Source organism: Streptomyces sp. NPDC002206 (assembly GCF_053593595.1).
This window is the reverse complement of record NZ_JBSFCW010000011.1, coordinates 56,410-169,751: the sequence shown is the minus strand read 5'-3', so window position 1 is coordinate 169,751 and position 113,342 is coordinate 56,410. Positions and strand designations below refer to the sequence as shown.

The 113,342-nt window shown below is 69.9% G+C and carries 95 protein-coding genes and 9 pseudogenes (2 of these 104 only partly in view); 57 read left to right on the top strand and 47 right to left on the bottom strand.

Translation table 11 applies throughout. The annotated features are described in order from the left end of the window. The 6 genes from ACWCP8_RS21990 to xylA all read right to left on the bottom strand — a co-directional run. Positions 1–325, bottom strand: partial view of a hypothetical protein gene (locus tag ACWCP8_RS21990; RefSeq protein WP_451117589.1) — the 5' portion only. Its footprint begins 1,169 nt before the window's first position; 325 of the gene's 1,494 nt are visible here — the first part of the coding sequence; it begins with the start codon at positions 323–325; the stop codon falls past the left edge of the window. Positions 326–699: 374 nt separating this feature from the next. Further along, on the bottom strand, positions 700–2,079 hold the full coding sequence (locus ACWCP8_RS21985; protein ID WP_451117587.1) for a GH1 family beta-glucosidase: 1,380 nt from the start codon (positions 2,077–2,079) through the stop codon (positions 700–702). A gap of 8 nt (positions 2,080–2,087) precedes the next feature. After that, the gene (locus ACWCP8_RS21980; RefSeq protein WP_352269499.1) at positions 2,088–2,945 is read right to left on the bottom strand and encodes a carbohydrate ABC transporter permease; all 858 of its coding nucleotides are present in this window, start codon (positions 2,943–2,945) and stop codon (positions 2,088–2,090) included. Between the two features lie 5 nt (positions 2,946–2,950). Next, the gene (locus ACWCP8_RS21975) at positions 2,951–3,898 is read right to left on the bottom strand and encodes a carbohydrate ABC transporter permease (RefSeq protein ID WP_352269501.1); all 948 of its coding nucleotides are present in this window, start codon (positions 3,896–3,898) and stop codon (positions 2,951–2,953) included. A gap of 11 nt (positions 3,899–3,909) precedes the next feature. Further along, positions 3,910–5,172 (bottom strand): sugar ABC transporter substrate-binding protein, encoded by a 1,263-nt coding sequence (locus ACWCP8_RS21970; protein WP_451117584.1) that lies wholly within the window; start codon positions 5,170–5,172, stop codon positions 3,910–3,912. Positions 5,173–5,322: 150 nt separating this feature from the next. Further along, entirely contained in the window at positions 5,323–6,492 is a 1,170-nt protein-coding gene (gene xylA / locus ACWCP8_RS21965) for a xylose isomerase (RefSeq protein ID WP_451117582.1), read from the bottom strand. A 612-nt stretch (positions 6,493–7,104) separates the two neighbouring features. Here xylA and yicI point away from each other — a divergent pair. Further along, complete coding sequence (yicI, locus tag ACWCP8_RS21960) at positions 7,105–9,360, top strand: alpha-xylosidase (protein WP_451117580.1); 2,256 nt, start codon at positions 7,105–7,107, stop codon at positions 9,358–9,360. A 274-nt stretch (positions 9,361–9,634) separates the two neighbouring features. On the opposite strand, the gene ACWCP8_RS21955 is transcribed toward yicI, so the two are convergent. After that, positions 9,635–9,874, bottom strand: a complete 240-nt coding sequence (locus ACWCP8_RS21955) for a hypothetical protein (protein ID WP_352268234.1) — start codon at positions 9,872–9,874, stop codon at positions 9,635–9,637. Positions 9,875–10,447: 573 nt separating this feature from the next. On the opposite strand from ACWCP8_RS21955, the gene ACWCP8_RS21950 reads away from it, so the two are divergent. Together ACWCP8_RS21950 and ACWCP8_RS21945 are read left to right on the top strand one after the other, a co-directional pair. Continuing rightward, the gene (locus tag ACWCP8_RS21950; protein WP_451117579.1) at positions 10,448–10,885 is read left to right on the top strand and encodes a cytidine deaminase; all 438 of its coding nucleotides are present in this window, start codon (positions 10,448–10,450) and stop codon (positions 10,883–10,885) included. Between the two features lie 51 nt (positions 10,886–10,936). Continuing rightward, the gene (locus tag ACWCP8_RS21945; protein ID WP_352268231.1) at positions 10,937–11,284 is read left to right on the top strand and encodes a MazG-like family protein; all 348 of its coding nucleotides are present in this window, start codon (positions 10,937–10,939) and stop codon (positions 11,282–11,284) included. A 116-nt stretch (positions 11,285–11,400) separates the two neighbouring features. Here the strand turns inward: ACWCP8_RS21945 and ACWCP8_RS21940 are convergent, their stop codons facing one another. Then, positions 11,401–12,369, bottom strand: coding sequence for an alpha/beta hydrolase (locus tag ACWCP8_RS21940; RefSeq protein ID WP_352268230.1), 969 nt, complete (start codon positions 12,367–12,369; stop codon positions 11,401–11,403). A gap of 482 nt (positions 12,370–12,851) precedes the next feature. Between ACWCP8_RS21940 and ACWCP8_RS21935 the strand changes: the two genes are divergently transcribed. Both ACWCP8_RS21935 and ACWCP8_RS21930 read left to right on the top strand, forming a co-directional pair. After that, positions 12,852–13,325 (top strand): VOC family protein, encoded by a 474-nt coding sequence (locus ACWCP8_RS21935; protein WP_451117576.1) that lies wholly within the window; start codon positions 12,852–12,854, stop codon positions 13,323–13,325. A 181-nt stretch (positions 13,326–13,506) separates the two neighbouring features. Beyond that, complete coding sequence (locus ACWCP8_RS21930) at positions 13,507–14,268, top strand: SDR family oxidoreductase (RefSeq protein WP_352268228.1); 762 nt, start codon at positions 13,507–13,509, stop codon at positions 14,266–14,268. A 55-nt stretch (positions 14,269–14,323) separates the two neighbouring features. Here the strand turns inward: ACWCP8_RS21930 and ACWCP8_RS21925 are convergent, their stop codons facing one another. After that, a complete protein-coding gene (locus ACWCP8_RS21925; protein WP_352268227.1) occupies positions 14,324–15,043 on the bottom strand; it encodes an SDR family oxidoreductase in 720 nt (239 codons plus the stop codon). Positions 15,044–15,512: 469 nt separating this feature from the next. Here ACWCP8_RS21925 and ACWCP8_RS21920 point away from each other — a divergent pair, with 469 nt between their 5' ends. Continuing rightward, positions 15,513–16,937, top strand: a complete 1,425-nt coding sequence (locus ACWCP8_RS21920) for an amino acid permease (RefSeq protein WP_352268225.1) — start codon at positions 15,513–15,515, stop codon at positions 16,935–16,937. Between the two features lie 155 nt (positions 16,938–17,092). Here the strand turns inward: ACWCP8_RS21920 and ACWCP8_RS21915 are convergent, their stop codons facing one another. Then, complete coding sequence (locus ACWCP8_RS21915; RefSeq protein WP_352268224.1) at positions 17,093–18,364, bottom strand: FAD-dependent oxidoreductase; 1,272 nt, start codon at positions 18,362–18,364, stop codon at positions 17,093–17,095. Positions 18,365–18,471: 107 nt separating this feature from the next. On the opposite strand from ACWCP8_RS21915, the gene ACWCP8_RS21910 reads away from it, so the two are divergent. Further along, positions 18,472–19,698, top strand: coding sequence for a cytochrome P450 family protein (locus ACWCP8_RS21910; protein ID WP_451117573.1), 1,227 nt, complete (start codon positions 18,472–18,474; stop codon positions 19,696–19,698). Positions 19,699–19,807: 109 nt separating this feature from the next. On the opposite strand, the gene ACWCP8_RS21905 is transcribed toward ACWCP8_RS21910, so the two are convergent. Continuing rightward, entirely contained in the window at positions 19,808–21,298 is a 1,491-nt protein-coding gene (locus ACWCP8_RS21905; protein ID WP_356001627.1) for a UDP-N-acetylmuramoyl-L-alanyl-D-glutamate--2,6-diaminopimelate ligase, read from the bottom strand. Between the two features lie 759 nt (positions 21,299–22,057). Here ACWCP8_RS21905 and ACWCP8_RS21900 point away from each other — a divergent pair. The 11 genes and pseudogenes from ACWCP8_RS21900 to ACWCP8_RS21850 all read left to right on the top strand — a co-directional run bounded on the left by ACWCP8_RS21900 (position 22,058) and on the right by ACWCP8_RS21850 (position 31,452). Continuing rightward, positions 22,058–22,552, top strand: coding sequence for a lamin tail domain-containing protein (locus tag ACWCP8_RS21900; protein ID WP_352268221.1), 495 nt, complete (start codon positions 22,058–22,060; stop codon positions 22,550–22,552). Positions 22,553–22,767: 215 nt separating this feature from the next. Continuing rightward, a complete protein-coding gene (locus tag ACWCP8_RS21895) occupies positions 22,768–24,027 on the top strand; it encodes a sensor histidine kinase (RefSeq protein WP_451117570.1) in 1,260 nt (419 codons plus the stop codon). After that, positions 23,999–24,694: a response regulator transcription factor gene (locus tag ACWCP8_RS21890; RefSeq protein WP_352268218.1), complete on the top strand. Its 696-nt coding sequence runs from the start codon at positions 23,999–24,001 to the stop codon at positions 24,692–24,694. Before ACWCP8_RS21895 ends, ACWCP8_RS21890 begins: the two co-directional genes overlap by 29 nt. 149 nt (positions 24,695–24,843) lie before the next feature. Next, positions 24,844–25,782, top strand: coding sequence for an ATP-binding cassette domain-containing protein (locus ACWCP8_RS21885; protein WP_352268217.1), 939 nt, complete (start codon positions 24,844–24,846; stop codon positions 25,780–25,782). After that, a complete protein-coding gene (locus ACWCP8_RS21880) occupies positions 25,779–26,597 on the top strand; it encodes an ABC transporter permease (protein ID WP_352268216.1) in 819 nt (272 codons plus the stop codon). The genes ACWCP8_RS21885 and ACWCP8_RS21880 overlap by 4 nt, the downstream gene beginning before the upstream one ends. 318 nt (positions 26,598–26,915) lie before the next feature. Beyond that, the gene (locus ACWCP8_RS21875) at positions 26,916–27,377 is read left to right on the top strand and encodes a zf-HC2 domain-containing protein (RefSeq protein ID WP_352268215.1); all 462 of its coding nucleotides are present in this window, start codon (positions 26,916–26,918) and stop codon (positions 27,375–27,377) included. A 328-nt stretch (positions 27,378–27,705) separates the two neighbouring features. Beyond that, positions 27,706–28,383: a hypothetical protein gene (locus ACWCP8_RS21870; RefSeq protein ID WP_352268214.1), complete on the top strand. Its 678-nt coding sequence runs from the start codon at positions 27,706–27,708 to the stop codon at positions 28,381–28,383. Positions 28,384–28,555: 172 nt separating this feature from the next. After that, the gene (locus ACWCP8_RS21865; RefSeq protein WP_352268243.1) at positions 28,556–28,801 is read left to right on the top strand and encodes a ferredoxin; all 246 of its coding nucleotides are present in this window, start codon (positions 28,556–28,558) and stop codon (positions 28,799–28,801) included. Then, a pseudogene (locus tag ACWCP8_RS21860) lies at positions 28,791–29,357 on the top strand (FAD-dependent oxidoreductase); the annotation flags it as partial. The gene ACWCP8_RS21865 and the pseudogene ACWCP8_RS21860, both read left to right, overlap by 11 nt. A gap of 5 nt (positions 29,358–29,362) precedes the next feature. Further along, positions 29,363–30,559 carry a cytochrome P450 gene (locus tag ACWCP8_RS21855; protein ID WP_451117669.1) on the top strand — a complete coding sequence of 399 codons (1,197 nt, stop codon included), beginning with the start codon at positions 29,363–29,365 and terminating at the stop codon, positions 30,557–30,559. Positions 30,560–30,615: 56 nt separating this feature from the next. After that, positions 30,616–31,452, top strand: coding sequence for an SDR family oxidoreductase (locus ACWCP8_RS21850; RefSeq protein WP_451117567.1), 837 nt, complete (start codon positions 30,616–30,618; stop codon positions 31,450–31,452). 168 nt (positions 31,453–31,620) lie between these two features. Here the strand turns inward: ACWCP8_RS21850 and ACWCP8_RS21845 are convergent, their stop codons facing one another. Continuing rightward, positions 31,621–31,833: a hypothetical protein gene (locus tag ACWCP8_RS21845; protein ID WP_451117677.1), complete on the bottom strand. Its 213-nt coding sequence runs from the start codon at positions 31,831–31,833 to the stop codon at positions 31,621–31,623. On the opposite strand from ACWCP8_RS21845, the pseudogene ACWCP8_RS21840 reads away from it, so the two are divergent. The 5 genes and pseudogenes from ACWCP8_RS21840 to ACWCP8_RS21820 all read left to right on the top strand — a co-directional run. Then, positions 31,804–32,622: pseudogene (locus tag ACWCP8_RS21840) on the top strand (ABC transporter permease); the annotation flags it as partial. The gene ACWCP8_RS21845 and the pseudogene ACWCP8_RS21840 overlap by 30 nt on opposite strands. Then, on the top strand, positions 32,619–33,605 hold the full coding sequence (locus ACWCP8_RS21835; RefSeq protein ID WP_451117565.1) for an ABC transporter permease: 987 nt from the start codon (positions 32,619–32,621) through the stop codon (positions 33,603–33,605). The pseudogene ACWCP8_RS21840 and the gene ACWCP8_RS21835, both read left to right, overlap by 4 nt. Before the next feature lie 46 nt (positions 33,606–33,651). Further along, positions 33,652–34,740: a rhamnose ABC transporter substrate-binding protein gene (gene rhaS, locus ACWCP8_RS21830; protein ID WP_356001645.1), complete on the top strand. Its 1,089-nt coding sequence runs from the start codon at positions 33,652–33,654 to the stop codon at positions 34,738–34,740. Positions 34,741–34,756: 16 nt separating this feature from the next. Further along, a complete protein-coding gene (locus tag ACWCP8_RS21825) occupies positions 34,757–35,086 on the top strand; it encodes an L-rhamnose mutarotase (RefSeq protein WP_329452363.1) in 330 nt (109 codons plus the stop codon). Between the two features lie 23 nt (positions 35,087–35,109). After that, complete coding sequence (locus ACWCP8_RS21820; protein WP_451117562.1) at positions 35,110–36,537, top strand: arabinose isomerase; 1,428 nt, start codon at positions 35,110–35,112, stop codon at positions 36,535–36,537. Here the strand turns inward: ACWCP8_RS21820 and ACWCP8_RS21815 are convergent. Then, positions 36,524–36,751, bottom strand: coding sequence for a hypothetical protein (locus tag ACWCP8_RS21815; RefSeq protein WP_352268212.1), 228 nt, complete (start codon positions 36,749–36,751; stop codon positions 36,524–36,526). The two genes, ACWCP8_RS21820 and ACWCP8_RS21815, sit on opposite strands and share 14 nt — an antisense overlap. A 126-nt stretch (positions 36,752–36,877) precedes the next feature. Between ACWCP8_RS21815 and ACWCP8_RS21810 the strand changes: the two genes are divergently transcribed. Beyond that, entirely contained in the window at positions 36,878–37,747 is an 870-nt protein-coding gene (locus tag ACWCP8_RS21810; protein WP_352268211.1) for a class I SAM-dependent methyltransferase, read from the top strand. A gap of 4 nt (positions 37,748–37,751) precedes the next feature. Here ACWCP8_RS21810 and ACWCP8_RS21805 read toward each other — a convergent pair whose 3' ends face one another. The 4 genes and pseudogenes from ACWCP8_RS21805 to ACWCP8_RS21790 form a co-directional block, all read right to left on the bottom strand. Then, complete coding sequence (locus ACWCP8_RS21805; protein WP_356001651.1) at positions 37,752–38,417, bottom strand: SDR family NAD(P)-dependent oxidoreductase; 666 nt, start codon at positions 38,415–38,417, stop codon at positions 37,752–37,754. A 170-nt stretch (positions 38,418–38,587) separates the two neighbouring features. Further along, positions 38,588–38,898, bottom strand: a pseudogene (locus tag ACWCP8_RS21800) (IMP dehydrogenase); the annotation flags it as partial. A 30-nt stretch (positions 38,899–38,928) separates the two neighbouring features. After that, on the bottom strand, positions 38,929–39,144 hold the full coding sequence (locus ACWCP8_RS21795; RefSeq protein WP_451117675.1) for a hypothetical protein: 216 nt from the start codon (positions 39,142–39,144) through the stop codon (positions 38,929–38,931). Between the two features lie 45 nt (positions 39,145–39,189). Next, positions 39,190–39,356 (bottom strand): annotated as a pseudogene (locus ACWCP8_RS21790) (DoxX family membrane protein); the annotation flags it as partial. A gap of 812 nt (positions 39,357–40,168) precedes the next feature. Here ACWCP8_RS21790 and ACWCP8_RS21785 point away from each other — a divergent pair. Both ACWCP8_RS21785 and ACWCP8_RS21780 read left to right on the top strand, forming a co-directional pair. Further along, complete coding sequence (locus ACWCP8_RS21785; protein WP_352268209.1) at positions 40,169–42,520, top strand: molybdopterin cofactor-binding domain-containing protein; 2,352 nt, start codon at positions 40,169–40,171, stop codon at positions 42,518–42,520. 16 nt (positions 42,521–42,536) lie between these two features. Then, on the top strand, positions 42,537–43,013 hold the full coding sequence (locus ACWCP8_RS21780; protein WP_326632298.1) for a (2Fe-2S)-binding protein: 477 nt from the start codon (positions 42,537–42,539) through the stop codon (positions 43,011–43,013). Positions 43,014–43,134: 121 nt separating this feature from the next. Here the strand turns inward: ACWCP8_RS21780 and ACWCP8_RS21775 are convergent, their stop codons facing one another. Continuing rightward, entirely contained in the window at positions 43,135–43,674 is a 540-nt protein-coding gene (locus ACWCP8_RS21775) for a DinB family protein (protein ID WP_451117559.1), read from the bottom strand. Between the two features lie 500 nt (positions 43,675–44,174). Between ACWCP8_RS21775 and ACWCP8_RS21770 the strand changes: the two genes are divergently transcribed. Next, entirely contained in the window at positions 44,175–45,299 is a 1,125-nt protein-coding gene (locus tag ACWCP8_RS21770; RefSeq protein ID WP_352268207.1) for a PP2C family protein-serine/threonine phosphatase, read from the top strand. Positions 45,300–45,314: 15 nt separating this feature from the next. Here the strand turns inward: ACWCP8_RS21770 and ACWCP8_RS21765 are convergent, their stop codons facing one another. The 3 genes and pseudogenes from ACWCP8_RS21765 to ACWCP8_RS21755 form a co-directional block, all read right to left on the bottom strand. Further along, complete coding sequence (locus ACWCP8_RS21765) at positions 45,315–45,710, bottom strand: DUF2267 domain-containing protein (protein ID WP_451117557.1); 396 nt, start codon at positions 45,708–45,710, stop codon at positions 45,315–45,317. Positions 45,711–45,803: 93 nt separating this feature from the next. Further along, positions 45,804–46,234: pseudogene (locus ACWCP8_RS21760) on the bottom strand (Hsp20/alpha crystallin family protein). Between the two features lie 165 nt (positions 46,235–46,399). Further along, positions 46,400–47,137 (bottom strand): polysaccharide lyase beta-sandwich domain-containing protein, encoded by a 738-nt coding sequence (locus ACWCP8_RS21755; protein ID WP_451117555.1) that lies wholly within the window; start codon positions 47,135–47,137, stop codon positions 46,400–46,402. A gap of 157 nt (positions 47,138–47,294) precedes the next feature. On the opposite strand from ACWCP8_RS21755, the pseudogene ACWCP8_RS21750 reads away from it, so the two are divergent. From ACWCP8_RS21750 to ACWCP8_RS21740, 3 genes and pseudogenes are all read left to right on the top strand, one after another. Continuing rightward, positions 47,295–48,182, top strand: a pseudogene (locus ACWCP8_RS21750) (adenosine kinase); the annotation flags it as partial. A 90-nt stretch (positions 48,183–48,272) separates the two neighbouring features. Next, positions 48,273–48,713 carry a GNAT family N-acetyltransferase gene (locus ACWCP8_RS21745; RefSeq protein ID WP_451117667.1) on the top strand — a complete coding sequence of 147 codons (441 nt, stop codon included), beginning with the start codon at positions 48,273–48,275 and terminating at the stop codon, positions 48,711–48,713. Between the two features lie 91 nt (positions 48,714–48,804). Next, a complete protein-coding gene (locus tag ACWCP8_RS21740; RefSeq protein ID WP_352268202.1) occupies positions 48,805–48,987 on the top strand; it encodes a hypothetical protein in 183 nt (60 codons plus the stop codon). A gap of 28 nt (positions 48,988–49,015) precedes the next feature. Here ACWCP8_RS21740 and ACWCP8_RS21735 read toward each other — a convergent pair whose 3' ends face one another. Further along, positions 49,016–49,483 (bottom strand): DUF5709 domain-containing protein, encoded by a 468-nt coding sequence (locus tag ACWCP8_RS21735; protein ID WP_352268201.1) that lies wholly within the window; start codon positions 49,481–49,483, stop codon positions 49,016–49,018. 473 nt (positions 49,484–49,956) lie between these two features. On the opposite strand from ACWCP8_RS21735, the gene ACWCP8_RS21730 reads away from it, so the two are divergent. After that, the gene (locus ACWCP8_RS21730; protein ID WP_352268200.1) at positions 49,957–50,706 is read left to right on the top strand and encodes a DUF4118 domain-containing protein; all 750 of its coding nucleotides are present in this window, start codon (positions 49,957–49,959) and stop codon (positions 50,704–50,706) included. 44 nt (positions 50,707–50,750) lie between these two features. Here the strand turns inward: ACWCP8_RS21730 and ACWCP8_RS21725 are convergent, their stop codons facing one another. Beyond that, on the bottom strand, positions 50,751–52,739 hold the full coding sequence (locus ACWCP8_RS21725) for an amino acid transporter (RefSeq protein ID WP_451117552.1): 1,989 nt from the start codon (positions 52,737–52,739) through the stop codon (positions 50,751–50,753). A gap of 315 nt (positions 52,740–53,054) precedes the next feature. Here ACWCP8_RS21725 and ACWCP8_RS21720 point away from each other — a divergent pair. Together ACWCP8_RS21720 and ACWCP8_RS21715 are read left to right on the top strand one after the other, a co-directional pair. Continuing rightward, a pseudogene (locus ACWCP8_RS21720) lies at positions 53,055–53,333 on the top strand (winged helix-turn-helix domain-containing protein); the annotation flags it as partial. A 22-nt stretch (positions 53,334–53,355) separates the two neighbouring features. Next, positions 53,356–55,899 (top strand): DUF4118 domain-containing protein, encoded by a 2,544-nt coding sequence (locus ACWCP8_RS21715; RefSeq protein ID WP_451117550.1) that lies wholly within the window; start codon positions 53,356–53,358, stop codon positions 55,897–55,899. A 142-nt stretch (positions 55,900–56,041) separates the two neighbouring features. On the opposite strand, the gene ACWCP8_RS21710 is transcribed toward ACWCP8_RS21715, so the two are convergent. After that, positions 56,042–58,225 (bottom strand): galactose-binding domain-containing protein, encoded by a 2,184-nt coding sequence (locus ACWCP8_RS21710; protein ID WP_451117548.1) that lies wholly within the window; start codon positions 58,223–58,225, stop codon positions 56,042–56,044. A 223-nt stretch (positions 58,226–58,448) separates the two neighbouring features. Continuing rightward, positions 58,449–59,324, bottom strand: a complete 876-nt coding sequence (locus tag ACWCP8_RS21705; RefSeq protein WP_352268194.1) for a metallophosphoesterase family protein — start codon at positions 59,322–59,324, stop codon at positions 58,449–58,451. Between the two features lie 137 nt (positions 59,325–59,461). Here ACWCP8_RS21705 and ACWCP8_RS21700 point away from each other — a divergent pair, with 137 nt between their 5' ends. After that, complete coding sequence (locus tag ACWCP8_RS21700) at positions 59,462–60,454, top strand: aldo/keto reductase (protein ID WP_352268193.1); 993 nt, start codon at positions 59,462–59,464, stop codon at positions 60,452–60,454. Positions 60,455–60,485: 31 nt separating this feature from the next. Here the strand turns inward: ACWCP8_RS21700 and ACWCP8_RS21695 are convergent, their stop codons facing one another. Further along, positions 60,486–60,881 carry a nitroreductase family deazaflavin-dependent oxidoreductase gene (locus ACWCP8_RS21695; RefSeq protein ID WP_356001668.1) on the bottom strand — a complete coding sequence of 132 codons (396 nt, stop codon included), beginning with the start codon at positions 60,879–60,881 and terminating at the stop codon, positions 60,486–60,488. A 93-nt stretch (positions 60,882–60,974) separates the two neighbouring features. Then, positions 60,975–61,901, bottom strand: coding sequence for a UbiA family prenyltransferase (locus tag ACWCP8_RS21690; protein WP_352268191.1), 927 nt, complete (start codon positions 61,899–61,901; stop codon positions 60,975–60,977). A gap of 42 nt (positions 61,902–61,943) precedes the next feature. Here ACWCP8_RS21690 and ACWCP8_RS21685 point away from each other — a divergent pair, with 42 nt between their 5' ends. The 3 genes from ACWCP8_RS21685 to ACWCP8_RS21675 are packed head-to-tail and all read left to right on the top strand — an operon-like array spanning position 61,944 to position 64,547. Further along, on the top strand, positions 61,944–63,008 hold the full coding sequence (locus tag ACWCP8_RS21685; RefSeq protein ID WP_352268190.1) for a type III polyketide synthase: 1,065 nt from the start codon (positions 61,944–61,946) through the stop codon (positions 63,006–63,008). Between the two features lie 7 nt (positions 63,009–63,015). Continuing rightward, positions 63,016–63,537: an isoprenylcysteine carboxyl methyltransferase family protein gene (locus tag ACWCP8_RS21680; protein WP_352268188.1), complete on the top strand. Its 522-nt coding sequence runs from the start codon at positions 63,016–63,018 to the stop codon at positions 63,535–63,537. Further along, positions 63,534–64,547, top strand: coding sequence for an NAD(P)/FAD-dependent oxidoreductase (locus ACWCP8_RS21675; RefSeq protein ID WP_352268187.1), 1,014 nt, complete (start codon positions 63,534–63,536; stop codon positions 64,545–64,547). Before ACWCP8_RS21680 ends, ACWCP8_RS21675 begins: the two co-directional genes overlap by 4 nt. Before the next feature lie 48 nt (positions 64,548–64,595). Here the strand turns inward: ACWCP8_RS21675 and lepB are convergent, their stop codons facing one another. The 6 genes from lepB to ACWCP8_RS21645 form a co-directional block, all read right to left on the bottom strand. Continuing rightward, positions 64,596–65,213 (bottom strand): signal peptidase I, encoded by a 618-nt coding sequence (gene lepB / locus ACWCP8_RS21670; protein WP_451117544.1) that lies wholly within the window; start codon positions 65,211–65,213, stop codon positions 64,596–64,598. A gap of 159 nt (positions 65,214–65,372) precedes the next feature. Further along, on the bottom strand, positions 65,373–66,008 hold the full coding sequence (locus tag ACWCP8_RS21665; RefSeq protein WP_451117543.1) for a hypothetical protein: 636 nt from the start codon (positions 66,006–66,008) through the stop codon (positions 65,373–65,375). 223 nt (positions 66,009–66,231) lie between these two features. Beyond that, a complete protein-coding gene (locus tag ACWCP8_RS21660) occupies positions 66,232–69,102 on the bottom strand; it encodes an NHLP bacteriocin export ABC transporter permease/ATPase subunit (protein ID WP_451117541.1) in 2,871 nt (956 codons plus the stop codon). Position 69,103: 1 nt separating this feature from the next. After that, the gene (locus ACWCP8_RS21655; protein ID WP_451117539.1) at positions 69,104–71,383 is read right to left on the bottom strand and encodes an NHLP family bacteriocin export ABC transporter peptidase/permease/ATPase subunit; all 2,280 of its coding nucleotides are present in this window, start codon (positions 71,381–71,383) and stop codon (positions 69,104–69,106) included. Next, the gene (locus ACWCP8_RS21650; RefSeq protein WP_352268180.1) at positions 71,380–72,186 is read right to left on the bottom strand and encodes an HlyD family efflux transporter periplasmic adaptor subunit; all 807 of its coding nucleotides are present in this window, start codon (positions 72,184–72,186) and stop codon (positions 71,380–71,382) included. Before ACWCP8_RS21650 ends, ACWCP8_RS21655 begins: the two co-directional genes overlap by 4 nt. Before the next feature lie 73 nt (positions 72,187–72,259). Continuing rightward, positions 72,260–72,487: a type A2 lantipeptide gene (locus ACWCP8_RS21645; protein WP_267006546.1), complete on the bottom strand. Its 228-nt coding sequence runs from the start codon at positions 72,485–72,487 to the stop codon at positions 72,260–72,262. Positions 72,488–73,104: 617 nt separating this feature from the next. Between ACWCP8_RS21645 and ACWCP8_RS21640 the strand changes: the two genes are divergently transcribed. Both ACWCP8_RS21640 and ACWCP8_RS21635 read left to right on the top strand, forming a co-directional pair. Continuing rightward, positions 73,105–73,617 carry a hypothetical protein gene (locus tag ACWCP8_RS21640; protein WP_451117665.1) on the top strand — a complete coding sequence of 171 codons (513 nt, stop codon included), beginning with the start codon at positions 73,105–73,107 and terminating at the stop codon, positions 73,615–73,617. After that, positions 73,592–73,765, top strand: coding sequence for a hypothetical protein (locus ACWCP8_RS21635; RefSeq protein WP_352268239.1), 174 nt, complete (start codon positions 73,592–73,594; stop codon positions 73,763–73,765). The genes ACWCP8_RS21640 and ACWCP8_RS21635 overlap by 26 nt, the downstream gene beginning before the upstream one ends. A 15-nt stretch (positions 73,766–73,780) precedes the next feature. Here ACWCP8_RS21635 and ACWCP8_RS21630 read toward each other — a convergent pair whose 3' ends face one another. The 3 genes from ACWCP8_RS21630 to ACWCP8_RS21620 all read right to left on the bottom strand — a co-directional run bounded on the left by ACWCP8_RS21630 (position 73,781) and on the right by ACWCP8_RS21620 (position 76,015). Then, positions 73,781–73,987 (bottom strand): hypothetical protein, encoded by a 207-nt coding sequence (locus ACWCP8_RS21630; RefSeq protein ID WP_352268179.1) that lies wholly within the window; start codon positions 73,985–73,987, stop codon positions 73,781–73,783. 25 nt (positions 73,988–74,012) lie between these two features. Beyond that, positions 74,013–74,498, bottom strand: coding sequence for an Lrp/AsnC family transcriptional regulator (locus ACWCP8_RS21625; protein WP_451117536.1), 486 nt, complete (start codon positions 74,496–74,498; stop codon positions 74,013–74,015). Between the two features lie 86 nt (positions 74,499–74,584). Further along, entirely contained in the window at positions 74,585–76,015 is a 1,431-nt protein-coding gene (locus ACWCP8_RS21620; RefSeq protein ID WP_352268177.1) for an APC family permease, read from the bottom strand. A 993-nt stretch (positions 76,016–77,008) separates the two neighbouring features. On the opposite strand from ACWCP8_RS21620, the gene ACWCP8_RS21615 reads away from it, so the two are divergent. Both ACWCP8_RS21615 and ACWCP8_RS21610 read left to right on the top strand, forming a co-directional pair. Beyond that, on the top strand, positions 77,009–78,523 hold the full coding sequence (locus tag ACWCP8_RS21615) for an FUSC family protein (protein WP_352268175.1): 1,515 nt from the start codon (positions 77,009–77,011) through the stop codon (positions 78,521–78,523). A gap of 134 nt (positions 78,524–78,657) precedes the next feature. Beyond that, positions 78,658–79,725, top strand: coding sequence for a lactonase family protein (locus ACWCP8_RS21610; protein WP_451117533.1), 1,068 nt, complete (start codon positions 78,658–78,660; stop codon positions 79,723–79,725). A 127-nt stretch (positions 79,726–79,852) separates the two neighbouring features. Here ACWCP8_RS21610 and ACWCP8_RS21605 read toward each other — a convergent pair whose 3' ends face one another. The 4 genes from ACWCP8_RS21605 to ACWCP8_RS21590 all read right to left on the bottom strand — a co-directional run bounded on the left by ACWCP8_RS21605 (position 79,853) and on the right by ACWCP8_RS21590 (position 83,724). Then, on the bottom strand, positions 79,853–80,776 hold the full coding sequence (locus ACWCP8_RS21605) for a sirohydrochlorin chelatase (RefSeq protein ID WP_352268173.1): 924 nt from the start codon (positions 80,774–80,776) through the stop codon (positions 79,853–79,855). Positions 80,777–80,895: 119 nt separating this feature from the next. After that, positions 80,896–81,927, bottom strand: a complete 1,032-nt coding sequence (locus ACWCP8_RS21600; RefSeq protein WP_352268172.1) for an N-acetylglucosamine kinase — start codon at positions 81,925–81,927, stop codon at positions 80,896–80,898. Then, on the bottom strand, positions 81,924–82,601 hold the full coding sequence (locus ACWCP8_RS21595; protein WP_352268171.1) for a uracil-DNA glycosylase: 678 nt from the start codon (positions 82,599–82,601) through the stop codon (positions 81,924–81,926). Before ACWCP8_RS21595 ends, ACWCP8_RS21600 begins: the two co-directional genes overlap by 4 nt. A 34-nt stretch (positions 82,602–82,635) precedes the next feature. After that, positions 82,636–83,724, bottom strand: coding sequence for a WD40/YVTN/BNR-like repeat-containing protein (locus ACWCP8_RS21590; RefSeq protein ID WP_451117531.1), 1,089 nt, complete (start codon positions 83,722–83,724; stop codon positions 82,636–82,638). A 240-nt stretch (positions 83,725–83,964) separates the two neighbouring features. On the opposite strand from ACWCP8_RS21590, the gene ACWCP8_RS21585 reads away from it, so the two are divergent. Beyond that, complete coding sequence (locus tag ACWCP8_RS21585) at positions 83,965–84,681, top strand: cupin domain-containing protein (RefSeq protein ID WP_451117529.1); 717 nt, start codon at positions 83,965–83,967, stop codon at positions 84,679–84,681. A gap of 102 nt (positions 84,682–84,783) precedes the next feature. Here ACWCP8_RS21585 and ACWCP8_RS21580 read toward each other — a convergent pair whose 3' ends face one another. Together ACWCP8_RS21580 and ACWCP8_RS21575 are read right to left on the bottom strand one after the other, a co-directional pair. Beyond that, positions 84,784–87,498 carry a SpoIIE family protein phosphatase gene (locus ACWCP8_RS21580; protein WP_352268168.1) on the bottom strand — a complete coding sequence of 905 codons (2,715 nt, stop codon included), beginning with the start codon at positions 87,496–87,498 and terminating at the stop codon, positions 84,784–84,786. A 322-nt stretch (positions 87,499–87,820) separates the two neighbouring features. Then, positions 87,821–88,879: a LacI family DNA-binding transcriptional regulator gene (locus ACWCP8_RS21575; protein WP_326602125.1), complete on the bottom strand. Its 1,059-nt coding sequence runs from the start codon at positions 88,877–88,879 to the stop codon at positions 87,821–87,823. A gap of 213 nt (positions 88,880–89,092) precedes the next feature. On the opposite strand from ACWCP8_RS21575, the gene ACWCP8_RS21570 reads away from it, so the two are divergent. The 10 genes from ACWCP8_RS21570 (at position 89,093) to ACWCP8_RS21525 (ending at position 103,654) form a co-directional block, all read left to right on the top strand. Further along, positions 89,093–90,340: an extracellular solute-binding protein gene (locus ACWCP8_RS21570; protein WP_451117526.1), complete on the top strand. Its 1,248-nt coding sequence runs from the start codon at positions 89,093–89,095 to the stop codon at positions 90,338–90,340. 2 nt (positions 90,341–90,342) lie between these two features. Continuing rightward, positions 90,343–91,272 (top strand): carbohydrate ABC transporter permease, encoded by a 930-nt coding sequence (locus ACWCP8_RS21565; RefSeq protein ID WP_352268165.1) that lies wholly within the window; start codon positions 90,343–90,345, stop codon positions 91,270–91,272. A 4-nt stretch (positions 91,273–91,276) separates the two neighbouring features. Continuing rightward, the gene (locus tag ACWCP8_RS21560) at positions 91,277–92,170 is read left to right on the top strand and encodes a carbohydrate ABC transporter permease (protein ID WP_352268163.1); all 894 of its coding nucleotides are present in this window, start codon (positions 91,277–91,279) and stop codon (positions 92,168–92,170) included. A 51-nt stretch (positions 92,171–92,221) separates the two neighbouring features. Beyond that, positions 92,222–94,612, top strand: coding sequence for a beta-xylosidase/alpha-l-arabinosidase (locus tag ACWCP8_RS21555; RefSeq protein ID WP_352268162.1), 2,391 nt, complete (start codon positions 92,222–92,224; stop codon positions 94,610–94,612). 94 nt (positions 94,613–94,706) lie between these two features. After that, positions 94,707–95,807 (top strand): endo-1,4-beta-xylanase, encoded by a 1,101-nt coding sequence (locus tag ACWCP8_RS21550; protein WP_352268161.1) that lies wholly within the window; start codon positions 94,707–94,709, stop codon positions 95,805–95,807. Between the two features lie 37 nt (positions 95,808–95,844). Beyond that, positions 95,845–97,113, top strand: a complete 1,269-nt coding sequence (locus ACWCP8_RS21545; RefSeq protein WP_451117523.1) for a glucarate dehydratase family protein — start codon at positions 95,845–95,847, stop codon at positions 97,111–97,113. A gap of 61 nt (positions 97,114–97,174) precedes the next feature. Then, on the top strand, positions 97,175–98,710 hold the full coding sequence (locus tag ACWCP8_RS21540) for a sodium:solute symporter family protein (RefSeq protein WP_352268159.1): 1,536 nt from the start codon (positions 97,175–97,177) through the stop codon (positions 98,708–98,710). 99 nt (positions 98,711–98,809) lie between these two features. Beyond that, positions 98,810–101,992, top strand: a complete 3,183-nt coding sequence (locus tag ACWCP8_RS21535; protein WP_451117521.1) for a glycosyl hydrolase 115 family protein — start codon at positions 98,810–98,812, stop codon at positions 101,990–101,992. A 28-nt stretch (positions 101,993–102,020) separates the two neighbouring features. Next, a complete protein-coding gene (locus ACWCP8_RS21530; protein WP_352268156.1) occupies positions 102,021–102,401 on the top strand; it encodes a hypothetical protein in 381 nt (126 codons plus the stop codon). 155 nt (positions 102,402–102,556) lie between these two features. Next, positions 102,557–103,654 (top strand): NADH:flavin oxidoreductase/NADH oxidase, encoded by a 1,098-nt coding sequence (locus tag ACWCP8_RS21525; RefSeq protein ID WP_451117519.1) that lies wholly within the window; start codon positions 102,557–102,559, stop codon positions 103,652–103,654. A 69-nt stretch (positions 103,655–103,723) separates the two neighbouring features. On the opposite strand, the gene ACWCP8_RS21520 is transcribed toward ACWCP8_RS21525, so the two are convergent. Beyond that, positions 103,724–104,344, bottom strand: a complete 621-nt coding sequence (locus tag ACWCP8_RS21520) for a DinB family protein (protein WP_352268154.1) — start codon at positions 104,342–104,344, stop codon at positions 103,724–103,726. Between the two features lie 332 nt (positions 104,345–104,676). On the opposite strand from ACWCP8_RS21520, the pseudogene ACWCP8_RS21515 reads away from it, so the two are divergent. The 3 genes and pseudogenes from ACWCP8_RS21515 to ACWCP8_RS21505 all read left to right on the top strand — a co-directional run. Continuing rightward, positions 104,677–104,862 (top strand): annotated as a pseudogene (locus ACWCP8_RS21515) (ABC transporter permease); the annotation flags it as partial. 87 nt (positions 104,863–104,949) lie between these two features. Beyond that, complete coding sequence (locus ACWCP8_RS21510) at positions 104,950–105,984, top strand: LacI family DNA-binding transcriptional regulator (protein WP_451117517.1); 1,035 nt, start codon at positions 104,950–104,952, stop codon at positions 105,982–105,984. 125 nt (positions 105,985–106,109) lie between these two features. Continuing rightward, positions 106,110–107,192, top strand: a complete 1,083-nt coding sequence (locus ACWCP8_RS21505) for an aldose epimerase family protein (protein WP_451117515.1) — start codon at positions 106,110–106,112, stop codon at positions 107,190–107,192. Positions 107,193–107,257: 65 nt separating this feature from the next. Here the strand turns inward: ACWCP8_RS21505 and ACWCP8_RS21500 are convergent. The 3 genes and pseudogenes from ACWCP8_RS21500 to ACWCP8_RS21490 all read right to left on the bottom strand — a co-directional run. After that, positions 107,258–107,542: pseudogene (locus ACWCP8_RS21500) on the bottom strand (hypothetical protein); the annotation flags it as partial. Between the two features lie 164 nt (positions 107,543–107,706). Continuing rightward, entirely contained in the window at positions 107,707–109,239 is a 1,533-nt protein-coding gene (locus tag ACWCP8_RS21495) for a glycoside hydrolase family 3 protein (protein WP_451117513.1), read from the bottom strand. A 67-nt stretch (positions 109,240–109,306) separates the two neighbouring features. Further along, complete coding sequence (locus ACWCP8_RS21490) at positions 109,307–110,227, bottom strand: GNAT family N-acetyltransferase (protein WP_451117511.1); 921 nt, start codon at positions 110,225–110,227, stop codon at positions 109,307–109,309. A 137-nt stretch (positions 110,228–110,364) separates the two neighbouring features. Between ACWCP8_RS21490 and ACWCP8_RS21485 the strand changes: the two genes are divergently transcribed. Both ACWCP8_RS21485 and ACWCP8_RS21480 read left to right on the top strand, forming a co-directional pair. Continuing rightward, positions 110,365–111,441: a serine hydrolase domain-containing protein gene (locus ACWCP8_RS21485; RefSeq protein ID WP_451117509.1), complete on the top strand. Its 1,077-nt coding sequence runs from the start codon at positions 110,365–110,367 to the stop codon at positions 111,439–111,441. A gap of 86 nt (positions 111,442–111,527) precedes the next feature. After that, positions 111,528–112,475: a MurR/RpiR family transcriptional regulator gene (locus ACWCP8_RS21480; RefSeq protein WP_352268148.1), complete on the top strand. Its 948-nt coding sequence runs from the start codon at positions 111,528–111,530 to the stop codon at positions 112,473–112,475. Between the two features lie 62 nt (positions 112,476–112,537). Here the strand turns inward: ACWCP8_RS21480 and murQ are convergent, their stop codons facing one another. Beyond that, on the bottom strand, positions 112,538–113,342 hold the 3' portion of the coding sequence (gene murQ / locus ACWCP8_RS21475) for an N-acetylmuramic acid 6-phosphate etherase (protein WP_267006683.1). It continues 104 nt past the right edge of the window; the window shows 805 of its 909 coding nt (coding positions 105–909); its start codon lies off the right edge, out of view; it ends in the stop codon at positions 112,538–112,540.

Here is a 113,342-nt window from a genome sequence, read left to right as displayed (position 1 = left end):
AGAGCCCGAATCCGGAGCACAGCGCCAGATACACGTGCAGCGCGGCCGTGGAGGAGGTCAGCGCGGCCACGGGCGCGACCAGATACGAAATTCCCCGAGCCCGGGGCGCACTGAAGAACGCGGCCGGAACATCCCGGCTGACCTGGCTGACGTAGACGGTCTCGTCCCAGCCGAGTCCCGAGCCGGGCACCACCAGCACCAGCTGGACGAAAGTGAAGGCGGCGGCGACGACCGCCAGCCAGGGAAACGGGCGGCCGTAGGTGTTGTCGGCACCGGAGAGCCGCATCTGCGCCACTCGCGGGCCGACGGCCAGTCGGTCGGGCATGGATCAGTCCTCCACGGCAACGGACAGCGGGCCGGGCTCTCTGCGCAACTCTGCGAGTGCCGGGCGCAACTGACCAACGTTGATCGGCCATGTGGAGCACACGCCGTGCCGGGCGTGCGGTGGAGGAGCGGCGAACAGCAGGCGGCTCACCCAGCGATCACGGGGCCGGCCGGCGGGCGACGAGATGGGTCTCGTGCGCTCCGGGGCGGTGAACCTGTTCGACCCGGAGGCGGTCGTCCTGGGCGGGATGTTCCGAAGGCTGATGCCGTGGCGCGGTGCGCCTTCGGACGCCCGGCTCACCGCCCGGGTGGTGCACGCGCACTCGATCGCCGGACAGGCCGGATTCAGGCCCGTCCGACGATCGAGGACATCGTTTACGACCGGTGCGCGGCGATCAGCTGCTGATACCAGCGGTAGCTGTCCTTCGGGGTCCGCTCCTGGGTGTCGTAGTCGACCCGGATGATTCCGAACCGCTTCGCATAGCCCAGCGCCCACTCGAAGTTGTCCAGCAGCGACCAGACGTAGTAGCCGCGTACGTCGACACCGGCGTCCATCGCCGCCTTCAGGGCGGTCAGGTGACTCTGCAGGTAGGTCACCCGTTCGGTGTCGTGGACGGCACCGTCCGGGCCGACGGTGTCGAACTCGGCGGAGCCGTTCTCGGTGATGTGCACCGGCGGCAGGGCGTCACCGTACGTCCGCTTCAGCGCGGTCAGCAGATCGGTGAAGGACTCGGGGACGACCGGCCAGCCCATCGCTGTGCGCCGGACGCCCGGGTACTCCGTCTCGGTGTACCGGTTGTCCGTGGCTACCCGCAGTGCCGGGTCGGCCTCGCGGTAGGGGGCGGTGGCGACCACGATGGGCCGGTAGTAGTTGATGCCCAGGAAGTCCAGGGGCTGGGAGATCAGCTCCAGGTCACCCTCACGGCGGTAGTCCTGCGCGGTGATCAGCTCGCCCCAGGTCTCCTCATCGGTCGCCGGGTAGCGGCCCGCGAGGATCGGCTCGGTCCACACCCGGTTGTGCTGGGTGTCGGCGCGGACGACGGCGGCGAGGTCGGCGTCCGATTCGGTGGCCGGGACGTTGCGGTCCAGGTTGAGCGTGATTCCCGCCTCGCGGACACCCGCGGCGCGCAGCGCCTTCATTGCCAGGCCGTGACCGACGAGCAGATGATGCGCGGCGGCCAGCGCCCCGGTGCCCTCCTTGGCACCCGGCGCGTGCCGGCCCACGGAGTAGCCGAGGAAGGCGCTGCACCACGGCTCGTTGAGCGTGATCCAGCGCGGCACCCGGTCGCCGAGGTGCTCGGCGACGATCGACGTGTACTCGCCGAACCGCTCCGCGGTCTCCCGCACTCGCCAGCCGCCTCGGTCCTCCAGTGCCTGGGGCAGGTCCCAGTGGTAGAGGGTGGCGGCCGGTTCGATGCCCGCTTCGAGCAGTTGGTCGACGAGCCGGGAGTAGAAGTCCAGGCCCTTCTGGTTGGCCGGCCCGCTGCCGTCGGGCTGGATCCGCGGCCAGGCGATGGAGAAGCGGTACGACTCCACGCCCAGGTCGCGAAGGAGCGCGATGTCCTCGGGGTAGCGGTGGTAGTGGTCGCAGGCCACGTCACCTGTGTCGCCGCCGTCCGTCTTACCGGGCGTGTGACTGTAGGTGTCCCAGATGGAGGGGCCGCGGCCGTCCTCCTGCGCGGCGCCCTCGATCTGGTACGAAGCCGTTGCCGCGCCGAAGACGAATCCGGGCGGGAAGGCGGGGAACTCACTCATCACGGACCTTACTTGACGGAGCCACCGGAGATACCGGCAGCGATGTACTTCTGGGCGAGGACGAGCAGGATCGCCGCGGGGATCGCGGACAGCACGGCCGCGGCCATGACCGAACCCCAGTCACCGACGTGGGCGCCGATGTACTGGTAGATGCCCAGAGTGATCGGCTTGACGTCGTCGGTGGTGTTCAGCGTGAGGGCGAACATGAAGTCGCTCCACGCGTACAGGAACGAGAACAGACCGGCGGTGATCAGCGAGTTGCGGCTCATCGGCAGCACGACCTGGACGAAGGTACGGAACCGTCCCGCACCGTCGACCTCGGCGGCCTCGATGACCTCGCGCGGGATGGCCACCATGAACGAGCGCATCAGCACGATCGAGAACGGGATGCCCAGCGAGGCGTCCGCCAGCATCAGGCCGAAGTACGAGTTGACCAGCCCGAGGTCCACGTACGCGCTGTAGAGGGCGTTGGCGATGACGATGCCGGGGACCATCTGGGTGATGAGCGTGCCGAAGACGATCACCTTGGTGCCCGGCAGCTCGAACTGGGCAAGCGCGTAGGCGGCGGGCGCGGAGATGGCCAGACAGATGGCGACGGCGCCGAGTGCGACGGCCAGCGAGGTCAGCAGATTGGTGCCCTGCTCGCCGATGGCCGAGCTGAAGCCGGACAGGTCCAGACTGTGCGGGATCGCGTCCACTTCCAGCAGCCCGGACTCGGGCTGCAGAGCGGTGTTGATCATCCAGTAGAGCGGGAAGAGCATCACGCAGAGGATGACGAGGCCCGCGATCATGGAGCCCCAGCGGCGCTTCGGCCTGTTCCGGCCGGCCTGCGACGGGACAGCGGGGGTGTGGGTGATGGTCGCCATGCCGGTCACTTCCCCTCGTTGCGGTTGGCCCGCAGGTAGAACACCGCGAAGACGGCGGATATGAGGATCAGAATGTTGCCGACCACAGCACCGGCTCCGAAGTCCAGCGAGACAAAGGAGTTCTGGTACGTCAGGGTGCCCAGGGTCTGCGTGGAGTCGGCGGGTCCGCCGTCGGTGAGGGCCAGGATCAGGTCGAGGATCTTGACGGTCGACATGAAGCCGAGCACCAGGACCACGGTGATGACGGGCTTGAGCAGCGGCAGGGTGATGGACCGGAAGGTCCGCCAGGCGGAGGCGCCGTCGAGCGCGGCGGCCTCGTGCAGCTCCTTGGGGACCTCTTGGAGTCCGCCGTAGAGGATCACCATGTTGAACGGGATGCCGATCCAGATGTTGACCAGGACGACGGAGACCAGGGCCATGCTCGTGCTGGTCAGCCACGGGGTGTCACCGACGCCGAAGATGCCGAGGAAGGAGTTGAGGACACCGGTGTCCTGGTCGAGGATGCGCCGCCAGACGATGCCGGAGACGACCATCGGGACCAGCCACGGCAGCAGGATCAGCGAGCGGAGCACGCCGTTGAGCGGGAACCGCTTGGTGAAGAACACCGCCAGCGCCAGGCCGATGCAGAACTGGCCGATCAGTGAACCGATGGTGAAGAGGATGGTCTGCCGGAGAGCCTTGCCGAACAGGTCGTTCTGGAAGACGTTCTTCCAGTTGTCGAACCCGTTGAACGGGGCCTTACCGGTGAAGAAGGTGGACGGCGAGTAGTCCTGGAAGCTCATCACGACGTTGCGGACGAGCGGGTAGCCGAAGAACAGCAGCATGAAGACGACCGCGGGGGCGAGGAAGCCCCACTGGGCGAGTTTCCTGCGGCGCTTGGCCCTCAGCGGGTCAGGAGTCTTCGTGCTCGTGGCGATCGGCGCGACGGGCGCGGGAGCAGTGGTGGTCGACATGTTCAGTTACCTCAGTTCCCGCTCTCGACACGCTGCTGTGCGTGCTTGAGGACGCTCTCGCTGGACTGGCCGGTGAGAGCGGCCTGGAAGGCGCTCTGCAGAGCGAGCGACACCGAGGACCAGCCCGCGCCGAGCTTGGCGGTGCGCGACCGGGCGGTGGCCACCTGGTCGGCCAGCGAGCTCAGCTCGGGAACCTTCTTGCGCCAGGTGTCGGCGGCCTTCTGGTTGGCCGGGATCATCCAGCTGTTCAGCGCGTAGGTGATCTCTTCCTGCTCGCTGGCCATGCAGTTGATGATGCGGGCGGAGGTCTTCTCCCGGACGGTGTCACCGATGTCGGGGATGGTCAGCATGCCGCCGCCCAGCGGACCGACCGAGTCGTCGCCGGCCTCGGGAACGGGGATCTGCGCGATGCCCCAGTTGAGCCCCTTCCTGGTGTTGAGCGTCTCGACCTGCCAGGGACCGTTGATCATCATGGCGGCGTTGCCGGCCATGAACTGGTCGTTGACGTCCGCCTGGGTCCAGTTGACCGTGGACTTGGACAGCGAGCCGTCCTTGAGCAGCGCCTTCCAGTAGTCCAGCGCCTCGACGACCTGCTTGCTGCCGAGGTCGGTCTCGCTTCCGCCGTTGGACCACATGAACGGCGTGAACTGATAGACGCCGTCCTCCGCGCCGCCCGCACTCAGGGCGATGCCGTACCGGTTGCCCCGGGTGAGCTTCTTCGCGCTTTCCTGCATCTCGGCCCAGGTGGTGGGCACTTCCAGGCCGGCCTTGTTCAGGATGTCCTTGTTGTAGAACAGCGCGAGGGTGTTCACCGTGCGCGCCGCGCCGTAATAAGTGCCCTTGTACGAGCCGTAGTCGAAGATGCCCTGGGGTATGTCGGCGGTGGAGACGCCCAGTTTCTTGAGGTCCTTCAGCCCGCCGGTCTCGGCGAACGTCGGCATCTCGGAGCCGTCGAACTGGATGATGTCCGGGAGCGACTTCGAGGAGGCCATCCGCAGCGACTTCGTCATGACCTGAGCGGCCGGAACGCTCTGCTGCTCGATGGTGACGCCGAGCTTCTTGCTGCAGCGCGACAGGGTGGCGGCGTCCCAGCTGTGGTACGAGTCGTCGGTCGAGGAGTTCAGGACGGTGTACACATTGCCGTCCCGCTGCTGGCCACATCCCGAGAGGGCTGTGCCGGCGACGATCGCGGAGACAACGGTGAGCGGGACGATGACCCGCCGATTTCGACGACGGCGCCGATGGCGCAGGCCGTCCAGAGAAGATGGTGTCACGTGCGTGCCCTTGCATGAGAGGGGTGCCGGCCCGGCGGGACCTCTCTGTCCCGACCAGGAGATTCATACGCCCCGGTACGGATCGGCAGGTCCGTACCGGGCGAGGCGGGGGTGTCCGGCGGCGGTCCGTCGCCGGACGCCCCGGAGGACTCAGCGGACGCCGAGGAGGTGTTCCATGGCGAGCTGGTCGAGGGCTTCGAAGGCCATCGAGCGTTCGGCGGCGGCCGTGACGTCGAACTCCTCGAACGCGGAGGTGTCGGCGAGCAGGCTCTTGAGGCCGTCCTCGGCGGTGGGCTGTGCGAGTTCGTCGAGGCGGGAGGCGGTCAGTGCCTCCTGCACGGCGGGGTCGGCGCGGAAGGCGAGGGCGCGCTCCTTGAGGATCAGGTAGTTGCGCATGCAGTTCTTCGCGGACTCCCAGACTCCGTCGATGCCGTCGGTGCGCACCGGCTTGAAGTCGAAGTGGCGCGGGCCGTTGTAGTCGGAGGTCTCCAGGAGGTCGACGAGCCAGAAGGCCTGGCGCAGGTCGCCGGCGCCGAAGCGGAGGTCCTGGTCGTACTTGATGCCGGACTGGCCGTTGAGGTCGATGTGGTAGAGCTTGCCGGCCCACAGGGCCTGGGCGATGCCGTGCGGGAAGTTCGGTCCGGCCATCTGCTCGTGGCCGACCTCGGGGTTCACGCCGTACATCTGCGGGCGCTCCAGGCGCTCGATGAACGCCAGGGCGTGGCCGACGGTGGGCAGCAGGATGTCGCCGCGCGGCTCGTTGGGCTTCGGCTCGATCGCGAACCGCAGGTCGTAGTCCTGTTCGACGACGTACTCGCCGAGCAGGTCGAAGGCCTCCTTCATCCGGTCCAGCGCGACCCGCACGTCCTTCGCGCCACCGGATTCGGCGCCCTCGCGGCCGCCCCAGGCCACGTAGGTCTCGGCGCCGAGCTCGACGGCGAGGTCGATGTTGCGGATGACCTTGCGCAGCGCGTAGCGGCGCACGTCGCGGTCGTTGGAGGTGAAGCCGCCGTCCTTGAACACCGGGTGGGTGAACAGGTTCGTCGTCGCCATCGGGACCTTCAGACCGGTGCGGTCCAGAGCGTCCTTGAAACGCGTGATGATCGCGGCCCGCTCGCTGTCCGAGGAGCCGAACGGGATCAGGTCGTCGTCGTGGAAGGTCACGCCGTGCGCACCGAGCTCCGCCAGTCGCTCGACGGACTCGACCGGGTCGAGCGCGGGACGGGTGGCGTCACCGAAGGGGTCGTTGCCGCGCCAGCCGACGGTCCAGAGACCGAAGGTGAACTTGTCCGCGGAGGAGGGGGTGAAGCGCTTCGACATTGGTCTGCCTCTTGTCGACAAGGGCTCGGGCGGCTGCTCTGCCGGCCGATCGATTTGTTGGCTGGCAGTACTAATACGGCATCTTGACGTTTGTTTCTAGAGCATCCATGTGACACACACGTCACATACAGACACTCTGACGGTCGCCCAGGGGGGTCCTCTGCCCGATCGGGGCGGGTCGGAAGCGTGTCGGCACATTGTCGAAGCGCTTCGACAAAAGATTTGTTTTGTGTACGATCAAAATCGGGATTCATAGGAACGAGGTACGTCATGCCGCCGCGACCAGCCACGAAAGCGGCCACCGCACCGGTATCGGCCGCCCTCGGAGTGGACATCTCAGCCCGGTCCACCAAGGCCGCGGTCGTCGACGCGACGACCGGCCGGCTGCCTGCGGTAGGCCGAGCCTCGCACACCGTGACCGGTCGCTGCGGCGCCCGCGAGAGCGATCCCGTCACCCGATTGCCCCGGCCATCGCGTCGGGCACCGGCCGGGGCCGCGGACTGCCCGCCGCACCGCGGTCCACGGCCACCTGGCACGGAGTGACCTCCGCCCTCGACCACGCCACCCCGTCACTTCTGAACACGCACTCCTGACCGGCTAAGGAAGACCCCCATGAAGTTCACCGACGGCTTCTGGCAGATGCGAGACGGTGTGCACGCCTCGTACGCCACCGAAATCCGCGACCTCCAACTCGGCGCCGACCGCCTCACCGCCTACGCCGCCGTCAAGCGCGTCGAACGGCGCGGTGACACCCTCAATGCGCCCCTGATCACAGTGGAGGCGTACGCGGCCGCCGAAGGCGTCATCGGTGTGCGCGTCACCCACCTCGCGGGCAAGCGGCACCCCGGGCCCGACTTCGCCCTGCCGGGCGCGACCGAGGTGGCTGCCGCCACCACCCGTACGGATGGGCGGGCCGCCGAACTGACCAGCGGTCCCCTCACCCTGCGGCTGCCCACTGAGGGCACCTTCGGCCTGGAATTCCTGGATGCGGACGGCCACCTGCTGACCTCCGCCGGACACAAGGGCACCGCCTTCGCCACCGTCCAGGACGGCGGCCACCACATGTTCGCCCAGCTCGCCCTCGGAGTCGGCGAAACCGTCCACGGCCTGGGCGAGCGCTTCACTCCGTACGTCAAGAACGGCCAGGTCGTCGACATGTGGCAGGCGGACGGAGGGACCAGCAGCGAGCAGGCGTACAAGAACATCCCGTTCTATCTCTCCTCGCGCGGCTACGGCGTCTTCGTCAACCATCCCGGCAAGGTCTCCTTCGAGGTCGGCTCCGAGGCCGTCGGTCAGGTGCAGTTCAGTGTCGAGGACCAGACGCTGGAGTACTTCGTCGTCGCAGGCCCCAGCCCCAAGGACGTCCTCACCCGCTACACCGCACTCACCGGCCGTCCGGCCCTGCCCCCGGCCTGGTCGTTCGGCCTCTGGCTGACCACTTCGTTCACCACCTCCTACGACGAGGCGACCGTCACCTCCTTCGTGGACGGCATGGCCGAGCGCGGCATCCCGCTGTCGGTGTTCCACTTCGACTGCTTCTGGATGCGCGAGTACCGGTGGTGCGACTTCGAATGGGACCCGGAGACCTTCCCCGATCCGGTCGGCATGCTCGCCCGGCTCAAGGCGAAGGGGTTGAAGATCTGCGTGTGGATCAACCCCTACATCGCGCAGAAGAGCCCCCTGTACGCGGAGGGCGCGGCGAAGGGCTACTTCGTGCACACGCCCGGGGGAGATGTCTGGCAGTGGGACCGCTGGCAGGCCGGCATGGCGCTGGTGGACTTCACCAACCCCGAGGCGACCGCCTGGTTCCAGAGCAAGCTGAAGGTCCTCCTCGACCAGGGTGTCGACGGCTTCAAGACCGACTTCGGCGAGCGCATCCCCACCGACGTCGTCTGGCACGACAGCTCCGACCCGGAGCGGATGCACAACTACTACACGCACCTCTACAACAAGGCCGTCTTCGAACTCCTGGAGAAGGAACGCGGCCAGGGCGACGCGGTCCTCTTCGCCCGCTCGGCCACCGCCGGCGGCCAGCAGTTCCCCGTCCACTGGGGCGGCGACTGCTGGTCCTCCTTCGGCGCGATGGCCGAGTCCCTGCGCGGTGGACTCTCACTTTCCCTGTCCGGCTTCGGCTTCTGGAGCCACGACATCGGCGGCTTCGAGGGCACCCCCGACCCGGCCGTCTTCAAGCGCTGGCTCGCCTTCGGCCTGCTCTCCTCGCACAGCCGACTGCACGGTTCCTCGTCCTACCGGGTGCCGTGGGAGTTCGGCGACGAGGCGGTCGAGGTCGCCAAGCAGTTCACCGAGCTGAAGCACCGCCTCATGCCGTACCTGTACGGGGCAGCCGTCGAGGCCCATCGCACCGGTGTCCCGACGATGCGCCCCATGCTCCTGGAATTCCCCGACGACCCGGCGACCCGCACGGTGGACCGCCAGTATCTGCTGGGCCCGGACCTCCTGGTGGCCCCGGTCTTCAGCGAGGGTGGCCAGGTCGAGTACTACGTCCCGGAAGGCACCTGGACCCACCTGCTTTCCGGTGAGACCGTCACCGGCCCGGCCTGGCGCCACGAGATCCACGGCTTCGACAGTCTCCCGCTGCTGGTCCGTCCGGGCGCGGTCCTGGCCCTGGGCGCGGACACCTCCCGGCCCGACGGCGACTGGCTGAACAACCTGGAGCTGCGGGTCCACGCCCCCGAGGGGATCGGCGACTTCACCCGCACGGTCACAGTCCCCGATCTCACGGGCGCGCCCGCCGCGACGTACCAGGTGGTCCGCGAGGGCAACATCGTCCGTGTCACGGCGGACACGGACCGGCCGTACGAGGTGACGGTCGTGGGCGAGAGCGGCCTGAAGGTCGTGAAGGCCTGACGCCGCCGTCCGACGGGCCGGTCCGGCCCTCGACCGTGCGGGGAGCCGGATCGAACCCGGCGCACACGGCGAGGGCCGGGGCCGCCCGCTCGAGGAGCGCGCGGGCCGTGCCGACCCGTGAAAGCCCGGGACTCCTGTCTGTGCCCCGGGTCGCAAGGCAGAGGAGTCCGAGGCCGGGAGGGAGGGCCGGGACCACGCAGCCGCACCGACCGCACAGTCGGTGCGGCCGGGCCGAAGCGCGATACGTCAGGCGTGGCAGAGCGCGCCCGATAGGTCAATCCGGGGGAAGCTCATCAGGGTTGTTGTCGCGGGGCGAACCTTGTTGATCTTTGGCCGGTCGGCGCCCCAGTGCGAATCCGCAGAGGTAGGCCAGCACAACAGCCAGACCGACCACCAATACCTGCAGGTTTTCATGACCTTCGAGGTGCGACCACAAGGCCGCCCGCAGGCTTGTGAACAAGGTCAGGATGAGCCAGAGCCCATACCAGATGCGCACGCCCGGTCTTCTGTTCATGGCACGCCACCCCGTCACTGGACGCCGATGTTGTCCTACGCACGTGTGTCAGTCGGACCCGTCCATGCGGCGAGCAGCGCGGCCAGGGGCATAGCCGCCACCGCAGCGATGACCCGCGGCTTCAGCCCGGTCCTGAGGCATGGCGCCCAGTTCCCCAATGGCGGTCGGAGCGCCACCTGGGTCGAGCGCGCTCCGCAGCAGGACAAGCGCGGTGTGCACAGGCCCTCCGGTCGTCTTCGAATGGAGGGGAAGGGTATATCGGGTGACGGTCGCATGGTTGGCCGGCCCCAGTTCCGAAGACCGCGTATGCGGCCGGCTGTTGAGCTGGCAGGATGACGACCTGCATGTTTGTGGCCTGGTTGTCGTAGACCCGGTAATTCCCTCTGATGCGCCCTCGGGTCGGCCACGTGGCCGGCACATGAGAACCAGGGCACTGAGGTCTCCATGCCTGAGTGCCCGTCGGCCGTGGGCCAGTGGGCTTCCTGTGCCGGGGGACATCAGCGTGCTGGTGCCCACCTCCGCACCATCGACACCCGGGCCGACGTCGCCTGACACCACCTGAAGGCAGAGAAGATGACCACACGGACAGACTGTGTCGACCATGAACTGATCCGGGCTGCGGCTCACGTCGCCGGCACACGCTGCCGCGGCGACAACCACACGATGGCGGCTGCGGCCCGCGCCGGAGACGGCCGGATCGTCACCGCAGTGAACGCCTACCACTTCACCGGAGGCCCCTGCGCGGAGCTGGTCCTCATCGGCACGGCTGCCACCCAGGGCGTCTACGACCTGGACACGATCGTCGCCGTGGGCGACCGCGACCGAGGCGTCGTGCCCCCGTGCGGCCGCTGCCGCCAGGTCCTTGTCGACTACTTCCCAGCCCTCAAGGTCATCGTCGGTACAAGCACCGGCCTCAGCACCACCTCCATCACCGACCTGCTTCCCGAGAGCTACATCTGGGCGGACCACCAGCTCGACACAGAGGGAAGCGCATCCTTCGGCACGAGCTGACACCCCAGCCGGTTGCAGGGCAAACGTGTACGTACGATCCGAGGGGAACCGATGCAGGACGAAGCATGGAATCGTGTGGAGCAGCTACGGACCTGGCTGGACGAGAACGCCGTTCAGGTATCGGACAGCGATGTGCGGCTGCTGCGCGTACTCAAGATCGGCGAGGAGTTCGGTGAGGTGGCCGAGGCGTTGCACGGCGTGATGGGCGCCAACCCTCGCAAGGGGGCGTCCCATACGTGGGACGACGTCAACAAGGAGCTGTGCGACGTCATCGTGACAGGCATGGTCGCGCTCGCGTCGTGCACGCCTGACGCGCGCAAGCTCCTGGACGAGCGGCTGCAACACCTGGTGGATCGTGTGCTGCCTCCGAGTGGTGGGACTGGATCCGACGTGTCGTGAGAGGACGTGGGTGACACCGGCCGACCACACCCTCCAGGGGAGGGCGACTGGTCGGTGACGTGCACAGATGAGGGCCCGGCTCCTTTCCGAGCCCTCTTCACGCACATCTGCCGGCGTCAGGCGGCGACGCTCGTGCGCAGGGCGTCGATGGCGAGGTGGCGCGCGACGTTGGTGGCGTTGCAGTCGCGGAGACTGTCGAGCATGAGGAAGTCGTGCACCATGCCCTCGACGCGCACCGCGGTGACGTCCACGCCTGCTTCTCTCAACTTCGCGGCGTAGGCCTCACCCTCATCGCGCAAGGGGTCCGCCTCGTCGGTGATGACCAGGGTGGGCGGCAGGCCCTTCAACTGATCCAGGCTTGCCTGCAGGGGTGCGGCGTAGGGCTCCTTTCGCTGGTTGGAGTCCGCGTACTGGTCCCAGAACCACATCATGCCGTCGCGTGTGAGGTAGTAGCCGTCGGCGAACTGCAGATAGGACGCCGTGTTGAAGTCGGCGTCCGTGACGGGATACAGCAGCACCTGGCCCTTGACGTCGATCTCTCCGCGGTCCTTGGCCATGAGGGCGAAGACGGCAGCCATGTCACCGCCGACCGAGTCGCCGCTCACAGTCAGGCGTGAGGCGTCCAGGCCATGCTCGGCGCCGTGCTGGACGATCCAGGAGCCCACCGCGTAGTTCTGCTCGATCTGGGTCGGGTACTTCGATTCCGGTGCCCGGTCGTAGACCGGGAACACGCAGGCCATATCTGCGCCTGTCGCCAGCTCACGGACCAAGCGGTCGTGCGTGTTCTCGTCTCCGAGCACCCAGCCCGCGCCGTGGATGTAGAGCATGACAGGCAGTGGTTCGGTCGCCCCGGCCGGCTTGATGATGCGAGTACGCACCTGCCCGTACTGGCCGGCGTCGATGGTCACCCATTGTTCGTCGATGTTGGGCTTCTCGACGCCTTCTCCGGTCTGGAGGCCGGCAAGGATGTCACGTCCCTGTTCGGGCGGGACCTCGTAGATGCGCGGGTGGGGGCTGGTCGCGTCGGCCAGTTCTTGGGCAGCCGACTCGAGACGGGGAGGGGGAGGATCAGGCAGGTCAACCATGGAAGTGCCTCCAAGTCGGACTCGCAGAAACGAATCCATTCGCTCGTTGCCTACTCATCCGTGTTCTCACGGAAGGGTCCGGTGTGCAACGGGACCTCCTGGCGAATACACAAGGACAGCAAGCGCCACGGCCAGTAGTTGATTCGGCGGCATCACCGTTGGGAGCCCCGGGTTGGCGGGTGTGCCGCCGGACTGGGGTCATGCTGCTGGATCGGGCGAAATGAGCCGAACCCGCGCAGCCAGTTCGGAAGATCGCGTGCGCGGACGGCTCCTGGCTTGATGATCAGGGGCGCGTGCAAGGCCGTCACCGGGCCGGGCGCAGCGGTGATCAGTGCCGCACGTCGGTGGGCGTGGTGCGTGGACGCGGTGGTCGGGTCGGCGGGTCGGGACCGCCGTCGGCGCTGCCTCATGTGAGGATCGCCGCACGTCGAACCGGCGACGCACGGGGTGCGGGATTCTCCGACGTCAAGAAGGACATCCGCATGGATCTGAAACTCGAAGTCATCGTGCTGTCCGTCTCCGACGTCGATCGAGCCAAGAGCTTTTACCAGGCGGCGGGCTTCCGGCTGGACATCGACCTCGTCGCCGGTGAGGACTACCGGGTGGTGCAGTTCACGCCGCCCGGCTCCGAGTGTTCGATCATCCTGGGCAAGGGGGTCACTTCCGTCGCGCCGGGCTCGTCCCAGGGCCTGTACCTCATCGTCTTCGACATCGAGGAGGCCCGCGCGGAGCTCATCGGCCGCGGCGTCGAAGTGGGCGAGGTATTCCACGATGCCGGAGGGATTTTCCACCACGGTCACGATGCCGGAGAGGTCACCCACGGCGCCGGGGACGAGGGACGGGTGGGTGGCCCGCACCCCGCTCGTGCCGACTACGGCTCCTACGCCACCTTCAGCGACCCGGATGGTAACGGCTGGGTGCTCCAGGAGGTGAAGAAGCGGGCCCCTGGCCGCTGACACCACGTCAGTCACCCGAAGTGCGACGGGCATGGAGTGCAGGCAACTGCGTTGACAGGCAGGCGATCTGCGGCCTGAAGCGCGACTACTGGACCAGAGACTGATACCCGGAGGTACGGATGACGGGCAGCAGACCGAACCACGGCTGTGGCGTGACTTTCCTCGGCGGCGGCGGTGCGTCATGACTGACGCACCCAGCGATCCCGGCACCCGACGCCGACCCGACCTCGCCGACCGGACCGTCGTGGTGATCGGCGCCAGCGCGGGTATCGGACTGGAAACCGCCCGCCAGGTACGCGCGCGCGGCGGACAGGTCGTCCTGGTCGGCCGCAACCCCGAACGGCTGCAGGAGGCTGCGCTCGAGCTCCACCCTCTTGGCACAGCAGCGTTCGACGCCACCGACACCGACCGTCTCGAGCAGTTCTTCCAGGATCTGCCCGGTCCGGTCGACCATGTGATGGTCACAGCCGGCGGCCCCTTCTACATGCCCTTGGAAGGCATGGACCTCGTTGCCGCCCGCCGCGCCTTCGAGGAGCGCCTCGCCATGACCCTCGCGGTCGCCCTCTACAGCCGTGACAAGGTCCGAGCCGGAGGCACGCTGCTGTTCATCGGCGGCACCGGCGGTCGGCGCCCCGGTGTCGGCATGGCCGTCATGTCCGCTGTCACCGCGGCTCTGCCCGCCCTCACCGCTAACCTGGCGCTCGAACTGGCGCCGATCCGGGTCAATCTCATCGCTGCCGGATTCGTCGACACGCCCCTGTCGGCCTCGCTCCTGGGCGATCAGCTCGATGCCCGGCGCGAGGAGCTGCGCGCCACGCTTCCCATCCGACGGGTCGTCGTCCCGGCTGACGTGGCCGCTCTGGCCGTACACATCATGTGCAACGACGCACTCACCGGCGGAACGTACGACGTCGACGGCGGCCAGCAGCTCCTCTCCCACTGACTTACCAGGGAGGCGCATCTCCGGGACGAGGCGAAATGCCCCGTGGACAAGGAGATCAGATCAGCGCCGGGCGGCCGGCGAGTTGCGGATACAGCGCCTCCGGGCCCAAGGGCAGCACTGCCTGGACCTGCTTGCTGACGTCGTCGGCGAGCACCTCGTGCAGTCCGGCCTCGACACCGTCGAGGGCCGCGCGGGCCACCATGGCGGGATCGGACTTCGGGCCCGTCAGATGCGCGACCATGTCCGTCGCCATGTAGCTGACGTGCAGGGCGGTGACCTGCGTGCCCTGTTCCGCAAGAGCCACCCGCAAGGCGTTGGTCATCGACCATTCGGCGGACTTGGCCGCGGCATATCCGGCGCTGGCCGGGATCGATATCCAGGACAGCACGGACAGAACATTGACCAGGGCGCCGCCGCCGTTGCGTCCGAGTACGGGGGCGAAGGCCCTGCTCACGGCGAGGGTGCCGACAACGTGCGTCTCGAACTCCTTCCGGAAGGCGTCCAGGTCGGACTCGAGCACGTCCGCCCGGGTCGTCGAGCCGGCGTTGTTGACAAGGAGCGTCACGTCCTGGGCCTGCGCGGCTGCCGCGCGCACGGATTCGTGGTCGGTGATGTCGACTGCGACCGGGATCGCCCCGGGCACGGTGACCTTTGCGGGGTCGCGGGATCCCGCATAGACCTTGGCTGCTCCGGCATCGAAGAGCGCCCGCACAAATTGCTCACCGAGTCCGCGGTTTGCTCCGGTGACGAAAGCGACAGACCCTTGGACCTTCATGGGAGAACCTCCCCGGCGATGGGTTGCAGGACCGAAGACAGGCCGTCGCGACGTTTGCGACGGCGCAGCGCGATCCGCTCCGAACGTATATCGCCCTGGTGTCCGTCACCACCCGGACCGCGGGCGGCCCGGTGGTCCGGGGGTGCTTCACCGGATGATCGTCAAGGGCACAGGTGCCGATCGATCCCGACTAACGGCGACCGCCGGAGTCTTCGAACCTGTGGCGGAGGATGCGCGGCCACACAGGCCCGGTTCCGTCCGATTTTCGGCCGCGGTCACCACCTCGGTGAACATTCATCGGCGATTTGGTGTGCGGTGTCCGATATCCGAGCATGGGGTGGATCCCCCGGCGACTCCCGCAGCAGGCGTGCGCCCGCACGCTGGGCCGCCGCTGCACGGGCCGGGGGCCGTGGCTCTGCCCCGTGGGGCAGGCGACGGTACCCAGCACGATGAAAGGCGCACCATCCTCATGCACGACACCGGAACCGTCTCGCAATCGGCTCCGGCCCCCGGCAGCCCTGCCCCGGCTCCGGGTCCGGCCTCCGCCCGGGCGGGGTACCTTCCGTCCCCGGAGCGGGGAGGGAGCAGCCGGCACGCCCGGCGCTTCGGGCTTCCGGTCGCCACCGCGCTGGTCATGGGCAACATCATCGGCGGCGGCATCTTCCTGCTCCCCGTGTCCGTCGCCCCGTACGGCACCATCAGCCTCGTCGCCTTCGGCGTGCTCACCGTCGGTGCCATCGCGCTCGCGCTCGTCTTCGGGCGGCTCGCGCAGCGCGACCCGCGCACCGGTGGGCCGTATGTCCATGTGCGCGAGGCCTTCGGCGATTTCGCGGGCTTCCTGGCCGCCTGGTCGTACTGGATCACCTCCTGGGTGAGCAACGCTGCGCTCGCCGTCACCGCCGTGGGCTACCTGGACGTGCTGCTGCCCCTGCACGGCTCGCCGTGGCTGATGATGACCGCCGCACTCGTCGTGCAGTGGCTGCCGGCTCTCGCCAACCTCGCCGGGACCCGATACGTCGGCGCGGTGCAGCTCGTCTCCACCGTGCTGAAGTTCGTGCCCTTGCTGCTGGTCGCGATCGGCGGGCTGTTCTTCTTCGACCCGGACAACCTCGGTCCCTTCCAGGCCACGGAAGGTGGCGCCCTCGGCGCGGTCTCCGCGTCCGCCGCGATCCTGCTCTTCAGCTACCTCGGCGTCGAGTCGGCGGCGGTTTGCGCGGGTGAGGTGCGAAACCCGCGGCACAACGTCGGGCGGGCGACCGTCCTCGGCACCATCGGCGCGGCGCTGGTGTATCTGCTGGGCACCCTCGCAGTCTTCGGTACCGTCGCGCACGACAAGCTGCTCACCTCCAGCGCCCCCTTCACCGACGCCGTCAACGCCATGTTCGGCGGCACGTGGGGCGGCGCGGCGGTCGCCTGCGCGGCGCTGGTGTCGATCGTGGGCGCCCTCAACGGCTGGACGCTGCTCAGCGCCCAGACCGCGTACGCCGCAGCCCGCGACGGCCTGTTCCCGGCACGCTTCGCGGTGAAGCGTCGGGGCGTGTCGACCTTCGGCGTGACCGTCACGGTTGTCCTCGCCTCGCTGTTGACCGTCTACAACTACATGGCCGGGACGGCTCGCGTGTTCGAGATCCTGGTGCTCGTCACCACCTTCACCGCGACCGTCCCGTACCTCCTCGCGACGGCGGCCCAGCTGTACTTCCTCGTGTCGGGGCAGCGCGACCGGGTCCGCCCGGCCCGGCTCGCGCGTGACGCCGTGCTCGCGCTGGCCGCCTTCGGCTTCTCCATGTGGCTCCTGGCGGGCTCCGGCTACGCCGCCGTCTACCAGGGTGTGCTGTTCCTCTTCGCAGGTGTCCTGGTCTACGCATGGATGTCGGCCCGCAGGGCTCGAGCCTGACGCCTCGGCGGGGCGGGTCAGCCGACCGGCCAGGTGTGGACGGGCGCGTCGGAATGCATGTGCTCGATGTGTCGGCGGGGCATCAGGCGCAGTACGGCCGCGTGCGGGAAGCGGGGTGGGTGTGGTGTCGGTCCCGCCGACGCAAGGTGTCCCGCTCAGCGCACCGACGCGGCCGGCGGGCGTTCGCGCAGGGCGCCATAGGCGAGGAAGTACGCCGGCAGGCGGTTCAGCCACCGTGAGGTCGTGATGAGCTCACTCAGCCGCTGGGCGCGCTTCCGGCTGCCGAACGGCGGGCGGCCCGACAGGACCGGTTCGAGGACATTCGTGTGGGCGAAGCGCTGCAGGGCCTGCGTCGCGGCGGTGGTCGGCCGGCGGCGGCACTGGATGCGGCGGACGGTCCGCAGGTCGACCGCGCCCGCGCGCAGCGGTTCGACGAGATACCGGGCGGCGGCCACCGCGTCCTCGACGGCGAGGTTGATGCCGATGCCGAAGACCGGTGACATCGCGTGTGCCGCGTCGCCGATGCACAGCAGTCCCGGGCGGTGCCAGCGCCGTAGGCGGTCGAGCCGTACGTCGAGCAGCTTCACGTCGTCCCATGACCCGAGCGCGTGCACCCGGTCCGCGAGCCAGGGGACGGCAGCCGTGAATTCGCCCATGAACCGGTCGAGACCGGCGGCGCGACGCTGGGTGTCGGTTCCCTTGGGGATCAGTGCGGCGCACTGCCAGTAGTCCCCGCGGTCGATCATGGCGCTGAAGAACCGGTCGCCGACACCTCCCACGAGCCCGTGCGGGTCGTCCTCACGCCGCGGCAGCCGGAACCACCAGGCATCCATCGGGCAGGTGAACTTCCGCAGTCCCAGTTCGGGCAACGCCCTGGCCAGCGAGGACCGGCCGTCGCAGGCCACGGTGAGGGTGGCTCGCAGCTCACCGGTACGGCCGTCGGACGTGCGGTACCGGACCCCCGTGACCCTCCCCCGAGCTCTCGGCTTCGCTCGACCAGGGGGAACCCCCGTGCGCTCCATGAGGAAGGCGGTCGCCTCGGTATTCATCCGCACGGAGAAGGACGGCTCCCGCCCGGCCTCGTCCACGAGGAGGTTGAGCAGATCCCACTGGGGCACCATCGCGATGTAGTTGTACTTGCCCCGCAGCGCGCCGATGTTTCCGACGGTGACCAGCGAACGGTCCGGGCCGAGCGGCAGCTGGACGGTCGTCACCCGCCGCTGCGGCAGCCGGCTGAATCGCTCGGCCAGCCCCAGGTCCTCCAGCAGCGCCAGGGTGGACGGATGCACGGTGTCACCTCGGAAGTCGCGCAGGAAGTCGCCGTGCTTCTCCAGGACCGTGACCGCCACCCCCGCCCGGGCCAGCAGCAGCCCGAGGACCATACCGGCGGGGCCGCCTCCCACCACGCAGCACGTGGTCCGCTCCATCGCCACCGCTCCCTTCGGCGAAATCCCGGGGTCAGTCATATCGGTAGATATACCCTCAGTTCTTACAAGTCCCCACTAAAGGGTCGCAATGTATCCCTGGAGGCATCATGAGCCAGCAGCCGGTCCTTCTGCCCTACGGCGACCCGGCCTTCGTCGCGGATCCCTTCCCGCTCTTCCGGCAGTTGCGCGAGGAGGGCCCGGTGCGCCGTGCCGTGATCGCCGGCGGCCTGGAGGCGTGGCTGGTCACGCGGTACGACGACGGTCTCGCGGCCCTGGCGGACCCCCGGTTGAGCAGCGACGTCCGTGACGCGTCGGATCCCCGGCTGCTGCGGCAGCTGCCCGTGACGGAACGCGAGTCGATGATCAGCAACATGCTCCGCTCCGACCCGCCCGACCACACCCGCCTGCGCCGTCTGGTCTCCAGGGCGTTCACGGCGCGCCGGGTGTCCGAGCTGCGGCCCCGTATCCAGGAGATCAGCGACCGGCTGCTCGACACGGTCGCGCCGACCGGCCGGGCCGAGCTCGTCGCGGACTTCGCGCTTCCGCTGCCGGTCACCGTGATCAGCGAACTGCTCGGCGTGCCCATGGAGGACCGGTACGACTTCCAGCGGTGGACGGACGACATGCTCCTGCGAGGGGCGGAACCTCCGGACCCGGCACTCGTGGACGAGTCATGGCAGCGGATGCACGCGTACCTGACCAAGCTCCTGGAAGCCAAACGGGCCCGGCCCGGGGACGATCTGCTCGGCGCGCTGATCACCGCCAGGGACGAGGAGCAGCAGCTGAACGAGGACGAGCTGATCGCCATGTCGTTCCTGCTGCTGGTGGCGGGATACATCACCACCGTCAACCTGATCGGCGGCGGCATCGCGGCGCTGCTCGCCCACCCCTGTCAGCTCGAGATGCTGCGGGACGACCCGGCGCTGCTGCCGGGCGCGATCGAGGAATTCCTGCGCTACGACGGACCGGTCAACCCCGGCATCGCCCGGTTCGCGCGCGAGGACGTCGAGATCGCGGGCGTGAGCATCCCGTGCGGCGCGACCGTGCTGATCGCCTCCGCCATCGCGGACCGCGACCCGGCACGGTTCTCCGATCCGGACCGGCTGGACATCACCCGGCGGGACACCGCCCACCTTGCGTTCGGGCACGGCATCCACTACTGCCTGGGAGCACCGCTGGCCAGACTGGAGGGTCAGATCGCCATCGGAACCGCCCTGCGCCGCCTCCCGGACCTCGCGCTGGCCGTGCCACCGGGCGAGTTGCGCTGGCGGCCGGGTGGGCTGCGCGGCCCCGAGCGTCTGCCCGTCACCTTCGCCTCCGGCGGCGCCGGCTGAGAGCGCCGGAATCCGAGAGCGTTCCGGCGCACAAACCCTTCGCCCCCTCTCTCGGCACCACCTCAGCAGCGGCATGGTGCGAGCGAGGGCGACCGGAGACGGCCGCCTGTTACTCCTGCGCGGCTGCGAGTTCGCGCACCGTGGCCATGTCGCTGAACGGAATCAGCTGTTCACCGACGATCTGGTACGGCTCACTGCCCTTCCCCGCAACCAGGACGATGTCATCCGGACCGGCGGCGGACAGGGCGAAGGCGATGGCCCGGCGGCGGTCTGCGAACCTCTCGAACCGGGTGCCGGTGGCCACGAGGCCCGGCGTGATCTGGTCCATGATCGCCTCGGGGTCCTCGTTCCGTGGGTTGTCCGAGGTGAGGACACACAGATCGGAGTGGGTTCCGGCGATCTCGCCCATCTGCGCGCGCTTGGTGGCGTCCCGGTCGCCCCCGCAGCCGAACACGGTGATGACCCGGCCCGGCGCGAAGTCCCGGATGGCGGAGAGCACCTTGTCCAGGGAGTCGGGAGAGTGGGCGTAGTCCACGATCACGGACGAACCGTGGGGGGTCTCGAAGCGTTCGAGCCGCCCGGGGACCGGGGGCATCCGGTCGAGTGCGGCAACCAGACCCGCCAGGTCGTGCCCCAGGAGGTGGCAGGCCGCTACGGCGGCCAGCGCATTGGCCACCGAGAACCGGCCGGGCACCGGGATCGCCGCGGGGTACTTGCTTCCCGCGTGGTGGAGGGTGAAGCGCGTACCGAAGGCGTTCATGCTCAGGTCCGTCGCCCGGTAGTCGGCCTCCGCGTCGATGCCGTACGTGGTGACCGGGCCCGGCATGATCCGCCCGATCCCGGCCCCCACGGGGTCGTCGGCGTTGACCACTGCGAGCCGGCAAAGCCCCTGGAAGAGGCGGAGCTTGGCGTCGCGGTAGTTCTCCATGGTGCCGTGGTCGTCCAGATGGTCCTGCGTGAGGTTGGTGAAGATCCCCACGTCGATGAACGCACGGTCCACCCGGTGGTTCAGCAGGCCCATCGAGGTGGCCTCCAGGACGACGGTGCCCACCTCGTGGTCGCGCATGTGTCCCAACAGGTACTGGAAGTCCGGCGATTCCGGTGTGGTCAACACCGAGCGCGGCATCGGGATCAGTTCGTCGCCGATGCGGCTGCCCGATGTCCCGATCACGCCCACCTTCGCGCCTTCGGCGATCCTCAGGACGGACTCGACCATGTACGACACCGAGGTCTTCCCGTTGGTGCCGGTCACGGCCACCATGTCCATGTCCTGACCGGGTTCGCCGTAGTAGCGCGAGGTGACGACCGCCGCTGCCACCCGGGTGTCCGGCACTCGGACGACGCATGCCTCGCCCGCCGATGCCCATACTGCCGCCGGGAGATCGGGCGCTGTCCTGTCGACGAGTACCGCCACAGCGCCACGTGCCAGTGCCGAGCCGACGGCCTCGGGCCCCCCTTCCCGGTGACCGGGCACGGCGATGAACAGCGAACCCGGTGAAACGCGATGAGCGTCGAAACAGGCTCCTGCGCTGATCCTCGTATCCGGATCGCCCAGGAGGACCTCGTGATCGTGACCGGCCAGCAACTCCCTCAACTTCATACAGGGTCCTCTCGAAAATGCGGCACGCGCCTTCGGCCGTCGCCGAAGGGGATGCCGACGGCACGCCGAGGAGCTGCGCGAGTGTGGGGTGCTGCGGAACGCACAGCGAAGGGGGTGGAGAAGCGCTCCATGGGCGGAGCGGAAGCGATGGGAGGAGGTGCGGATCAGACGATCGGCACTGAAACCGTGAAGACCGTGAGTGCCTGGCTAGCCGTGACCGTGCAGCGCACGGCAGCGCGCCTTGGGCGCAACAGGGCCCAGCACGTGAGGGGCCTGTCGCGGGCACTCCCTCACTGCGTGTGTGTCGCCCATGGGTGGAGTGTACGTCCCATGGAGGGGCCCTGAATCCGCTCTGCTCGCCTCGACCGGCCGGTCGGTTCGCGTGCGCGTTGCATCGCCGCAGTTCGGTGCGCAGCTCGGGCTGATCGCACACGAGTTGCGAGCCCGACGAAGCGGTGGCAGCGCTCAGCAGGATGCCGTCGATGCGAGTCTTTCGCCGGGCACCCGCTGCGGCGATGCCGGGCGGCACGGCGAAATCCCGGGCGACGAACGCGGAGTCGCGAGCGGCCCTGCTCGGCGGATTCGGCTCGGCCGACATGGTCTGCCAGGTCTGCCGACTCGTCAGCTGTGCCTGTGCTTGAGCGACTCCGGGCATGTCCTGCACGGCTGCCTTCACACATTCATCACCCTTTCGACACCTAGGCATCACGGATTGTGTATGCTCCAGGCGCTCTATCCGCATCACTGGGGGGATTCCTCATGCGCATACGCCATGCCATATCCACTGTCGCCGCTGCCGGAGCCATCGCGGTCGTTGCCGTCGCTCCGGCACAGGCAGCCGAGTACTCGTCGGCGCTGAAGGTCAAGGGTGTCCAGTACGACGCGCCCGGCTCGGACTCCAACAATTGCTCCACCGGGAACACCAAGGACGAGTACCTGACGATCAAGAACTACTCGTCGACGGCGACCATCAATCTCAAGGGCTACGTCGTCAAGGACGCCACCGGCAATCGCTTCACCTTTTCGGCCGGCCACTACCTCCAGCCCGGCGACTACGTAAAGCTGCGGGGCGGCCACGGCACCGACTCCGACGCCAAGAACGTCGTCTACCGCCAGAACTGCAACTTCATCTGGAACAACGACAAGGACACCATCTACCTGTACAAGCCGTCAGGAAGCCGGGCGGACGTCCACTCCTACACCAAGACCGGCTCCGACCCCGACCGCAACGGCTACATCACCTACCACGGCTGACGCACCACTGCTGCCCACCGATGGGAACGGCGGCAGAGAGCGAGTGCTCTGCCGCCGGTTCCCCGGCGGGACGTCCCACTGTCATCCGGTGCTCCGGTCAGCGGCCGGCGGCGCGATTCTCACATCGTCCACTGCGGATCGAGCAGTGTGCTCAGGGGGCGGCGCTGCCGCACCGAGACGATGCCCGGCCCGGTCACCGCGCTTACGGTGGTGAGATGGCAGTGATCAACGGTTGGAAGCGGGAAGCGCGAGCCCGGCCCGGCGCGGTGGACGCGCTGGTGTCGGCCGTGCTGTTCGGGCTGTCGGTTGTGGCTTCTGCTGTTGTGCCGGACGAGCACCGGATCTCGTTCCGGTGGCCAGGCGTGGTGCTGGCGGCGGTCGGCTGCGCGGCGTTGATGTGGCGACGTCGCCACCCGTTCGGCGTACTGGCTGTCGCGGTCGGCTGCGGGGTGGCTTTTCAGGTGCTCGGGTTCCGGGAGAGTCCGCTGGTGTCCAGCCCGGTCGTGGTGTCCCTCTACACCGTGGCCGTGCGCACCGACCGGCGCACCACCTGGACCACGGCGGCTGCCACGGCTGCCGTCCTGGTGGGCGCGGCCTTGGTGTTCGCCCCGGGATCATGGCTGGAGCCGGAGAAGGCGGTGATGCTGGCATGGACGGCTCTGGCGGCCGCCATCGGCGACGCCGTGCGGTCACGCCACGCCTATGTGGCGGCCGTGGAGGAACGGGCGGAACACGCGGAGCGGACCCGTGAGCAGGAGGCGCAGCAGCGGGTGGCGGCCGAGCGGGTCCGGATCGCGCGCGAGCTGCACGACGTCGTCGCGCATCACATCGCCCTGATCAACGCTCAGGCAGGCGTCGCCGTCCATATCGCGGAGCGGCAGCCGGAGCAGACACTCGCCGCCCTGGAGAACATCCGGGACACCAGCCGGTCGGCGCTGGATGAACTGCGTGCGACCGTAGGCCTGTTGCGGCAGACCGGTGACCCGGCGGCGCCACGCGATCCGATGCCGGGCCTGACACAGCTACCGGACCTGCTCGCGTCGTTCGAAGGTGCCGGTCTGGCTGTCAGGCACAGCCAGCGCGGTATCAGCGAACCGCTGGCGCCGGCGGTGGACCTGGCCGCGTACCGCATCGTGCAGGAGGCACTGACCAATGTGCACAAGCACGCTGGTGCTGAGCACGCCCGATTGTTTCTGCATTACCGCCCCGAGTGGCTGACGATCACCGTCGAGGACGACGGATGCGTCGGCCCGCACCACCACCAACCCCGCCAGGGGACCGGCCACGGGCTGATCGGGATGCGCGAGCGGGCTGCCATCGTCGGCGGCACGCTGTACGCGGGAGCCCGCCCGCAGGGCGGCTTCGCTGTGACTGCCGATCTGCCCCTGCGAGCCGCCACGGCAACAGGCAGTCGGGCAGCGGACGGACCGCCGAGGAGAGATGGGTATGACGATCCGCGTACTGCTGGCCGATGACCAGGCCCTGCTTCGGGGCACCTTCCGGATGCTGTTCGATTCTGCGGACGACATGGAGACCGTGGGCGAGGCGTCCAACGGCTGCGAGGCAGTGGAGCTGGCGCATGCGCAGCACCCCGATGTGCTCCTGATGGACATCCGCATGCCCGAGATGGACGGCCTCGCCGCGACGCGGCTGATCAGCGAGTCGGAGGACCTCGCGGGGGTCAAGGTCCTCATCCTGACCACCTTCGAGGACGACGAGTACGTCGCCGAGGCCCTGCGTGCGGGTGCGAGCGGCTTTCTCGGCAAAGGCGCGCGGCCCGAGGAGCTTCTCGACGCTGTCCGCACGGTCGCCGGCGGGGAGGCGCTGCTGTGCCCGTCGGCCGCCCGAGCGCTGATCACGCGATTTCTGATGCAGCCGGAAGCATGCCCGGCGGCCATGCACGAGCGGCTGGCCTGCCTGACGCCACGGGAACGCGATGTCCTGGCACTCGTCGCAATGGGGCTGTCGAACGACGAGATCGCCGATCGCCTGTTCATCAGCCCGCTGACCGCCAAGACCCACGTCAACCGGGCCATGACCAAGCTGGATGCCCGTGACCGTGCCCAGCTCGTAGTCATCGCCTACCAGTGCGGACTGGTGAGCCCGGCGATGGAGCCGAGCGGTCCGTCGACGTCCGTGTAGTCGCCGGTACGGGTACGTGCGGCGTTCTGTCCCAGCCGTAGGCCGATGTACCCAGTACCGCGGACGTGGTAGCCGGGAATCGCTGCACGGGGACGATGTGCGAGGGGCCGGTCACGGGCGAGAGTGAGGTGGTGAACGGAGGTTTCGCCATGATCGAAGCCCACTGCCTTACCAAGAGGTACGGCAGCAAGACAGCCGTCGAGGATTTGTCCTTCACGGTCCGCCCCGGCATCGTGACGGGGTTCCTCGGTCCCAACGGGGCCGGCAAATCCACCACCATGCGGCTGATCCTTGGCCTGGACGCCCCCACCGCCGGGCGTGTCACCGTCAACGGCCGCCCTTACGCACTCCACGAAGCTCCCCTGCACGAGGTCGGGGCGATGCTGGAGGCCCGCGCCACCCACACCGGCCGCACCGCCTACCACCACCTGCTGGCCCTGGCCGCCACGACGGGCATCCCCCGTCGGCGCGTGAACGAGGTCATCGACCTCGTCGGCCTGCGCGAGGTCGCCAACAAAAGGGCGGGCGGTTTCTCCCTGGGCATGGGCCAGCGCCTCGGCATCGCCAGCGCGCTTCTCGGCGACCCCGCCACTGTCATCCTCGACGAGCCGGTCAACGGCCTCGATCCGGAAGGCATCCGGTGGATCCGGAATCTTCTCAAGAGCCTGGCGGGGGAGGGGCGAACGGTGTTCGTCTCGTCGCATTTGATGAGTGAGATGGCGCTCACCGCCGAACATCTTGTCGTCATCGGCCGCGGGCGGCTCATCGCCGACACCTCGGTCGAGGAATTCACCCGCAGCGCGGCCCGCACCGTGGTGCGCGTGCGCTGCCCGGACATCGACCGTTTGAAAGGTCTGCTGGCGGGTCCGGACGTCACCCTCACCACCTGCGCGCCTTACACCTTGGATGTAACCGGCCTGACGAGCGACCAGATCGGCTGCACCGCCGCCGACCACGGGCTCACCCTGCTCGAACTCTCTCCCCAGCGGATCTCCCTGGAGGAGGCATTCATGGAACTGACCCGGGACGCGGTCGAGTACCGCTCCACCACCGCCGGCGAACCGGTCGCAGCAAGGAGCGCGTCATGACCACGATCCTCACGCGCCCGCTCGGCGCGACAGTGCGCCCCGGCAAGGTGACCCTGCTCCGGGTACTCAGGTCCGAATGGATCAAGCTGCGCACCGTGCGCTCCACGTCGATCACCTTGTTGACCGCCGTGGCCGCGATGGTCGGGTTGGGCATGCTGGTCACTCATCTGCGGGCAGGCGACCTCAGCGCGCGGGAACTGGCGCACTTCAACGGAGCCGAGGTCAGCCTGAGCATGTACCGGCCCGCGCAGTTGGCCATCGGTGTCCTCGGCGTCCTGATGTTCACGGGCGAGTACTCCACCGGAATGATCCGCGCCACCCTCACGGCCGTCCCCAGGCGGCTGCCCATGCTGGCGGCCAAGACAGCCGTCTTCACCGGCGTCGTCCTCGTCCTGATGACCGCGGCCTCTTTCGCCGCCTTCTCCGGTGGCCAGGCTGTCCTGTCCTCCGCTCACACTCACCTGTCCACGCATCTCTCCGACCCCGGCGTCACCCGTGTGGTCTTCGGTACCGCCCTCTACCTCACCGTCGTCGGACTGCTCGGCGTCGCCCTGGGTGCCATCATCCGCAGCTCTGAGGGAGCCATTGCCGCACTGGTGGGCATCCTGCTCATCCTGCCCGGACTGGGAGCCCTGCTTCCGGCCGACTGGGCTCAGCACGTCAACCCCTACCTGCCCAGCAATGCCGGGCAAGCCATGCTCTCCGTCGTCCCCGATCCCGCGATGGCCCCCTGGACAGGGCTGTCACTGTTCGCCGGATACGCAGCCGCCCTCCTGGGCGTCGCCGCCTGGCTCCTCAAGCGACGAGACGCCTGACCGGCGCAGCAGGAAGTCGTTGCGGGACCCTGCGGCCCGATCGACCCGCTGCGGACGGAGCCCGCCCACCGCATCCCCGGTCCATGGCCGAACCTTCTGGATCACCATGCTGCTGTTCCTCGCCAGGGCACGAGCCGGTAGCCGAACCCCATCGGACTCGTGCACACATCGAAGGCGACCCACGCCCCTCAGGAACAGCACCACTAACAGACAACATCCGCCGTGGACGTCACCGAGCGATACGCAGGATGACGCCCGCGCCTGAACCCCGTGGCCGCGCCGACCGCGCGGACCCTCCCAGCACGGAGAGGAACCATCATGTTCACCTCGCCCCAGGAATGCCGCACCATCCGTGAGCTGCTCTCCGGATACGCACTCAACGCTCTCGCCCCCGAGGAAGCCGCCCGGGTCTGCGCCCACCTGACCACCTGCCCCGCCTGCCGGGACGAGCACGACTGCCTCGCAGCGGTATCCGCACACCTGCCCATGCTCCGCGACGCTCTGGCCCGAGACATCGGGCGACGGCAGCAGAGGTACGTGCCCGCCCCGGCCGAGGGCTGCCACACCTCACGTCAGCAGCTCCGCCGACGTCGTCCGGCCCGCGCGATATTGGGCACGCCGCTCACGCTCACCCAGTTGCTGAGCAGGATGCGGGCGTCAGGCGAGCCGAGCGAGCGAGCAGGCAGAAATGCCCCGGGCCCCCGGGCAACGGCAGACGGGGCGGCCACGCCTCAGTCTCTCCGCCCGGTGGTCACACCGTGGCCGGCCGCGTCCGGCTGAGGCAGGGGTGCTCGACGGCCCCGTCCGGGCCGCGGGGAACGGTGGAGGCGGTGAGTGCCGCGGTGCCGGGTCCGAGCCGGGCCCACGCGCCAGGCAGCACGAGCACGGCGACGAGCGAGGTCGGAGACGTTCCGTGGGCCCGCAGGAGTGGCCGTCGCCGTCTCCGGCCGGGGAAGTGTTCCGTACGGCCGCCCCGTACACATGTCCCCCCACCGCTTCTCCCTCGACGGGTACGGCGGACTGCCGTTCGGCCGCCTCCAGGTGGCGCGACCGCACAGAACGGCTGCTTGCTGGTCCCAGGGTCCCCCGGGAGAGGAAGCGAGCGCTCATGGAGACGCAGAGGACGAAGAGGCAGGCGCTGCAGACTCCGCGGGCGGCAGGACTGGCCGGGGTCGTCTTCGCGGTACTGCTCGCAGCCGCCATCATCCTGATCCGGCTGGCGATCCCCGAAGGGGCCGGCGCGGTCACGGTCCGAGGGTTCAACGATTCCTCGCGCCGGAACGCGGTGAAGACGGCGCTCGCGCTCGTCCCCTTCGCGGGCATTTTCTTTCTGTGGTTCGTGGGCGTGCTGCGCGCGCACGTCGGGGACGCGGAGGACAAGTTTGTCGCCACCGTCTTCCTGGGCAGCGGTCTGATCTTCGTGGCTTCGATGTTCGGGGCGGCCGCGGCCGCAGCGGGCGTGCTGTCCGTCGGGACTCCGTCCGGGAACGACCCCGGGCTGCCGTCCTGGGACTTCGGCCGCCACTTCGCCTACACGCTGCTGACGGACTACGCGATGCGGATGGCCGCGGTGTTCACGCTCACGACGTCGACCTTGGGGTATCGCCTCGGGATCTTCTCTCGGTGGCTCACCCTGCTGGGCCTCCTCGTCGCCCTGACGCTGCTTTTCGTGGCGTCCGCCATCGCCTGGTCCGAGCTGGTCTTCCCGCTCTGGTCACTGATCGTCAGCATCTACATTCTCGTGGTCAGCCGCGCCCCCGGGCCCGATGGAGCGAAGGCGGCCTGACCGCGCCTGCGGCCCCGAAATTGCGGGCACGCTCACTCCTTCGGCTCGCCTGGGCGAGCGCCGAACCCACCGGTCCTTCGATGCTGGCGTGGGGGAGAAGACCCGCTGTCCGGGCGCCGCCGAGCAGGCGCGGACGGTGCCGGACCAGGCTGCCGGAAGGGGCGGAGCGTCGATGAGGCTTGTCGTCGATCTCAACAAATGTCAGGGATACGCGCAATGTGCTTTCCTCGCGCCCGATGTCTTCGCCATGCACGGCGAAGAGGCGCTCACCTACAACCCACGGGCCGACGAGGAGCAGCGCGAGAACGTGGCGCGGGCCGTCGCGGCGTGCCCCGTCCAGGCCATTCTGGCCGACGCACTGGACGCACCGGGAGAGATGGCTGCCGCGCCGGCCGAGGAGGAGTTCCATGGCCGCTGACGCATTCTTGACGTGGTTCAGGCGCGAGGGCCGGATTGTGATCGTGGGCGCCTCGCCGGCCGGCCTGCGGGCGGCCGAGACGCTCCGCGACGAGGGCTTCGAGGGCTCGCTCACCATGATCGGTGACGAGCCGTACGAGCCGTACGACCGGCCGCCGCTCTCCAAGTCGGTACTGCTGGGCAAGGCGGCGCCGGCCCATACCGAGCTGCCCCGGCGCCGATCGGTGGAAGCGAAGTGGCGACTCGGTGTGGCGGCGACCGGGCTGGACATGGCGGCCAAGCGGGTGCTGCTGGCCGACGGCGACGAGGTGGAGTACGACCGGCTGCTCATCGCGACCGGTGTACGGGCCAGGCCGTGGCCGCGCCAGGCGGAGGCCGAGCTGGACGGCGTTTTCGTCCTGCGGACGCGTGACGACGCGGCCGGGCTGCAGCGGCGGCTGATGGCCTCGCCCCGCAGGGTGTTCGTGATCGGCGCCGGCTTCACCGGCTCGGAGATCGCGTCCGCCTGCCGCGCGCGTGATCTCCGTATCCGCTGTACGCGGAACTCCGCAAGACCCCGGTGTTGCAGGAAGAGGACGGCGGCCCGTTCGTCATCAGCACGTACTGGGACATCCAGAGCCTGCTCCACGACCCGCGGATCAGCTCCGACGCCTCCAATCTCACCGCGCACGGCGGCGACGAGTTGACCGAGCAGGAGGAGGAGACGGCTCTGCCGCCCAGCTTCCTGCGGCTCGACCCTCCGGAGCACGACCGGCTGCGTCGGATGACGAACCGTCCGTTCGGTCCACCGCACAGCCCCCGACGTGTCCACGACATGCGTGGCGAGCTCGCCGGGATCGTCTCGGACCTGATCGCCGGCTTCGGGGACACGGACCGGATCGATGTGGTCGACCAGTTCTCGTACCCCTTTCCCGTGACCGTGATCTGCCGGCTGCTCGGGGTGCCGCGGGAGGACGAGGCGCGCTTCCACTCGTGGGCGGACACCATCGCCGCCGGCCTGGACCCGGTTCCGGGCGACGACCCCACCGAGCGGAACCGCGTCACGCACGAGGCCAGGATGCAACTGGGCATGTATCTGGCCGGGCTGGTCGAGGAGCGCCGCAAGACACCCGGTGACGACATGCTCTCCGAGCTGGTGACCAGCCATGGACCGGACGGTCCGATGACGACGATGGAGGTGCTCAGCACCGCTGCCCTGCTGCTGATCGCCGGCCATGAGACGACGGTCAACCTGATCACCAACGGGATGCTCACCCTGCTGCGTCACCCGGATGTCCTTCAGCGGCTCCGGGACGATCCGCGCCTCGCCGTCGACATCGTCGAGGAACTGCTGCGTTACGAGCCGCCGGTGCAGTTGGTGCCGCAGCGCACGTGCATCGCGGACATCGCGGTCCGCGGGGTCACCATCCCTAAGGGCTCGTCGATCTGGCTCGTCCTGGCCGCCGGAAACCGGGACCCGGAGCGTTTCAAGGACCCCGAGCGGTTCGACCCGGACCGCCAGGACATCCAGCACCTCGGCTTCGGCAGCGGCATCCACAGTTGCTTCGGCGCACCGCTCGCCCGGCTGGAGGCGCAGTTCGCCCTGACCGAGCTGGCCCGCAGGCTCGACAACCCCCGTCTGGTGGAGGACCCACCCCCTTACCGGCAGAACGCGGTCCTGCGCGGCCCCCGCCATCTGAACATCACGTTCGACGGCCTGCGCCCCCAGCAGGGCCGAATCGACGCGTCGACAGCTGTACACGGTGGGTCCTGGGAGTGAGTAGTTCGCACCTACGCACACGCCTTTTTGACGGTCCGTCATGAGACGGTACGAAGATGACGTCATCATCGGAACTCGACGGAAGGGCGGCCCTGGTCACCGGTGCCTCCCGGGGGATCGGCCTCGCCACGGCGCAGGCCCTGGGCGCGGCGGGAGCGATGGTCTGCATCACCGCACGCGACCCCGCGGGAGTGGACGTGGCCGTGGACCGGCTCGCCGCCACCGGCGTCACGGCGGTCGGCTGCGCCGGCTCGGTCGCGGATCCCGCGCACCTGGCGGCGTGCGCGGATCTCGCGGTGCGGGAGTTCGGCCGGCTCGACATCCTCGTCAACAACGCAGGGACCAATGCCCCGTTCGGCCCGTTGATGGAGGCGGAGCCCGAGGTCTGGCGCGACGCCTTTGCCGTGAACGTGGAGGCGCCGCTGCGCCTGATCCAGCTCGCCTGGCGGGCATGGATGCGCGAGCACGGCGGCGCAGTCGTCAACATCTGCACCGAGGGCACACACGGCGTGGGGCCGCAGGTCGGTGCGTACGGCACGAGCAAGGCGGCCCTGCTGCATCTGACCCGCCAGCTCGCCGGTGAGCCGGCGCCCGGCCTACGGGTGAACGCCGTCTCGCCGGGGCTGGTGCGCACCGAGATGGCGCGATTCGTGTGGGAGCGGGACGAGGAGAGGATCGCCCGGAGCCTGCCCCTGGCCCGGATCGGCGAGCCAAATGACGTGGCGCGTGCGGTGCTGTGGCTGGTCTCCGACGAGGCGGACTGGGTCACCGGCACGGACCTGCTCGTCGACGGCGGCACGAGGGTGCGAGCGGCCGGCCGGGCCGGCTCCGGCGTGCCCACGGATGCCGTACGCGACGTTCTGGCGCGTACGAACCCACGGAGCAGCACGTAGGCGCCGACACCGGCCGGCCCGGATGCGGAGTGGTGAAGCGCCGGCCCACGCTGTGCGGCGATGTGGCGGAGCCCGGCCGCAGGTGCGCGGACCGACGGCGGATCTGTCGAGCGCCATGCCGGTGGGGCACCCGAAGTCCGGGTACCCAACCGGCTGTTGGATTCCCGGTCAGCCGGTGAAGCAGGCGGTGATGGAGGTGAACTGCCAGTCGCTCCGGGCGATGCCCGAGCAGGTCTCCTGCAGGCCGCCGCCGGGGCAGCCGTGGTCGCGGTTGACGGACCGGAAGGCAATGCGCGCTGTGTGGTGCGAGTTGGCCCAGTTGCGGATGTCGGTCCAGTTCTGGACCGTGGTGGTCTCCTGGTTGTCGCTGACACCGTTCATGCCGGAGTGTCCGTCGGCTCCGTGGTCGGGCTCACCGCCTTCGCCTGCGGCAGCTTCGTTTCGGGCACGGACCACAGCGCGCTGACCGTCGTCCTGCTCGGCATCGGGCTCGGCGTCCTGTGCGGCCTGGTCAGCGGCCTGCTGGTCAGCTTCGGCCGGGTGCCCGCGCTGGTCGTCACCCTCGGCATGCTCTACGTCATCCAGGGCATCGACCACGCCTGGGCGCACGGCGAGCAGATCAACGCCGCCGACGTCCCCGACGACGTGCTCGGCCTCGGCAGCGGCAGTGTCCTCGGCATCCCGTATCTGCCGCTGATCTCCGCCGCCGTTCTGGTCGGCACCGCTTACTACCTGCGGACCTACCGCAGCGGCCGGGAGCTGTACGCGATCGGGTCCAACCCCGAGGCCGCCCGCCTGGCCGGCATCCCCATCCGCCGCCGGGTGCTCGCCGCGTACGCCTTCTCCGGCGCCGTCGCCGGCCTTGCCGGGGCGCTGTGGCTCGCCCGCTTCGGCACGGTCGTCGCCGACGCCGCGAACGGCTGGGAGCTGACCGTCGTCAGCTCGGTCGTCGTCGGCGGCATCGCCATCACCGGCGGCGTCGGCACGGTCTGGGGCGCGGCGCTCGGCGCGCTGCTGCTCACCACGATGGGCAGCGCCCTCGTCGTCCTGAAGGTGGACTCCTTCTGGCAGCAGGCCATCACCGGTGTGCTGCTGCTCGCGGCCATCACCACCGACCGCATCGTGAACCTGCGCACCACCAGCGCGCTGAGGAAGAGGAGCCGACGATGAACACCCTCGTCAAATACCTGCGCTGGGACACCGTCGTCGGCGTGCTCCTGATCGCCGTCTTCCTCGCCGGATCCGGTACGACGGAGGGCTTCGCGGACACCGCCAACCTCTCCGCCGCCCTCGACGACACCGCCGAAATCGCCCTGATCGCCCTGCCGATGACCCTGCTCGTCGTCGCGGGACAGGTCGACCTCTCCGTGGCCTCCATGCTCGGACTCTCCAGCGCGCTCGCCGGCTCGCTGTGGGAGGCCGGCTGGGCCTTCGAGACGATCGTGCCCCTGTGTCTGCTCGTCGGCGCGCTCGGCGGCCTCCTCAACGGGTGGCTCGTCACCCGCGTCGGGCTGCCCTCGCTCGCCGTCACCATCGGCACGCTCACTCTCTACCGGGGCCTGGCCTCCGTCGTCCTCGGGGACAAGGCGGTCGCCGACTTCCCCGAGACGTACTCCCAGTGGGCCACCTACACCCGGACCGTGCCGGGCACCTTCATCCCTTACCCCGTCGCCCTGTTCGGCGTCCTGGCCGTCATCGCCGCCGTCGTCCTGCACTGCACGGCCTTCGGGAGGTCGCTGTACGCGATCGGCGCGCAGGAGGACGCGGCCTACTTCGCCGGCATCCGGGTCAAGCGCATCAAACTGGTGCTGTTCGTCCTCACAGGCTTCGTGGCCTCCTTCGCCGGGATCGTCTACACCCTGCGGTACGGCAGTGCCCGCGCCGACAACGGGGTCGGACTCGAACTGGTCGTCATCGCCTCGGTGCTGCTCGGCGGCGTCGACTTCGACGGCGGGCGGGGCACCCTCGGCGGCGCGGTCGCCGGTGTGCTGCTGATCGGGCTGCTGAACAACCTCCTCACCCTCAACGACGTGTCCAACGAGATCCAGGTGATCGTCACCGGCCTGCTGCTCGTGGCCTCCGTCCTCACTCCGCGGGTTGTCGCCGCCGTCTCCGAGCGCCGCCACCGGCGCGCCGCGACCGCCTCCGCCTAGCTCCCCTTCCTTCCCTCAACTCCTGCCCTCCGAAAGGGACGCCATCATGTCTGCGCACTCCCGCACGCGCCGCCGTGCCACCCTCACAGCCACCGCTGCGGCCTGTGTCCTCGCCGTCACGCTGGCCGGCTGCTCGGGCACCACCAAGAACGACACCAAGAACGAGTCCAAGGAGGCAGCGAGCAGCGCCAAGGCCGACCCGAATGCGCCGCTGAAGAAAGGCCTCAAGCTCGCCTTTCTGCCGAAGCAGATCAACAACCCGTACGAGAAGATCGTCGACGACGCGGGGATCGGCGCGGCCAAGGAGTTCGGCGGCTCGGGCAAGGAGGTCGGACCCTCCGACGCCAAGGCCTCCTCCCAGGTCTCGTACATCAACACCCTCATCCAGCAGCGCCAGGACGCGATCCTCATCGCCGCCAACGACCCCAACGCGGTGTGCGGTCCGCTCAAGCAGGCCATGAAGCAGGACATCAAGGTCGTCGCCTACGACTCCGACACCGCCAAGGACTGCCGCCAGCTGTTCATCAACCAGGCCAGCTCCGAGGAGATCGGCCGCAGCCAGGTCCAGCACCTCGCCAAGCAGCTCGACTACAAGGGCGAGATCGCGATCCTCTCGGCCACCCAGAACGCGACGAACCAGAACACCTGGATCGGGTTCATGAAGGACGAGCTGAAGAAGCCCGAGTACAAGGAGCTGAAACTGGTCAAGGTCGCCTACGGGGACGACGACGACCAGAAGTCCTTCCAGGAGACCCAGGGCCTGCTCAAGGCCTACCCCAAGCTGAAGGGCATCATCTCGCCCACCACCGTCGGCATCGCCGCCGCCTCCCGCTACATCAGCGACTCCAGCTACAAGGGCAAGGTCGTCATCAACGGCCTCGGCACGCCGAACCAGATGCGCAAGTACGTCAAGGACGGCACGGTCGAGCAGTTCTCCCTGTGGGACCCCAAGAAGCTCGGCTACCTCGGCTCGTACGCGGCCGCCGCTCTCGCCTCGGGCCGGATCACCGGCGCGGAGGGCGAGAAGTTCAAGGCCGGTGACCTCGGCGAGTACACCATCGGCAAGGACGGCGAGGTCATCCTCGGTCCGCCGACCGTCTTCGACAAGAACAACATCGACGACTTCGACTTCTGAGTTCCGGGATCGTCCGATGCAGCGCGTCTGCTTTCTGCTGAAGGTCCGGCAGGAGCGGCTGGAGGAGTACCGCGAGCGTCACGCGGCCGTATGGCCCGAGATGCTCGCGGCGCTCTCCGCCGCCGGCTGGCACAACTACTCGCTCTTTCTCCGGGAGGACGGCCTGCTCGTCGGCTACCTGGAGACCGAGGACTTCGCGGCTGCGCAGGCCGCCATGGCTGCTACGGACGTCAACACCCGCTGGCAGGCCGACATGGCCGGCTTCTTCGAAGCCCTGGACGGCGCCGAGCCGGACGAGGCGATGAAACCGCTCACCGAAGTCTTCCACCTCGATCGACCGCAGTGACCCGGCCCAGGAGGGGATCGCCCATGACCGCAAGGACTCCCGCCACCGCCCGCAGGCCGAAGATCGGGCTCGTCGCGGGCGGACTCGGCGCCTACTGGCCCCAGTTCCCGGACCTCCTCCCGCAGCTGCGGCGCTCCGCCGACCGCGTCACCGAGCGGATGCGGGAGTTCGACGCGGACGTCGTGGACGTGGGCTTCATCTCCGACGCCCAGGAGGGCGCCGTCGCGGCCGAGAAGCTCAGGGCCGAGGGCTGCGACCTGATCGTCGGCTTCCTCACCACCTATATGACCGCCACCATGCTGGTGCCCATCGCCCAGCGCAGCGGCGCCCCCGTACTCCTCATCAACCTCCAGCCCACGGAGGCCATGGACCACGCGTCCTTCGACACGGGCGCCTGGCTCGCCTACTGCGGTGCCTGCCCGCTCCCCGAAATGGCCGGCGCCTTCGAGCGCGCGGGAGTTCCCTTCCGCTCCGTCTCGGGACACCTGGAGGACGAGCGCGCCTGGCAGCGCATCGGCCGGTGGATCCGGGCCGCGGGCGTACGGTCGGTGCTGCGCCATGGACGGCACGGGCTGATGGGTCACCTCTACCCGGGCATGTACGACGTGTCCACCGACCTGACGATGGTCCCCGGCAATCTGGGCGGCCACGTCGAGGTCCTGGAGTTCGACGACCTGCGGGTGCGTGTCGAGAAGGCCGAGGACGAGGGGGTCGAGGCCAAACTCGCCGACGTGGGCGAGGTGTTCGAGCTGGCCGAATCCGTTGTCCAGGACGATTTGGCCTGGGCCGCGCGGGTGTCCGTCGGACTCGACCGGCTCGTCGAGGACTTCGACCTGGACTCCCTGGCGTACTACCATCGCGGCCTCGACGGCGAGATCCACGAGCGGCTGGGTGCGGGCATGATCCTCGGCTCCTCCCTGCTGACCGCGCGTGGCGTGCCCACGTGCGGCGAGTACGAACTGCGCACCTCGCTCGCCATGCTGGTCGCGGACCGGCTGGGGGCGGGCGGTTCGTTCACCGAGCTGCAGGCGCTCAACTTCCGTGACGGCGTGGTGGAGATGGGGCACGACGGCCCGGGACACCTCGCCATCAGCGAGCGGAAGCCGCTGCTGCGGGGCCTGGGTGTCTACCACGGCAAGCGCGGCTGGGGCGTCTCGGTCGAGTTCGACGTCAAGCACGGCTCGGTCACCCTCGTCGGGCTCGGCCAGTCCCGCGACGGCCGCTACCGGCTGATCGCCTCCGAGGGCGAGGTCGTCGCGGGTCCGCTGCTCCAGATCGGCAACACCACCTCGCGGGTGGACTTCGGGACCGACCCGGGGGAGTGGACCGACGCCTGGAGCGCGAGCGGAGTCGGCCACCACTGGGCGCTGGCCACCGGCCGGCTGCTGCCCGAACTCCGGGCGCTGGCGGACCTCGCCGGTCTGGAACTGGTGGAAGTCACCGGCCGATGACACCCTCGTGGGCCCGGCGGCGGGCCACCTGGTGGGCATCGAGGACGTGGCGCGGGCCGTCGACGACAGGATTGATGAGGTGGTCGGCGCGGGTTTCGCCGTCGGAGCCGGGGCTGACGCGGCACAGGAAGCCGAGCATGAGCAGGACGTGCTGGTCGAGCCCGGCAGCGCCCGGGTCGCGAAGCGGGCGCAGCGGGGCGTCACCCGCAATCACGCCAGGAAGGCGCGGAGCACTCCGCTCATAATGGATGAGTACGCGCCGCGGGCGGTGACCCGTCACCCCAGGGGCAGGATGCCGCTCGCACGATGCCCTCCGAGGCACAGAGGCGGTGGCTGACACATGTGCGCACGCGCCCGGCCCGGTGGACAGCCGCCGGGGCTGTCCACAGCAGGCCATTACGGCGAGGCGGTGTTCCGGCCCGAGCAGCCGGGGGAGCGCGACCGCATCGACCTCGGCGCGCTCGCCTACGATGACATCACGATGGCCCGCCTGCGGAGCCTGGGGGCCGGGCCGGGCTGGAACTGCCTCGACGTAGGAGCCGGCACCGGCACCGTCGCCCGGCGGCTGTTGCACGAGGCGGGTGTCGCGACCGTGCTCGCTGTCGACCGTGACGTACGTTTCCTCACCGCCCACCCCTTCCCCGGGCTCGGTGTCCTGGAGGCGGACATCAGCGCCCCGGGGTTCGCCCCCGGCCGATTCCAGCTGGTCCACGCCCGATTCGTCCTGATGCACCTGCCTTCATGGCACCGCCTGATCGCCGGACTGGGTGAACTCCTGACTCCCGGCGGGGTGCTGGTCCTCAGCGACGCCGTCGACCTGACCACCGCGACTGCGCCCACGACGCCGTACACCCGGGTCATGCAGGCCATGTGGCAAGGGCTGCGGGACACCATCGGCACCGACGTCTCCTGGGTCCTCGAGTATCCACATCTGCTCCGCGCCGCGGGGCTCGCCTCCGTCGCCGCCGAGATCCGGGTACCGCCCCTGGTCCCCCGGAGCCCCATCAGCCGCTTCTGGGCCCGCAGCTGGGACCGGGCGAGGGACGCGATCCTGGACACCGGGCTGGTGGACGACGCGACGGTCGACGCGGCGATCCGGTATCTCGACTCGCCCGACTGCGCTGCACTGTCGCCCGGAATGATCACGGCCTGGGGATGGAGGCCCCAGGAAGCCGTTCCAGGACCGCCTGACGTCCGGCCGCAGGGCTGATCGGTCAGGCTTCCAGGTCGTCGGCGAAGTGCCGGAACCCGCGCCGGTCCTGGTGGATGCTCCACAGGGTCTGTGCGAGCGTGGCCGGGTCCTTCCTCGGATGTCCGGGGATGATCGCGCCGGGGATGATGAGCTGCGCGACGTGGATGCCGTCGTCGGCGAGGGCGTCGTGCAGCATCTGGCCGTAGGCTCTTTCGGCGGCGAAGGCGACCGAGGTGCCGGCACGGTCGGGGTGAGGGACCGCGGCGGTGCCGCCGTTGACGAAGAGGATGGTGCCGCGGCCGAGGGCGCGCATGTCGGGCAGCACCTGGTGCACGGCGGCGACGGGGCCGTAGACGGAGAACTCGATCGGGCCCACGAGGTCGGACGGAGTGGTCTCCAGGACCGGCCGCATGAAGTCCTTGTGCGGGACCGGGCTGTACTGCAGCACCTCGATCGGACCCAGGGTCGCGGTCGCGGCGTCCAGGGCTGCCGCGAGGGCACTCGGATCGCGTACGTCGGCGGCGAAACCGCGCGCCATCACGCCCTCGCCGGCCAGGTCGGCGGCGAGGGCATCGGCCCGGCCCTGGTCGCGGGAGATGAGCGCTGCCTCGAAGCCCTCACGGCCGAACCGCCGTGCGGCGGCCGCTCCGAGGCCGGGGCCTGCTCCGATGATGGCCATGGTGGTCATGACTTCCTCCTTGGCGTGCGCCGATCAGGAACAGCGGCGTCGGGATGATTCCGGGGGCGGCCGTACGCGGGGAGCATGCCGGCCGCTCGACGCTCGTGTCCGACGCGGCTGCCGTACTCCTCGTCGATGACGAGGGCGCTCCGTGCGGATGCCTTGCCCGGGCTGCTGCGTCAGGGGCGAAGCAGGGGCTTGAAGGCGCGGCGCTCGTCCATCGCACGGTAGCCGCCGACCACCGGGTCCAGCGGGAGAGTGAGGTCGAAGACCTTGCCGGGGTCGATGCGGTCGAGGACCCGTTCGATCACGTCGGGCAGGAAGCGGCGCACCGGCGCCGGCCGCCACGCAGAGTGACGTGCGAGCAGAACAGCTGCTCGTCGTCGATCTGCACGCCGTGCGGGACGCCGACGAAGCCGACGTTGCCGGCGGGGCAGGTGGAGAACAGGGACCGCTGCATCGACTCGGGGGCGCCGACGCACTCCAGCACGAGCGGTGTCCGGCAATCACGGCATCACTCTCAGAGGCTCAGCACGATCGCGGACGCTATGCCGCCGAGGAACAGAGCGAAGGCGGCTTCGCGCCAGCCGCCCTTCCCCCAGCGGAAGGGGCGGTCCAGGGCGAGCCGCCCGGGGCCGATGGCCGCAATGCCGAGCGCGACGACCGCGATGCACAGGTTGTACTCCATGCCGCCGTCCTGCTCCCACAGACCGTGTGCCGCGGTAACGGTCGCCATGGCGTTGATCATCACACCGATCACGGCAGCCGATGCCAGTGGCGTGAACAGTCCCAGAGCCAGTCCGAGCCCCCCAGGAACTCGGATCCACCGCCGATGACGGCGTAGACCTTCCCCGGGCGGTAACCCGTCGCGGCGAAATATGCACCCGTGGCGGTGAGGCCGTCGCCACCGAAGATGCCGAAGAGCTTCTGGGCGCCGTGCCCTGCCATGAGCAGGCCGAACGTCACCCTGATGAGAAGCAGGCCGCAGTCGGCGGCGGACACTGCGGGCCGCGCCGAAGCGGAGGCGGGCTCGGGGGAGGCGCGGAGTTGTTCAGCGATGTACTTCACCGGGGGCTCTTCTCTGCTCCGAGGTCCCGCGGTGGTGCCGACTGACCACCGTGGAAGCAGCAGGGCGGTTGTCTGGTCACCATGGCGCCTTCAAGGGCATGCCATGCGTGGCGGACCGCGACACAGCCGGAACAGGAAGTCAGCAGGACCACCGCCGGCGTTCTCGCGTCAGTCCGGTCAGGCCGCCGGTCGTTGTCGTCATGAACTAAGTGACATCGGCTTGCTGTCTTCCATCATTACGCCCTTTCGCCTCCCGTGCCGAGCCGGTTCGGATGCCTGGCCCGGGGCGGGTGGCGACCAGCACGGGGTAGTCGGCGTGCCCGGTTCTCCGCTGACGTACATCAGACCCTTGTCACGCACCGGATTGAGCAGTGAGCCGCTGCGCACCGTTCACCAGGCCGGGGTCGAGAGGTCGTCTCCCGCGGCCGGCGGCTGCTCGCCCGCGTGACCCTCCGCAGATGGTGGGGCAGCCGCAGACCACCGAGGCAGGACGCAACTGGTGCGTTCTTCATGCCGATACGGTAGAAGTTTTCCTCACCCCGCCCGGCGCGAGGCTTCAGTTCGCGTATAACTCTGGTGATTCCGACGACATGACAGGTGGTTCCGGGCGGCGGTCAGGCGCGAGCCGGCCCCCGTCGCGCCGGGCCGTCGCCGGTCCGAATCCGACTCCGGACTCCACGAGAGGACAGTTGATGGATGTGGAGAAGCGCCTGCGGGACGAGAACCCGGGCGATGACTTCGGTCGTGGGACGTCCGGGGTGAGCAGACGGCGGTTCCTCGGATACGTCGTGGCGGGATCGACGCTCACCGTCGCCGCCCAGCTGGGCGAGGTGGTGCTGGCGCCGTCGCGGGCCGCCGCCGTGGTTCCCTCGGTGCCGGGGCCGTCCGAGGTCTACGACCTCAACGACATGCTGACCCACGCCGCACTGCCCACGTCGAATCTGATCACGATCCGGATCGGTTCCGACGGCACGGCCTCCTTCGCCCTGCCGCGGGCGGAGGTCGGGCAGGGCATCACCACGTCCTCCGCGATGCTGATCGCCGAGGAGCTGGACCTCCCGCTGGAGAAGATATCGGTGACGCTGGCCGACGCCCGGCCGGAGCTGCTGTTCAACCAGCTCACCGGCGGCTCGAACACCACCATCTCCACCTTCACCCCGATCCGGGTGGCCGCGGCCGTGGCACGGGGGCAGTTGCTGAAGGCCGCGGCTCTGGAGCTGGGTGAAGCGATCGGCTCCCTCACGGCGAAGGCCGGTGTCATCACCTCCGCGGCCGGGGCGAGCATCACGTACGGCGAGCTGGCGGTGAAGGCGGCCGCCCTCGCGGACGCCCAGGTCGAGGTCACGCTCAAGGAGCCCTCGCAGTTCAAGGTCATCGGAACGGCGCAGCGGCGCATCGACGCCCTGGCGGCGGTGACGGGCCGCAAGAAGTTCGCGATGGACGTGCAGGTGCCCGGCGCCCTGCCCACGATGGTGTGCAGGCCGCCGACGATCAACGGCACGGTCCGCTCGGTGGAGAACCTGGACGAGGTCCGGGCCATGCCGGGCATCACCGACGTCGCGCGGATCTCCACCGGCGTCGCCGTCCGCGGCCGCACGTTCGGGCAGTGCATCGACGCGGTCCGCGCCCTGAAGGTGACCTGGGCGCCCGGTACTGCCGAGGGTTCCTCGGACACGACTGTCCTCAAGGAACTGCGGGCAGCCGAACTTCCCCTTGTCGTACCGCCGCTGCCCCTGCTCACCAAGGCCGTCGACGCACGGTTCACCTTCCACTTCGCCAGCAACGGCGCCCTGGAGACCAATTGCGCCGTCGCAGACGTACGAGCGGACTCCGCCGAGATCTGGGCGAGCCTGAAGTCACCGATCACCGCACAGGAACAGATCGCCCTCCAGCTCGGTCTGCCACCCACCGCCGTCAAGGTCCATGTCACAGAGGGCGGCGGCTCGTTCGGTCGCAAACTCTTCCATGACGCCGCCCGCGAGGCCGCCGAGATCTCCCGGGCCATGGGCAAGCCGGTGAGGCTGATGTGGCACCGGACCGACGACTTCCGCCAGGGCCGAACGCATCCGATGTCCACCTCGCGGGTGCGGGCCACGTACACGCTCGGGCAGGTCCTGACGTACGAGCAGCGGCACACGTCCGTGGCCACCGACTTCGGCCATGGCCTGGGCGAGATCATCACCTCGGAGGCGGCCCAACTTCCGGTCGGTGACTTGACGTTCTCCGAGACGATTTTCGCTCTGACGCAGCAGAGTCCGTACCACTTCGGGGTCACCACCCAGCTCCTCGCCGAGACCCGCAAGGGCTTCAACACCGGCTCCATGCGGAACATCTACTCGCCCAACGTCCGTTGCGCGCAGGAGCTCGTCGTGGATGAGCTGGCGAAACGGACGGGGAAGGACGCCCACGCGTTCCGGCGTCAGTTCCTCAAGGACGAGCGGGCCAGGGCCGTCCTCGACAAGGTCGCGGAGGTGGGCCGGTGGGGCCGGTCCATGCCTGCCGGCACGGGGCAGGGGATCGCGGTGCACCCCGAGTACCACGGCTTCGTCGCTGTCCTCGCCGAGATCGACTGCAGGCCGGAGACGACCGGAAGGAAGATCCGTGACGCCTACACGGGCCCTCGTGTCACCAAGGTCGTCTGCGCCGTCGACGTCGGCCTCGCCGTCAACCCGCGCGGCCTGGAGGCGCAGATGATGGGCGGCATCATCGACGGCATCGCCATCACCCTCACCGCGGGTCTCCACCTCCAGAACGGGCATTTTCTGGAGGGGAGTTGGGACAACTACTTCTACACCCGGCAGTGGAACACCCCACCCGAGCTGGAGATCGTCGTCATGCCACCGACCACCGGCAAGCCCGGTGGTGCGGGGGAGCTGGCGGTCGCCGGCGCGATGGCGGCCGTCGCCTGCGCCTACGGTCGGGCCACCGGCACCATGCCCACCACCTTCCCCATCAACCACGGCGAGCCCCTCGGCTTCGAGCCGCTGCCCACCACCCCGCCGATCCCTGCCTCGCCCACCGACGGCCTCGACCGCACCTTTTAGAAGACCAGGAGCTCCCGTGCCGCAACACACCTTCATCCTCAACGGCAAACCGGTGACCGTGGACATCGAGGACGACGTCCGGCTGCTCTGGGTGCTTCGCGACGTCCTGGGCGTCACCGGACCGAAGTACGGCTGCGGGCTCGGCGTCTGCCAGGCGTGCACCAGCCACATCAACGGCAAGGCGTTCAACCCCTGCAGCGTCCCGGTCAAGGATGTCGGTCCCGCCGACGAGGTGACCACGATCGAGGGCCTGCCCGCGACGGTCGGCCGGGACCTGCACCCGATGCAGGAGGCATGGCTGGAGTACGACGTGGCGCAGTGCGGCTACTGCCAGCCCGGCCAGATCATGACCGCTGTCGCCAAGGTCCGGCGCGCCAGGGAGGAGGGACGCGAGATCGACGAAGCCGACCTCGACGAGATACGCAACATCTGCCGCTGTGGCACCTACAACCGCATCCGTGAGGCCATCACGGCAGGCGCGGAGAAGTTCTGAACCGATTGCGGTACAGGAAAGGGGCGGGCGCACAGCGTGGCGGGAGGAGAACCGATGGTGGCCGGCCGCCGCCTGCTCGGTGGCGCCGGGGATCGCGGGGATGAGCGCTGTCCCCCGGTGGCTACTCCCCGGTGCGCCCGTCCAACGACTCCCGGAGGAGGTCGGCATGCCCGTTGTGGCGCGCGTATTCCTCGACCAGATGGATGAGGATCCATCGCAGGCTGGGTGCGCGACCGTCGAGCCAGGTGCGCCGGGCCAGTCGCTCCGGGCCGCCGTCGGCCAGCGCCTGCGTGACCAGGGAGCGGGAGCGGGCCACGGTGTCCTGCCAGAGCGTATGAAGCTGTTCGGGGGTGTCCTCGGCGGCTGAGTGCCAGTCCCAGTCGGGGTCGGCCTTCCAGTCCACCGTGTCCCACGGGGGCTCCGGGTCCCGTCCGTGCAGCCAACGGGAGCACCAGTAGTCCTCGACGAAGGCCAGGTGCTTGAGCATCCCGCCCAGCGTCATCGAGGAGGCACCGACGGTCGCCCCGAGGCCGGCCGTGTCCAGTCCGGCGCACTTCCACGTCAGGGTCGCGCGGTGGAACTCCAGGAAGCCCAGGAGGGTGCTGGTCTCGTCGGCCGCAAGGGGAGGTTCCGGGCGACCCTGTTCGTCCATGTCGGGCATGGGCGGTGAGCCTACCGGCGGGGCCTGCGCCGGGCCAGGGACTTGGGTGGAGCCGGCCGGATCTGCAGGCGCGGCCACGGGGCCGCCGGAACAGAAAATATCTCTATGTCAACGCGAATCGCTACCCGTGGACCCCTTCCCACGACCGCCGACCGGTCGTCGAAGCCCCGACCGGCATCACCTTCGCCGGGTACGAGAACCCACCCGGCCTCACCACCGATCAGCGCGTCCAGGACCTCCGAACGCGCAGACCGGCACAACCACGTCCATTTCACCGCGCACCACGACGGCGGGCACTTCATTCCCTGGGAAATCCCTGACGGCCGGGTCGCCGACCTGCGTCGCACCTTCCGCAACCGGCGCTGAACCGTTCACTGACGGGTGGAGCTGCGTGCGTGAGATCCGGGATCCGGCAGCGCCCGGACGGCGGTGCCCGCACCCGACCCGGAACTGCGGGCATCGAGAGGGCGGTCGCAGACGGTCTGAGGTATTCCGGACTTATGAACTCGCAGCGGTTCCTGCGCTCGCTCCACGCGACCCGGCGGCACTCGAAGGCACTCGTGGCGATGCCTTTCGCCCTGATCGCCGCCGTCACCGTGGTGGACATCAGCGCGCCGCCGGATGTCCACCTGGGGCCGTTTCTCGTGGCAGCGCCCGCTGTGACCTCGTCGTTCGCCGGCCCCCGTATGACTGCCTTCGTGGGCGCGGTTGCCGTGCTGGCTCAGTCCCTGGTCGCCATCGCACGCACCAGCCTCAACGACCTCAATCACACCTACCAGATCATTGCCCTCTGTCTGATCTCTGCCTTTGTCACGGTGTTTGCACATCTGAGGGAACGGCACGAGCAGGAGATGACGCAGCTGCGCTCGGTGGCGGAGACGGCACAGCACGTGTTGATGCAGCCCTTGCCCCGTCGCAGCGGCCCCCTGCGCATCGCCTCGGTCTACCTGGCCGCAGAGGCGGAGGCGCAGCTGGGCGGTGATCTCTACGCGCTCGCCCGCACCGCCGACGGCACCCGCGTGATCGTCGGCGATGCTCGCGGCAAGGGACTCGATGCGATCGGTGAAGCCGCGGGCGTGCTGGGCGCCTTCCGGGCTCTCGCGCACAGGGAAGCGCGGCTGCCCGAACTGGTGGGGCACCTGGAGGACGGGGTCACAGTGGACCGCAACGGCACCACGGACGGGGAAGCGGAGGACGATTACAGCGCGGAGGCCTTCGTCACTGCCGCCGTGCTCGACATCCCCGATGCTGCTTCCGAACTTCGCCTGGTCAGCTGCGGTCATCCACCGCCGTTGCTGCTCCATGGGGGCGAGGTGCTGTCCCTCGAAGTGGATGAGCCCGCTCCGCCTCTCGGGCTCGCGCAGTTGCTCGCCCCCGCATTCACTGCGGAGACATTCGCCTTCGGCATCGGCGATGTCCTGCTCCTGTACACCGATGGCGTCATCGAGTCCCGTGACCGCTCAGGAGGCTTCTATCCGCTGTTCGAGCGGGTTGCGTCCCGGCGCGGGGACGGTGCGGAATCTCTGCTGGAGTACGTGCGTGCCGACCTCCTCCGGCACGCGGGCGGGCGCCTGGGAGACGATGCGGCCATGGTCGCCATCGAACGACTTCCGGATCCCGCGTAGCGTCCCGTCGGATGGTCACGTCGGCAGGGAGCGGCCGAACAGCAGGTCGAAACCCACCGGTAGCTGTAGCAGGACGCGGCGGGTTAGCTCCTCGCCCGCAGCGTCGGCGGTCGCGCTGAACACGGCGCCGACGTCCCACTTCGCGGTCTCCTCGGTCGCTCCCTCGATCCAGGCCGCGGTGGCGCGCACGAACCGCTCGGGGGAGAGGGGCTCGGCGGCCTGCAGCGGGCTGAGGAGGATGAGGGCATATGTCTCCGGGAGGCGGGCGGCGAGCTCGGCCCGCTCCTCGCCCACCAGATGCGCGCCCAGGAGGGCCAGCACGACGCGGGCTGCTCGTTCCGCTTCCTGTCGATTGTTGTAGTCGCCGCGTTCCTGGATGCGGTCCAGGAACGCTTCCGTTCGCAGGGGCACTGCAGCTGTCCCCTTCTCGAAACGCGGGGGACGGAGCCGAGGGGGAGGGGAGACCCGCCCCGTCCTCCGCTGCCTGTGCGGGCGGGATCCGGCTCAATCGCCGCTCTCCTTGCGCGCTGCCTCTCCGCCAATGGTGATCTTGCGGGGCCTGGCGCACTCGGCGATCGGGATGCGCAGGGTCGGAACTCCCGCGTCGTGGTCGGCGCCGATGTGCTCGGTGTCGAGGGTATCGGCCAGGACGACCTGACGGCTGAACACGCCCAGCGGGCGCTCGGAGAGCTCCACCTGGACATTGTCGCCCTGGGCGGTCGGTCGGCGCTCGGCCTGGCCCGTCAGCATGTTTCGCTCGACATCGATGTCGATCGCCTCGGGGAGACGCCGGGCAGGCCGAACACCACGACGTACTCGTCGTCCTCGCGGTAGGCGTCCATCGGCATCGCGGAGGGCCGCGACCAGGCGCCGGGGCTGATGAGCTGCTGGGTGAGCCGGTCGAGCTCGCGGAAGGGGCCGGTGCGCATCAATATCGCGAAGCACCTCCAGATGATCGGGCAGTGGTACCTGCCCATGCGCTTCACCTGATTCCCGCTCTCACATGTCGTCCAAATACGACAATGAGGATGTCATCGAAAAGATGACGGCGCTGACGAAGGAGAGCACCGGTGCCGCAGACGGCACCCTTACGGCACGGCTCAGTCCTGCAGCGTGACCGTGAAGCTGCGGCCGTACGCGTGACGGGTGTCGACGTCGACGCGGGTTCCGCCGTGGACCGGGCTCACGCGTACCCCGTCGTCCGACGACACCTTCCGCAGTGACCTGCCTCGGATAAGGACACCGGCCCTGTCCCGGCCCATCGTCGGGTCGGACACGGCGACGGTGGTCGGGCCCCGGTGCCCGCGGCGCTGCACGATCACCGACGCCGGACCGTCCATGCGCAGGCCCCCGACCTCGTGCCATCCGGGCGTGAACGTATTGGCCGCCCTCAGACCGAGGCCGGTGTGGGACACGGCCTGCAGGCGCGGGGTGTTGGCCAGGACCTGCAGCGGGCCGTTCGGGTACGACGCCAACTGCGCCCCGCCCGCATTCGGTACCAACGCGTAGGCCATGCAGGCGGGTTCGGCTCCGGGTGCCTGATCGACCGTTACGCCGAGAACGGTGCGGGTGACGGCGGTGTCCGGATTCGAGGTGCGGACGACCCGGCGGCTGCGGGTGACCTCGTCCAGGGAGACCCGGACCTGCGGGGTGTCGAGGAAGACGTAGCCGACGGCGGCGCGTTGTGTGGTGTTGGCGTAGCGCAGCCAGTGGTTGCCGGTTGTGCGGGGATCACCGTCAGGAGGCCGGCGGCTGACAAAACGGCCAGCAGACGTCTGCGGGTGATCTCCATGTGGCGTCCTCCGCCTGCGAGTTGGCGACCCGGCGGGCGGAGTCAACCAGAACGGCCGAGCGGCGACAAGGGGACGCGGCCGGCCGGGAACGCGGTCCCCGGGTGCCGAGCCGAAGTGAATGACCGGGCTGCGGCCATGCCCTTCGGTGGGGTGCTCCCCGCCGATACGCTGCACCCGGAGTTCAAGAACCGAGGGAGTGCCGTTGAGTACCGAGACCGACATCCTCGTCCTGGGGGGTGCCGGCGTGGACACCATTGTGTACGTCCCCCAGTTGCCTCTTCCGTACGCCGACAGCTACATGGTGCCTGCCATCGAAACGCGGGCGGGCCAGACCGGCGACTTCGTGGCGCTCGGGGTACACGCTCTGGGGCTGCGCACACATCACATCGACATGATCGGCGATGACGACGCAGGCAACCTGGTCCGCGCGCTGCACCGCGAGCGGGGCATCGCGCTCACCGAGGTCCCCCTGCCCGCAGGCACCAAGCGCGCGGTGAATCTCGTCGGCCCCGACGGGCGGCGGCTGTCGTTGTACGACAACAGCCGCTCGCAGGAAGCTGACCGGCTGCCCCCGGAAACGGTGGGTGCCCTCGCCGCGGTCAGCCGCCACGCCCACGTCTCCATCACCTATCCCTGCGCGTTCGCCCTTCCCACGCTGCGCGAGGCAGGGGTGACCATCTCGACCGACCTGCACAACTGGGACGGCGCGGAGGCATACCACGAGGCGTTCGCCTACGAGGCCGACCTGGTCTTCCTGTCGACCGCCGCCCTGGTGAACCCGGAGAAGACCATGCGGCAGATCGCCGACCGCGGCCGAGCCCGAGCGGTCGTCGCCACAGCGGGAGCCGCGGGGGCGTACCAACTGCTCGACGGGGAGCTGACCCACATTCCGGCGGTCACACCGCCCGGGCAGGTGGTGGACTCCAACGGCGCCGGCGACGCGTTCGTGGCGGGCTATCTGTTCGGCCGGCTGTCCGGCGAGTCACCACAGCGGTGCGGCCTCTACGGCGCGATCGCCGGAGCCCATGCCTGCACCGTGCCGGCGACAGGGACCGACCTCATCGGCCGGGCCGAACTCCTCTCCCTCGCGCGGCGGAAGGAAGCCCGACCGGCTGATGACATGACGTGCCTGACGGCTGTTGCAGTTGACGGCCCACAAGGCGCGCGGTTTCCTGCTGCGATGACTGATCTTCGCATCGAGCAGGTGGACGGCGATGCCATGCTTCGTGACTGGCAGTATGTCCATAACGCGATCATCCCCACGGCCGCCCTGTCTCTCGACGAGGTACGTGAGCGCGTCGAACGCAACCGGTTGGAGGTTGCGTATCTGGGCGACGTCCTTGTCGGTTGCTCGACCGTGCGCCCGCCCACGAGCGGAGCATCGGTTGGCACGGTGATCGCCAGAGTGCTCCCGGCTCACCGGCGACAAGGGTTCGGCGGAGCACTCTACGCGCGAGGGCTGGCGCAGGTGCGAAGGCTCGGAGCCGACGTCATCGAGACGGTGGTCCTGGAGTCCAACCCGGACGGGTTGCGGTTCGCGCAGGCACAGGGATTTGTCGAAGTCGAGAGATACCTGCTGCCGGGGGACAGTGTGCGCTTCATCGACTTGAGGCTGGCCTGACCCGGCGTCGACCGGCAAAGGGTCCCTCAGGACTCCCTGCCTGACCGGAGCGGAATCCGTGCCGGCTCGCGCGGCTGCGAGACCATGGCCGGTGGCCGGCGTCCACCTCGTCCAGTCGCCGGTGCTGGGTGCTCAGCAACTCGGCCACGTCGTCGTTCGGCTCGGCGCCGTCGAGCAGGCATGTGAGGGACGTCGCCGGAAGCTCGCCGAGCGGGCGCGCGGCGGATGCGGCGTCCGGTCGCCCACGATCCGTGCGATCTCCCGCATCCCCTGAGGCGGAGGTCGATGGTGCGGGGCGGGGTCTACGGACCTTCCGGGGCGGGGACCACGTGCATGGCCGCTTCCTCGGCCGAGGCTGCTGCGCCGTCGATGCCGACGTCGAACGCGATCATGTCTTTCTCGTCGTCCGCGTGGGCACCCTCGTCGGGTGCGACGAGCCGTCCGGCGCGCAGTCCGCCGACCTCGTCGTCACGGACCTCACCGTCGGTGTCCAACACATCGCCGATCTCGTCTCCGTCGGGTACGACGAGATCCGGCTCCTCCTCGCTGAGGCGCTGGTCGAGCGTTTCCCCTTCGTGCTGCTCGGCCGCCGTGACACCGTGGTGTTCCACGGCCCACGGCCGCTCGGGGGGCGAATAGCCTGCATCGAGCGGATCCGTACCGGCCCGGTCGTCGAGAGTGTCCTCCACGTCGAGCAGACCGGCGTCGTCCTGCACCTCCGAGCCGTCCGGCTGGTAGACCTCGTCGCCCATCGTGGTGTCGATGTCCATGTCACCTCCAATGTCGGGAGTGAACCGTCGGGGCGACGTCCCGTTCGCGTCATGCCCTCGTTCTCATCATGTGCGGTGTCGGCCGTCGGGACGAGCGGAAGCGCACCGGCGCCCGCAGTGGATGCGGAGGCCAGGACCTTCGTCGGTGGCACGGCGTGAGCAGAACGGTGCGGTGCGTATCGGCCGGTCGCGCGAGTCGGTCCACGTACCCGGCGGGACGCCTGGTTCATCGCCCGCCGGATTGTCAGGGCGGCGTCAATACGGGTGTGCGACGCGTCAGGGCCGTATCAAGGCATGGCGTCCGCGGACCGCGGCGGACCCAGACTGAACTCGGCGGTGGCGCGGACCCCCGGTCCGTGGCGTGGGTCGGCCGGGCGAGTGATCGTCACTGCCCGAAGTGCGCACAGCCTCCATGAAGATCTCGCCGAGCGGCCACCGGCTGCCCGTGATACCGAGGGCGTAGGAGGTGACACATGACCGGCCAGCCGCTCCGGGACCGGCTCGCACTCGTGGCTGCGCTGGTGGGGCCGCTGCTGGTGGCGCTGGCACTCGTGCCGTTCCGTACGGACCTGTCGAGGACCAATGCCGCCCTCGTACTCGTCGTGGTCGTCGTCGCGGTGGCCGCCTTCGGCAGCCGGGTCGCGGGCGCGGTGGCGGCGCTGTCCGCCGCCGTCTGGTTCGACTTCTTCCTCACCCGGCCGTATCAGCGGTTCACCATCAATGGCGGCGACGACATCGAGACGGCCGTGCTGCTCCTGATCGTCGGTCTGATCGTCTCGCAGCTGGCTGCCCGGGTACGGCGGCTCGAGGTGATCGCCGTGACCGATGCGGGCCACCTCGCCCGAATCCATGACACCGCGGAACTGGCGCAGGCAACCACCTCCGCCGACGCCGTCGTCGCCCACGTGCGGGATGAACTCGTCGAGCTGCTGCAGCTGCGGGGCTGCCGGTTCGAGTACGGAACCCTGCTGGGGCGGCCACCGCGGTTGGAGCAGGACGGCAGTGTGTGCGTCGGCCGAAGGCGCTGGGACGTCGCGCGTGGCGGCTGGCCGGAGGGCGAGATCGAGTTGCGGGCCAGCGGACAGGGCCACTACGTCGGCAGGTACATGCTCGATCCCACGCCGGGAACCGTACCGACGCTGCAGGCCCGCCTGGTCGCCGTGACACTGGCCGACCAGGCGGGCGCCGCGCTCGACACGGCAGGCCGGCCGGCGGGCGGCTGAGACGGGCCGGGACCGCCGCCGAGCGGGGCGGACGGCCGGCCCGGTCAGCCGACGTGGATGCGGGGCCGGTGTGCCGGGTCCGGCTCCGCCCGGCGCAGCACCTCGCGGGTGACCGGCGCGACCTCGCCCTCGCCGAACACGAGGAAGCGCAGCAGCTGGCTGACCGGATGGCCCTCGGTCCAGTTGAAGTAGGCGTGCGGGACCTCTCCGGTGCGGTTGCGCAGCTCCAACAGCACCGCGGCGATGGTGTTGGGCACCACCGCGCTCTCCATGCGCAGTCTGCGTACCCCGTGCTTCTCGTCGCCGTGCACGGCCACCGCGGCGGTGAAGTCCGAGGAGTCCTGGATGAAGACCTCCAGGAACAGCACGGGACGGCCGTCGGGGATATGGGTCTGTTCGCGCTGGCTGTACTCCTTCGCGCGGTACGCGACCCTGCTGTGCTCCTGCGGCTCGTTGGCGATGATCCGCAGCGGTCCGGCCGCCGCCGCCTCGTCGATCAGCCGGACGGCGTCCTCGTCGAAGGTCACCGCCGCCGCGCGGAGCTCGAAGGCACGGTGGACCCGGGAGGCCGACGACGTCAGCAGGATGGCGATGATGAACAGCGAGGCGATCTTGATGCCGTCGGGCCGTTCGACGACATTGGTGACCAGGGTGTACGCGAAGACGGCGGTGATCGCACCGAACCCGGCGGCGCCCCACCGGTGGCCGCGGCGGTGCACGGCAACGGTCGACGCGAAGGACGCCGACAGCATCAGCACCAGTACGCCTGTTGCGTAGGCGCCGCTCTGGTCGTCCACATCGGCGTCGAACCAGATGGTGATGAACACCGCGATCGCCATGAACACCAGCACCAGCGGTCGCACCGCCCGCGTCCACTCAGGGGCCATGCCGTAACGCGGCAGGTAGCGCGGTACGAGGTTGAGCAGCCCGGCCAGCGCCGAGGCACCGGCGAACCACAGGATGGCGATGGTCGAGACGTCGTACACGGTGCCGAAGGCCTCGCCGAGGTGCTCGTGCGCGAGGTACGCCAGCGCGCGGCCGTTGGCCGCGCCGCCGCTCCTGAACTCGTCCTGCGGGATCAGGATCGTGGTGGCGAGACTGGACAGCAGCAGGAAGCAGCTCATGATCACGGCGGCGGTGGTGAGCAGCTTGCGGGTGCCCCGGATCCGGCCGGCGGGCTTCTCGTACGTGTCCGTCGCGTCCCCGCGCACCTGGGGCATCACGGCGACACCGGTCTCGAATCCGGACATGCCCAGCGCGAGTTTCGGGAAGACGAGCAGCGCGACACCGACCATGGCCAGCGGCGAGGAGTGCTCGAGGGTCATGGCGTCCGTCCAGTCACCGATCCTGACCGGGTGGGTGAGGATCTCCCAGGCGGAGGCGGCCAGGACGACGACGTTGAGGAACAGGTACGTCGCGACGAGCACCACCGCGATGCCGATCGCCTCACGGAACCCCTTGAGGAAGACCGCGGCGAGAGCGGTGACCAGGACGAGGGTGATCCACACGTTCTCGCCGTGCATCCAACTCGGGGCGAAAGGATTCTCCACGACGTGTGCGGAGGCGTCCGCCGCCGACAGCGTGATGGTGATCATGAAATCGGTGGCCGCGAATCCGAGCAGCACCAGCACGAAGAGCTTCCCCGCCCACCAGGGCAGCAGACGCTCCAGCATGGCGATCGAGCCCTCGCCGTGCGGGCTCTCCTTGGCCACCCTGCGGTAGACGGGCAGCGCGCCGAGCAGCGTCAGGGCAATCAGCACCAGCGTCGCCAGGGGCGAGAGCAGCCCCGCCGCCAGTGCGGCGATGCCCGGCTGATAGCCGAGGGTGGAGAAATAGTCCACACCGGTGAGGCACATGACCCGCCACCAGGAGTGTCCCTGGTGCTCGGGACCCGGCGTGCCGTGCGGTCCCGGGTGCCGGGCCGTCTGCTCGCTCAGTCCCTCCAGCAGCCAGGCCCGCCCCCCGGGACGCCGTTGCAGCGTGGCCTGTCCCGGCACGGGCCCGACCGGATCGGGTTCGTGCATGCCAGTCATGTGTGCTCTTCCTGCTGATCGGCCGTACGACGAGGAGCGAGTATCCAGCACAGCGTCATCCGCCCGACGGTCGGGGCGTACAAGACCTGCTGTCCGTAGGACCACAGGCGCGTCAGTATCCCGTCAGCGGACCCCTGATGACCGTCAGAATCGCGTTAAGGGACGGCGGACCTTCTGGTCGCCGGGCATAGGTTCGCAGTCATGCCCCGGCCCGCCTCTCCGCACCGGGCCCCACTCGCCCCAGGCTCATCGAGGAGGATTCCATGGCAGGGCATGCAGCCCGGCCTGCGTACGCGCTCGGGCGAGCGGGAGGCCGTCACGACCGCCGGCTTCACCGCCGACCCGGTCGCCATGAAAGTCGTCCGCGACGGACGGCCGACCCCGACCGAATGGCATCTGCTGGAGTTTCTGACCGGCAATCCGGGGCGGCTCATCCCCCGACGGCAGCTGCTCCAGGAGATCCGGGGCCTTTCGTACAGCAACACGACCAACTGTCTGCGGGCCTGCATGGCCCAGTTGAGGTGAAGACTCGACCCGGACCCCTCCCGTCCCCGGTGCCTGATCACGGAACCGGGCGTGGGGTACCGCTTCGAGCCCCAGGAATCGGGCGGGACACATGGGACGCGGAAAGCTTCGGATCTACCTCGGCGCCGCTCCGGGTGTGGGCAAGACCTACGCGATGCTCTCGGAGGGCCACCGACGGGTCGAGCGCGGTACGGACTGCGTCGTCGCGTTCGTCGAGCACCACAGCAGGCCGCGCACCGAAGTGATGCTGCACGGGCTGGAGCAGATGCCGCGCAAGGAGGTGGACTACCGCGGCACCGTCTTCACCGAGATGGACGTCGACGCCGTCCTCGCCCGCCGGCCCGCCGTGGCCCTCGTCGACGAGCTGGCCCACACCAACATCCCGGGCTCGCGCAACGCCAAGCGCTGGCAGGACATCGAGGAGCTGCTCCACGCCGGTATCGACGTCGTCTCGAACGTCAACATCCAGCATCTGGAGTCGCTGGGCGACGTCGTCGAGTCGATAACGGGAGTCCGGCAGCGCGAGACCGTCCCCGACGAATTCGTCCGGCACGCCGACCAGATCGAACTTGTCGACATGTCGCCCCAGGCGCTGCGTCGCCGGATGGCCCACGGCAACATCTACAAGGCCGACAAGGTCGATGCTGCACTCTCCAACTACTTCCGCCCCGGGAATCTCACCGCCCTGCGTGAGCTGGCGCTGCTGTGGACCGCCGACCGGGTCGACGAATACCTCCAGGAGTACCGGTCCGAACACCGGGTGTCGAAGATCTGGGGCTCGCGCGAGCGCATCGTCGTCGGCCTCACCGGCGGCCCGGAAGGCCGCACCCTGATCCGCCGCGCGGCCCGGCTGGCGGAGAAAGGCGCGGGCGGCGAACTGATGGCTGTGTACATCGCCCGCAGCGACGGCCTGACCTCCGCGTCGCCGAGGGAACTCGCCGTCCAGCGCACCCTTGTCGAGGACCTGGGCGGCACCTTCCACCACGTCATAGGGGAGAACGTCCCGTCCGCGCTGCTGGAGTTCGCGCGCGGCGTCAACGCGACCCAGGTCGTTCTCGGTGTGTCCCGCCGCAAGCCCTGGCAGTACGTGTTCGGGCCCGGCGTCAGCGGTTCGGTCGCCCGGGACTCGGGCCCCGACCTCGATGTGCACCTGGTCACCCACGACGCGATGGGCAAGGGTCGCGGACTGCCCATGACCAGGAGCAGCCGGCTCGGCCGGTCCCGGATCATCTGGGGCTGGCTGACCGGGGTGGCCGGACCGGCCCTGCTCACCGTCCTCCTCAGCAGCCTTGCTCCCGAGGTGGGCCTGGCCAACGACATGCTGCTGTTTCTGTCGCTGACGGTCAGCGCCGCGCTGCTCGGCGGACTCCGGCCCGCGCTCGCCTCCGCGGTCTTCGGCTCCTTCCTGCTCAACTGGTACTTCACCCCGCCCGTCCACACACTGACCGTCGCCGATCCGCAGAACATCGTGGCCATCGCGATCTTTGTGGGCGTGGCCGTCTCCGTCGCCTCCGTCGTGGACCTCGCGGCCCGCCGTACCCAGCAGGCGGCGAGGCTGCGCGCCGAGTCAGAGATCCTCTCCTTCCTGGCGGGCAGCATCCTGCGCGGCGAAACGACGCTGGACGCGCTGCTGGAGCGGGTCCGGGAGACGTTCTCGATGGAGTCCGTGGCACTGCTGGAGCGGGAGAGCGAGGTCGCCCCGTGGACCTGTGCGGGCAGCGTCGGCCCGAGGCCGGTCGGCCGTCCTGAACAGGCCCATGTGGACATGCCCGTGGGCGACGACATGGCGCTCGCACTCCACGGCCGGGTGCTGCCCGCCGAGGACCGGAGGGTACTGGCGGCATTCGCCGCGCAGGCGGCCGTCGTCCTCGACCGCCAACGCCTCCAGGACGAAGCCCAGCAGGCCCGCGGACTGGCCGAGGGCAACCGCATCCGTACCGCCCTGCTCGCCGCTGTCAGCCACGACCTGCGGACACCCCTCGCGGGCATCAAGGCGTCCGTCACCTCGCTGCGCTCCGACGACGTCGAATGGTCGGAGGAGGACCGGGCCGAACTCCTCGAAGGCATCGAAGCGGGCGCCGACCGCCTGGATCACCTCGTCGGCAACCTCCTCGACATGTCGCGGCTGCAGACCGGCACCGTCACCCCGCTGATCCGCGAGATCGACCTCGACGAAGTGGTGCCGATGGCCCTGGTCGGCGTACCTGAGGGGAGCGCGGTGCTCGACATCCCGGAGGATCTGCCGATGGTCGCCGTCGACAAGGGGCTCCTGGAACGGGCGGTCGCCAACGTCGTGGAGAACGCCGTCAAGTACAGCCCCGCGGGCAGACCGGTGCTGGTGTCGGCGAGCGCCATGGCCGGCCGGGTGGAACTGCGGGTCGTCGATCTCGGCCCCGGGATACCGGACGAGGTGAAGGACCGCGTTTTTGAACCCTTCCAGCGTTACGGTGACGCGCCGCGCGGCGCGGGGGTGGGCCTCGGCCTCGCGGTGGCCAGGGGCTTCACCGAGACGATGGGCGGCACGCTGACCGCCGAGGACACGCCGGGGGGTGGGCTCACCATGGTGCTGACGCTGTGCACGGCGTCGGACCGGGTGGGGGAGTGGCCGGACCTTCCGGCCACCGCGACCTCGTAGCCGCGGTGTTCACCCGCGGCCCCGCCGTACTCCTCCCGGCAGGCCCGAACACGGCAGCGGTGAGACGCGGCTGTGGGGCCCGGCAGTCACTGCCGGGCCCCACGTCATCCGTTCACCTCACGAGGTCCTGGCCGGACCCTCCTCAGGGGAAGGACACCACCGTCGAGGGAACGGTCGAGGTGCCGGACGTGGGCGAACCGGTGCTGTTGATCACGTGCTCGTACTGTCCCTGGCCACCCAGGGACACCACCAGCAGATCGTGGAACTTCACCCCGGGCTTCACCGGAGCCTCGAAGCCGTGTTCCTGACGGATCGTCGGATCCACGTTGAAGTAGCAGTAGCTGCCCAGGCCCCAGCCCTCGTGGTTGTTGACCGAGTCCGCGACCTTGTAGGCGGCGTACCCCTTGACGGTGCCGTTCTGGACGGCGGCCTGGTTCGGTGCGTCGTACGCCTTCTCGTTCTGGAAGAAGATCGTCCTGCCGTTCTCGCCGTTCCACTGCACGTCGTACTTGTTGAAGTGCTCGACGAAGAGGCCGGTGGCGAGGACGTCGTCACCGTCGACCCGGAGCCCGTAGTCGGCACGGTTGGTCTCCCAGCCGACCCCTTCTCCGTGGTCGGCGCGCCAGATCCAGGTGTGGTCGATGATGGTGTCGTCGTTGTTGATGACCATGCTGGTGGTGGCCCTGCCGGCGCCCGCGCCGCCGATCCGGATGAACACGTCCTGCACGGTGGTCGGATTCGCCGAGTGGTCGGCGGAGGCGCCCTCGGGGCCCACCTGGAGCAGCACCGAGGAGTCCTGCGGACCGGCGTCGATCAGGAGACCGGCGAGCTTCACGCCGTCCACGTCGCCGACCTTGATCGCAGTCACGCCGTTGTCCGGGACGATCGTCGCGAGCCCCAGACCGAGGACGACCGTGTTCGCCCGGTCGATGTTTATGGTCTGGTCCACGTGATAGACGCCGGGCGTGAACAACAGGTGCAGGCCCTGCTGCACCGCGGCGTTGACGGTCTGTGCGGTGGCGCCGGGCTTGACCACGTAGAACTGGCTCAGCGGGATGGACTCGCCCTGCGGCGTACCGTTCCAGGAGACGCCGCGCGCGTTGGTGCGCTTGGCCGGGACGAAGACCTTGTACTCGGAGCCGTCCAGGTAGAGGAACGGCTTCTCACGGGAGACCGGGGTGGTGTCGAGCGTGGTGTACGGAGGGTCGGGGAAGCTCTGCGCGGGTGCGCCCTCGACTCCGGAGAACGTCATGTTCCAGACGCCGTTGGTCCAGCCACCGACCGAGCTGTCGCGGGTGTACCACTGCTGCTGTGAGTACGGGCCGACCTGGCCGTCGATCCTGCTGTCGGCGATGTAGCCGCCGCTGGCCCAGCCGTAGCCGTCGGGCGCCAGGTTGAGCCCGCCCCTGACGTGCATCCGCCGGAACGGTGCGGCCTGCGACACGGCCCAACGGTCCGTGCCGTTCACCGGGTTGAGTGCCAGATTCTCCGCCGAGCGCCAGAAGTTCTGCGTGGCGTTCCCGTTGAACCAGCCTGCGTCGACGGTCACGTCACCGTTGAAGGTCGTGTCGTCCGGTTTGAGGCCGAGCCCCGCGATGGAGGTGTAGAAACCGAGCTGTGCGTTGATGTTGTTGTACGTGCCCGGCTTGAACAGCAACGCATAGCGGCCGTTCCCGAACTGCGCGGATTCCTGCTGCTTGAAGATCTCGTCGACCTTGGCCTGGATGCCGGGCGTCGACGGGTCGAAGACCAGCACATTGGGTCCGAGGTCGCCGCCGCCGGGAATCTGCGGGCCGCCCTGGTCGCCGGTGGTACCGAACACCTGGAGCTCCCAGATCGAGTAGCCGTACGGGGTGGCCCGGGCGGTGCCGGTCAGCCGGACGTAGCGGGCGGTGCCGGAGACGTTCAGGGTCTCCGTGCCACCGGGGCCGCTGGTGGTGGAGTAGGCGGTGGTCCACGTGCCGTTGTCCGTGGAGAACTCGATCCGGTAGCCGTTGGCGTAGGCCGCCTCCCACTTCAGCACGATCTGGGAGACCGAGGCGGAGGAGCCCAGATCGACCTTGATCCACTGCGGGTCGGAGAAGGCGCTCGACCACCGGGTGCCGTCGATGCCGTTCACGGCGGAGGTGGCGGGGGTGCCGGCGTTCTCCTCGCTGGAGGACGTCACCGCTCTGCCCTGGGAGAGCAGTGTGGGCGCCGCGCTCGCCGGGGTCGCGGGGACGAACGCCAGCAGCGAGATGACGAGACCGACGACGACGGCGATCACACCGGTACGTCGTCCGTCCGATGAACGGGCAGGTCTGCGGAGTACGGGGGGTGCGTACATGGGGGTTCGTCTCCTGAGTCGTGGTGTGGGTGCACGACGCGCAGCCTGAGAGCGCTCTCAGGCTGCGGAAGATACTTCTCTCTTGACTCGGACACGTCAATAGGTGTGCAACAGGCGCTGCGTCAGGGCCTGTTGGGAACAAGAGTTGAACGAATGGCGTGCGCCGACCGCCTCGTCGGTCCGCCCCGCCGGCGACGGCGCAGAGGCTGACGGAGTGTCGGCTTCAGGGGGTGTCGCCGGACAGCCGTGGCGACAACCGGACCGTCCGCAGTGGCTCGCGCGGCGGGCGGGCCCGCCACTCGCGCGGGTAGCCGATCGACACCTCCTCGAACCGCACCCCGTCGTGATGGGTCACCCGTGGGATGTGCAGATGTCCGTAGATCACGGCCGCGGCACGGAAGCGGCGATGCCAGTCCCGGGTGAGCTCCGTCCCGCACCACTGCGCGAACTCCGGGTGCCGCAGTACGTCCGTCGGTTCACGCACCAGCGGGTAGTGGTTCACCAGGACCGTGCGGTGGTCCTCGGGGATGCCGGCCAGCCGCAGCTCGGTCTCCCGTACCCGCGCCCGGCACCAGTCGTCGCGCGTCGGGTACGGGTCGGGGTGGAGGAAGTGCTCGTCGGCGCAGACGATCCCGGCCCTGTGGGCGATGGCGAGGGACTCGTCCCTGGTGGTCGCGCCGGGGGCGCGGAACGTGTAGTCGTACAGCAGGAAGAGGGGGGCGACGGTCACCGGCCCGTCCGCGTCCTCCCACACCGGATAGGGGTCCTCGGGGGTGAGGACGCCCAGGCTTCGGCAGAGTTCGACCAGGTGGAGGTAGCGTGCCTCGCCCCGCAGTCTCACGGGATCGCTCGGGTGGGTCCACAGCTCGTGGTTTCCGGGGACCCAGACCACCTTCGCGAAGCGCTCGCCGAGCAGCGCCAGTGCCCGCTCGATGTCGGCCATCCTCTCGCCGACATCACCTGCGACGATGAGCCAATCGGCGTCGGTGCCCGGGCGCAGGGACGAGACGATGTCACGGTTGTCGGCGTACGCGACGTGCAGGTCGCTGACGGCCAGCAGCTGTCCGTTCAGGGCAAGAACTCCTCGCTCCGTGGGCATCGCCCGGCGGCCACTCTATCGGCATGCCGCGCGAGGCGGCCGATAGCCTTTCGGGGAACCGGTGTTCGACCGGGGCGGTGGTTCGGGACAGCCATGTGTACCTGCCCTCCCCGGCGGCCCGTGCGTACCGGCGTAGCATGATCCCCATGGAACAGCGCACACTCGGCAGGACCGGACAGGACGTATCCGTCGTCGGACAGGGCACCTGGCAGCTCGGCGGCGACTGGGGCGAGGTGCACGAGGCGGACGCCTTCGGTGTCCTGGACGCGGCGGTCGAGTCGGGCGTCACCTTCTTCGACACGGCGGACGTGTACGGGGACGGTCGCAGTGAAAAGCTCATCGGCCGCTATCTGAAGGACCGCCCGGACGCCGGTGTGTTCGTTGCCACCAAGATGGGGCGGCGTGCCGACCAGGTCCCGGAGAACTACGTCCTCGAAAACTTCCGTGCGTGGAACGACCGCTCGCGGGCCAACCTCGGCGTCGACACGCTCGACCTCGTGCAGCTGCACTGCCCGCCCACCGCCGTCTACTCCTCGGACGAGGTCTACGACGCGCTCGACACCCTTGTCGCCGAGCAGCGGATCGCCGCCTACGCGGTGAGCGTCGAAACGTGCGCCGAGGCGCTCACCGCCATCGCCCGCCCCGGCGTCGCGAGCGTTCAGATCATCCTCAACCCGTTCCGTCTCAAGCCGCTCGACGAAGTCCTCCCGGCTGCCCGTGCGGCGGGTGTGGGCATCATCGCGCGGGTCCCGCTCGCCTCCGGACTGCTCTCGGGGAAGTACACCAAGGACACCGTCTTCGCGCCCGAGGACCACCGCTCGTACAACCGTCATGGCGAGGCGTTCGACCAGGGCGAGACCTTCTCCGGCATCGAGTACGGGAACGGGGTGGCCGCGGCTGCCGAGTTCGCCGAACTCGCACCGCAGGGGGCGACACCGGCCCAGACCGCGCTGCGCTGGATCATCCAGCAGCCCGGAGTCACCAGCGTCATCCCCGGCGCGCGCTCCGTGGAGCAGGCCCGGGCCAACGCGGCGGCCGCATCGCTTCCGCCGTTGCCGCAGAGCACCCTGGACGCGGTACGGGACCTCTACGACCGTCGGATCCGCGCGGAGGTCCACCACCGCTGGTAGCCGGAAGCCGCGGCTGACCGGGCCGGCCCGGTCAGCCGGTGAGATCGACCCGTACGGTCAGCAGGTTCGTGCCGACCGCCCGGACCGCGGCGCTGTTGAGGCGCGGCAACGTCCTGAGTCGTGCGCGGACGTCGTCCTGCGGAACCAGGTGGGCGGTCCCGGCATGCCAGCGTCCCTTGATCCGGACCCTCACCCGCGGGTCGGCTTGGATGTTGCGTACGTACTGCGACTTCTCGCCGTACTCCGAGACCAGCCAGAACTCGTTCCCGACGCGGCGTCCGCCGACCGGCGTCCGGCGGGGGAGTCCGGAGGTGCGTCCCGTGGTTTCCAGAAGTGTCTGATGCGGCAGCTGTCGGACCATCGGATTGCCGATCCGCCGCTGGAACGACGTGACGGCCCGGAACTTCATCTCGTGATACCGCGACATGAGTGACTCTCCCCGTCGGTGCCGGTGACGCTCGCCGGAGGTCAACCTAGTCGAGGTGCCGGGCAGGGTGCAGGATCCGGCGGCGCCGCGGGATCAGCCCAGAGCCGTACCGTGCGCGACCAGCAGCGCAACATCGGCCCCGGCCAGGCCGAGCGTGGCCAGGAACGGCAGACGGCTGTCGGGGGAGGTGCCCAGCGGGAGGCACAGGACCACGGCCAGCGCCCCGGTCACCGCGAGGCCCGTCCAGCCCATGGCGTCCGGCGGTCCGGGCGGGCCGAGAACGAGGGCGGCCGAGGCCGCCAGCAGCGTGAGTGCCGCGACGGTACGGGACCGGCGCCGGCCCAGACGCTGGGGCAGGCCCCGGACGCCCGCGGCCAGGTCGGCATCGATGTCCGGGAGGACGTTGGTGAAGTGCGCACCCACCCCGAGGAGGGCGCCCGCGGCCACCACCCAGGCGGCGGGCCAGGGGCGGCCCGGCAGCGCGAGGGTGAGGAAGGCGGGCAGAAGTCCGAAGGCCACCGCGTAGGGCAGCCACGACCACCGTGTCCGTTTGACGCCGAGGTTGTACGACCATGCGGCGGCCACCCCGACCAGATGTGCGCCGCCCGCCGCCGCGCCGTTCGCGAGGGACAGCGGAGCGCACAGTACGAGCGCAGCACACGCCGCGACCGACACGCTACGCACCTGCACGTCGCCCGCCACGAGTGGCTTGTCGCGCCGGTGTGCCGCGGTGTCCCGCGCGAGGTCGACGCGGTCATTGCTCCAGCCGACGGAGAGCTGTCCGGTGAGCACGGCCAGGGCGACCAGACAGCTGCCGAACACGTCGCGCCCCGCTGCGACGGCCAGAGCGGTGATCAGGGCGGTCACGGCGAGCGCGGGGGCCGGGTGGGCCGACAGGAGGAGCGCCAAGGCGCCGCGGCCGAGGCCGGGGCCACCCGCACGCGCTGCAGCCTCTGTCGGTGCAGGCGCCGGCGAGGGCGAGGCGGCCGACAGGAAGAGCGCCTGAAAAGTCTGATTCATGATGTTCGATCAAAACATCTCTTCCGCACCTATGGTGACGGCATGACGCGAATCATCGCGATCCATGGTGTGCTCCCGCCGCACCGGTACGAGCAGTCCGGGATCACCGACGCCTTCGCCGACATGTGCCTGCCTCCGGGCGCCGACCGCGGTGTGCTGGAACGCCTGCACCGGTCCGCAGGCGTACGCGGCCGCCATCTGGCCCTGCCCCTGGAACGGTACGCCGCGCTGAGTGGTTTCGGCGAGGCCAACGACGTGTTCATCGATGTCGCCCTGGAGCTCGGGGAACAGGCAGTACGCGGCGCCCTGGACCGGTCGGGCCTGGACCCGGGCGACATCGATCTGGTCATCTCCACCTCCGTCACCGGAATCGCCGCTCCGTCCCTGGAGGCGCGGCTCGCCGGACGGATCGGGCTGCGGTCCGATGTGAAACGCGTACCGATCTTCGGGCTCGGCTGCGTGGCCGGGGCCGCCGGCCTTGCCCGGCTCCACGACTACCTCGAGGGCCACCCGGGCCAGGCCGCGCTGCTGCTCTCCGTCGAACTCTGTTCGCTGACCCTGCAACGTACCGACACATCCGTGCCGAGCCTGGTGGCGGGCGCACTGTTCGGTGACGGCGCCGCTGCGGTCCTCGCGGTCGGCCGGGACCATCCGCAGCGTCAGGAACAGTCCGGGCCCGTGGTGGTCGCGACCCGCAGCAGCCTCTACCCCGGCACCGAACGCGCGCTGGGCTGGGACATCGGTGACCAGGGCTTCCGGATCGTCCTCGGCGCCGACCTCCCGAATCTGGTACGCGAGACCCTGGGCGACGAGGTGCACTCCTTCCTCTCCGACCACGACCTCAAGACGCAGGATGTGACGGCCTGGGTCTGCCACCCGGGCGGCCCCCAGGTGCTCGAAGCCGTACGCGAGACGCTGGATCTGCCCGCCCGCGCACTGGAACTGGCCTGGCGTTCGCTGGCCGAGGTCGGCAATCTGTCCTCCGCCTCCGTCCTGCATGTCCTCAGGGACACCCTGGCGCTGCGCTCACCACAGCCCGGAACTCCGGGACTCCTCCTCGCGATGGGGCCCGGCTTCTGCACCGAACTCGTCCTGCTCCGCTGGTAGCCGCCCCGTGATCCCTTACACCGTCCTCGTCCTCCTGGTCGCCGTCGAGCGCCTCGCCGAACTCGTCACCGCCCGACGCAATGCCGCCTGGAGCCGGCGCCACGGCGCGGCGGAGTACGGGCGGGGCCACTACCCCGTCATGGTCGCCCTCCACACCGGACTGCTGGCCGGCTGCCTGGCGGAGACCTGGCTCGGCGGCCGCCCCTTCCTGCCTGCACTCGGCTGGCCGATGCTCGCCCTGGCCCTGGGCGCCCAGGGCCTGCGCTGGTGGTGCATCACCACGCTGGGCCCGCGCTGGAACACCCGCGTCATCGTGGTGCCGGACCTGCCGCTTGTCACCGCCGGACCGTACCGGTGGCTGAGCCACCCCAACTACGTCGCCGTGATCGTCGAGGGCCTCGCACTGCCACTCGTCCACACCAACTGGCTCACCGCGACCGTCTTCACCCTGCTCGACCTGCCGCTCCTGGCGACCCGCGTACGGTGCGAGAACACCGCCCTCGCCGGGGCCGCACCGGCGGCGCCGTGATCGACCTGCTGGTCGTCGGCGGCGGACCCGCCGGCCTCGCCACCGCGATCCACGCCGCCGAGGCCGGGCTCGAAGCGGTGGTCGCCGAACCGCGCCCCACCCCGATCGACAAGGCCTGCGGCGAGGGACTCATGCCGGGCGCCGTGAACGCTCTGGCCGGACTCGGCGTCACGGTCGCCGGACACCCGCTGCGCGGGATCCGCTACCTCGACGACCGCCACCGGGCAGAAGCCCTCTTCGCACCCGGCCCCGGTCGCGGTGTCCGGCGCACCGAACTGCAGACCGCCCTGGCCCGCCGCGCCGCAGAACTCGGCGTGCGGGTGATCCCCGTGCGGTCGGGCAGCGTCCGCCAGAGCGCCGACAGCGTGTACGCGGCAGGTGTCACCGCCCGCTACCTGGCCGCCGCCGACGGCCTGCACTCACCGATCAGACGCCAACTCGGCCTGGACCTGCCGGACCCACGCCTCCCGAGGTTCGGGCTGCGCCGCCACTTCGCGATCGAGCCCTGGACGGACTGCGTCGAGGTGCACTGGTCACCACGGGCCGAGGCCTATGTCACGCCGCTGGGCCCACGCCTGGTCGGCGTCGCCGTCCTGACCACGGAACGCGGCCCGTTCGACGGCCACTTGGCCCGCTTCCCCGTCCTGGCCCGGCAGCTGTCCGCGAGCGCCACCACGCCGGTGCGCGGCGCCGGACCGCTGCGCCAACGGGTCGGCTCCCGCGTGGCGGGGCGGGTCCTGCTGGTGGGGGACGCCGCCGGATACATCGACGCCCTGACCGGTGAAGGAGTCTCGCTGGCCCTCGCCGGAGCCGCTCAACTGGTGCGCTGCGTCCGGGACGACCGGCCGCAGGCGTACGAGCGGGCGTGGCGCAAGGTCTCCCGTCGCCACCGCCTGCTCACCGAGTCGCTGCTCCTGGCCCGGCAGCACCCACGACTGGCGCGCCGCATCGTCCCGGCCGCGAGCCGTCTCCCCACGGCCTTCACCACTCTGGTCAACCAGCTGGCCTGAGCGCGGTCCGGCAGCGTCCACCCGTACCGGACGGCCTGTCGCGACGGGTTACGCCAGGGGCTGTGCGATCAGCGGGGGTGCAGCCGCCCGGCGCCGCCGCGTCAGCCAGCCGACCAACGTACAGACGGCACCCGCGAGGGCAAGCACCACGCCGAGCAACATGCTCAGTCCCAGCAGCACCGGCGCGGTGGCGTCGTCGAGCACCCGGCCGCGCACGGCCGTCACGGGTACGGTCCCGGAATCCTCGCTCGCGAAGTAGCGCGAGTCGTTGGAGTTCGCGCGGTGGTCGCCGAGAAGGAACATCCGCCCGGCCGGTACCTTCACGTCGTACGGTCCGTGCCCGCCGTCGACCTCTCCGTCCTTCAGATAGGGCTCCTTGAGCGGGGCGTCGTTGACGGTCAGGCGTGTGCCGTCGAAAACCACATGGTCGCCCCCCAGACCGATGACGCGCTTCAGCACCGGCTTGCCCTCGAACCGGTCCGGCAGCCCGAAGAGCACCACATCACCCCGCCGTATTTTCGCGCCGGACGTCTTCGCGATGACAATCCGGTCGCCCGGAGCGTATGTGGGCTCCATCGACCCGCCGGAGGGGATGACCGTCGTGTAGTCGCTGCGGACGGTCCAAAGTGCGCCCGTTGCCAGCACGATCCCCAGCACGGCAAGCACAGCCCCCGTGATCAACAACCCACGCCCAGCGCGCCGCATCGGCCGATCTCCCCTCATGACCACTCACCCCACCCAGGTGGCTGCAGCGACACCGTAGAGGGTCCCTCCCGGCGGGATCGCAGCGGGTTCGGGTCGAGAGGCGGCTGGGCCGGGACGCCGTTACTCCAAGCCGGAGACCTGAAACACGGTTCGGGCCGTCCGGCGGTCGATACGGTCTCCGAGTTGCCGCAGCGCTGTCGCCCCGCGGAGCAGTGTCCCGCGCTCCACGCTGGCGCGGGCGTCCTGGTCCAGCCGGTGCCACAGTGCCGGGTTGGCGACGAACACCCGTGGGTCGACCTCGACCCGGCAGCCGTCGGCGTCGCGGAGAACCAGACGTTGCGAGACGCCGTCGGACCAGCGGACGGAGACCAGCCGGTCCGTACGCACCGTACGGGCGTGCAGCAGGCTGCGTGAGGAGAACCACCCGACGCCCGCGCAGACCCGTGGCGGCGCCAGGACCACGCACAGGGCCGTGGCGAGGACCGTCCACAGCAGGAGGCGCAGCCAGGTGAGCCGGCCGACGGCCGCGTCGACCGCCAGCAGGCCCCCCAGGAGCGAGGCGGCACAGCCGGCTGCGAAGCGCACGTCCCCGGCCCAGTCCTCGTCGTACGCCGTCGTGCCCGGGGGAGACAGGACGCGGCCGCGGTGGCCGATGAGCGCGTCGGGCACTGCGCGGCTGATGCGTCGTTCCATGGCACCGAGACTAAGGAGGGCGAGGCGGCCGGTCAGCGCGTCTTGACGAAGCGCTGACGCCATGGCCGTATCTCCTGACGCATGTCTGACGGTCGCCCGGCAGCTGGGAATCAGGAATGCGTGAAGACGCAGCCGGTCGGCGTCAAGAGCTCGCCAGGATCGGGCGCAGCCGGCCAGGGTCGGGCGCAATCCGAGCGGACCTGGGCCCCGTCCCCCTCAGGCCGTGTGCGACCAGGCCTGCCGATCGCGACCGCGCCCGACGACTCCCGATCCCCGACACGCCCGTTCAGCGCATCTGACGCCGGACCAGCTCGTGGAGCCGGCCGTTGGTGTCCGCGAGAAGTTCGGCGGGCGGTCCTTGCTGGACGACACGGCCGTTCGACATGACGATCACCCGGTCGGCGTCCAGGACCGTGGAGAGCCGATGGGCGATCACGATGCGCGTGGCGTTCAGCGAGCGGGTGCTCTCGATCACGATGCGCTGTGTCTCGTTGTCGAGCGCACTGGTGGCCTCGTCGAAGAACAGGATGCGCGGACGCCGCACCAGTGCCTGAGCGATCATCAGGCGCTGGCGCTGGCCGCCGGAGATGGAGCCGCCACCGGCGATCATGGTGTGCAGACCCATCGGCATGCGCTTGATGTCCTCGGCCAGACCCGCCATCGCGGCGGCCTCCCACGCCTCTTCCTGGGTGAAGACCTCGGCGCCGCAGATACAGTCCAGGATCGATCCGGTGAAGGGCTGGGCGTTCTGCAGGACGACCCCGCAGCTGCGGCGCACGGCCGCCTGGTCGAGGGAGGCCAGGTCCTGGCCGTCGTACAGCACACTGCCCGACACCGGCTTGTCGAAGCCGATGAGCAGCCTCAGCAGCGTCGACTTGCCGCAGCCGCTGGGGCCGACGATTGCCACGAACTCGCCGGGGCGCACCTGCAGGGACACGTCGTCGAGGACCAGCGGACCGTCGTCGGTGTATCGGAAGGAGAGATTGCGCGCCTCGATCTCCCCGGACAGGACGCCCGGCTGAGTGCTGGCGCCGCGCACCTCGGGGGCCTCGTCGAGCACCGGCTTGATCTGCTCGAACATGGGCAGCGCCGCCGCAGCGGAGACGAACGCACCCGTGAGCTGGGTGATGGACGTCAGCAGCATGGTCACGGACGTGTTGAAGGTCAAGAACGCGCCGGCCGACATCGACCCGCGAGCCGGGCCCGCCAGCAGAACGAACATGACCAGTGAACACAGCGGCAGATAGACCGCGTTCAGGACGGTCGTCAGATTCTTGATCCGGCCCGCGCGCTGCTGCAGTTCGCGGCTGCGGGCGAACTCCCTCGCCCACGCCGCGTACGCGAAGCTCTCCGCCGCGGCGACCCGCAGTTTGGGCAGCCCGCGCAGTGTCTGGAACGCCTGGTTGTTGAGCTTGTTGCTGAGCTCGACCAGCCGGCGCTGCCACCGCAGCTCCCACAGCCCCATGGTGAGGAACACCGCGGCTATGACGATCAGCATCGCGATCGCCGTACACGCCAGCGGGACGCTGAAACAGAACAGGAGGACGAGGTTCATCGCCCCGACCGTGCCCGCCTGCACAGCGACCGGGCCGATGCCGGACAGTACCCGGCGGATGGCGCTGATGCCCATCGCCGCGCTCGCCAGCTCACCCGTGGAACGCTCGGTGAAGAACTTGGTCGGCAGACGCAACAACCGGTCCCACACCGCAGGTTGGAGAGTGCTCTCGATGCGCCCCTCCATGCGCAGGATGGTGAGGTTCTGCATCAGCATGAAGACGGCCGAGACGATGCTCGTGACGATGATGGCCAGCGAGACCTGCACGATGAGGCTGTTCTCGGCGTTGGGTACGTAGACCCCGAGCACCTGTCCCGTCGCGATCGGCACCAGCGCGCCGAGGGCGACCGTCACCACTCCTGCCAGCGCCAGGTTGCGCATGTCGGTCCGGGTACCGCGCAGGCTGAACCGCAGCAGCTGCCACTTGCCCATCGGCCGCTCCGGCAGCGGGCGGTAGAACATGACCGCTCGCTGTTCGAACTCTTCCGCATTGGCTGCGTCGACGCGGGTGCGCCGGCCGGTCACCGGGTTCACCGCCTCGTACCCGCCGCGGCGCCACAGCAGGGCGACCGGCGCTCCGCTCGCGGCCCGGTGTCCCACCAGGGGCCCGGTGTTCTCCCGCCACCAGCGGCGGTCGAGCCGGACCGGGCGCGTACGGATCCGCGAGCCGACCGCGACACGCTCGACCGGATCGATCCGGTCGCTCACCACACCGCTCCTCGACGGCTCCGAGAGCGTGATCCCGGCCGCCTCGGCCACGAGCCGGCACGCGGCGTACGTCGCGTCGTCGCTTGCGCCCGCCGCACGCGAAGAGGCTCTCCGGGAACGACCGATGGAGGAGAGCAGCGTCCGGTCGGCCTCGTCGCGGACGTCTTCGCCCGCCTTGATGCCGGCTGCCGTGCGGTCCTCGTGCGCGAGCTCCAGCCGCTCGATCCAACGGTCCAGCGCGGACAGCAGCCGGTACTGCTGGCTCACCATGGCCTGCCACATCGCGCCGTCGATGAGCAGGTCGCCTGCCGCCTCCGCGCTGTACGCGGCGCCGTACTGCATGCTGCCGGGGGACACCGGAAGCCACAGGATGTCGTCGTCGGCCACCGTCTCGTCGACGGTGGTCCGGCCGTCCAGCGGTGCTTCGAACAGTACCCGCCGACTGCGGCCGACGCCGAGTGCCACGGCGTGTTCCAGCAGGCTCAGAGCCGTGTCCCCGGTGTCGTACCAGCTGCGGTACTGACCGTCGTACGCCGCGGCATCCGCGTTCTCCGGCCGGTACAGCTCACGCAGCGGGATGCGGCGCAGCACGCACTCCTGCAGGGGCCTGCCGATCAGTGTGTGCCGCGGTCCCTCGACGGGCCCCAGCAGCAGCGTCCCGGGTTCCAGCCGGCCGAGGAAGTGCCAGTGGCCCTGTTCCGCCGCGTCGACCGCGAACAGGTCCAGGGCGCCGGCCACGACGAGCCACAGCACCTGCGGCCCCTCCAGCGAAAGCCTGCGCAGACCGTGGCAGTCGACCTGTTCGCCGAGCCCTCCCAGGGCGCCGACGACGGCGTCGTGCTCTGCGGGGGACGGGTGCGAGCCCGCGCCCGCGAGATGGTGAACGGATGTCACCTCAGTGCTCCTTGACCAACTCGGCGTACGGACCTCCGGCAGTGACCAGGTCCTCGTGCCGGCCCCGTTCCACGACGGAGCCGTGGTCGAGGACCACGATCTCGTCGCTGTCACGGACCGTGCTCAGCCGGTGCGCGATCACGACACAGGCGCAGCCGCGCCGCCGCAGATTGTCGATGATGATCTGCTCGGTCTCCGCGTCCAGGGCGCTGGTCACCTCGTCGAGAACGAGGATGCTCGGCCGGCGGACAAGCGCCCGGGCGATCTCCAGACGCTGCCGTTGCCCGCCGGAGAAGTTGCGGCCGTCCTGCTCCACCCGGCTGTGAATCCCGCCGGGGCGCCGGGCGACGACCTCGTACAGGGCGGCGTCCTCCAGGGCGGCGACGACGGCGTCGTCCGGGACCGACGGGTCCCACAACGCCACGTTGTCCCGCACGGTGCCCTCGAAGAGGAAGATGTCCTGGTCGACGAAGGAGACCGAGGCGGCCAGCGCAGTGCGGGAAATGTCCTCCAGACGTTGCCCGTCCACCCGGATCGTGCCCTCCCACGGGCTGTAGAGCCCCGAGATCAGCCGGGAGACCGTCGACTTGCCGCTCCCGGATCCACCGACCAGCGCCACCTGCTGTCCCGGTCCGACGGACAGCGAGAAGCCGGTGAGCAGCGGCTTGTCCAGTGGGTTGTAGCCGAAGGTGATCTCTTCCAGGGTCACATGGCCCTTGAGCCTGCGCGTGCTCGCAGCCGGTTCGGGGCGCGAGTACAGCGAGTCCACCGGGAAATTCTCGACGTCCTTGAGGCGGGCCACATCGGCAGCGAAGTCCTGCACCCGGCCCGCCACCGAGTTGAGCCGTGCGACCGGAGCCGTGAAACGGGTCACCAGCGCCTGGAACGCAACGAGCAGCCCGATCGAAATGTGGCCGTCGACGGCCCGCAGCCCTCCGATCCACAGAATCAGGGCGCTGTTGAGGGTCGCAAGCGCGGGGGCGACCACACCCAGCCAGGCGCTCGGCACACCGAGGCGCTGCTGCTCCTCCAGCGTGGTCGCGTGCTGCCCCGCCCAGCGGCGGAAGTATCCGTTCTCGCCGCCGGTGGCCTTCATCGTCTCGATCAGCTGCAGCCCGGTGTACGAGGTGTTGGTCAGCCTGGCGCTGTCGGCCCGCAGCTTCTGGGCACGGGTGGCCCGCAGGCGCACGACGATGCGCATCGCCACCACATTGAGCAGCGCCAGCCCCACGCCGATGACCGTCAACTGCGGGTCGTAGATCCACAGCAGGGCTGCATAGAGCAGAACGACGACTCCGTCCACGCCGACGGCCGTGAGGTCGCGGGCCAGGGTCTCGGCCACGACATCGTTGGACTGCAGTCGCTGGACGAGATCGGCGGGGCTGCGCTGGGAGAAGAAGGTGACCGGCAGCCTGAGCAGATGCCGGAAGAACCGGGCACTGCTGAGCGTGGAGGAGATGATGCGACCGCGCAGCAGGTTTGCCTGCTGCAGCCAGGTCAGCACGACGGTGAGCGCCACCATGGTGGCCATGGCCGCGAACAGGACACTCAGCAACGAGGTCTGATCGCCGATCAGGAACATGTCGATGTACGCGCGGCTCAGTGCAGGCAGCGTCGCGCCGACGGCCACCAGCAGCAGGCTCGCGAGCAGCGCGGCCAGCATCGTGCCCGAGGTGCCGCGCAGCCGCGCCGGCAGGGCGCCCATGATCCCGGGCTTCCTGCCTCCGCGGCGGAACCCCTCGCCGGGCTCGAGGACCAGAACGACACCGGTGAAGCTGGTGTCGAAATCCTCGGCCGTCACGAAACGGCGGCCCTTGTCCGGGTCGTTGATGTGCACGCCACGCCGTCCGAAGCGGCGGCCCATGCCGTCGTACACGACGTAGTGATTGAACTCCCAGAAGAGGATGGCCGGTGCCTGCACCTCGGCGAGGGCCGCCGGTTCCATCTGCATGCCCTTGGCCTGCAGCCCGTAACTGCGCGCGGCCTTCAGCACATTGCTGGCACGCGATCCGTCGCGCGAGACGCCGCAGGCGATGCGCAGCTCCTCCAGCGGCACATGGCGGCCGTAGTGACCGAGCACCATGGCCAGCGAGGCGGCACCGCACTCCAGTGCCTCCATCTGGAGAACGGTGGGGCTGCGTACGGTCCTGGCCTTCTTGCCCTTCGGTGCCGGCCGCGGAGCCGAACGGCGCCTGCTGCCCGATGCGTTGTCCGGCCGGTGCCGGCCGCGGCCGGGAGGCGGGAGCTGCGGTGCGGAGGGAGAGGTGTGCGGTGCGGTCACGGGAGCAGCCAATCGATCGGACGCTGGTCGGCCAGGTGGATGGCGCCGGTGGCCAGGGTCATGGAGTCGATCGTGTACGGAGGCCCCTGGGCCGACGACCACCGGTAGCCGGACTCCGTGGCGGACGACCGGTCGAGCCGCACCAGGACCGCCACCGGCCTGCCGTACTGCGAGAACTGCTCGCCCAGCTGGCCGTCGCCGAGAAAGCCACTGATCTGCCGGGGTGTCTGTGAAGTCCTGCCGACCGCGGCCACACGGCCGCGCAGCACACCGTACTTCTGGGCCGGCACCGACTGGGCGGTGAGATCCACGGAGGCGCCCACCGCAATGCCCGGCCCGCTCTCGCCGGGCACATAGAGCATCACCATCAGGGGATCGTCGGCGCCACGGGTCCGTTCCACACTCGCTACGTCGGCACCGGTGGTGACCACCGCTCCGATCGAGGCCGTCAGGGCGGTCACCCGTCCTGCGGCGATCGTGCGGACGACCCGGTCGCCCTGTGCGGTACGGACCTTGAGCAGCGGTGTGTCGGCGGGCAGGGTCTCGCCTTCCTTGGCGAGTACGGCGGTGACCTGGCCCGCAACCGGGCTCTGCAGGATGTAACTGCCCTGCGCGTGAGTGAAGATGCCGGGCGCCCGGAGCGTGGAGGAGACGGATCCGGTCACCGCCCAGAAGCCCGCGGCGGCCATGACCAGCACGGTGATGCCGAGGGCGAGCCGGCCCTGCGGGCGCGCGAAACGTACCGGCAGGTCGAGTTCCTCCGGCGACTGCAGCTTGGAAAGGGCCTGTTGGCGGAACTGCACGGAACTCTTCCCTTGCTGTCAGGTGTGAGCAGTGAGCCCCGGAACCATGAGGTTCCGGGGCTCACGCGCCGTCTCAGAGACCGGCGATGAGACCGGTGGCCAGGCCGCTGACGGCACCGGTGTTCACGCCGGTGGTCGAGGTGGCGAGGCCGGTGACCGAGCCCACGACGCCGGAGACCGGGGCCACGGCGTCGACGGTGCCCGTGACGTTGCCGAGCAGGCCGCCGACGAGGCCGCCGGACACGTTGTCGAGGTCGTTGTCGGAAATCTCGAGGGTCTCGACCTGGGGGGTGTGGTTCATGTTGGGGGCTGCCTTTCAGCTTGATAATTCATAGCGGTAACCCCTTGGTGTGGCTGCCGCATTGGGCAGGATCAAAGCACGTTGACGCCATGCTCAGCTAATCGGACCGGTGCTGATCAGGGGTTCTTCGTGCAATGAATTAGCGCTGCGTGCAGATGTGTTCATGAGTCGACGGCGGCTTCTTCACAAGCTTCACCGTCTGAATTCTCTTTACTTGAAAGTCCATTTACTTCAACTGGGACACTCGTGTTCAAACCCCCCTGCGGCTGATCCGGACCAGGGCGTCCCGATGGGCGGGGGTGACCGGTCTGAGCATGAGGTGTGCAGGTTTACGGAAGGTGAGCTGGGAGGCGAAAACAGCAGGTAGGAGCGCTGCTTCGGATACGTCCCGATCGATGCGGGGTGGTACGACGGCATTCGGAGAGCCTGCAGCGGACTCGGCATCGGGGCTTGCCCTTGACGTGCGGATGAGGGTTTGGCGTCACTGAGCCCTTCGGCCGTCCGGTCCGACCGGGCCCCGATCCCTCACGCCCGAGCGGGCCCCGATGGCGAGGAGTTCGCCCATGACTGCCGCATCACCCATGGCGTCCCTGCCCCGCACGTCGTGAGAAGTCCAGCTGCTCGCCGTTCCGGACAGTCTTCCGCGACCGGAGCAATTCCGGGTTCTCCGGACACCTCTGCCGCAGCCGGGCGAGGGCGAAGTGCTGGTCCGTAACCGGTATTTCCTGGTGTTTCCCGGACTCCGTCCGGTCGTCGGCGGCGGGGTGGAAGACGCCCCCTTCCCCGATGCGCAGCCCGGGGACCCGCTGTTCAGGATGGCCGTCGGCGAGGTGGTGGCGGCCGCTTCCGACGCGGAGGGTCCGCGCGTGGGCGAGCCGGTGTCGCACCGGCTCGGCCGGCGGGAGTACGCCGTGGTGCCGGTCGGAGCGTGCACCCCACTCGGCGATACGCTCCCCGATCCGGTGGCCCACCTCTCGCAGGGGCCGATGGCATACGCGATGCTGACCCGAGGTGCCGAACTCAGGGCCGGAGAGACGGTTTTCGTATCGGGTGGTGCGGGCGCGGTCGGACTTCTGCGGACTGCCCGTGCCCGGAACCGACCTCATGGTCGTCTACTTCGCCACCGGTGAGCCTCTGTCTCGCGGTGAACCCGGCGAGATCGTCGTCCGCGGCCCGTCCGTCTCCACCTCAGCGCGCTCACCGCCAATGCCCGGGCGGCCGGCGCGATGGCGCCGTACAAGGTTCCCGGGATCGAGCTCCTCGACAGCTTCCCGATGACCGCCACCGGAAAGATCAAGAAGGCCGAGCTCCGGCCTGCCGGTCGTACGAGGCCTGAACCGTGAACTCGCTCTGCCCACCGGGGAAGAGCAGGGCAGCCGCCGTGAACACAGGATCGGCGGCCGTAGACGTCGTCGACGGGAGACTCGATCCCTCGCTGTCCACGGGAGTGCCGTCCGGATCGAAGAGGACCGAGGGGGCCGAGGTGCGCCGAGTGCTCATGGCACCCGGCATGCGTAGCCGCTGATCAGCCCGTCGGGCCGGCCGCGGCCCGGCCCACCGATTCGACCAGTGGCAGCAGCCGGTGCGGCACCCGCTCGCGCAGGGCCACCTCGGTACGGGTCCTGACCACACCGGGCAGCTGGATCAGCTGCTGGATCACATCCTCCAAGTGCCCGTTGTCACGGGCCACGACCCGGGTCAGCAGGTCCCCGCCACCGGTGGTCGAGAAGGCCTCGATGATCTCCGGGACGGCGGCGAGGGCCTCGCCCACCTCGTCCAGATGCCCTTGGGTGACCTCCAGATGGACGAAGGCGAGCACCGGGTGGCCGAGCGCGGCGGGGGAGAGGACCGGACCCGTACCGGTGATCACGCCGTTGCGCTCCAGCCGGTCGATCCGGGCCTGGAGGGTGCCCCGGGCGATGGAGAGGATCCGCGCGTACTCACGCACGCTGGTCCGCGGTTGCTCGATGAGCAGCCGCAGGATGCGGGTGTCCAGTGCGTCCACCGCCATGGTCCGATGGCCCCTTCCCGGTCGGTCGGTACGGGCTCCGACTGTACCCATGGCGCACCGTCGCACCATCCGGTGTGCCACTCGCCTCAGAGTCGGGTGTTCTCGGGGAGTGCGTCCTCGGGGAGGGTGACCAGCCAGCGGGTGTCCTTGCGAGGGCGGAGGTAGAACGCCCAGTAAAGGGTGGCCGCCGCCGTGATGCCGCCGGTCCACAGCAGGTACTGGGCCTCCTGCTGGCTGAGGATGTAGACGAGTACGGCGATCAGCGCCACCGGCATCGCCGGCCACAGCGGCATCCGCCAGGCGGGCAGGTCCTTGTGGGAGGCGCGGCGGGCTGCCAGCGCGGCGACTGCGACCAGCAGGTACATGCCCGTCACGGAGACGCCGGTCACGCCGTACAGGGTGTCGAGGTTGACGAAGCACAGCGCCGCGCCCGGGACCCCCACCACCAGCGTGGCGACCCACGGCGAACCGAAGCGGCCGAGGCGGGCGAGGGCGTTGTTGACCGGCTCGGGCCACGCCTTGTCGCGGGCCGACGCGAACAGCACGCGGGAGTTCTGGATGACCATGACGATGCCCGCGTTGATGATCGCGAGTGCGACGCACAGGCTCACGAACGTGCCGACCGCCGAGTTGCTCCATGTGGTGACCATCCGGCCGATGTCGCCCGACGTGAGCGCCGCGAGGTCGGGCGCACCCATGGTGATCGCCACCACCGGGACGAGGATGACGGCGGTCGAAATGGCGAGGGTGGCGAGGACGGTACGGGCGACGTTGCGCCGGGGGTCCTCCAGCTCCTCGGAGAGATAGACGGCGGTGGAGAAGCCCTGGGTGATGAAGAGCGCGATGGCGAGACCCGAGACCACCAGCATCGCGGTGACCGGGCGGGACGCTCCGCCGTCGCTCGCGACCACACCGTGCACCAGGCTGCCGGCGCCGCGCTCGGTGTGGGCGAAGCCGAGCACCGCCACCACGGCCGCCGCGATCACTTCGAGCACCAGGAAGACGCCGGTGATCCAGGCGTTGGCACGCAGGTCCAGCAGTCCGGCCAGGGTGGCGAGCACCATCACCCCGGCGCCGGCGGCCTCCGCCGGTACATGGACCAGGGGAGCGAGGTAGTCCGCCGTGCCCATGGCGATCACCGGCGGCACGATCATCACGACCAGCAGCGACAGCACGAACACCAGCCAGCCGGCGAGCCGGCCGGTCAGGGTGGTGACCATGGCGTACTCGCCGCCCGCGCTGGGGATCAGCGTGCCCAGCTCCGAGTAGCAGAACGCCACGGCGATACAGAGCAGCGAGCCGATCGCGATGGTGAGGGCGGTGGCGGTCCCGAGGTCGCCGAACAGGTCGGGCACGACGACGAAGAGCGTGGAGGCGGGCGTCACGCAGGACAGGGTGAGCAGGGTTCCGCCGACGACGCCGATGGAACGCTTGAGGGCGCGCGGGCCGTCCTGGCCGCTGGGATCGGTTGCCGCTGGTGCGGCGGAGGTGACGGGCTGGCTGAGCATGTCGGTCATGGAGCGGTTCCGATCGACTGGGTGTGACGGGTGACGGCGGGAGCGCTATCGCCTCCGTGGCTTGCTGCGATGTTGGTTTCGTCTGCTCCCGGCGCGTTATCGAAACCTGTGGGATCCGTCACGTCAACCGTCAATTACCTTCGGAATTCGTTGTGCTACGGCCTACTGCTGGCGGTATTCGTTGATTGAGGTCTTATTGACGCCGTGTTGACGACTGGTGAAATCGGCGCCACTTTCGCACTTGCGGCCTTTGAATGCGAGGTTTCTCGGCGTAATTGCCTGCGATGCGTGGGGTGCGGTGGTGGAGATGATCAGCGGTTCGGTCGCGACGGGAATCGCAGAGTGTTACCGGTCACGTTGCGTGGTTTTTGCCTTGGGGGGACGGGCGGGCGTCGGGGCCCGGTTCGACGGCATCGCCCCGGACCGTGTGCGGCAGGCTCGCCGCCGTGAGCGCTACGGCTGTCTTCGCGGGGCGCTCGCCGCGTCGGTCGCGGCGGAGCGCCCGGCCCACCGGCGCCGCCCGGCCGCAGCCACGCAGACCGTTCGGCTGCCGCCCCCGCGTGCGGGGGGCGCAGTCGGGCGCGAGCCACCACGCACAAAGGGGCATGAGCGGCCACTCCCTGGTTCAGGGACGCTGTCGGCCGCCCACGGGATCGCCGGCGGTCCCTCCCCGCACGTACGTCGTCGCAGCCTGACGGCCCGGACGGGCGGCCCGGCCGTAGCCCGGTGACCGGTCGATCGCGAAGAAGCGGAGGCCCAGAGAGGGCAGCGGCTACTCGGCTCCGTGGGTCAGAGATGGGAGAGTCCCGGGCCGATATGGTCCATTGGTGTTCCATTGGCACATCAAATGGAAAGCAGGCTGTGCCAATGGCACAGGCGGATCGGCACGACTTGAGCCGGATGGTGTTCGGATGCTGTCATGAACCCAGTCGATGGCGCTGCGGATCCCGCGGCGCCTTTTTCATGCCAGGACATAGTGGGGAGAGCCAAGCGGTGCTGAAGCGGATGTTGGTGGCTCCGGACCCGGGACGGCTGCGGCTGCGCAACGCGACCCGGGCCGTCGTCGGTATCGGCCTCGCCGTGACCTTCTCGGGCCTCGCCTCGCACTCGCTTCCCGCGGCCGTCGCCGGCGGCCTCGCCGCACTGCTCGCACTCTTCACCGTCACCGACGCCAGGGTCAGGGATCAGGCGCTCACCACCTCGCTGCTGCCCCTCGTCGGCTTTCCGGCGCTGGCGCTGGCGACGGCGCTGCACGACTACCCGCTCGCGCGCGATCTGGCGTTCCTCGCCGTCGTGTGCGCCGGGGTGTACGCGCGCCGCTGGGGGCCGCGCGGCCATGCCCTCGGGATCTTCGCGTTCATGGCGTTCTTTATGGCGCAGTTCCTGCATGCCGTTCCGGGCCGGCTGCCCGAGCTGTACGCCGCTGTCGCGCTCTCCCTCGTCACCTCATCGACGGTCCGCTTCGGTCTCTGGTGCTACGAGCGGCGACTGCCGGTGCCTGTCGTACCCGCGCTTCACGGCGGCAGCGGTCTGGCCCGCACGACCACGCGTCAGGCGATCCAGGCGACCGCTGCCGCTGCCTTCGCACTGGGCGTCGGACAGCTTCTCTCCACGGACCGCTGGTACTGGGCCGTCGGCACCGTCTGGTGGATTTTCGTGAACACCGCCTCGCGGGGCGAGACACTGGTCCGCGGCTTCCGCCGGGTCCTCGGCACGGTGGTCGGCATCGCCGTCGGGCTGCTGGTCGCCGTCCCGCTGCACGGAGACACGGCTCTCACCGCCGTCCTCGTCGCCCTCTGCGTCTTCGGGATCTTCTACACCGCCGCTGTCTCCTACAGCTGGATGGTCTTCTTCGTGACCGTGATGGCCGGACTGCTCTACGGGCTGCTCGGTGTACTGAACCCGGGACTCCTCGTCCTGCGGCTCACGGAGACCGGGGCCGGAGCTCTCGGAGCGGCTCTCGCCGTCGTCCTCGTGCTGCCCGTCAGCCTCCACGCGACCACCGATGCCTGGATCCAGCGGGCGCTGCGCTGCGTGCACGCGTGTACCGCCGAGGCCGCCGCGCGCCTCGCCGGCTCCCCGACCGCCGACCCTGCCCCGCGTGTGACCGAACTGGAGGCGCTGCTCGGCCGGGTCCGGCTCTCGCTGGCCCCGCTGGTGCATCCCCTCAACCCGCTGCGGGCCCGCAAGGCGCGCGCCCGGCAGGTCCTCGTACTGCTCGACCTCTGCGCACGTGAGGTGCGCGGCCTCGCCGCGGTGGCCGCCGACCCGGACGCCTCGCACGACGCCCGGCTCGACGCCGCCTGCCGCCGGGTCGAGGCCGCGGTGCTGGCTCTGGCGCAGCCCCGTCCGGTCCGTACGGAACTGCTTGCCGCGCCCGCGCAGGCGCCGCACCACCACCCCGGCACGGAGGCCGCGCTCACGCATCTGCACGCCCTGGAGGGGGCCCTCACGGAGCTGGCCGCACCCCTGCACACCTCGCCGCGGTCCCCGCTCGTCCCCGCCTGACCTGCGGCTCCGCGGAGGCGGTCGATGACGTCACCGCCCTGGTCTAGACCGCAGAGGGTGCACTGCTACCGTCGCCCCGGAAGATCGCGGCGGCCCGGACCGTGGCGATCAGTCGGCGGAGAGGGGCAGCAGCGGTGAGCAGCAACGGTGCCGGACGGGCATTCATCGGGTCGTTCACGTCGGCGGGCGGGCGGGGAGTCACCGTCGCCGCCGTGGACGGGGAGACCGGGGCGCTGACCGTCCTCGGCGCGACGGAAGCCGTCCCCGATCCCTCGTATCTCGTCCTGGGGCCCGGCCGCGGATCCGGCTCCACCACCCTCTACGCGGTCAGTGAGACCGAGAGCGGCGCGGCCGCCGCGCTCGACATCACCGGCGATGTGCCGCAGCCCCTCGGTGAGATACGGCCCGTGGAGGGCGACGGCCCCACGCATCTGGCAATCGCCGGCGGCCATCTGATCACCGCCAACTACGGCTCCGGCAGTGTCACCGCCCTCCCGGTGCGCGCAGACGGATCACTGGGCGCCGCCGCTTCCGTGCTCCAGCACAAGGGCAGCGGTCCGCGCACCGACCGCCAGCACGCCCCGCACGCCCACCAGGTGCAGCCCGACCCGTCGGGGAACTGGGTGCTGAGCGTGGACCTCGGGACCGACTCCATACGGATCTGCGCCCTCGACCCGAGCAGCGGGTCGCTGCGGGTGCACGGCGAGACCGCGCTGCGGCCGGGCACCGGACCGCGGCATCTGGCCTTCCACCCCGCGGGCGCGCACGCCTACGTCCTGAACGAGCTCGAACCGACCGTCACCGTCTGCCGCTGGGACCCGGCCACCGGAGTCCTCGAACCGGTCGCCGAGACGGCCGTCGTGCCCGAGGACGTGGTCGCCGACCCCGAGGCCGTCGTCTACCCGTCCGCGGTGGTCGTCTCGTACGACGGACGGTTCCTCTGGACCGCCAACCGGGGGCACGACAGCATCGCCGTCCTCGCACTCGACGCATCGGGCGAGAAGGCGTCCCTGGTCACGAACGTGTGCTGCGGTGGCCACTGGCCGCGCGACCTGGCCCTCGACCCCACAGGCCAGTGGCTGTACGCGGCCAATGAGCGGGCCGGCAACGTCAGCTGGTTCGCCGTCGACGCGACGACCGGCATCCCGTGCCACAGGGGCTCCCTGACGGCGCCAGCGGCCTCCTGCGTCGTCTTCGGCTGAGGCGGACGGACCGCCGACCGAGCAGCGCGCAGTACACGTCACAGAGCACGCGTCCACACATCACACAGCGGGGCCCGTACCGGTCGAATCCTCCGGTACAGGCCCCCGCTGCTCTGTGCCTGCCAGGTCAGAAGGCCTGGGCCCCCTGCGGCGTTCCAGGGGCGATGCCCAGCGCCGCCATGTACATCGACAGCACGAGCTTGCCGATCGCCGGGTACGCACCGAGCGGCTCGGCCGTCGCGCAGCCCGCCTCCTTCGCGGCGGCCTCCAGCAGCCCCTCCGTGATCTCGGGACCCACCAGGTACGGCGCCAGGGCCAGCTGCACCGAACCGGAGCCCGTCAGCTGCTCGGCGATCGACGCGACCGAACCCTCGACATCGAGGGCCGCGGCCATCACCGGCACCGCGAGCCGGGCAGCCAGCAGCATGCCGGTGATCCCGGCGGCCTGCACGGCCTCCTCGCCACCCACGGTGGCCAGCACGATGCCGTCGGCGGCCGTGGCCACGGTGAACAGCCTGGCGCGGTCGGCGCGGGCCAGACCGGCCTCGGAGAGGCGTACGTGCAGTGCCTCGGCCAGCAGCGGGTGCGGACCGAGCACATCGGTCAGCTCGACCTGCGCGCGGCTGTCCATGACGGCTTGGCGTATCCGCCGGATCAGGGCGCTGTCCGGTCCCGCGAGCAGCGGCACCACGACGGCGGCCGGGCCCTCGGGCTCGGCGACCTCACGGCCTGCGGCCTTCGCCTGCTCGTAGCGCGCGATGCGCTCGGCGGCAGCGTGCGCGAGCACGGAGGCGAGCGTGGGGTATTCGGCGTCGTCGCCGTCGAGATAACCGATCCGTGCATTGAGACCGGGCAGCTCGGACCGGGCAATGCTGATGACCTCTTCGGCCAGGCTGCGGGTGGCCGCGGAGGGGGTGCCGGGAACGGCAAGAACGAGCGCGGCAGCGCCCTCGGGTGCGACCACGGGCTCCGGGCGGCGGTGCCGTCCGGACTGGCGAGGTCGCGGCATTCGTACAGGCAGGCCGGAAGCGGGCCCAGTGGGGGTGCTCATGGCGCCGCATGCTACTGGTTTTGGGTGCCCCGCTGTTCGGGGAGGGCCCAATCGGGCGTTATCTGTCCGCTTTTATCCGATGAATGGCTTACCGGCCAACTGCCCTGTTCTGTCGGTCCTTACCGCCCCTCCTGTCCAGGCCCGTAGGCGGGTACGCACAGCATCGTCGGGTGCAGCGGCAGCCGCAGATCACCAGTGGCCAGCCCCTCGGCGATGCGTAGCGAACCTGTCAGCGGATCACCCGAACCGGGGACCGTCCGCGCCTGCGGCAGTTGTCGGGCGAGTTCTTCGCGCAGCGGTACGAGGAGCGGGTCGCCCATCCGGAACAAGCCGCCCGTCAGGGCCACTTCGCACGGCTCGTCGTCCGACCCGCGCTGCGGGCACACCGCCGCGGCCGCCTCCGCGATATGTCCGGCGGCGTCCCGCAGGATGCCCGCGGCGACCGGATCGTCCCCGGCGCACGCGGCGACCTCGGGGGCGAACGAGGCCAGCAGCGCGGGCCGGTCGGAACGCGGATAGAGCATGCCGGGCAGATCCGCCGCCGGACCGAACACCGCTTCCAGCCGGGCCAGCAGCGCGGCCGATCCGCCGCGCCTCCCGTCATGTGCGCGCATGGCGGCATCGAGGCCGGCCCGGCCGATCCAGGCGCCGCCGCCGCTGTCGCCCAGCAGGTGACCCCAGCCGTCGGCCCGGCGCCAGCTCGTCAGATCCGTGCCCAGCGCGATCATGCCCGTGCCGCCGGCGACGACCGCCCCCGGCCGCTGTCCGACCGCTCCGGCGTACGCGGTCACCGCATCGGCGGCCAGCGCCAGCAGTCGTACCCCGAGCGCGCTCTCCAGGGCCCCTGGAAGCTCGGCGCGCAGCTGGTCCCCCAGCGTCGCCATGCCGGCGGCGCCGATCGCCACGGCGGCGATGGTGGCGCCCTCGGCGGCCTGCTCCTGCTCGCCTGCCTGGGCACGCAGCTCCCGAGTGGCGGGAAGCAGCTGTTCCAGCAGGTGTCCGGCATCGATCCCGGCCGGTCCGGTACGCACCGGTGCGGCGCAGACCACCGTGGCCACCGGCTTCGCGGCCCCGACCACACCGAGCGCCACCCGCAACCCCGAACCGCCCGAGTCCACCCCGAGGACGTACGGCCCCGCGGCGGCGGTCACGGCAGCCGCCAGTCGACCGGTTGCGCTCCCTGGCGCTCCAGCAGTTCATTGGCCCGGCTGAACGGCCGGGAGCCGAAGAACCCGCGGTCCGCGGACATGGGGGAGGGATGCGAGGACTCGATGGCCGGGAAGTCGCCCAGCAACGGCAGCAGATTCCGGGCGTCACGCCCCCACAGGATCGACACCAGCGGTGTGCCCCGCGCCACCAGCGCCCGGATCGCCTGCTCGGTCACTTCCTCCCAGCCCTTGCCGCGGTGCGCCGCGGGCCGACGGGGCGCCGTGGTCAGCGCCCTGTTGAGCAGCAGCACCCCCTGCCGGGTCCAGGGCGTCAGGTCGCCGTTGGACGGTCGGGGCAGTCCCAGATCCGTGTGCAGCTCCCGGTAGATGTTCTCCAGGCTGCCCGGCAGCGGCCGCACATCAGGTGCCACCGAGAAGCTCAGCCCCACCGCATGTCCCGGCGTCGGGTAGGGGTCCTGACCGACGATCAGGACCCGCACCTCGTCGAAGGGCTGCTGGAACGCCCGCAGCACATTCGGCCCCGCGGGCAGGTAGGTTCGCCCCGCGGCGATCTCCGCGCGCAGGAAGTCGCCCATTGCGGCGATGCGTTCGGCCACGGGTTCCAGGGCCTGAGCCCAGCCCGGCTCGATGATCTCTTTCAACGGTCTTGCTGCCACGGGCCGCACTCTACTGCTCATACGACCGGACCGATCAACCGCCGATGGCCGTCGCCCGAACGCAGAGAACGTCCGGCAGATGCGAGGCGAGCTGTTCCCAGCTGTCCCCGTCGTCCCTGCTCGCGTACACCTCACCGTTGCGGTTGCCGAAGTAGACCCCGGCCGGGTCGGCGTTGTCCGTACAGAGCGCGTCACGCAGCACCGTGCCGTAATGCGTCTCTTCGGGCAGTCCGGCGGACAGCGGCTCCCAGCTGTTGCCGGCGTCGCTCGTGCGGAACACCCGGCAGCGGTGCTCGGCCGGGACGCGGTCGGCGTCGGCGTTGATCGGGAAGATGTACGCCGTCCGCGCCCGGTGCGGGTGGGCCGCAGCGGCGAAGCCGAAGTCGGACGGCAGCCCCTCGCCGATGTCCGTCCAGCTGTCCCCGGAGTCGTCGCTGCGGAACACACCCCAGTGGTTCTGCAGATAGAGCCGGTCCGGATCGACCGCGTCCCGGGCGACCTTGTGGACGCACTGACCGAACTCCGGGTTCGGATCCGGCAGGAAGACCGCCGACACCCCCTTGTTCGACGGGGCCCAGCTCGCACCGCCGTCCCTGGTGCGGAACACCCCGGCCGTGGAGACCGCGACGGTCACGTCCCGCGCATCCCTCGGATGGGTCAGGATCGTGTGGAGCCCCTCGCCGCCCCCGCCCGGCACCCACTTCGAACGCGTCGGATGCTCCCACAGCGGGCGGACCAGCTCGAACGACTCTCCGCGGTCCTCCGAACGGAAGAGCGCGGCCGGCTCCGTCCCCGCGTACACGACGTCGGGCGCCTCGGCCCCCGCCGGGTGCAGCTGCCAGACCCGCTCCAGCGAGGCACCGGTGAAAGGCGGGAATTTCACCGCCGGTTGCTGCGGCTCGACCCATGTCGCGCCCAGGTCGTCGGAGTGGAACACCGACGGCCCCCAGTGCGCACTGTCCCCTCCGACCAGCAGCCGGGGCACCGGGCCGCGGGTGTCGATGGCGATCGAGTAGATCGCCTGCGCATTGAAGTGCGGAGCGCCGAACTCCCAGGCGCCACCACGCCTTCGGCCGATGAAAAGTCCCTTACGGGTTCCCACAGTGAGCAGTACGTCGGTCATGACCGACCCCTTCCGAAACGCCTTTGTCGCGGACACGGGCCAGTCTGCACCCGGCCACTGACAGTGGTGTGCAGAGACGATGTCTGTGCAGGTCGGACGGGGGTGGCGGGCGAAGGGTGGACCTCCAGCAGGGGAGATGCGGCCGCACCCGCACGGGCCGTCTTGACCACCGTCCGGAGCGGGCCGTAGCGTGCGGTAGAAAGCGCTTGCCCCGCCGTCGATCCGGATCCAGGAGCACCCGTGGTGACCTTCGAAGGACTGCCCGGCGCCGTGGCCGTCTCCCACCTCCGGGTCTACGACTGGCCCACCGAGGACGGGCTGCGCGGGGGCACGCCCCACCTCCACCTGACCTGTTCCGAGGGGTATGTGGTGGTCGGCGGAGCCGGCTCCGTGCAGACCCTCACCACGTCCGGCTTCCGGCGGACGCCCCTGGCCGCCGGGTCCCTGGTGTGGTTCACCCCCGGCACGATCCACCGCCTCGTGAACGACGACGCCCTGCGCATCGTCGTCCTCATGCAGAACAGCGGACTGCCCGAAGCCGGGGACGCCGTTCTCACCCTTCCGCCCCGGTACCTGACGGACGCCGACACCTACCGCGCGGCGGCCGCACTCCGCGCAGACGCGGCAGAGCCGGAACAGGAACGCGCCGCCCGCGCCCGCCGCGATCTCGCCGTCGAGGGCTTTCTCGCGCTGCGCCGCGCCACCGAGGCCGGCGACCCCGAGCCGCTCGCCGCCTTCCACCGGGCGGCCGCCGCGCTCGTGAAGCATCGGACGGACGACTGGCGGGGGCGCTGGGAACAGGGCGCCGCCGCCGCATCCCGGGCAACCGGTGAACAGCTGGACTCCCTGGCGCAGGGGGACAGCGGCCATCTCGCCCGTGCCTGTGTGCACGCCGAACATCCGTCGGCGTACGGAAAGTTCGGGATGTGCGGCCGTCTCGATGTCTACGGCGGCTGAGTCCACGGCGGGCGGCGGCTCAGGCCGTGCTCACCGGGTGCGACCCACAGCTGGTGGGCGCTCTGCGGTGCTCCATGGCCTCCGGCGCTCCTGGTGGTGGGCTCAGAGCCCCAAGGCGTCGTCGGCCCACTCGAACGCCGCCGCTCCACCCGCGCCCGGTGTCTGTTCGGACCAGATGACCTTGCCCTCGGCGGTGTACCGGGTGCCCCAGCGGTCGGCGAACTGGGCGACGAGATACAGGCCGCGGCCGCCCTCGTCCGTCGTCGACGCATACCTCAGATGCGGTGCGGTGCTCCCGGAGTCGGACACTTCGCAGATCAGCGAGCGGTTGTGCAGCATCCGGACGCGGATCGGGGCGCCGCCGTAGCGGATGGCGTTGGTGACCAGCTCACTGAGGATCAGCTCGGTGGCGAAGATCTCTTCCTCCAGCCCCCGGTCGGTGAGCCACTGGGACACTTCCTTGCGGACCCCGGCGACGGCCGACGGGTCGGGCTCGATGTCCCATTCGCCGATGTGGGCGGGGGCGAAGATGCGCGTAGCGGCCACCAGGACGGCGGCGTCGTCACCCGGAGGGGTGGGCAGGAGCGCTGTGATCAGGTCGTCGCAGGTCTCCTCCGGAGTCCGGTGCTGTCCGGCCAGCGTGTCGCGCAACGTGTCGAGCCCGGTATCGAAATCCCGCTCGCGCGACTGGACGAGACCGTCGGTGTAGAGCACCAGACGGGTCCCCTCCGGCAGCGGCAACTCCACTGCCTCGAAAGGAAGTCCGCCGATGCCCAGAGGCAGGCCTGCCGGGACGTCGGGGAACTGCACCGTCCCGTCCGGCAGCACCAGGACGGGACCGGGATGGCCGGCCCGGGCAGCGGAGCAGGTGCCGGCCACCGGGTCGTAGACGGCGTACAGGCAGGTCGCCCCCGTGACCTCCGCACGCCCGCCGTCGGTGTGCTCCTCCTGGTCGATGCGCGCCACCAGTTCGTCGACGCGCGCGAGGAGTTCGTCGGCCGGCAGGTCCAGCGTGGAGAAATTGTGGACCGCGGTGCGCAGGCGGCCCATCGTCGCGGCGGCGTGCAGACCGTGCCCGACGACGTCACCGACGACCAGTGCGACACGGGCACCGGGCAGCGGAATGACATCGAACCAGTCGCCGCCCACCCCTGCCTGAGCCGGCAGATAGCGGCATGCGACGTCGAGAGCGTCCTGCTCGGGCAGGCCGCGGGGCAGCAGGCTGCGCTGCAGCGTCACCGCCATCTCGTGCTCGCGGGTGTAGCGGCGCGCGTTGTCGACACAGACGGCTGCCCGGGCGACCAGTTCCTCGGCGAACGTCAGATCGTCCTCGTCGAAGGGTTCCGGATTCTCCGCGCGCCAGAAGTTCGCCATGCCCAGGACCGCACCGCGGGCGTGCAGCGGAACGGAGAGCAGGGAGTGGACACCGTACGCGAGGATTTTCGCCGCCTGTCCGGGGTCGGGCCCCTGCCAGCGCGGCTCGGCGGACAGGTCCGGCACCAGCATCGTGTGCCCACTGATCAGGCCCAGGACCGGCGGGCTGGTGGGAACGAACCCGATGATCCTTCCGATCGGATGGAAGGGGTGGTCGCCGCGCACACCTGCCGCAGCCGTACGCCGCATGTCCAGCACGGTGCCGAGCGGCACCGACGGCTCCTCACCGCGCAGCACGGACTCGGCGAGGTCGACCGAGGCGAAGTCGGCGAAACGGGGGACCACCACTTCCGCCAGCTCCTTCGCGGTCCGGGTCACATCCAGGGTCGTCCCGATACGCGCGCCGGCCGCGTGGAGCAGAAGCAGCCGCCCCCGTACCTCTGCGGCCCGGCCGGCAAGGGCGGCCAGTTCCGTCGTGTCCCGCAGGGTCGCGACCGTTCCGGCAGGTCCGCCGTGTTCGTCGGTGGGCCGCAGATTGACGGCCAGCAGCCGGTCGCCGGCCACGCGCACCTCGTCGGATGCGACACGGCCGCAGGCGAGGAGTTCCGCGAGGGCGGGAGGCAGGCCGACATCCGTCATCGGATGCCCCTCGGCGTCCGCAGGCAGGCGCAGCAGCCGCCGGGCCTCGTCGTTGGCCAGCACCAGCCGTCCGTCGCCGTCGATGATGAGCACCCCTTCGCGGACGGAGTGCAGCACCGCGTCGTGATGCTCGTACAGGCGCGTCATCTCGGCGGGGTCGAGGCCGCGCGTCTGCCGCCGCAGACGTCGGCTGACCAGCGCCGCTCCGCCGGAGGTGAGGGCAAGTGCGGTCACCGCGGAGCCGGCCAGCACCGGCAGCTCGCGGTCGGCCATCTTGTTCACGTTCGTGACCTTGATGCCCACGGACACCAGGCCGGCGGTCGAGCCGTCGGCCCTCGGTACGGGCACCACCGAGTTCACGGCCGGCCCCCGGCTCCCCGGGAACGTCCGGGTGAAGCCGTGCCCGAGAACCGCCTCCTTGTACGGGCCGAGGATGTGCTTGCCGATCAGCGCGCGATCGGGGTGGGTGTAGCGGATACCGCGTGTGCTGGACACGACGACGTACTCGACGTGTGTGCTTTTCCGGACTTGTTCCGCGAGCGGCTCCAGCACGGCGGTGGGATCCGGGCCGTCCAGCGCCGTCACGATGCCCGGGGAGTGAGCGAACGTGACAGCGACGGCGTTCGAACGGCTTCGGGCTTCCTGAACGGCGGCGCGCCGGCCCTGCACCACGAGCGAGACCGCCGCCACGGCGACGAGCAGCACCACGAGCGCCAGCTCCAGAAGCAGCACCTGCCCGGCCACGGAGCGCACGCCGAGCAAGGTGTGGGAGCGCCCAGGGCGCGATGGTCGGAGCCCTGCCATATATCTGCCAAAGCCGCCCATAGCTCCTTTTTACCAGCTATGTCCATACAAGAATTCGCAGAGGATCGCTTGCGTGGGCAACGGGTGCGGCACCCCGGGGCGGGGCCGTCACAGCGCCCCTCCGGCAGATGGTGGCCCCTGCCGGCCCCTGTCCTCATCGGAGGCGCCGGTCCGCATGGCTGCCGCCCGCGGCCTGGTGGGCGGGCGGCCCACCCCCGCCACCGGGGCCGTCGTCCGCACCGCCCGCCACCTGCCCGCCCCGGACGAACGATCACCTCTGTCGTGAAACCGCTGGGGGCCCGGCCGCAGGTCGGACGAGACGTCAGAGGCGCGGGGCCGCCGTGCTGCTGCGCACCACCAGGTTGGTCGCGAGGTCGACCCGGGTGGTCGCGGGCTGCTGGCCCCGGCTGAGATCGAGGACCAGCCGGGCCGCGGTCTCAGCCATCTCGATGAGCGGCTGGCGCACCGTGGTGAGCGGCGGCCCGATCCACCGGGTGAGAGGCAGATCGTCGAAGCCGACGACGCTGAGGTCCTCCGGAATGCGCAGGCCCAGCTCGCGAGCGGCCTCGTAGACGCCGAGTGCCTGCAGGTCGTTTCCGGCGAAGATGGCGGTGGGTGGCTCGGGCAGCCGCAGGAGTTCCAGCCCCGCGGTGTAGCCGTCCTCGTGCGAGAACTCGCCCTCCCGGACCAGATCGGGATCGATGGGCAGCCCCGCGGTCTCCATGGCGGCCCGGTAGCCGTCGACCCGGGCTCGGCTGCACATCATCCGGGACGGGCCGCTGATGACACCGATCCGCCGGTGCCCGAGACCGGTCAGATGACGCGTGGCGGCCAGCCCGCCCTGCCAGTTCGTCGTTCCGACCGACGGCACGTCGTCACCCGGGTCGCCCGCCGGATCGACCACCGCGAAGGGGATGTTGCGGCTGGTCAGCTGGGCGCGCTGGGCCGCGGTCAGATCCGAAAGCACCAGGATCACGCCCACCGGCCGACGGGCCAGCACGCCGTCCACCCAGGTCTGGCCCGGTGTCAGCCGGCCGGCGCTCTCGGAGAGCACCAGGCTCAGCCCCTCCTCCCGGGCGACGTTCTCGACGCCCCGGACGACCTCCATGGCCCAGCCGCTGTCGAGCTCGTGGAAAACCAGATCGATCAGCTGCGACTGCGCCGTGGAACCCCGCCTGCGCCGGTAGCCGTGGAGCAGCAGCAACTCCTCCACCCTGGTGCGCGTACCGGGGGCGACGTCGGCTCGGCCGTTCAGCACTTTCGAAACTGTCGGTGCCGAGACTCCGGCCGCGCGAGCGATCTCCGCCAGCGTGGCGGTGCTCTGCGACGGCACGTCGGCAGACGCCTTCTCCTGTGGTGACTGGACCTTTGCAGGGCTCATGCAGGAATCGTAGCTTCATGCCGCTCGGATCGGGGAAGGGGTCAGGGTTCGGAAATTCCTCCCGCGAACCTCTTGACGTGCCCGAAACACGACCGTACGGTTCCGGCAACATTCGAAAGACACCCCGAAACATTCGACAGAGGTGCGGTCATGCGGTCGGGCATTTTCACTCAGGGCACGCGTACGGCGAGATGGACCGCAGCGGGTGCGGCCATGATAATGGCCGGTCTGCTGGCGGGTTGCGGTACGAGCGGGGGCAGCGGTAGCGACGGTGGAACCATCACCGCATACGTCTACGGCGATGACGCGGTCAAGGTTCAGCAGGCCGCGGTCACGAAGTTCAACAAGACCTCCAAGGTCAAGGTCAAGCTGGTGTCGGTCCCCGGCACCGACTACGTCAACAAGCTCCGCAGCGCAATGGGCTCGCCCAGCGCGCCGGACGTGTTCTTCAACTGGGGTGGCGGCTCGATCAAGCCGTACGTCGACGCGAAGCAGCTTGTCGACCTCACCTCCACCGTGAAGAACGACGCCACGCTCAAGGACGGATTCCTTCCGTCGATCATGACGGCGGGCAGTCTCGACGGGAAGATCTACGGCGTGCCGATGCGCGGCATGCAGCCCGTGATGCTCTTCTACAACAAGACGCTCTTCGCCGAGAACAAGCTCGAGGCCCCCAAGACCTGGGAGGACCTGCAGAACGCCATCACCACCTTCAAGGCCAAGGGCATCACGCCCTTCGCTCTCGGCGGCGCCGACAAGTGGCCCGAGCTGATGTGGATGGAGTACCTGCTCGACCGGATCGGCGGACCCGAGGTCTTCCAGAAGATCCAGAACGGCGACACCTCCGGCTGGGGCGACCCGGCGGTGCTGAAGGCGGCCCAGACCGTCAAGGAGCTCGTCGACCAGGGTGCCTTCGGCAAGAACTTCAACTCCGTCGACTACGGCAACGGTGGCGCGCCCACGCTCCTCAACAAGGGCAAGGCCGCCATGCACCTCATGGGCTCGTGGGAGTACTCGACCCAGCTGGGCAAGGCGCCGGAGTTCGCCAAGAAGGACCTCGGCTGGACCGCCTTCCCGACCGTGGCCGGCGGCGTCGGCGACGCGGCGGACGTGGTGGGCAACCCGACCAACTACTGGTCGATCAACGCGCGCACCAAGCACAAGGACGCCGCGATCGCCTTCCTGAAGACGATGGCCTCGCAGGAGTACGCCAAGGCCCTGGTCGACAACGGGGACATCCCCACCACGTCCAACGCGGCCTCGATGCTCAGCACGTCGCCCAACCCGCAGTTCGCCAACGACCAGTACAGCCTGGTCCAGAAGGCGCCCAGCTTCACGCTCTCGTGGGACCAGGCACTGGAGTCCCAGTACGCCACCCCGCTGCTCACCGAGCTCAGCAAGCTGTTCGCCGGCAAGTCCACCCCTGAGCAGTTCGTCGCAGCGATGAAGGCCGTCAAGTAAGCATGTCCCACCACACTCCGCACGTGAAGACGCGTGGGGGCAGGAAGACGGCCGTCGGCAACGTCGGCCGTCCTCCGGTCAGCTGGGCTCTGCCCGGCATCCTCTTCTTCGCCGTCTTCGCGATCGTCCCGCTGGCGATCGCCGTCTACCTCTCCTTCTGCCAGTGGGACGGGTTGAACTCCCCGACCCCGACGGGCCTGGACAACTGGACCCGGCTGTTCAAGGACCCGGAATTCCGCCAGGCCGCCTGGCTGAGCATTCTGCTGACCACCATCAGCTGGGCCTTCCAGACCCCTGTGGCACTGCTCCTCGGTGTCTGGGCGGCGGGCCGGCAGCGCAGCAGGGCCGTGCTCTCCGCGGTCTTCTTCATCCCGCTGCTGCTCTCGACCACCGCCATCGCCATGCTCTTCCACGCCCTGCTGGACCCCAACTTCGGCGTGATCACGGAGATAGGGCCCTGGTTCGGGATCGACCCGAACATCATGGGCTCCTCCACCGGTGCCCTGCTCACCGTGGCGTTCGTCGGCGGCTGGCAGTTCATGCCGTTCCACACGCTGATCTACCAGGGCGGCGCCCGGCAGGTACCCGAGGTGCTGTACCAGGCGGCCGAAATGGATGGCGCCGGCATGTTCCGGCAGTTCTTCCACATCACTCTGCCGCAGCTGCGCCACACCATCACGACCTCGTCGGTTCTGATGATCGTCGGCTCGCTGACGTACTTCGACACCGTGCTGATCATGACCAAGGGCGGTCCCGGCACGGACACCACGGTCCTGCCGTATCTGATGTACCGGACCGGCTTCCAGACCTATGACCTCGGCTATGCCGCGGCGATCGCCACGGCCCTGGTCGTGGTGGCCACCGCCCTGTCGCTGATCCTGGTCCGCTTCAGCGGCTTCGGGAACATGCGGTCCACCCGGGAAGGTATGTGACGAGATGTCAATCGACACCCGCCCCGAGGCGCCGGCCATGTCGCCCGTGATCCGACGCCATGGGGCCGCCTCCCGCCGCAGTAAGCGCTGGGGCAACCCGCTGGCCGGTCTGGGCTCGCTGGTCTGGCTCATCATCGTGGTCGTACCGCTCTACACGCTGATCTCCTCGTCGCTGATGCACCAGGACGAGGCGCTCAACGGCGACCCGCTGGCCTTCCCCACCCACCCGACGCTCGACAACTACAACACCGTGCTGCACAGCGGCTTCTCCACGATGCTCGTCAACACGGCGATCGTCGCCGCGTCCACGGTGGCCATCGTGCTGCTGCTCGCGGTGCCCGTCGCCTACGTGGCAGTGCGCACCCGCAGCCGGCTCTCCTCACTCGCCTTCCGGACCTTCCTGCTCGGCGTGGCGATCCCGGCGCAGGCGGTGATCGTGCCGCTGTATCTGCTCATCGGCAAGATGGGGCTCTACGACACCCTGCCCGCGATCATCCTGCCGACCGCCGCTTTCGCGATGCCGGTGGCGGTACTGGTGCTCAGCGGCACCATGCGCGATGTCTCCGAGGAGATGTACGAGGCGATGGCGCTCGACGGCGCCTCGCCCCTGCGGATGCTGTGGCAGCTGGCGATCCCGATGTCCAAGGCCGGCATCAGCACGGTGGCGATCTACACGGCGCTCCAGGCGTGGAACGGCTTCCTCTTCCCGCTGATCCTGACGCAGTCGGAGGAGAACCGGGTGCTGACCCTCGGTCTCTTCAACTTCATGACCCAGTTCGGAGTCAACATCCCCGCCGTTCTGGCCGCGATCGTCCTCTCCGTCGTACCCATCTTCGCCGTCTACCTCGTGGCACGGAAGGCGCTGATCAACGGACTGATGGGGGTGGGCGGCAAGTAACACACCCACGCCGCCCCGCACCACCGTACTCATGAGAGGAACCCCTGCCCCATGGCAATCCCCCCTGCCCCGCATGCCCACCAGGCCTCCCGGCCCACCGCCGTCGACGGCCCGTGGCGCGACCCTTCACTCACCCCCGAGACACGGGTGGCCGACCTCGTCGCCCGGATGACGCTGGAGGAGAAGGCCGCGCAGCTGTACGGAGTCTGGGTGGGCGCCGACGCGGACGGTGACGGGGTCGCACCGCACCAGAACGACATGGTCGACCCGGTCGACTGGGACGAGCTCACCACCCGCGGCCTCGGCCAGCTGACCAGGCCGTTCGGTACCGCCCCGGTGGACCCCGGCGTCGGCGCCGTCTCCCTGGCCCGCGCCCAGGAGCGGATCGTGGAGGCCGGACGGTTCGGTATCCCGGCGCTCGCCCACGAGGAGTGCCTTGCGGGCTTCACCGCCTGGGGCGCCACCGCCTACCCCGTCCCGCTGTCCTGGGGCGCCGCCTGGAACCCCGAGCTGGTCACCGAGATGGCTCACCGCATCGGCCGCGACATGCGGTCGGTGGGCATCCACCAGGGGCTGGCACCCGTCCTCGACGTGGTGCGCGACCTGCGCTGGGGCCGAGTGGAGGAGACCATCGGCGAGGACCCGTACCTGGTCGCCACCATCGGCACCGCGTACGTCCGCGGCCTGGAATCCGCCGGGATCGTCGCCACTCTCAAGCACTTCGCCGGATACGCCGCCTCGGCGGGCGCCCGCAACCTGGCTCCGGTCCGGGCCGGTGCGCGCGAGATGGCCGACGTCATCCTCCCGCCCTTCGAGATGGCGCTGCGGGAAGGGGGTGCCCGCTCGGTGATGCACTCGTACGCCGAGATCGACGGCGTGCCCGCGGCGGCCGACCCGGCGCTGCTCACCGAGCTGCTCAGGGACACCTGGGGGTTCGACGGCACCGTCGTCGCCGACTACTTCGGCATCGGCTTCCTGGAGACACTGCACAAGGTCGCCTCGGACCGTGGCGACGCCGCCCGCCTCGCACTGAGCGCCGGGGTCGACGTGGAACTGCCCACCGTCCGCAGTTACGGCGATGCGCTCGTCGCCGCCGTACGCGACGGCTCCGTGGCCGAGGAGCTGGTCGACCGGGCACTGAACCGGGTCCTGCTGCAGAAGTGCGAACTCGGACTGCTCGACCCGGAATGGTCGCCGCTGCCGGCCGTGCTGATCGGGACGGACCCCGAGCAGGCGCGTGCCACGGTGGACCTCGACCCGCCGGAGAACCGGGCACTCGCCCGGCAGCTGGCCGAGCAGGCCGTCGTGCTGCTCGCCAACCCCGGCGACGTGCTGCCGATGCGCGGCGACGGCCGGATCGCCGTCGTCGGGCCACGCGCCGACGACGCCCTGGCCATGCTCGGCTGCTACTCCTTCCCCAGCCACGTGGGGGTCTCGCACCCCGAGGCGCCGGTGGGCATCGACATTCCGACCGTCCTCGAAGCGCTGCGAGGGGAGTTCCCCGGCGCGGACATCGGCTCGGCGGCCGGCTGCGACGTGGACGGCACGGACACCTCCGGCATCGAGGCGGCGGCCGAACTCGCCCGCCACAGCGATGTGTGCGTCGCCGTGCTCGGCGACCGGGCCGGGCTGTTCGGCCGCGGCACCTCCGGTGAGGGCTGCGACGCCGCCGACCTCGCCCTGCCCGGTGTCCAGGGCGAGCTGCTCGACGCACTGCTGGCCACCGGAACCCCGGTGATCCTGGTGCTGCTGACGGGCCGTCCGTATGCGCTGGGCCGCTGGGCGGACCGGACGGCTGCCACCGTGCAGGCGTTCTTTCCCGGCGAGGAGGGCGGTCCGGCACTGGCCGGTGTGCTCTCCGGCCGGGTGAACCCCTCCGGTCGGCTGCCGGTCGGTGTGCCGCACGGCCCGGGCGGCCAGCCGTGGACGTATCTGCAACCGCCGCTGGGGCTGGCGAGCGGGGTCAGCAACCTGGACCCGACGCCGCTCTACCCCTTCGGACACGGCCTGTCGTACACCTCGTTCGAGTGGGAGGCCGGGGCCGCCGCCCCGGCCGAGCTCCCCACCGACGGCTCCACCGACATCGAACTCACCGTCCGCAACAGCGGGGACCGTGCAGGCGCCGAGGTGGTGCAGCTCTACGTGCACGACCCGGTCGCCCAGACCACCCGCCCGGAGTCGCGGCTGATCGGGTATGCCCGGGTGCAGCTCGCCGCCGGGCAGGCCCGACGCGTGCGGTTCCACTTCCATGCCGATCTGGTGTCCTTCACCGGTATCGGCGGCCGACGGATCGTCGAACCCGGCGATCTCGAACTGCGGCTCGCGACATCCAGCGCGGCCGACGACGTCAAGCAGACCGTGAAGCTACGGCTCACCGGTCCCGAGCGCCCGGTCGATCACCGGCGCCGCCTCGTCTGCGACACGTCGATCGAACTGATCTGAATCCGCCCTTACTTGAGGGCCCGGGCCTCCCCGCTCCAGCTGCGGGGAGGATCCCGAAACTTTCGACCCGGTACATCCATCGAAGGGACATGTCATGCGCAAGGCAACTCAGGCTGCCGTCGTCGGCACCGCCGCCGCAGCCCTGCTGGTCTCCACGTTCACTGTCGCCGCCAGCGCCGCCCCCGAGAACGCCGCCCACCACACCAAGCCGAAGAGCGACGCCGCGGTCAAGACTCTCAGCGCCCTCGGCAAGCGCGCCGACCTGCGGATCGGCACGGCGGTCGACATGTCGGCGCTCGCCTCCGACGCGACCTACCGGGCCAAGGCCGCGGGGGAGTTCTCCTCGGTCACCCCGGAGAACGTCATGAAGTGGGAGGCCGTCGAGCCGCAGCGCGGCACGTACAACTGGGCTCCCGCCGACGAGCTGGTGGACTTCGCCAAGGAGAACGGCCAGCTGGTCCGGGGCCACACCCTGGTCTGGCACAGCCAGCTGCCCGCCTGGTTGAACAACGGTGACTTCACGGCCGACGAGCTGCGGGAGATCCTGCACAAGCACATCACCGACGAGGTGACCCACTTCAAGGGCAAGATCTGGCAGTGGGACGTCGTCAACGAGGCGTTCAACGACGACGGCACCATGCGCAACAGCATCTGGCTGCAGAAGCTCGGCCCCGGCTACATCGCCGACGCCTTCCGCTGGGCGCACCAGGCCGACCCCAAGGCCACGCTCTTCATCAACGACTACAACATCGAAGGCGTCAACGCGAAGAGCACCGCCCTCTACGACCTCGTCGCACAGCTCCGTAAGGAGCACGTGCCGGTTCACGGCGTCGGCATCCAGGGACACCTGGACGTCCAGTACAGCGCCCCGCACGACATTGCCACCAACATGAAGCGCTTCGACGACCTCGGTCTGGAGACCGCGATCACCGAGGCCGACGTCCGCATCCCGATGCCCGCCGACAACACCGAGCTGGAGGCGCAGGCGGAGGCCTACGACGTACTGCTGCGGGGCTGCCTGCTGACCGAGCACTGCACCGACTTCACGGTGTGGGGCTTCACCGACAAGTACTCCTGGGTACCCGGCGTCTTCACGGGCGAGGGCGCGGCGAACATCCTCGACGAGAACTACAAGGCCAAGGCCGCGTACAACGCGATGAGCCAGGACCTGACGCTGGCCGCGGGCAGGGACTGAAAGCACACATGATCAACAGCACAGTGGAGGCAGCGCAGTGACGGACGGCCTCCGGATCCATGCAGTGAAGATCACCCCGGTCGCCTTCCGTGACCCGGCGCTGCTCAACGCGGTCGGCGTGCACGAACCGTACGCCCTGCGTGCGATCGTCGAGGTGGACACCGGCGAAGGCCTCGTCGGCCTCGGCGAGACCTATGCCGACGAAGGTCATCTGCGCCGGCTGCGGGCGGCTGCGGACGCCCTCGTCGGAATGGACGTGTACGCGCTCGGTGCCATGCACCGCAAGGCCGCCGAAGTCCTGTCCTCGGACAACGGGGTCGGCGGTTCCGGACTGACCGGGATGATCACCACCAGCAGCGCCGTGGACCGGGCGTTCTCCCCGTTCGAAGTGGCCTGCCTGGACCTCCAGGGCAAGGCTGCCGGTCGCCCGGTCAGCGACCTGCTCGGCGGAGCGGTACGCGAATCCGTGCCGTTCAGCGCGTACCTCTTCTACAAGTGGGCCGCGCACCCGGGACAGGAGCCGGACGACTGGGGGGCGGCACTGGATCCGGAGGCCATCGTCGCCCAGGCGCGCCGGATGATCTCCGAGTACGGCTTCACCGCGATCAAGCTCAAGGGCGGTGTCCGGCCGCCCGAGGAGGAGGTCGAGGCGGTCCTCGCACTGCGCGAGGCCTTCCCCGACGTTCCGCTGCGGCTCGATCCCAACGCGGCATGGAGCGTGGAGACTTCGGTCGAGGTGGCCCGCCGGCTCGAGGGTGTCCTCGAGTACCTGGAGGACCCGACGCCCGAGCTGGACGGCATGGCACAGGTGGCCAGGCAGACGCCGATCCCGCTGGCCACCAACATGTGCGTCGTCGCATTCGAGCATCTGGCGCCCGCGGTCGAACAGGGGTCGGTCCAGGTGGTGCTCTCCGACCACCACTACTGGGGCGGCCTGCACCGCTCCAAGCTGCTCTCCGGCATCTGCGACAACTTCGCCATGGGGCTGTCCATGCACTCCAACTCGCATCTGGGGATCAGTCTGGCCGCGATGACCCATCTGGCGGCCGCCACGCCGAACCTCACCTACGCCTGCGACACCCACTGGCCGTGGAAGACCGAGGAAGTCGTGGAACCGGGCGCGCTGACATTCACCGACGGGGCCGTGCGGGTTCCGAAGGGGCCGGGGCTCGGCGTCGAACTCGACCGCGACTCGCTCGCCCGCCTGCACGAGCAGTACCTCGACTGCGGTCTGCGCAACCGGGACGACACCGGTTACATGCAGCGGATCGACCCCCACTACGAGAAGAAGACTCCGCGCTGGTGAGCCGCGGCGGCCGTCGGCCGCCACAACTGCCGCGCGTTCCAGAGCATTTCAAGGAGCATTCATGGCTTTGCTCGACTGGGTCGCCCTCGGCGGCTATTTCCTGGTGATGCTGCTCATAGGCCTCTGGTCGCACCGACGCGTCGGTGATGTCAGTGACTACTTCACCGGTGGCGGCCGGATGCCCTGGTGGCTCTCCGGCATCTCCCACCACATGTCCGGGTACAGCGCCGCCGTGTTCGTCGCCTACGCGGCCATCGCGTACAGCTACGGCATCACCGTCTACGTCTGGGCGTTCCTGCCGCTCGCGCTCGGCACCGGTGTGGGTGCCTGGCTGTTCGCGCCGCGCTGGAACCGGCTGAGGCAGCGTTACGCGGTCGCCTCGCCGCTCGAATATCTCGCCAGGCGCTACAACGTGCCCACCCAGCAGGCGCTCGCCTGGAGCGGCGCCCTGCTCAAGGTGTTCGACGTGGCCGCCAAGTGGGCTTCGGTCGCCGTGCTGCTCAACGTGTTCACCGGCATGTCGATGACGGCCGGCATCCTGATCACCGGCATCGTCACCCTCCTCTACTGCACCGTGGGCGGCCTCTGGGCCGATGCGCTCACCGACTTCGGGCAGTTCGTCATCCAGGGCATCGCGGCGCTCGCCATGGCCTGGGTGGTGCTGGACCGTCTGGGCGACGGCATCTCGGGTCTGGGCACGATCTGGCACAAGCTGCCCGAGGGACACGGTCACCCGCTGGTCGGCCCCTACACCGCCACCTTCCTCGGTGCGTACGTCGTCGTGAAGTTCTTCGAGTACAACGGCGGCATGTGGAACCTGGCCCAGCGCTACATGGCCACGGACACCCCGCAGGCCGCCCGCCGTTCGGCCGGGCTCTCCGCGCTGCTGTACGTGATCTGGCCCGCGGTCCTGCTGTTCCCGCCCGTCGCCGCTGCCGTCCTGCTGCCGGACATCACCGAACCGCAGAAGGTCTACGCGCTGATGGCGGAGTCGTACCTGCCGGCCGGACTGGTGGGGCTGACGCTCGCCGGGATGTTCTCGCACACCATGGCCATGGCCTCGTCGGACGCCAACGCCGTCTCCGCGGTCGTCACCCGGGACATCATCCCGGCGGTCGTGCGCCGCGCCAAGGAACTGCCGCCGGCGACCGGACTGCTCATCGCCCGCGTGTGCACGGTCGTCTTCATCACCGTGAGCATGCTCGTCGCCATCGAGGCGGATCACTTCGGCGGGGTGCTGGGCATCATCGTCGGCCTGGTCGCGGCCGTGATGGGGCCGATCTCCATCCCCATGCTGCTGGGGCTGCTGCCCCTCTTCCGCAAGTGCGGGCCGCGCGCCGCCCTGTCCTCCTGGGCGCTGGGGCTGCTGGGCTACGTCCTGGTGAAGTTCGTGCTGGAGAGCGGGGATCAGACCGTCATCATCGTGACCCCGCTCGTGACCTCGCTGGTGGTGTACGTGGTGATCGGTCTGCTCAGCCCGGAGCCCGACGCGACGGCCGACGCGATCGTGGCCGCGGTGTCTCCCGCCCCCGACGGCGACAGCGAGCCGGTGGCTGCCGCGGTGCCGCAGGCCGCCGTACCCGGCGGCTCCGACTGACGCGGCACCACACCTTCTACGCCTACCCCTACCCGACAACTCGTCAAGGTGCACACCCATCCAATTTGTCATGGGTGTGAACAAAACTGGGAGAGCAGTATGGACAAGCACTTCCCGCAACATGCGAGCCGCAGATCGATTCTGGGGCTCGGACTGGGGCTCACCGCCCTGACAGCGACACCTCTCGGCTCACTGCTCGGTCTCTCGTCGGAGGCCCTGGCCGCCGCACCGGGCCCGGCCGGGCTGCCGACCGACCCGGGCGCGTACATCTCCTTCACGCCCGGCTCCGGCAGCTTCCCGCTCTTCAGGGCGGGCGCAGCGGCTCCGATCCTGGTCAGCGACCAGGACTACGCGGGTGTCGTCCGGGTGGCCGGTGACCTCCAGGCCGACATCGAGCGCGTCACCGGTGTCCGCCCCGTTCTCTCACGGGGTGCGACACCGAAGGGCCGCGAAATCGTCGTCGTCGGAACCATCGGCCGCAGCCCGCTGATCGACGGACTGATCGCCGCGGGCAAGCTCAACGTCTCCGGCATCAAGGGCAAGTGGGAGACCAGCCTCCAGACCGTCGTCGAGAAACCGCTGCCGGGCGTGGACCGGGCTTTCGTGATCGCGGGCAGCGACCAGCGCGGCACGATCTACGGTACGTACGACGTCTCCCGGGGGATCGGTGTGTCGCCCTGGTATTGGTGGGACGACGTCACCCCCGTACACCGGGACGGTCTGTACGTCCTGCCCGGCCGCCACACCCAGGGCACCCCGGCCGTGAAGTACCGCGGGTTCTTCATCAACGACGAGAACCCGGCGCTCGGCACGTGGGCACCGGCGTTCTTCGGCCCCGGCAAGGCCCCCGGCTTCGAGGGCGGCTTCAACGCCGACTTCTACGCCAAGATCTTCGAAGTGATGCTGCGCCTCAAGGCCAACTACCTCTGGCCGGCGGTCTGGGGCCGCGCGTTCGCCGAGGACGACCCGAAGAACCACGCCACCGCGAAGGCGTACGGCGTCGTCATGGGCACCTCGCACGAGGCGCCGATGATGCGCGGTATCGAGGAGTGGAACCGGCACGCCGTCGCCGCCGTCCGGGACAGCGCGGGCAACATCACCACCCCCGGTCACGACCCCTACGGCGGCACCGGCGAGTGGTCCTTCCGCCGCAACGCCGAGGCGATCAAGGCGTACTGGGCCGACGGCATCCGCCGGATGAAGGACGAGGACTTCGAGGGCGTCGTCACCCTCGGCATGCGCGGCAACGGCGATGTCAGCCTGCCGGACGGCGACGGCATCGAGTTGATGACCGAGATCATCGCCACCCAGCGGCAGATCCTGGCCGAGGTCTCCGGCAAGGACGTCACCACGATTCCGCAGGTGTGGACCCTCTACAAGGAGGTCCAGCGGTACTGGGACCGCGGCTTGCGGGTGCCCGACGACGTCACCGTCGTCCTCACCGACGACAACTGGGCCAACATCCGTAAGCTTCCCGACCTCAAGAACGATGCGCGCGACGGCGGTTACGGCCTCTACTACCACTTCGACTACGTCGGGGTGGGCCGCAACTACAAGTGGGTGGACACCACTTCGCTGCCGAACATGTGGGACCAGCTCCACCAGTCCGCCGCCTACGGGAACCACGGCCTCTGGGTCACCAACGTCGGCGACCTCAAGGGCAACGAACTGCCCACACAGTTCTTCCTGGAGTATGCCTGGAACCCGGACCGCTGGACCCTTGACCGGCTGCCGGAGTGGGAGGAGCAGTACGCCCGGCAGAACTTCGGCGAGCAGCAGGCCGAGGACATCGCCGAGGTGCTCCGCACATATGCGCAGCTCCAGTCCCGGCGCAAGCCCGAGCTGCTCAACCGCAAGATCACTCTCGACCCGGCCAAGGACCCCGCCAAGGACGCGTCGGCGATTGTCTACGACGACCGGGCCACCCCGTTCAGCCTCACCGACTACCGCGAGCTGGAGCGCGTCACCGAGGAGTGGCAGCAGCTCGGGGCCGACGCCGAACGGATCGGCCGCAAGCTCCCCGCCTCCGTCCAGGACGCCTGGTACGAGCTGGTCGGCTACGAGGTGCAGGCCACCGCCAACCTCTACGCCCTGCGTGAGGCCGAGTTCAAGAACCTGCACTACGCGGCGCAGGGCCGGGCCCTCACCAACGATCTGGCGGCCGCCGCCGAGGCCCGACTCGCCGACGACCTGGCGCTGGCGGACCGCTTCAACACGAAGGTCGCCGACGGGAAGTGGCAGGGGTTCCAGACCCAGCCGCACATCGACTACGGCGATGTGGCCCGCTACGGGCCGAACGCCCCCTGGCAGCAGCCCGAGCTCAACAACGTCGCCATCAAGGACGTGCTGTTCCCCGCGGTCAAGCGCATCGACCTCCCGGCCGGCGCCGAGATGGGCGTGGCCGTCGACGGCTCGGACAAGTGGTGGCCCGAGGAGAGCTCCCCGGCCGTGCTGCCGGCCTTCAGCCCGTACCAGAGCCAGGCCGCGCAGTACATCGAGGTGTTCAACCGGGGCGCCGCCCCGTTCGACTACCGGATCCGGACGGCGGCTTCCTGGCTCGTCGCCGACCGCGTCAGGGGCCGGGTCGACAAGCAGGACCGGATCACCTTCCGCGTCGACTGGTCACGAGCGCCCAAGGGGGTCACGGAGGTGCCGATCACGGTCAGCGGTCCGGACGGCCGTGAGGTCGTCGTCCAGGCCGTGATCGACCATCCCGAGGAGCGGCGCTCGCAGCTCGAAGGGTTCGTCGAGGCCAACGGGTACGTCTCCATCGAGGCGGACCACTACTCCCGTTCCGTCGACGGCAGCGGGATCACCTGGCAGCGCATCCCCGGTATCGGACGGACCGGCGCCGGTATGGAGCCCTTCCCGGTCACCGCCGCCCGCCAGACTCCGGGCGGCGGCAGCCCGCGGCTGGAGTACCGGGTCAGCCTGTTCACCACCGGGCCGGTCACGGTGCACGCGTACCTGTCGCCCCGGAACAACGCGCTGGCGTCCGACGGCCTCACGTACGCCGTCTCCTTCGACGACGACGAGCCGCAGAGGGTGAACGTCACGGCGGTGACGGGATCCGACGACGGCACCATGAACGTCCAGTGGGCGCGCAACACCTCCGACAACGTCAACCGCACCAGTACGGTGCACCACATCGGCCGGGCCGGTGTGCATGTGCTGAAATTCTGGATGGTCGACCCGACGGTGGTGTTGCAGAACCTGGTGGTCGACACCGGCGGCCTCAAGCCCAGCTACCTGGGCCCGCAGGAGAGTCTTCGGCTGAAGTGAGCCATGGGACGGGCAGGGGAGCAGAGCGATGAAGAGTGAGATCGAGGACGCCGACGGACACGGTGCGATCCTGGGCGTGACCCCCGTTGGGGCGGGGGTCGAGGTCCGGGTGGCGGGTCCGGCGGGGGAGCTCTCACTGATCTGCACCCCTGCCCGGTCCCGGGAACTGGCTGCGGCTCTCGCCCGTGCGGCGGACGAGGTGGAGAGCGCGCAGTCGGCTGAGCCCGTCACCGTCACGGCGCAGGAGCTGCGCCGCGGTGACGTACGGGACGGCGACCGGGGCATGACGGTGGAAGCCGTCAGGGTCGACGGGGCCACCGTCTACGTCACCTGGAAGTCGGGCGCCGGGCGCAGCTGGACCCAGGGCTACGACGCGGACGTGGAGATCACGCTGCGGCGCCGCGCCTGAGTCGTGAACGGCTCGCGAACGAGGCCCTTCCCGGAGTCGGGGAGGGCCTCGTCCGCGTTGTCGCGTTGTACGAGAACCATCTTAATTTGACGGACGTCGTAGTACGGGAGGTATCGTACTAGCGATCCTGTCGTCCCGGCGAAACGGAGTCCGCCGTGAGTGTCCTGTTCGAGCCCTGCACCTTGAGGTCGCTTGTCATACCCAACCGGGTGTGGATGGCGCCCATGTGTCAGTACAGCGCGGAAGCGGTGGGGCCGAATGCAGGCGTCGCGACCGACTGGCACTTCGCCCACCTCGCGGCGCGCGCCGCCGGCGGGACCGGTCTTATTCTCACCGAGGCGACGGCCGTCAGCCCCGAAGGCCGGATCAGCCCCGCCGACCTCGGTATCTGGAACGACACCCAGGTGGCCGCCCTCCGGCGGATCACCGCCTTCATCAAGGGACAGGGCTCCATCGTCGGCATTCAGCTCGCCCACGCCGGCCGCAAGGCTTCGACCGCTGCCCCCTGGCTGGGCGGAGGGCCCGTGGGACCGGACGAGCACGGCTGGCAGCCCGTCGCCCCCAGCCCGCTCCCGTTCGACGAGGGTCACCCCGTTCCGCACGAGCTGACCGTGGACGAGATCCACGGCGTCGTCGACCAGTTCCGCGAAGCCGCTCGCCGGGCCCTCGACGCGGGCTTCGAGGTCGCCGAGGTGCACGGAGCGCACGGGTATCTCGTCGGACAGTTCCTCTCCCCGCACAGCAACCGGCGCACGGACGAGTACGGCGGCAGTTTCGACAACCGTGTCCGGTTCGCCCTGCAGGTCGTCGATGCCGTGCGCGAGGTATGGCCCGAGGACCTGCCCGTCTTCTTCCGGATCTCGGCCACGGACTGGCTCACCGAGAACCACGAGGACGACCGTGAGGGCTGGACCGTCGACGAGACGGTGCTGCTGGCCAAGCAGCTGCAGGCCCACGGTGTCGACCTGCTGGACGTCTCCAGCGGCGGCAACGCTCCGAACGCCCGCATCACGACGGGCCCCGGATTCCAGGTCCCCTTCGCCGCCCGGGTGCGCGAGGAGACCTCGCTGCCCGTCGCGGCCGTGGGACTGATCACCGAGCCGCAGCAGGCGGAGAAGATCGTGGCCGACGGGCAGGCGGACGCCGTGCTCCTCGGGCGGGAGCTGCTGCGGAGCCCGTCATGGGCGCAGCACGCGGCGCGCGAACTGGGCGGCGAGGTCCACAAGCCCGCCCAGTACCTTCGAGCCGTCTGACACGACGAGCCGTTGCCGGACACCCGGCGGGGGCTCGGTGGGCTGCGGGCCGCCGCGCCAGGCTCTGCGTCAGCCCCGCTGCGCGTGGAACAGGTCGCGGATCAGGGCGATCTCGGCCCCATGGTGCAGCAGTTCCTGATTGACCCACCAGACCGTTTCGATGAACGGATCCTCCGGGTCGCTGCCATGCGGGTACGTGCTGTGTCCCACGGTATCGAGCGCCGCGTCGTCGGCGCCGAGCAGCGCCTCCCGCCAAGCGGTGGCGGCGGCTTCGAAGGCCGCGATCGCTCCGGCGGCGTCCCCGGCGACCACGTAGTCGTCCCGGGTCAGGGTGTGGCTGCCGATCGTGTGGTCGGCGCGGAGCGCAAGCAACTCGCTGAGGTGACTCAGCCGCCACGCCAGGGTGGTGAACGGCGGTGGTGTGGGGTGCGGCGGTGGCGTCGTGTCGCGGCCCCAGTCACCCGCGCCGACGAGCACGGTCGCTCCGGGCCCCGGCCCCGCCGCGCGCTGCCGGACCGACCAGCAGCCCGGCACCGGCTCCCAGAGGTACTCCTCGTCGGTCATCGACGCGACCTCGACGTCCGTGCCGTTGCCGCTGTCCATGACGGGGCCGGTCATACGGTCGGCCAGGCGTCCCCGCGCGAAGTCGAACTGCTGCAGCAGAGGGATCAGGCGTGGTGGTGTCGCCAACGGACGCTCCTGGAGTGGCTGGTCGGACTGTGCGGACATTTTTTCGGGGGCACACCCTCATCCGGACCCTGTCACAGCCGGTTCGACACCGCGCTCCATTTTTTTTGACATGGCGGCTCTCCTCGGCGGTACGGGTTCGCTGCCGACCGTTCCTATGACAGGGAATGCGACCAGTGTTGGTCAGAGTCGGCGAGCCACAGGTCAGCGCCCAACTCGTCCCACCTCGCTCCTGAAGCGGTGCTCACCCTCTCGACAACTCAAGGCGAGGACGTGAAGCCGGCCGGCAGGTCGAGATGAAACGGCGAGCATGGGCGCTTCGGGCTCCAGCGGCCCTCATCGGCGGCGCCGGATCGATCAGCGGCACGCTCTGGGGTGTCCTGCTGCTCGCCGTCATCCAGAATCTGATCAACCAGATCGGCTCGCTGAACTCCTCCTACCAGTCGGTGGTCAGCGGTGGGTTCCTTATCGTTGTCGTCGTGGCACAGCGCTATCTGGCGCGCAGCCGCAGAACCACCTGAACCGTGCCGGGCCCGGGTCCGCCGGTCCCGGGCCGGAGCAAGCGATCCATGCGCGACACCGCGCGCCGAGTCGAGTCAGGGAGTGCCGTGAGCGTCAGCCTCAAGGACGTTGCGCAACGGGCGGGTGTGTCGATCAAGACCGTGTCGAACGTGGTGAACAACTATCAGCACGTCACACCCAAGATGCGCGCCAAGGTGCAGCAGGCCATCGACGAACTCGGCTACCGTCCGAACCTCACCGCACGCCATCTGCGCAAGGGCCGCACCGGCATCATCGCCCTTGCCGTCCCCGAATTCGGCAACCCGTACTTCGCGGAGCTGGCCGGCGCGGTCGTCGACGCGGCGGCTCGGCACGACTACACCGTGCTGGTCGACCACACCGGCGGCCTCCGGGAGAAGGAACTCCTGGTCAGCCAGGGCTTCCGGTCCCATGTCATCGACGGCCTCATCCTCAGCCCCATCCATCTGGAGACCGAGGACCTGATGGCGCGCACCGAGACCGCGCCACTGGTGCTGCTCGGCGAGCGCGAGTACGAGGCCCCCTACGACCACATCGCGATCGACAATGTGGCGGCCGCCCGCGACGCCGTACGGCACCTCATCGACCTGGGGCACCGCCGGATCGCGTTCCTCGGCTCACGCACCGGACGCGAGCGTCAGCCCGCCCACCTGCGGCTGCGGGGCTGGCGCGAGGAGCTCGCCGCCGCGGGCATCGAGGCCGACGAGTCCCTGGTCGTCGTCACCGACGGATACGGCCGCGAGGACGGAGCCGTCGCCATGGCGGCCCTCCTCGACCGCGGCGAACGGCCCGACGCCGTCTTCGCGTACAACGACCTCATCGCCATCGGCGCCATGCGCACCCTCTCCGAGCGCGGGCTGAGGATTCCCGACGACGTCGCCGTCGTCGGCTTCGACAACATCGAGGAGAGCCTGTACGGAGCCACCACGCTCACCACCATCGCACCGGACAAGGAAGCCATCGCCCGGCTCGCCGTCGACAGTCTGGTCGAACGGCTCTCCGGCAGTCCCGTACCCGAACCTCGACGGCCACGCCCCGGTTACCGGCTCATCGTCCGCGAATCGACCGTGATGCGGCCGCCCGCCGAGCAGTCCGGACCCTGAGGGGGTCCTGTCCGGCCGATCAAGCCGGCCCCGCCGGCCGGACACCCCCGCGGGCTGTCCGGGGCCTGTCCCTGAAATCGCCTGGTCCGTCGCCCGTCACCAGGTTCTCCGAAGAAGGATCTCCGATGCCCCGCCCCACCGTGCACCACCAACCGTTCGGCGCTGCCCACGGCCGCTCCGACGTCGATGTCTGGACACTCGACTCCGGTACGGGAGTCCAGGCCGAGATCCTCACCTACGGCGGCATCCTGCACAGCCTCACCGTGCCCGACACCGACGGAGCCGCCGCTTCGGTCGTCCGGTCCCTGGCCACGCTCGACGACTACATGGGGAAGAACCCCTTCTTCGGCGCTCTCATCGGCCGCTTCGCCAACCGCATCGCCCACGGCCGCTTCACCCTCGACGGGACCACCCACGAGATCCCCGCCAACGACCGCGGCCACGCACTGCACGGCGGCCCCGAGGGCTTCCACACCAGAATGTGGCAGGCGACCGGTCACACCAGCGACGACACCGCGGTCGTGCGGCTGACCCTGCACAGCCCCGACGGCGACATGGGGTTCCCCGGAGCGCTCGACGTCACCGTGACGTACACCCTCGACACCGCGGGCACACTCGCCCTCGACTACACCGCGACCACCGACCGCCCCACGGTCGTCAACTTCACCAATCACGCCTACTTCGCCCTGACCGCGGAGGGCGGCATCATCGACCACGCGCTGCAGGTGGACGCCGACACCTACCTGCCCGTCGACGCGGACGGCATCCCGCAGGGCCCCGCCGCCGACGTGCGCGGCACGCCGTTCGACCTCACCGCCCCGCAGACCATCGGGGAGCGGATCGCGCTGCCGGACGAACAACTGCGCATGGCGGGCGGCTTCGACCACTGCTGGATCGTCCGCGCGCCCGGGGCCCCGGAAGCCCTTCGACGGGCCGCCCGGCTCACCGCCCCCGCGACGGACCGGATCCTGGAAGTCTGGACCACCGAACCCGGCATCCAGATCTACACCGCCAACCAGCTCGACGGTTCGCTCGCCGGTACCGCAGGCCGGCGCCACGAGCGGCACGGCGCGCTCTGCCTGGAGACCCAGCACCTGCCCGACTCACCCAACCGCTCCGCATACCCCAGCACCGTGCTGCGGCCCGGCGACGTCGCGCGCAGCCGCACCGAGTTCCGGTTCCCGCACCTCGACGCGTCCGCGCGCTGAGCCACCGCCGCAGGTGACGGGCGTGCCCGGAGCGCGCCCGTCACCCCTGTCGGTGTCCGCGCCTGCTTCAGATAGGGACCGTCGGCTCCGATCCTGCCCGGCGCCGCGTTCCTGCCGCCGAGGTCGAGTACGTACACCCGGAGATTGCCCTTGCCCGGTGCCGGGACGGCGAAGGTGCTGCCCGTCACCACCTGGGTGTCCCCGGTGACCGCGTCCTTGTAGGTGCCGTTGGGGATGCCGGCGTACGTGGCCGCTCCGGTGACGGTCACCAGGGCGAAGCTGTCGACGCCGCTCGCGGTGTCGGTGTAGCGGCGCTTGTACGCCATCGAGCCGGTGATGCCATCGGTCGAAGTCGGCGAGATCCTCGTGCAGCCAGCAACTGCGGGAGTCCTCACCCTCCCGGTTCCCGATCCGGCAGTTGTGGTAATACACCTTCGGGAACATGCCGGAAGTCGGTCTCGGCCACTGGCAGTTGTATCGGTCGCGACCGGCCGGCATCACGGCACAGCGGCGGTCACTGTCCGGGAAGCGTCCGCCCTGCGAGGGCCTCCGCGGCCGCCTGCCCGCAGACGCGGGCCGCGCCGTGGGTGTCGATGCGGACGGCGCCGCCCGGGCCGGGGTGTGGGACGCCGAGTTCCACCGTGATCGCGTCGGGGCGGCGGGCGAGCAGCACACGCAGCCAGTCCCGTACGGCGGGCCGACGGTGGGCGTCGCGGACAGCGAGGACAAGCGGCCGGCCGGCGGCCTCGGCGAGAATCCGGTCGGCATGCGCCGGGTCGAACGGGGCGAGGGCGGGCAGGGTGGTGCGGACGGTGCCGGGCATCAGCGCGGTGAGGGCGGGACCCAGACCCCATGGCACTGCGTCGCCCTGGACCACGGTGCCGGGAACGCCGAACTCGACCAGGACGGCGGGGGTTTGCAGCGGCAGCGCGGCGGGGTCCTCGGCGCTGACGTGCAGCGCGCGGCGGGCGGCGGCCAGGCCGAGCGCCCGATCGGGTGACGGCGCGGGAACCGACCCGGCCAGGGCCCGCTGCCAGATGGCGAACTCGGCGGTACGGGCCGCGGCCTCGGCGAGCCGCTCCTCGCGGAGCTCACCGCGGACCACCGCATCCGCGACGGCGGCACGCAGGTCGGCGAACTCGGTGTCGCCGGACCGGTCACCGAGGCAGATGAGGTCCACCCCGGCGGACAGCGCGCGGACGGCCGCGCCGGCCAGTCCGTAGCGGGCACGGACCGCCTGCATCTCGATGGCATCGCTGACGACGAGCCCGTCGAACCCGAGTTCCTCGCGCAGCAGTTGGGTGATCACGCGAGGGCTGACGGTGGCCGGGCGGTCCGCGTCGTAGGCGGGGATGAGCAGGTGGGCGGTCATCACCGCGCGGGCCCCGGCAGCGAGGGCGGCGCGGAACGGCGGCAGGGCCAGCTCCGCGATGCGGTCGGCGTCCATGGTGACGGTGGGCAGGTCGAGGTGGGAGTCCGTGTCGGTGTCGCCGTGGCCGGGGAAATGCTTGGCGCAGGCGGCGACCCCCGCGTCGTGCAGCCCGCGCACCCAGGCGGCGGTGTGCCGGGCGACCAGCGCGGGGTCGGCGCCGAAGGAGCGGACGCCGATGACCGGGTTGTCGGGATTGGAGTTGACGTCGGCGTCGGGGGCGTAGTCGAGGCCGATGCCGACGGCGCGCAGTTCGCCGCCGATGGAGGTGGCGACGGCGGTGGTGAGCTCGGGATCGTCGACCGTGCCGAGGGCGAGGTTGCCCGGATAGGAGGATCCGGTCGCGGTCTCCAGCCGGGTGATGTCGCCGCCCTCCTCGTCGACGGCGATCAGAACATCGGGGTTCTCGGCGCGCAGGGCGGCGGTGAGCTCGGCGGTCTGTGCGCGGTCTCGGATGTTGGGACCGAAGAGAAGGACCGAGCCGAGTCCGCCGGCCAGCCGGCGGCGGATCCAGTCAGGGGCGGTGGTGCCACGGAAGCCGGGCTGCAGCACCCGGTCGGCGAGGGCGAGGAGTTCACCGTCGGCCCGGGTGGGACGGGGGGAGTCGGTGCGTGGCATGGCGGTTCCTCTCGGGCTGGGCGGTCGGTTGCTCGGGACGGCCCGGGCGGTCGGGGCCACCGAGAGGTCAGACGTCCTTGCTGTACGTCCAGAAGACCCGGCCGAGCTGTGCGTCGACGGCGCGGGCATAGAAGTGGATGGGGGCGGTCCAGCCGATCTCCGCCTCGTCGAGTCCGGAGGCGCGCTGGTCTGCGAGGCAGCGGCGGAGCAGTACGGTGCCGACGCCGAGGCCGCGTTCCGAGGATTCGGTGCCCATCGGGCCGAACCAGGATCGGCGGTTGACGCCGTGGCAGGCGAAGCCGACGTAGATCGGACCCTCGGTACCTTCGCGGACGGCGACGTGGCCGCGCGGAGGTGAGTAGGTCAGGGCGCGAGCCGCTTCGCCGTCCCAGGAGCCGCCCCACCGGTTCATCCAGGCGAGGAACGGCTTCTCGTCCGCGGGCGTGAGACGGCGGACCTGCACCCCGGCAGCGGCCAGTCGCGCCTCGTCCTCGGCGGTGCCGAGCGGGGCGGTGCGCAGGTCGACGCTCAGGTTGAGGCCCTCGGGGCCCCGGGTGTAGCCACTGGATTCGGCCAGGCAGACGGCGCGGGTGTAGCGGATGTCGATGCCGGGCCAGGCGTAGTAGGGGGGCCTGCCGCGGATCATCAGCCGGCCGGCCCCGGCGTCGACGAGGAGCTCCTCCGCGCGGGTGAGCAGAGCGCGGCCGATGCCGCTGCTCTGTGCCCCGGGGAGTACGGCGATGAGATCGATGTGCCCCGTGGCGGGGGCGCTCGCGGTGGCGGGGCGGAGTGCGGCGAGGACGACGCCTACCGGCTTCCGCTCGTCCTCGGCGAGGATCCGCAGCTGCGGGTGGTCCGCGGACTGTGCCCACAGCAGATCGAACACGTCCTCGGCATCGCTGTCGTGCACAAGGGCCGCGCGGGCAAGGGTGCGCAGGGCGAGCAGGTCGTGCTCGGTCGCGGTGCGTGCCGCCGGAAGGTTCGTCATGCCTGCTCCACCTCTAGGTAGCTCCGGGGAGAACCGGATTGTAAGTGAATGACATCGGCGCTCGGTATTGCGGTGGAAATTTACCAGCGGGATGATCGGGATGTCAGCCCCCGTACCCCACCGGAAAGCAGGCCGTGATGACCGTCCGCGAAGATCCCACAAGTCTCCCCGATCCAGCAGACCTCGTCAGGAACGCGGTGGAGCAGGGTGTCGTGCCCGGGGCCGTCCTGATCACCGGTCGTGGTGCGCACGGCCCTGTCCGTACCGCCGCGTTCGGCGCCACCGCCGACGGTCCGTCGGGGCGCCCGGTCACCGCGGACACGGTCTTCGACCTGGCGTCCCTCACCAAGGTGGTGGCCACCACGCCCGCCGTGCTGCGGCTCGCCGACACCGGGGCGCTGCGACTGGACGACCCGGTACGCCGCCACCTGCCGGGCTTCGCCGGGATCGGCAAGAGTGAAGTGACGATCCGTCACCTCCTGTCGCACTCCTCCGGACTCCCTCCGCACCGGGACTACTGGCAGCTTCCCGGCGGCCCCGCCGACCGGCTCGCCGCCGTCCTCGCAGAGCCCCTCGACCACGTTCCCGGCACCGTCGTCAACTACTCCGACCTGGGGTTCATCCTGCTCGGCGAGATTGTCGCCGCGGTGGCCGGAGAGCCGCTCGACACCGCAGTACGGGAGCTGGTGCTCGACCCGCTGGGGCTGACCACCACCCGCTACCTGCCGCCCGCGGACTGGCAGGCGGTCACCGCCGCGACCGAGGCACCGCCCGGCGGAGAGCCCAAGCGGGGCGTGGTGCACGACGAGAACGCCGAGAGCCTGGGCGGTGTGGCCGGCCACGCCGGGCTGTTCGGCACTGCGCCGGACCTCGCGCACTACCTTCGCGCCTGCTGGCTGGCCGACGAGTCGCCGCTGCCGGCCCGCACCCGCTCCGAGGCGCTCAGCCTGCAGACCGTGGGGCTGGACGGTGCGCGGGGGCTGGGCTGGACGCTGCCCGGCGACACCTGGGACCACATGTCCCCGCACTGGCCCACGACCGGCGCCGGACACACCGGCTTCACCGGCACCAGCCTGGCGCTCGACCCGGTCACCGGGATCTGGGTGGTGCTGCTGACCAACGCCGTGCACTACGGACGCGGGGCGCGGGCGAAGGAGTTGCGACGTGCTGTGCACGCTGCCGTGGCGGCCCGCGCCGAGCCTGCACGCGGCTGAGCGCCCAGTGGTGCATCAAGGCCCTGAATCGTACATATCCCGGATACCCAGCGACGCGTACCCCAACGAACCCGTAGGATTCCCACATGGCTGCCCCACGTGACCGACAGCGCGGAGGCGGCGACGTCCCCCGGCGCTCCGCAGCACCCACCGCAGAGCGCGCGACGCCGCCACAGACGGTGCTGGTGCAGATCCGGGCCCTGCTGCCTTCTCTGCCACCCTCGGAGCGGCGGGTCGCCGAAGCCGCGATCGCCGATCCGGTCGGGGTCGCCGGGAAGACCATCAGCGAACTCGCCGCGGAATGCAGCACCTCCGAGACCACCGTCGTCCGGTTCTGCCGGGCCGTGGGCCTCAAGGGCTACCCTGACCTGCGGATCAAACTTGCCTCGGCGGCCGGCAGCGAGGACAGCGGCCTCGCCTGGTCCAGCGCCGGCAGCGACATCGGGCCCGGCGACTCGCTGGCCGACGTGGTCGGCAAACTGGGCTTCGCCGACGCCCGCGCGGTCGAGGACACCATTGCCCAACTCGACCTCAATGTCCTGCAGCGGGCGATCGACGAAGTGGTCGGGGCGAGTGCGGTGGATCTGTACGGCGTCGGCGCGAGCGCGCTGATCGCGCTCGACTTCCAGCAGAAGCTGCACCGCATCGGGCGCCGGGCGTCCGCCTGGCCGGACCCCGACGGCGCGCTCACCTCCGCGGCGCTGCTCGGCCGGGGGGACCTGGCGATCGGCATCTCGCACACCGGCGCCACCACCGACACCGTGGCAGCGCTGGGCGAGGCCTGGGACAACGGTGCCACGACCATCGCCATCACCAACTTCCCGCGCTCGCCGATCGCCGAGGTGGCCGACCACGTGCTGACCACCGCCGGGCGTGAGACCACCTTCCGGTCCGGCGCGATGTCCAGCCGGATCGCCGCGCTGACGCTGGTGGACTGCCTGTTCGTCGGGGTGGCCCAGCGCAACTACAGCCGCACGACACGCGCGTTGGAGCGCACGTACACGGCGGTGCACCGGCGGCGATCCCCGCAGTGACCGCTCTCCGGTGACAAGGATGCCCCGCGACCCGGTGGGTCACGGGGCATCCTTGTCAGCCCTCAGACGAGGGTGCGCAGGGCCGCGCGGACGCTCCCGCCGGCGGCCTCCAGCGCCTCGCGCGCCTGCTGCGGGGAGCAGTCGGCGAGCAGGCCGACCAGAGCCGTCTTCAACTCCCCTCCCGAGGCGGCAAGGGCAGCGCCGCAGCGGTCCTCGTCGAGCCCGGTCGCCTCCACCACGATGTTGAGGACCCGGCCGCGCAACTTGTCGTTGCTGGCGGCCACATCGACCATGAGGTTCGAGTACGTACGACCCTGCGCCACCATCACTGCCGTGGACAGGTTGTTGAGCACCATCTTGTGCGCGGTGGCGGCCTTCAGGCGGGTGGAGCCCGCGATCGCCTCCGGGCCGGTGTCCACCCCCAGGTGGATGTCCACCTGATCCGCCAGCTCGGCCCCGGGGTTGGCGCTGACCAGCGCGGTGAAGGCGCCCGCCGCCCGAGCGGCGCGCAGGGCTCCGCCGACGTAGGGAGTGCGGCCGCTGGCGGCAATGCCGACAGCGATGTCACCCGGCCCCACCTCGGCAGCATCGGCCGCCCCGGCGGACTCCTGGTCCTCGACGCCCTCCACCGGTTCGACCAGTGCGCGCAGTCCGCCCGCGTGATGGGCGACCACGATGCCGGGCGGGAGGCTGAAGGTCGGGATCAGTTCGGCGGCGTCCATCACGGCGAGGCGGCCCGATGTGCCCGCGCCGAAGTAGTGCAGCCGGCCACCCGCCCGGATCCGGCGCGCCGTCTCGTCCACCAGCCGGGCCATGTCGGGCAGCACTGCGGCGACTGCCTCGGCCGGGATCCGGTCCTCGGCGTTG

What these genes read in the sequence shown, in the direction of transcription:
- ACWCP8_RS21985 (WP_451117587.1), bottom strand. Translation starts at nt 2,079, where the DNA reads ATGAGTGAGTTCCCCGCCTTCCCGCCCGGATTCGTCTTCGGCGCGGCA.
- ACWCP8_RS21980 (WP_352269499.1), bottom strand. Translation starts at nt 2,945, where the DNA reads ATGGCGACCATCACCCACACCCCCGCTGTCCCGTCGCAGGCCGGCCGG.
- ACWCP8_RS21975 (WP_352269501.1), bottom strand. Translation starts at nt 3,898, where the DNA reads ATGTCGACCACCACTGCTCCCGCGCCCGTCGCGCCGATCGCCACGAGC.
- xylA (WP_451117582.1), bottom strand. Translation starts at nt 6,492, where the DNA reads ATGTCGAAGCGCTTCACCCCCTCCTCCGCGGACAAGTTCACCTTCGGT.
- yicI (WP_451117580.1), top strand. Translation starts at nt 7,105, where the DNA reads ATGAAGTTCACCGACGGCTTCTGGCAGATGCGAGACGGTGTGCACGCC.
- ACWCP8_RS21955 (WP_352268234.1), bottom strand. Translation starts at nt 9,874, where the DNA reads ATGAACAGAAGACCGGGCGTGCGCATCTGGTATGGGCTCTGGCTCATC.
- ACWCP8_RS21950 (WP_451117579.1), top strand. Translation starts at nt 10,448, where the DNA reads ATGACCACACGGACAGACTGTGTCGACCATGAACTGATCCGGGCTGCG.
- ACWCP8_RS21945 (WP_352268231.1), top strand. Translation starts at nt 10,937, where the DNA reads ATGCAGGACGAAGCATGGAATCGTGTGGAGCAGCTACGGACCTGGCTG.
- ACWCP8_RS21940 (WP_352268230.1), bottom strand. Translation starts at nt 12,369, where the DNA reads ATGGTTGACCTGCCTGATCCTCCCCCTCCCCGTCTCGAGTCGGCTGCC.
- ACWCP8_RS21935 (WP_451117576.1), top strand. Translation starts at nt 12,852, where the DNA reads ATGGATCTGAAACTCGAAGTCATCGTGCTGTCCGTCTCCGACGTCGAT.
- ACWCP8_RS21930 (WP_352268228.1), top strand. Translation starts at nt 13,507, where the DNA reads ATGACTGACGCACCCAGCGATCCCGGCACCCGACGCCGACCCGACCTC.
- ACWCP8_RS21925 (WP_352268227.1), bottom strand. Translation starts at nt 15,043, where the DNA reads ATGAAGGTCCAAGGGTCTGTCGCTTTCGTCACCGGAGCAAACCGCGGA.
- ACWCP8_RS21920 (WP_352268225.1), top strand. Translation starts at nt 15,513, where the DNA reads ATGCACGACACCGGAACCGTCTCGCAATCGGCTCCGGCCCCCGGCAGC.
- ACWCP8_RS21915 (WP_352268224.1), bottom strand. Translation starts at nt 18,364, where the DNA reads ATGGAGCGGACCACGTGCTGCGTGGTGGGAGGCGGCCCCGCCGGTATG.
- ACWCP8_RS21910 (WP_451117573.1), top strand. Translation starts at nt 18,472, where the DNA reads ATGAGCCAGCAGCCGGTCCTTCTGCCCTACGGCGACCCGGCCTTCGTC.
- ACWCP8_RS21905 (WP_356001627.1), bottom strand. Translation starts at nt 21,298, where the DNA reads ATGAAGTTGAGGGAGTTGCTGGCCGGTCACGATCACGAGGTCCTCCTG.
- ACWCP8_RS21900 (WP_352268221.1), top strand. Translation starts at nt 22,058, where the DNA reads ATGCGCATACGCCATGCCATATCCACTGTCGCCGCTGCCGGAGCCATC.
- ACWCP8_RS21895 (WP_451117570.1), top strand. Translation starts at nt 22,768, where the DNA reads ATGGCAGTGATCAACGGTTGGAAGCGGGAAGCGCGAGCCCGGCCCGGC.
- ACWCP8_RS21890 (WP_352268218.1), top strand. Translation starts at nt 23,999, where the DNA reads ATGACGATCCGCGTACTGCTGGCCGATGACCAGGCCCTGCTTCGGGGC.
- ACWCP8_RS21885 (WP_352268217.1), top strand. Translation starts at nt 24,844, where the DNA reads ATGATCGAAGCCCACTGCCTTACCAAGAGGTACGGCAGCAAGACAGCC.
- ACWCP8_RS21880 (WP_352268216.1), top strand. Translation starts at nt 25,779, where the DNA reads ATGACCACGATCCTCACGCGCCCGCTCGGCGCGACAGTGCGCCCCGGC.
- ACWCP8_RS21875 (WP_352268215.1), top strand. Translation starts at nt 26,916, where the DNA reads ATGTTCACCTCGCCCCAGGAATGCCGCACCATCCGTGAGCTGCTCTCC.
- ACWCP8_RS21870 (WP_352268214.1), top strand. Translation starts at nt 27,706, where the DNA reads ATGGAGACGCAGAGGACGAAGAGGCAGGCGCTGCAGACTCCGCGGGCG.
- ACWCP8_RS21865 (WP_352268243.1), top strand. Translation starts at nt 28,556, where the DNA reads ATGAGGCTTGTCGTCGATCTCAACAAATGTCAGGGATACGCGCAATGT.
- ACWCP8_RS21850 (WP_451117567.1), top strand. Translation starts at nt 30,616, where the DNA reads ATGACGTCATCATCGGAACTCGACGGAAGGGCGGCCCTGGTCACCGGT.
- ACWCP8_RS21845 (WP_451117677.1), bottom strand. Translation starts at nt 31,833, where the DNA reads ATGAACGGTGTCAGCGACAACCAGGAGACCACCACGGTCCAGAACTGG.
- ACWCP8_RS21835 (WP_451117565.1), top strand. Translation starts at nt 32,619, where the DNA reads ATGAACACCCTCGTCAAATACCTGCGCTGGGACACCGTCGTCGGCGTG.
- rhaS (WP_356001645.1), top strand. Translation starts at nt 33,652, where the DNA reads ATGTCTGCGCACTCCCGCACGCGCCGCCGTGCCACCCTCACAGCCACC.
- ACWCP8_RS21825 (WP_329452363.1), top strand. Translation starts at nt 34,757, where the DNA reads ATGCAGCGCGTCTGCTTTCTGCTGAAGGTCCGGCAGGAGCGGCTGGAG.
- ACWCP8_RS21820 (WP_451117562.1), top strand. Translation starts at nt 35,110, where the DNA reads ATGACCGCAAGGACTCCCGCCACCGCCCGCAGGCCGAAGATCGGGCTC.
- ACWCP8_RS21810 (WP_352268211.1), top strand. Translation starts at nt 36,878, where the DNA reads ATGTGCGCACGCGCCCGGCCCGGTGGACAGCCGCCGGGGCTGTCCACA.
- ACWCP8_RS21805 (WP_356001651.1), bottom strand. Translation starts at nt 38,417, where the DNA reads ATGACCACCATGGCCATCATCGGAGCAGGCCCCGGCCTCGGAGCGGCC.
- ACWCP8_RS21795 (WP_451117675.1), bottom strand. Translation starts at nt 39,144, where the DNA reads ATGGCGACCGTTACCGCGGCACACGGTCTGTGGGAGCAGGACGGCGGC.
- ACWCP8_RS21785 (WP_352268209.1), top strand. Translation starts at nt 40,169, where the DNA reads ATGGATGTGGAGAAGCGCCTGCGGGACGAGAACCCGGGCGATGACTTC.
- ACWCP8_RS21775 (WP_451117559.1), bottom strand. Translation starts at nt 43,674, where the DNA reads ATGCCCGACATGGACGAACAGGGTCGCCCGGAACCTCCCCTTGCGGCC.
- ACWCP8_RS21770 (WP_352268207.1), top strand. Translation starts at nt 44,175, where the DNA reads ATGAACTCGCAGCGGTTCCTGCGCTCGCTCCACGCGACCCGGCGGCAC.
- ACWCP8_RS21745 (WP_451117667.1), top strand. Translation starts at nt 48,273, where the DNA reads ATGACTGATCTTCGCATCGAGCAGGTGGACGGCGATGCCATGCTTCGT.
- ACWCP8_RS21735 (WP_352268201.1), bottom strand. Translation starts at nt 49,483, where the DNA reads ATGGACATCGACACCACGATGGGCGACGAGGTCTACCAGCCGGACGGC.
- ACWCP8_RS21730 (WP_352268200.1), top strand. Translation starts at nt 49,957, where the DNA reads ATGACCGGCCAGCCGCTCCGGGACCGGCTCGCACTCGTGGCTGCGCTG.
- ACWCP8_RS21725 (WP_451117552.1), bottom strand. Translation starts at nt 52,739, where the DNA reads ATGACTGGCATGCACGAACCCGATCCGGTCGGGCCCGTGCCGGGACAG.
- ACWCP8_RS21715 (WP_451117550.1), top strand. Translation starts at nt 53,356, where the DNA reads ATGGGACGCGGAAAGCTTCGGATCTACCTCGGCGCCGCTCCGGGTGTG.
- ACWCP8_RS21710 (WP_451117548.1), bottom strand. Translation starts at nt 58,225, where the DNA reads ATGTACGCACCCCCCGTACTCCGCAGACCTGCCCGTTCATCGGACGGA.
- ACWCP8_RS21705 (WP_352268194.1), bottom strand. Translation starts at nt 59,324, where the DNA reads ATGCCCACGGAGCGAGGAGTTCTTGCCCTGAACGGACAGCTGCTGGCC.
- ACWCP8_RS21700 (WP_352268193.1), top strand. Translation starts at nt 59,462, where the DNA reads ATGATCCCCATGGAACAGCGCACACTCGGCAGGACCGGACAGGACGTA.
- ACWCP8_RS21695 (WP_356001668.1), bottom strand. Translation starts at nt 60,881, where the DNA reads ATGTCGCGGTATCACGAGATGAAGTTCCGGGCCGTCACGTCGTTCCAG.
- ACWCP8_RS21690 (WP_352268191.1), bottom strand. Translation starts at nt 61,901, where the DNA reads ATGAATCAGACTTTTCAGGCGCTCTTCCTGTCGGCCGCCTCGCCCTCG.
- ACWCP8_RS21685 (WP_352268190.1), top strand. Translation starts at nt 61,944, where the DNA reads ATGACGCGAATCATCGCGATCCATGGTGTGCTCCCGCCGCACCGGTAC.
- ACWCP8_RS21665 (WP_451117543.1), bottom strand. Translation starts at nt 66,008, where the DNA reads ATGGCGTCAGCGCTTCGTCAAGACGCGCTGACCGGCCGCCTCGCCCTC.
- ACWCP8_RS21645 (WP_267006546.1), bottom strand. Translation starts at nt 72,487, where the DNA reads ATGAACCACACCCCCCAGGTCGAGACCCTCGAGATTTCCGACAACGAC.
- ACWCP8_RS21635 (WP_352268239.1), top strand. Translation starts at nt 73,592, where the DNA reads ATGGTCGTCTACTTCGCCACCGGTGAGCCTCTGTCTCGCGGTGAACCC.
- ACWCP8_RS21630 (WP_352268179.1), bottom strand. Translation starts at nt 73,987, where the DNA reads ATGAGCACTCGGCGCACCTCGGCCCCCTCGGTCCTCTTCGATCCGGAC.
- ACWCP8_RS21625 (WP_451117536.1), bottom strand. Translation starts at nt 74,498, where the DNA reads ATGGCGGTGGACGCACTGGACACCCGCATCCTGCGGCTGCTCATCGAG.
- ACWCP8_RS21620 (WP_352268177.1), bottom strand. Translation starts at nt 76,015, where the DNA reads ATGACCGACATGCTCAGCCAGCCCGTCACCTCCGCCGCACCAGCGGCA.
- ACWCP8_RS21605 (WP_352268173.1), bottom strand. Translation starts at nt 80,776, where the DNA reads ATGAGCACCCCCACTGGGCCCGCTTCCGGCCTGCCTGTACGAATGCCG.
- ACWCP8_RS21590 (WP_451117531.1), bottom strand. Translation starts at nt 83,724, where the DNA reads ATGACCGACGTACTGCTCACTGTGGGAACCCGTAAGGGACTTTTCATC.
- ACWCP8_RS21580 (WP_352268168.1), bottom strand. Translation starts at nt 87,498, where the DNA reads ATGGCAGGGCTCCGACCATCGCGCCCTGGGCGCTCCCACACCTTGCTC.
- ACWCP8_RS21575 (WP_326602125.1), bottom strand. Translation starts at nt 88,879, where the DNA reads ATGAGCCCTGCAAAGGTCCAGTCACCACAGGAGAAGGCGTCTGCCGAC.
- ACWCP8_RS21570 (WP_451117526.1), top strand. Translation starts at nt 89,093, where the DNA reads ATGATAATGGCCGGTCTGCTGGCGGGTTGCGGTACGAGCGGGGGCAGC.
- ACWCP8_RS21565 (WP_352268165.1), top strand. Translation starts at nt 90,343, where the DNA reads ATGTCCCACCACACTCCGCACGTGAAGACGCGTGGGGGCAGGAAGACG.
- ACWCP8_RS21560 (WP_352268163.1), top strand. Translation starts at nt 91,277, where the DNA reads ATGTCAATCGACACCCGCCCCGAGGCGCCGGCCATGTCGCCCGTGATC.
- ACWCP8_RS21555 (WP_352268162.1), top strand. Translation starts at nt 92,222, where the DNA reads ATGGCAATCCCCCCTGCCCCGCATGCCCACCAGGCCTCCCGGCCCACC.
- ACWCP8_RS21550 (WP_352268161.1), top strand. Translation starts at nt 94,707, where the DNA reads ATGCGCAAGGCAACTCAGGCTGCCGTCGTCGGCACCGCCGCCGCAGCC.
- ACWCP8_RS21540 (WP_352268159.1), top strand. Translation starts at nt 97,175, where the DNA reads ATGGCTTTGCTCGACTGGGTCGCCCTCGGCGGCTATTTCCTGGTGATG.
- ACWCP8_RS21535 (WP_451117521.1), top strand. Translation starts at nt 98,810, where the DNA reads ATGGACAAGCACTTCCCGCAACATGCGAGCCGCAGATCGATTCTGGGG.
- ACWCP8_RS21530 (WP_352268156.1), top strand. Translation starts at nt 102,021, where the DNA reads ATGAAGAGTGAGATCGAGGACGCCGACGGACACGGTGCGATCCTGGGC.
- ACWCP8_RS21505 (WP_451117515.1), top strand. Translation starts at nt 106,110, where the DNA reads ATGCCCCGCCCCACCGTGCACCACCAACCGTTCGGCGCTGCCCACGGC.
- ACWCP8_RS21495 (WP_451117513.1), bottom strand. Translation starts at nt 109,239, where the DNA reads ATGCCACGCACCGACTCCCCCCGTCCCACCCGGGCCGACGGTGAACTC.
- ACWCP8_RS21490 (WP_451117511.1), bottom strand. Translation starts at nt 110,227, where the DNA reads ATGACGAACCTTCCGGCGGCACGCACCGCGACCGAGCACGACCTGCTC.
- ACWCP8_RS21485 (WP_451117509.1), top strand. Translation starts at nt 110,365, where the DNA reads ATGACCGTCCGCGAAGATCCCACAAGTCTCCCCGATCCAGCAGACCTC.
- ACWCP8_RS21480 (WP_352268148.1), top strand. Translation starts at nt 111,528, where the DNA reads ATGGCTGCCCCACGTGACCGACAGCGCGGAGGCGGCGACGTCCCCCGG.